The 114,887-nt window shown below is 48.9% G+C and carries 93 protein-coding genes (1 of these 93 only partly in view); 69 read left to right on the top strand and 24 right to left on the bottom strand.

The genetic code is table 11. The features are described from left to right. The coding region (locus tag BUB59_RS05965) for a hypothetical protein (protein WP_234979969.1) at positions 1-1,889 on the top strand (1,889 nt) is incomplete at its 5' end. A gap of 61 nt (positions 1,890-1,950) precedes the next feature. Here BUB59_RS05965 and BUB59_RS05960 read toward each other — a convergent pair. Further along, entirely contained in the window at positions 1,951-3,822 is a 1,872-nt protein-coding gene (locus BUB59_RS05960) for a protein-disulfide reductase DsbD family protein (RefSeq protein ID WP_234979968.1), read from the bottom strand. Between the two features lie 142 nt (positions 3,823-3,964). Between BUB59_RS05960 and BUB59_RS05955 the strand changes: the two genes are divergently transcribed. From BUB59_RS05955 to BUB59_RS05940, 4 genes are read left to right on the top strand one after another with little or no spacing between them, the layout of a single operon-like run. Further along, entirely contained in the window at positions 3,965-4,573 is a 609-nt protein-coding gene (locus BUB59_RS05955; protein WP_073226971.1) for a sigma-70 family RNA polymerase sigma factor, read from the top strand. A 19-nt stretch (positions 4,574-4,592) separates the two neighbouring features. Then, on the top strand, positions 4,593-6,773 hold the full coding sequence (locus tag BUB59_RS05950) for a hypothetical protein (protein ID WP_143160255.1): 2,181 nt from the start codon (positions 4,593-4,595) through the stop codon (positions 6,771-6,773). Positions 6,774-6,781: 8 nt separating this feature from the next. Beyond that, complete coding sequence (locus BUB59_RS05945) at positions 6,782-7,156, top strand: hypothetical protein (RefSeq protein ID WP_073226965.1); 375 nt, start codon at positions 6,782-6,784, stop codon at positions 7,154-7,156. A gap of 8 nt (positions 7,157-7,164) precedes the next feature. Further along, positions 7,165-8,478 carry a CCA tRNA nucleotidyltransferase gene (locus BUB59_RS05940; RefSeq protein WP_073226962.1) on the top strand — a complete coding sequence of 438 codons (1,314 nt, stop codon included), beginning with the start codon at positions 7,165-7,167 and terminating at the stop codon, positions 8,476-8,478. Positions 8,479-8,595: 117 nt separating this feature from the next. Here BUB59_RS05940 and BUB59_RS05935 read toward each other — a convergent pair whose 3' ends face one another. Continuing rightward, a complete protein-coding gene (locus BUB59_RS05935; RefSeq protein ID WP_073226957.1) occupies positions 8,596-9,699 on the bottom strand; it encodes a glycosyltransferase in 1,104 nt (367 codons plus the stop codon). A 104-nt stretch (positions 9,700-9,803) separates the two neighbouring features. Between BUB59_RS05935 and lpxA the strand changes: the two genes are divergently transcribed. Further along, on the top strand, positions 9,804-10,571 hold the full coding sequence (gene lpxA / locus BUB59_RS05930; protein ID WP_073226954.1) for an acyl-ACP--UDP-N-acetylglucosamine O-acyltransferase: 768 nt from the start codon (positions 9,804-9,806) through the stop codon (positions 10,569-10,571). A gap of 411 nt (positions 10,572-10,982) precedes the next feature. Here the strand turns inward: lpxA and BUB59_RS05925 are convergent, their stop codons facing one another. Continuing rightward, the gene (locus tag BUB59_RS05925) at positions 10,983-12,281 is read right to left on the bottom strand and encodes a glycoside hydrolase family 5 protein (protein ID WP_073226951.1); all 1,299 of its coding nucleotides are present in this window, start codon (positions 12,279-12,281) and stop codon (positions 10,983-10,985) included. Between the two features lie 265 nt (positions 12,282-12,546). Between BUB59_RS05925 and BUB59_RS05920 the strand changes: the two genes are divergently transcribed. From BUB59_RS05920 to BUB59_RS05895, 6 genes are read left to right on the top strand one after another with little or no spacing between them, the layout of a single operon-like run. Then, positions 12,547-13,284, top strand: coding sequence for a carbohydrate binding domain-containing protein (locus BUB59_RS05920; RefSeq protein ID WP_073226948.1), 738 nt, complete (start codon positions 12,547-12,549; stop codon positions 13,282-13,284). Positions 13,285-13,299: 15 nt separating this feature from the next. Continuing rightward, complete coding sequence (locus BUB59_RS15475) at positions 13,300-15,831, top strand: hypothetical protein (RefSeq protein ID WP_200778800.1); 2,532 nt, start codon at positions 13,300-13,302, stop codon at positions 15,829-15,831. Positions 15,832-15,849: 18 nt separating this feature from the next. Next, the gene (locus tag BUB59_RS05910) at positions 15,850-18,072 is read left to right on the top strand and encodes a hypothetical protein (protein ID WP_234979967.1); all 2,223 of its coding nucleotides are present in this window, start codon (positions 15,850-15,852) and stop codon (positions 18,070-18,072) included. Positions 18,073-18,087: 15 nt separating this feature from the next. Continuing rightward, entirely contained in the window at positions 18,088-20,181 is a 2,094-nt protein-coding gene (locus tag BUB59_RS05905) for a hypothetical protein (protein ID WP_073226939.1), read from the top strand. A gap of 11 nt (positions 20,182-20,192) precedes the next feature. Further along, complete coding sequence (locus BUB59_RS05900; protein WP_073226936.1) at positions 20,193-20,834, top strand: hypothetical protein; 642 nt, start codon at positions 20,193-20,195, stop codon at positions 20,832-20,834. Between the two features lie 14 nt (positions 20,835-20,848). Next, positions 20,849-21,904 carry a glycoside hydrolase family 18 protein gene (locus BUB59_RS05895; RefSeq protein WP_073227003.1) on the top strand — a complete coding sequence of 352 codons (1,056 nt, stop codon included), beginning with the start codon at positions 20,849-20,851 and terminating at the stop codon, positions 21,902-21,904. A 72-nt stretch (positions 21,905-21,976) separates the two neighbouring features. On the opposite strand, the gene BUB59_RS05890 is transcribed toward BUB59_RS05895, so the two are convergent. Beyond that, positions 21,977-22,228 (bottom strand): hypothetical protein, encoded by a 252-nt coding sequence (locus tag BUB59_RS05890; protein WP_143160254.1) that lies wholly within the window; start codon positions 22,226-22,228, stop codon positions 21,977-21,979. 83 nt (positions 22,229-22,311) lie between these two features. Next, entirely contained in the window at positions 22,312-24,501 is a 2,190-nt protein-coding gene (locus BUB59_RS05885) for a cellulase family glycosylhydrolase (RefSeq protein ID WP_083540193.1), read from the bottom strand. Positions 24,502-24,846: 345 nt separating this feature from the next. Here BUB59_RS05885 and BUB59_RS05880 point away from each other — a divergent pair, with 345 nt between their 5' ends. The 18 genes from BUB59_RS05880 (at position 24,847) to BUB59_RS05795 (ending at position 51,312) form a co-directional block, all read left to right on the top strand. Continuing rightward, positions 24,847-25,716 (top strand): T9SS type A sorting domain-containing protein, encoded by an 870-nt coding sequence (locus BUB59_RS05880; RefSeq protein ID WP_073226922.1) that lies wholly within the window; start codon positions 24,847-24,849, stop codon positions 25,714-25,716. A gap of 161 nt (positions 25,717-25,877) precedes the next feature. Then, entirely contained in the window at positions 25,878-27,281 is a 1,404-nt protein-coding gene (locus BUB59_RS05875; RefSeq protein ID WP_073226920.1) for a glycosyl hydrolase family 8, read from the top strand. 65 nt (positions 27,282-27,346) lie between these two features. After that, positions 27,347-28,255, top strand: a complete 909-nt coding sequence (locus BUB59_RS05870) for a BatD family protein (protein ID WP_073226917.1) — start codon at positions 27,347-27,349, stop codon at positions 28,253-28,255. 144 nt (positions 28,256-28,399) lie between these two features. Further along, positions 28,400-29,383: an AAA family ATPase gene (locus tag BUB59_RS05865; RefSeq protein ID WP_073226914.1), complete on the top strand. Its 984-nt coding sequence runs from the start codon at positions 28,400-28,402 to the stop codon at positions 29,381-29,383. Between the two features lie 64 nt (positions 29,384-29,447). Beyond that, positions 29,448-32,171, top strand: coding sequence for a TIGR02171 family lipoprotein (locus BUB59_RS05860; protein ID WP_073226911.1), 2,724 nt, complete (start codon positions 29,448-29,450; stop codon positions 32,169-32,171). A 92-nt stretch (positions 32,172-32,263) separates the two neighbouring features. Continuing rightward, positions 32,264-33,547 (top strand): adenylosuccinate synthase, encoded by a 1,284-nt coding sequence (locus tag BUB59_RS05855; RefSeq protein ID WP_073226908.1) that lies wholly within the window; start codon positions 32,264-32,266, stop codon positions 33,545-33,547. Positions 33,548-33,569: 22 nt separating this feature from the next. After that, positions 33,570-34,280: a Crp/Fnr family transcriptional regulator gene (locus BUB59_RS05850; protein ID WP_073226905.1), complete on the top strand. Its 711-nt coding sequence runs from the start codon at positions 33,570-33,572 to the stop codon at positions 34,278-34,280. A gap of 18 nt (positions 34,281-34,298) precedes the next feature. Continuing rightward, positions 34,299-35,060, top strand: a complete 762-nt coding sequence (locus BUB59_RS05845) for a PASTA domain-containing protein (protein WP_073226902.1) — start codon at positions 34,299-34,301, stop codon at positions 35,058-35,060. 1 nt (position 35,061) lies between these two features. Continuing rightward, positions 35,062-36,984, top strand: a complete 1,923-nt coding sequence (locus BUB59_RS05840; protein WP_073226899.1) for a tetratricopeptide repeat protein — start codon at positions 35,062-35,064, stop codon at positions 36,982-36,984. A gap of 7 nt (positions 36,985-36,991) precedes the next feature. Continuing rightward, positions 36,992-37,744 carry a hypothetical protein gene (locus BUB59_RS05835; protein ID WP_073226896.1) on the top strand — a complete coding sequence of 251 codons (753 nt, stop codon included), beginning with the start codon at positions 36,992-36,994 and terminating at the stop codon, positions 37,742-37,744. Positions 37,745-37,778: 34 nt separating this feature from the next. Then, the gene (locus BUB59_RS05830) at positions 37,779-41,216 is read left to right on the top strand and encodes a hypothetical protein (RefSeq protein ID WP_073226893.1); all 3,438 of its coding nucleotides are present in this window, start codon (positions 37,779-37,781) and stop codon (positions 41,214-41,216) included. Further along, positions 41,216-42,142, top strand: a complete 927-nt coding sequence (locus tag BUB59_RS05825; RefSeq protein ID WP_073226890.1) for a formylglycine-generating enzyme family protein — start codon at positions 41,216-41,218, stop codon at positions 42,140-42,142. Before BUB59_RS05830 ends, BUB59_RS05825 begins: the two co-directional genes overlap by 1 nt. Before the next feature lie 18 nt (positions 42,143-42,160). Continuing rightward, positions 42,161-42,625 carry a copper resistance protein NlpE N-terminal domain-containing protein gene (locus BUB59_RS05820; RefSeq protein WP_083540192.1) on the top strand — a complete coding sequence of 155 codons (465 nt, stop codon included), beginning with the start codon at positions 42,161-42,163 and terminating at the stop codon, positions 42,623-42,625. Beyond that, complete coding sequence (locus BUB59_RS05815) at positions 42,625-43,401, top strand: LytR/AlgR family response regulator transcription factor (RefSeq protein ID WP_234979966.1); 777 nt, start codon at positions 42,625-42,627, stop codon at positions 43,399-43,401. The genes BUB59_RS05820 and BUB59_RS05815 overlap by 1 nt, the downstream gene beginning before the upstream one ends. Positions 43,402-43,454: 53 nt before the next feature. Continuing rightward, positions 43,455-44,801, top strand: a complete 1,347-nt coding sequence (lepB, locus tag BUB59_RS05810; protein ID WP_234979965.1) for a signal peptidase I — start codon at positions 43,455-43,457, stop codon at positions 44,799-44,801. A gap of 69 nt (positions 44,802-44,870) precedes the next feature. Next, entirely contained in the window at positions 44,871-46,610 is a 1,740-nt protein-coding gene (locus BUB59_RS05805) for an Ig-like domain-containing domain (protein ID WP_234979964.1), read from the top strand. Between the two features lie 20 nt (positions 46,611-46,630). Next, the gene (locus BUB59_RS05800) at positions 46,631-49,351 is read left to right on the top strand and encodes a helicase C-terminal domain-containing protein (RefSeq protein ID WP_073226876.1); all 2,721 of its coding nucleotides are present in this window, start codon (positions 46,631-46,633) and stop codon (positions 49,349-49,351) included. A 107-nt stretch (positions 49,352-49,458) separates the two neighbouring features. Next, positions 49,459-51,312 carry a hypothetical protein gene (locus tag BUB59_RS05795; protein ID WP_234979963.1) on the top strand — a complete coding sequence of 618 codons (1,854 nt, stop codon included), beginning with the start codon at positions 49,459-49,461 and terminating at the stop codon, positions 51,310-51,312. A gap of 365 nt (positions 51,313-51,677) precedes the next feature. On the opposite strand, the gene BUB59_RS05790 is transcribed toward BUB59_RS05795, so the two are convergent. Beyond that, entirely contained in the window at positions 51,678-52,121 is a 444-nt protein-coding gene (locus tag BUB59_RS05790) for a c-type cytochrome (protein WP_073226869.1), read from the bottom strand. A 140-nt stretch (positions 52,122-52,261) separates the two neighbouring features. Here BUB59_RS05790 and BUB59_RS05785 point away from each other — a divergent pair, with 140 nt between their 5' ends. The 12 genes from BUB59_RS05785 to BUB59_RS05735 all read left to right on the top strand — a co-directional run bounded on the left by BUB59_RS05785 (position 52,262) and on the right by BUB59_RS05735 (position 66,339). After that, positions 52,262-53,281 carry a GDSL-type esterase/lipase family protein gene (locus BUB59_RS05785; protein ID WP_234979962.1) on the top strand — a complete coding sequence of 340 codons (1,020 nt, stop codon included), beginning with the start codon at positions 52,262-52,264 and terminating at the stop codon, positions 53,279-53,281. Positions 53,282-53,371: 90 nt separating this feature from the next. Beyond that, the gene (locus BUB59_RS05780; protein ID WP_234979961.1) at positions 53,372-54,664 is read left to right on the top strand and encodes a GGDEF domain-containing protein; all 1,293 of its coding nucleotides are present in this window, start codon (positions 53,372-53,374) and stop codon (positions 54,662-54,664) included. Positions 54,665-54,743: 79 nt separating this feature from the next. Continuing rightward, complete coding sequence (locus BUB59_RS05775; protein WP_234979960.1) at positions 54,744-55,052, top strand: hypothetical protein; 309 nt, start codon at positions 54,744-54,746, stop codon at positions 55,050-55,052. A gap of 46 nt (positions 55,053-55,098) precedes the next feature. Beyond that, complete coding sequence (locus tag BUB59_RS05770) at positions 55,099-55,935, top strand: TIGR02147 family protein (RefSeq protein WP_073226855.1); 837 nt, start codon at positions 55,099-55,101, stop codon at positions 55,933-55,935. Next, the gene (locus BUB59_RS05765) at positions 55,932-57,632 is read left to right on the top strand and encodes a hypothetical protein (RefSeq protein WP_073226851.1); all 1,701 of its coding nucleotides are present in this window, start codon (positions 55,932-55,934) and stop codon (positions 57,630-57,632) included. Before BUB59_RS05770 ends, BUB59_RS05765 begins: the two co-directional genes overlap by 4 nt. 98 nt (positions 57,633-57,730) lie before the next feature. Then, positions 57,731-58,618, top strand: coding sequence for a polyprenyl synthetase family protein (locus BUB59_RS05760; RefSeq protein WP_073226848.1), 888 nt, complete (start codon positions 57,731-57,733; stop codon positions 58,616-58,618). Continuing rightward, positions 58,619-60,490 carry a 1-deoxy-D-xylulose-5-phosphate synthase gene (gene dxs / locus BUB59_RS05755; protein ID WP_073226845.1) on the top strand — a complete coding sequence of 624 codons (1,872 nt, stop codon included), beginning with the start codon at positions 58,619-58,621 and terminating at the stop codon, positions 60,488-60,490. It begins immediately after the preceding gene. 10 nt (positions 60,491-60,500) lie between these two features. Then, on the top strand, positions 60,501-61,817 hold the full coding sequence (locus tag BUB59_RS05750) for a TrmH family RNA methyltransferase (RefSeq protein WP_073226841.1): 1,317 nt from the start codon (positions 60,501-60,503) through the stop codon (positions 61,815-61,817). A gap of 12 nt (positions 61,818-61,829) precedes the next feature. Further along, complete coding sequence (gene pyrF, locus BUB59_RS05745; RefSeq protein ID WP_073226837.1) at positions 61,830-62,723, top strand: orotidine-5'-phosphate decarboxylase; 894 nt, start codon at positions 61,830-61,832, stop codon at positions 62,721-62,723. Positions 62,724-62,743: 20 nt separating this feature from the next. After that, positions 62,744-63,595 (top strand): hypothetical protein, encoded by an 852-nt coding sequence (locus BUB59_RS05740; protein ID WP_073226834.1) that lies wholly within the window; start codon positions 62,744-62,746, stop codon positions 63,593-63,595. Further along, positions 63,573-64,355 carry an SUMF1/EgtB/PvdO family nonheme iron enzyme gene (locus BUB59_RS15155; protein ID WP_143160252.1) on the top strand — a complete coding sequence of 261 codons (783 nt, stop codon included), beginning with the start codon at positions 63,573-63,575 and terminating at the stop codon, positions 64,353-64,355. The genes BUB59_RS05740 and BUB59_RS15155 overlap by 23 nt, the downstream gene beginning before the upstream one ends. A gap of 16 nt (positions 64,356-64,371) precedes the next feature. Further along, on the top strand, positions 64,372-66,339 hold the full coding sequence (locus BUB59_RS05735; RefSeq protein WP_143160251.1) for a TIGR02171 family lipoprotein: 1,968 nt from the start codon (positions 64,372-64,374) through the stop codon (positions 66,337-66,339). A 13-nt stretch (positions 66,340-66,352) separates the two neighbouring features. Here the strand turns inward: BUB59_RS05735 and BUB59_RS05730 are convergent, their stop codons facing one another. Next, on the bottom strand, positions 66,353-67,141 hold the full coding sequence (locus tag BUB59_RS05730) for a hypothetical protein (protein WP_073226830.1): 789 nt from the start codon (positions 67,139-67,141) through the stop codon (positions 66,353-66,355). Further along, complete coding sequence (locus BUB59_RS05725) at positions 67,135-68,163, bottom strand: MlaD family protein (RefSeq protein ID WP_073226826.1); 1,029 nt, start codon at positions 68,161-68,163, stop codon at positions 67,135-67,137. Before BUB59_RS05725 ends, BUB59_RS05730 begins: the two co-directional genes overlap by 7 nt. Before the next feature lie 114 nt (positions 68,164-68,277). On the opposite strand from BUB59_RS05725, the gene BUB59_RS05720 reads away from it, so the two are divergent. From BUB59_RS05720 to BUB59_RS15150, 9 genes are all read left to right on the top strand, one after another. Then, positions 68,278-69,477, top strand: a complete 1,200-nt coding sequence (locus tag BUB59_RS05720; RefSeq protein ID WP_073226822.1) for a M18 family aminopeptidase — start codon at positions 68,278-68,280, stop codon at positions 69,475-69,477. 57 nt (positions 69,478-69,534) lie between these two features. Next, entirely contained in the window at positions 69,535-71,235 is a 1,701-nt protein-coding gene (locus BUB59_RS05715) for an NPCBM/NEW2 domain-containing protein (RefSeq protein ID WP_234979959.1), read from the top strand. Further along, positions 71,235-72,764: an ArnT family glycosyltransferase gene (locus BUB59_RS05710; RefSeq protein WP_073226816.1), complete on the top strand. Its 1,530-nt coding sequence runs from the start codon at positions 71,235-71,237 to the stop codon at positions 72,762-72,764. The genes BUB59_RS05715 and BUB59_RS05710 overlap by 1 nt, the downstream gene beginning before the upstream one ends. 60 nt (positions 72,765-72,824) lie before the next feature. Then, positions 72,825-73,574: a tetratricopeptide repeat protein gene (locus BUB59_RS05705; protein WP_073226813.1), complete on the top strand. Its 750-nt coding sequence runs from the start codon at positions 72,825-72,827 to the stop codon at positions 73,572-73,574. Next, positions 73,574-74,206, top strand: coding sequence for a hypothetical protein (locus BUB59_RS14970; protein ID WP_083540191.1), 633 nt, complete (start codon positions 73,574-73,576; stop codon positions 74,204-74,206). Before BUB59_RS05705 ends, BUB59_RS14970 begins: the two co-directional genes overlap by 1 nt. Before the next feature lie 88 nt (positions 74,207-74,294). Next, complete coding sequence (locus BUB59_RS05695) at positions 74,295-75,206, top strand: expansin family protein (protein WP_200778799.1); 912 nt, start codon at positions 74,295-74,297, stop codon at positions 75,204-75,206. A 32-nt stretch (positions 75,207-75,238) separates the two neighbouring features. Beyond that, entirely contained in the window at positions 75,239-75,367 is a 129-nt protein-coding gene (locus BUB59_RS15700) for a hypothetical protein (protein ID WP_255370635.1), read from the top strand. A gap of 39 nt (positions 75,368-75,406) precedes the next feature. Further along, entirely contained in the window at positions 75,407-76,801 is a 1,395-nt protein-coding gene (locus BUB59_RS05690; protein WP_083540190.1) for a Y-family DNA polymerase, read from the top strand. After that, complete coding sequence (locus tag BUB59_RS15150; RefSeq protein WP_073226801.1) at positions 76,794-77,231, top strand: hypothetical protein; 438 nt, start codon at positions 76,794-76,796, stop codon at positions 77,229-77,231. The genes BUB59_RS05690 and BUB59_RS15150 overlap by 8 nt, the downstream gene beginning before the upstream one ends. Positions 77,232-77,296: 65 nt before the next feature. Here the strand turns inward: BUB59_RS15150 and BUB59_RS05680 are convergent, their stop codons facing one another. Then, entirely contained in the window at positions 77,297-79,012 is a 1,716-nt protein-coding gene (locus BUB59_RS05680) for a GGDEF domain-containing protein (RefSeq protein WP_073226798.1), read from the bottom strand. A 62-nt stretch (positions 79,013-79,074) separates the two neighbouring features. Here BUB59_RS05680 and BUB59_RS05675 point away from each other — a divergent pair, with 62 nt between their 5' ends. Next, positions 79,075-81,066 (top strand): GTP-binding protein, encoded by a 1,992-nt coding sequence (locus BUB59_RS05675; protein ID WP_073226796.1) that lies wholly within the window; start codon positions 79,075-79,077, stop codon positions 81,064-81,066. A gap of 56 nt (positions 81,067-81,122) precedes the next feature. Here the strand turns inward: BUB59_RS05675 and BUB59_RS05670 are convergent, their stop codons facing one another. Continuing rightward, positions 81,123-82,013 (bottom strand): DUF58 domain-containing protein, encoded by an 891-nt coding sequence (locus tag BUB59_RS05670; RefSeq protein ID WP_073226793.1) that lies wholly within the window; start codon positions 82,011-82,013, stop codon positions 81,123-81,125. 122 nt (positions 82,014-82,135) lie between these two features. Between BUB59_RS05670 and BUB59_RS05665 the strand changes: the two genes are divergently transcribed. Then, positions 82,136-82,981 (top strand): TIGR02452 family protein, encoded by an 846-nt coding sequence (locus BUB59_RS05665; protein WP_073226993.1) that lies wholly within the window; start codon positions 82,136-82,138, stop codon positions 82,979-82,981. Positions 82,982-83,101: 120 nt separating this feature from the next. Continuing rightward, on the top strand, positions 83,102-83,527 hold the full coding sequence (locus tag BUB59_RS05660) for a YkvA family protein (RefSeq protein ID WP_073226790.1): 426 nt from the start codon (positions 83,102-83,104) through the stop codon (positions 83,525-83,527). 65 nt (positions 83,528-83,592) lie between these two features. Here the strand turns inward: BUB59_RS05660 and BUB59_RS05655 are convergent, their stop codons facing one another. Next, the gene (locus tag BUB59_RS05655; protein ID WP_073226787.1) at positions 83,593-86,043 is read right to left on the bottom strand and encodes an AAA family ATPase; all 2,451 of its coding nucleotides are present in this window, start codon (positions 86,041-86,043) and stop codon (positions 83,593-83,595) included. A 141-nt stretch (positions 86,044-86,184) separates the two neighbouring features. On the opposite strand from BUB59_RS05655, the gene BUB59_RS05650 reads away from it, so the two are divergent. Next, a complete protein-coding gene (locus BUB59_RS05650) occupies positions 86,185-87,030 on the top strand; it encodes a 50S ribosomal protein L11 methyltransferase (protein ID WP_073226784.1) in 846 nt (281 codons plus the stop codon). Positions 87,031-87,287: 257 nt separating this feature from the next. On the opposite strand, the gene BUB59_RS05645 is transcribed toward BUB59_RS05650, so the two are convergent. The 6 genes from BUB59_RS05645 to BUB59_RS05615 form a co-directional block, all read right to left on the bottom strand. Continuing rightward, complete coding sequence (locus tag BUB59_RS05645) at positions 87,288-89,690, bottom strand: DUF4859 domain-containing protein (protein WP_073226781.1); 2,403 nt, start codon at positions 89,688-89,690, stop codon at positions 87,288-87,290. A gap of 170 nt (positions 89,691-89,860) precedes the next feature. Then, positions 89,861-92,140, bottom strand: coding sequence for a YgiQ family radical SAM protein (locus tag BUB59_RS05640; RefSeq protein ID WP_073226778.1), 2,280 nt, complete (start codon positions 92,138-92,140; stop codon positions 89,861-89,863). A 419-nt stretch (positions 92,141-92,559) separates the two neighbouring features. Continuing rightward, positions 92,560-92,910, bottom strand: a complete 351-nt coding sequence (locus BUB59_RS05630; RefSeq protein ID WP_073226770.1) for a hypothetical protein — start codon at positions 92,908-92,910, stop codon at positions 92,560-92,562. Further along, positions 92,910-93,281, bottom strand: a complete 372-nt coding sequence (locus tag BUB59_RS05625; protein ID WP_073226766.1) for a hypothetical protein — start codon at positions 93,279-93,281, stop codon at positions 92,910-92,912. The genes BUB59_RS05630 and BUB59_RS05625 overlap by 1 nt, the downstream gene beginning before the upstream one ends. Beyond that, complete coding sequence (locus BUB59_RS05620) at positions 93,281-93,943, bottom strand: DUF4417 domain-containing protein (protein WP_073226990.1); 663 nt, start codon at positions 93,941-93,943, stop codon at positions 93,281-93,283. The genes BUB59_RS05625 and BUB59_RS05620 overlap by 1 nt, the downstream gene beginning before the upstream one ends. Positions 93,944-94,491: 548 nt before the next feature. Then, a complete protein-coding gene (locus BUB59_RS05615) occupies positions 94,492-97,791 on the bottom strand; it encodes a type ISP restriction/modification enzyme (protein WP_073226763.1) in 3,300 nt (1,099 codons plus the stop codon). Between the two features lie 369 nt (positions 97,792-98,160). Between BUB59_RS05615 and BUB59_RS05610 the strand changes: the two genes are divergently transcribed. From BUB59_RS05610 to BUB59_RS05600, 3 genes are all read left to right on the top strand, one after another. Next, a complete protein-coding gene (locus BUB59_RS05610; RefSeq protein WP_073226760.1) occupies positions 98,161-98,433 on the top strand; it encodes a hypothetical protein in 273 nt (90 codons plus the stop codon). A gap of 65 nt (positions 98,434-98,498) precedes the next feature. Next, positions 98,499-99,194: an AzlC family ABC transporter permease gene (locus tag BUB59_RS05605; RefSeq protein WP_073226756.1), complete on the top strand. Its 696-nt coding sequence runs from the start codon at positions 98,499-98,501 to the stop codon at positions 99,192-99,194. Next, positions 99,191-99,514: a branched-chain amino acid transporter permease gene (locus BUB59_RS05600; RefSeq protein WP_073226753.1), complete on the top strand. Its 324-nt coding sequence runs from the start codon at positions 99,191-99,193 to the stop codon at positions 99,512-99,514. The genes BUB59_RS05605 and BUB59_RS05600 overlap by 4 nt, the downstream gene beginning before the upstream one ends. 93 nt (positions 99,515-99,607) lie before the next feature. On the opposite strand, the gene BUB59_RS05595 is transcribed toward BUB59_RS05600, so the two are convergent. Beyond that, a complete protein-coding gene (locus BUB59_RS05595; protein ID WP_073226750.1) occupies positions 99,608-100,381 on the bottom strand; it encodes an SDR family oxidoreductase in 774 nt (257 codons plus the stop codon). 216 nt (positions 100,382-100,597) lie between these two features. On the opposite strand from BUB59_RS05595, the gene BUB59_RS05590 reads away from it, so the two are divergent. Next, entirely contained in the window at positions 100,598-101,830 is a 1,233-nt protein-coding gene (locus BUB59_RS05590) for a pyridoxal phosphate-dependent aminotransferase (RefSeq protein WP_073226747.1), read from the top strand. Positions 101,831-101,853: 23 nt separating this feature from the next. On the opposite strand, the gene BUB59_RS05585 is transcribed toward BUB59_RS05590, so the two are convergent. The 4 genes from BUB59_RS05585 to BUB59_RS05570 are packed head-to-tail and all read right to left on the bottom strand — an operon-like array spanning position 101,854 to position 104,286. Then, complete coding sequence (locus BUB59_RS05585) at positions 101,854-103,272, bottom strand: transglutaminase domain-containing protein (protein WP_073226744.1); 1,419 nt, start codon at positions 103,270-103,272, stop codon at positions 101,854-101,856. Positions 103,273-103,293: 21 nt separating this feature from the next. After that, positions 103,294-103,521, bottom strand: coding sequence for a hypothetical protein (locus tag BUB59_RS05580; protein ID WP_073158988.1), 228 nt, complete (start codon positions 103,519-103,521; stop codon positions 103,294-103,296). Beyond that, positions 103,512-104,072, bottom strand: a complete 561-nt coding sequence (locus tag BUB59_RS05575) for a DUF3990 domain-containing protein (RefSeq protein WP_073226742.1) — start codon at positions 104,070-104,072, stop codon at positions 103,512-103,514. The genes BUB59_RS05580 and BUB59_RS05575 overlap by 10 nt, the downstream gene beginning before the upstream one ends. A 1-nt stretch (position 104,073) precedes the next feature. Next, entirely contained in the window at positions 104,074-104,286 is a 213-nt protein-coding gene (locus tag BUB59_RS05570) for a DUF3791 domain-containing protein (RefSeq protein WP_073158984.1), read from the bottom strand. 236 nt (positions 104,287-104,522) lie between these two features. On the opposite strand from BUB59_RS05570, the gene BUB59_RS05565 reads away from it, so the two are divergent. The 10 genes from BUB59_RS05565 to BUB59_RS05520 all read left to right on the top strand — a co-directional run bounded on the left by BUB59_RS05565 (position 104,523) and on the right by BUB59_RS05520 (position 114,050). Next, positions 104,523-105,047, top strand: a complete 525-nt coding sequence (locus tag BUB59_RS05565) for a helix-turn-helix domain-containing protein (RefSeq protein WP_143160250.1) — start codon at positions 104,523-104,525, stop codon at positions 105,045-105,047. Next, the gene (locus tag BUB59_RS05560) at positions 104,978-105,868 is read left to right on the top strand and encodes an IS3 family transposase (protein ID WP_143160249.1); all 891 of its coding nucleotides are present in this window, start codon (positions 104,978-104,980) and stop codon (positions 105,866-105,868) included. The genes BUB59_RS05565 and BUB59_RS05560 overlap by 70 nt, the downstream gene beginning before the upstream one ends. Positions 105,869-106,077: 209 nt before the next feature. Beyond that, complete coding sequence (locus tag BUB59_RS05555; RefSeq protein WP_143160248.1) at positions 106,078-106,869, top strand: outer membrane beta-barrel protein; 792 nt, start codon at positions 106,078-106,080, stop codon at positions 106,867-106,869. Then, positions 106,869-107,726, top strand: coding sequence for a TIGR02147 family protein (locus BUB59_RS05550; protein WP_073226730.1), 858 nt, complete (start codon positions 106,869-106,871; stop codon positions 107,724-107,726). The genes BUB59_RS05555 and BUB59_RS05550 overlap by 1 nt, the downstream gene beginning before the upstream one ends. Further along, positions 107,713-109,461, top strand: coding sequence for a hypothetical protein (locus BUB59_RS05545; protein WP_143160247.1), 1,749 nt, complete (start codon positions 107,713-107,715; stop codon positions 109,459-109,461). Before BUB59_RS05550 ends, BUB59_RS05545 begins: the two co-directional genes overlap by 14 nt. Positions 109,462-109,499: 38 nt before the next feature. Continuing rightward, positions 109,500-110,267, top strand: coding sequence for a hypothetical protein (locus tag BUB59_RS05540; RefSeq protein ID WP_143160246.1), 768 nt, complete (start codon positions 109,500-109,502; stop codon positions 110,265-110,267). A gap of 68 nt (positions 110,268-110,335) precedes the next feature. After that, the gene (locus BUB59_RS05535) at positions 110,336-111,259 is read left to right on the top strand and encodes a hypothetical protein (protein WP_073226721.1); all 924 of its coding nucleotides are present in this window, start codon (positions 110,336-110,338) and stop codon (positions 111,257-111,259) included. Positions 111,260-111,383: 124 nt separating this feature from the next. Then, positions 111,384-112,205 (top strand): hypothetical protein, encoded by an 822-nt coding sequence (locus BUB59_RS05530; RefSeq protein WP_073226718.1) that lies wholly within the window; start codon positions 111,384-111,386, stop codon positions 112,203-112,205. An 81-nt stretch (positions 112,206-112,286) separates the two neighbouring features. Further along, positions 112,287-113,066, top strand: a complete 780-nt coding sequence (locus BUB59_RS05525; protein ID WP_073226714.1) for a hypothetical protein — start codon at positions 112,287-112,289, stop codon at positions 113,064-113,066. 102 nt (positions 113,067-113,168) lie between these two features. Then, positions 113,169-114,050, top strand: coding sequence for a hypothetical protein (locus tag BUB59_RS05520; RefSeq protein WP_073226711.1), 882 nt, complete (start codon positions 113,169-113,171; stop codon positions 114,048-114,050). On the opposite strand, the gene BUB59_RS05515 is transcribed toward BUB59_RS05520, so the two are convergent. After that, positions 114,019-114,708 (bottom strand): epoxyqueuosine reductase QueH, encoded by a 690-nt coding sequence (locus BUB59_RS05515; protein ID WP_073226708.1) that lies wholly within the window; start codon positions 114,706-114,708, stop codon positions 114,019-114,021. The genes BUB59_RS05520 and BUB59_RS05515 overlap by 32 nt on opposite strands. Positions 114,709-114,711: 3 nt before the next feature. Further along, positions 114,712-114,887 carry the final stretch of a hypothetical protein gene (locus BUB59_RS05510; RefSeq protein WP_073226705.1) on the bottom strand. It continues 226 nt past the right edge of the window, so the window shows 176 of its 402 coding nt (coding positions 227-402); its start codon lies off the right edge, out of view; the stop codon is at positions 114,712-114,714.

Genomic DNA, 114,887 nt, shown 5'->3' with positions numbered 1-114,887 from the left:
CTATTAAGGGCATGAAGTTTGAATATACCGAGTCCGAACTGGCTGGTGAACTGGTTCCCTTCTATGTCACTGCTTTGATTGACGATGGCAAGGACTTGAGCCTGTCTCCGGACGACGCTGTTAATGAGGGCTATACTCTGTCTGCTGATGGCCTGACTCTGTATGTAAAGAATAAAAAGGGCGAACTGGAAATGATTCTTCCTTCTAACCCGCGTACCATTGGCTCAACTGGTGTGGATACCATCTATGCAACGGTGGATTTCGCTGCTGCAACAGAAACAAAGACTTATACCATCAAGACCATTAGCTCTAGTGGTACTCCGGCTACTATTGAATTCTACCTGCCTCGCCTCGCTTTCACCGATTCTCTCTATAAGGCTCAGTCCATCACCGGTGCTTCCAAAAATGAGAATGGTGAATACGAAGAATTTTTAGTAGGAGGCTTCGCAGACTTGTATGTACACGCTCTGGATCCCTATGGTAACCTCTGCGAAAAGTGCAACTTCGCATTGAGCCTGGGTTCTGAAACTTCCGCAAAGATTGAACCTCAGGCTGGTGTAGATCTGGCTGTGGAAGGCGGTAAGGGTGTTGTTCCTGTTCGCTCTCTGAAGGAATATCGTTATTATGCAGAAGGCTGCGTTGCAGATCCGTCTAACCCGAAGGATGACTGCGGTCCTGCAACCATCTCTGTCATTGCTACCATGAACGGTGCTGTGAAGGCTGTTTATAACCCGATCTTCTTCCGCGAACCTTCGGTGCCCTATCCAATTTTGGCTGATGTCTTTGACGTGCATGGGATGATTTCTGAAACGGAAATGGATATTCCCTCGCCTTATTTCAGAGCGAACCAGGAATATTTAGATGGCATTGGAGATTCTGTTTCTGTTTACTATAATCGCCCTCTTCATAAGGACTCTTTGCCATCCTTCCTCTGTTTCCTCTGGGATTCTTCTTCTGCAGAAAAGCTGAATCCTTACGAATTGGGTATTTCCAACAAGGAAACCGACAAGGAAATGTACTGTAATGATTACGTTTCTGGCGATAAGCTGAGCTGTGTTGGCACTCCTGATGCTGATGGCTATTGCACTGCTCACTTGGATGTGGGTGCCCTGAAGCTTTCCAAGACTCCCAAGACAGGCGGATCCGGCAAGGTTTACTCCTGGGTAAAGTTCATGGACAAGGGTAAGCCTGTGACCCAGAGCTTCGCTGGTGATTTGACTGATCGTATGGCTCCGGTGATAGTTTCTGCTCGAGTGACTAAGGTTAGTGAAATTCAGAATCAGTTGATATTGACGATGTCTGAACCAGTTGTTGTTCCGAAGGAACTCGCGAATAGCTTCTCGTTCTATTTGAATTCTGCAAAATCTTTAAGTGAAAGTCAGCGTTTCAAGACGGATGTGGCTGCGCTAAATGTTCAAAATCTCTCTAATCAAATTAGAGCTTACTACAGAAATAGTGGCGTGATTCCTCATGAGGGGGATTATGTTCGCCTAAGCGGAGATTATAATGATGTCTTTTGGTTGGACGAGGCAGATATCAAAGCGGATGCTTATGCTGGTATTCGTCCGTCCAACGATTTGACGGACTATAATTGGAATGCTCCCACTGCCTATAACTCCACTACTCGTTTGCCGTCACCTTGGGTGCGAATTAGTGGCCAGTATGCTGAAAAACCCAGCTTCCATATTGTCATGACCGGTCCCTTCAGGTTTGAAATTATGGTGGATGATAAACTTGCCGTGAAGAAACAAACTTATGCGGTGATGGACTTGTCAGGTAATGTGTTAAGGCAGGGACGTGTTGGCTCTAATGTTAGCGTCTCTCTAGAAAACGCTGGCTACTACATCGTGAAAATTGGCCACCATCATCAGGTGGTGAAATTCAAATAAAAAGAACCCGCGGAATCAAATCCGCGGGCATTTCTGTTATGCTGAATAAACTCAGCATCGGCTACTTTCCGGAGATCTTCTCCACGATGCCGCTGGTGGTTAACAGCTCCGGCAGCACGATCTGCTGGCTTGCATCCCCAGCGGGATAAATGGCGTAGGCGGGAACTCCGGATTTGCCCATTCCCTTCAGGAGGGCGTTCACCTCGGGTGTTTCTCGGGTCCAGTCCGCCTTCACGCGGGCTACCTTTAGGCTGTCCATGGCGTGGGTAAATTCCTCACGGTTCAGGATGGCCGCTTCATTGGCCTTGCAGGTCAGGCACCAGTCAGCGGAAACGTCCACGAAAACGGTACGTCCGGCGGCCTTGAATTCTTCAATCAAGGCGGGACTGTAGCGGTACCATCCGTCTTCCGTCATCTGTTCCGACAGGCGGGCGTTAAAGCGTTCGTCTACCACATTTTCGTAGCGGGGAGCCAACACTCCGAACCAGAGGGCGGCAAGCACGATGATGGAACCTGCAAAGCCTGCCACTTCCTTACCGAAGACACCGCCCGGCGGGGCGATCTTCCCGATGATAAAACTTCCGGCGATAGCCACCGCTGCAACGATGGCGAAAATACCAACGCCTGCGCTGCCTGCTTGTTCGTTTACCACCCAGAGGAGCCATGCGACTGTTGCCAGCAGCAGGATGCCCATGACTTTCTGGAGCTTTACCATCCAGGGGCCCGGTTTCGGGAAAACTTTCAGAACTGCGGGGAATACGCTGACCAGAATGTAGGGGAGGGCAAGTCCCAAGGCCGCTGCCGTAAAGAACAGGAACAGTACGGGGGCGCTTGCGGTAAAGGCGAATCCCATGGCTGTTCCCAGGAAGGGGGCGGAACAGGGAGTGCTCAGCAATACGAGAAGCGCTCCTGTAAAGAAGGCGCCGGCGATACCTGACTTGCGTCCGGCTTCGTCCATCTTGGTGGTAGCACCCCACGGGAGCCACACTTCAAACACGCCAAAGAAACTCATGGCGAATGCGGAGAGAATCACCACCATAAAGGCGATAAAGCCGGGACTCTGGAATTGCATTCCCCAGCCAGCATTGCCTCCGCCGATTTTCACTGCGGTAATGACTGCTGCTAGAGTCCAGAAACTGGCCAGGATGCCTGCTGCAGTACTTGCTCCCAGAACCATCAGGCGGCCGCGACTTTCACCCGCTTGCTTGATCAAGCTAAAGAGTTTCAACGAAAGGACCGGCAGTACGCAGGGCATCAAATTGAGGATGAGACCACCTACGAATGCAAAGAACAGGAGTGCCAATGTGCCGGCGCTGTTCTCTCTCGTTGTATTTTCAGTGTTGTTCTCTTCCGAGGGTGCGCCTGCGCTCACATCTTGAGTTTCAGCGGAAGTGTTCTCGCCAGTAATAGAAGGATCCATCGGGATGGCGAAAGTTTCCTTTTTATTTGCTGAGCCGTCGGAAGCCTGCGCGTCAGCGTCTTGTGCGCGACTCCCGTCCCCGAAAAAATCATTGCCATTTAAGCCGATGGTTTTTTCCGCGGGAGCAAGGCAGATGGAATTGTCACAGGCTTGATAATGGAAGGTGGCCTTGGTGGTCAAGCTGTCGTAACCATCTTCCACGCCATCGATGGGCAGGACTACCTGGAACTTGCCTCGGAATACGAGATTCTCCATGTCCAGGGCTTCGCTATATTCCTTGATGGCTTCGGGCCAAACGGGTTCGCCGAAGGTAATGCCCTTTGCGGACAAGTCAATGGAAGAGGGCTTCAGGAATTCGTCGGCGGCAATATTGGCGTTTACGTGCCAGTTGTCGGGAACCGTAATCTGTACGGTCAGCTTGGATCCGGCCTTTAGGGCGCCTGCGGAATACTCCATGGACATTTCCGGAGGAGGCATGGAATTCATATTGAATTCCTGTGCGAATGCTGTCAAGGGCAGTAACGTAAAAAAAGAGCACCAATAGAGCGAATGCAAACACTTGGTTGCAAAATTTTCAGAACTCTTTACTTTTTCAAATAAATTCATAATTTTATGCTCAACTGAAAGCCTGCTGTCAAAATTCTCGTTTAACTATATGCCTAAACAAGGAATTTTTACAGATGGACCAAACGATAGGATTGGAAATATCTGGCTAAAATACGCCCCTAAAATTTACAAACAATGTTCTTCTCAGACAAAGTCGGAAGAGGCCGCAAAGGATCTTTTTCAAGACGTTGCCCTGAAATTCTGCAGGAATGCCAAGTGCCTGGATTTGGAAACCCCTCTGGAAGGTTGGTTTCGACGGGTGGTTCGCAATACCTACTGTGACCAAATGCGTAGGATTTACGTGGAAACTCCCATGTCCAGCCTTATGGATGAGGCGGGGGAATATAGTGCCGTGCCCAACCACGCGGGCGTATTCTTCCGTGAAAATCAGCGTAAACAGCGTGTCTGTGACCTGGTTAATTTGTTCATGAAGGAGCTGAATCCAGCGGAGAGGATTGTGGTGGAGGGAACATTCATTGCCGGGGTGACTCTTTCTTCCATGTCCCGTGATTTTGGCATGCCACGATGCATTTTGTGGAAACGACGCAATGCGGCGCTGGTAAAATTGCGCAATGGCAGGAGTTCCAGGCTGCTGGATCTTGAAAATCCCGATATACCTGTGTCTGTTTTGGAAAATCCGTCCCATTTGCATCCGTGAAATTTCGTAATTTTAGGGAGTGAAGTTAAAACTCCTTACATTGCTTTCGGGTCTCATGTTGTCAGTTGCCTTTGGCGCTGAAAAGTGGGAAAATTTTTCTAATCCGCTGCCCATCTACAATGCTGTTCCCTTTGGAGGGGACGGCCTGATGATGGCAACCGGCGGCGGTGTCCGTTTTCGTAATCCGACCAATGACTATGTGTACCATTCTGAACATGGTCTGGAATCTTCGGAAATTTATGCCATTGCCTCTTCCGACAAGGGCTACTTCGCCGTGTCCCGCGAAGGACTTGTTTCCGTGATGAATGGAAACGCCTTGAGCTGGCGCGTGGTGAATCGCTCCTACGCGGCGAACAAGCGCGATGTGGTGCCGGGTGCCGCTACCATGGGTAAGGATATTATGACCATCGGTTTTGAGGACCGTCTGGCGTTCTTCAATGCACCCTTGTCCTACTCCGTCTTGACCATTAACCGCATTTGCGACCAGTCCCTGGCAATCAACAAGGTGAATCGCGTCCTTGCCGATGGCGATACCCTGTTCGTCCAGCTGGACAAGGGCATTTATGCTCGCCGTATGGATTGGGACCACATGGATTCCGATATTAATCTGGTGGATCCTGATAGCTGGAAGAAAATTCCTGACGAACGCATTGTGAAGGGACTGGAACCTTGGGATTCTACGAAGGTCGTGGTGGACGGAAAAACTCTGGACGATTCTTCCCTGATGGAACATATTTATGTCTTTGATGACAAGGGCAATGTGGAACGGGAATATGACCGCAGTAAGGTCAAGCAGGTGGTTTCCACAGAGGCTGGCTACTACCTGATTGGTCCCCAGGCTCTTTTCTTCTATGATGGCACTGAAGTTAAGGATATGGTGGAGAATAATTTCTTCCCGCTGTCCGATTCCTACGAAGTGGAAGCCTTCCCTGCAGGCGGTGCTTTCGCTGTATCCACCCAGGGCGAGTTCAGTTTCTATGATGGCCATAGCTGGACCAGCGAGCCGATTTCCATGGGCATCGGTAGCGGATCTACGGGCTTTGGCTCCCGTCTGAAGAACTTTAGCTATCTGCCCGATGGCCATGTTCTGTTCCATGTCTGGGGTATCGCCTATTATGGATATTCCAACTGGGGTACCCGCTGGGATTACGACATGAGTCAGGCCCGTGGCTTGTGCCTGGATTCCTACAATGGTAAGTCTTCCTATGTGATTTCCCTCTCTGTCATTCCCGCTCCGGATAATTCCGGCTTCATTACCATTGCTGGATCTTTCGGCGGTTATAGCCTAGCCTATTTTGATAAGAACGGAAACGTGACTTGCGCCAACCATATTGGAGGCACCTTCAATGCAGCTCCTTTCCATTCCTTCATTAACGAAGATGGTCAGTGGGTGGTGTATGCGGCAACCCGCGGTGAAGAAGGACTTTCTTCTATGGGTGGCTTGGATATTATTACGTTCCCCTCTCCTAAGTCCAATGGTGGGGAACTCTCCCAAATTAGCATTAAGTCTGTGACGAACTCCAGCATTACGGCACCTATCGATATGGTTTATGAACCCGTCCAGAAACGCCTCTGGATGGTGACTGCATCGAGCCTTGTGTATTATGACGAAGAACGCGACACCTTGCTTACTCCTTCCTCCGTAAAGGGCGTGAGCGGTGCTGAATTTACTTCCATTGACCGCGATCCTCACGGCAACCTTTGGGTGGGAACTGCGGACCAGGGTGCCTATATGGTATCTCTCCTGGGCAAGTCTCCTGATACCTTGAAGGCGGTGAACTACACCGCTCGCGAAGGCTTGCTGTGCAATCGTGTCAGTGATATTTCCGTGGACTCTGTCCTGGGTAGAGTCTGGTTCTCCCACGAAATGGGCGTCAGTTCCCTGCAGCAGATGGAAGCCCGCGACGCGTCCAAGTTCATGACGGATTCCGCAAAGGCCGTGCTTGCTTATCCCATTCCTTTCCGTCCCAAGGTTCATAAGAATTTCATCATTGATTACGTGGACGAAAGCGCTGTCATCAGCATCTACAATCGCGGTGGTTCCTTGATTCGTTCCTTCTCCGGAAGCGAAATTGTGGGCGGCCGTGTGACCTGGGACGGCTGTGGTAAGGATGGACGACTGGTGGCTCCGGGTGTTTACTACTACGTGGTAAAGACCTCTTCCAAGGCCAAGAAGGGTAAGTTCATTATCATCCATTAAGGAGTCCTATGGATAAGCTAGTTTGGTTATTTTTTGTTCTGCTGGTGGCTCTGTTTACCTCTTGCGCCGGGGAACGCCAGGGTCTTGTGTGTGAAGAAATTGAATATCGTCTGAATACACAGACTTACTCTCCGGATCAGCGCGCCTATATCGAGGAAGAACTTCGTGTCTGTCGCGAAGAAGAAGCTCAGAAGAAGGGCGCAGACGCTCAGAGCCGTCAAAGTATTTACGATCGCTTTGCCGCAGATACGTCAAAGTCTAGAAGTCAGGATGTTTCTGTCTCCAAGGCCCTGCAAGACAGTTCCGAACAAGAAACTGTAAGCATTCGCGACCGCTACGACAACAAGGTGGACGAGCCCGCTGAAGCTGGCGAATTCCAGTAAGGATTGTTATGGCTCAGGTACAGACTCTTGACGGTAGAAGTTTCGAGCCGGATCTTCCCGGCCGCCTTTTAAAAATTGCAGGTGAAATTCGTGAGGCCGGCGGCCGCGCCTATCTGGTGGGCGGCTGGGTCCGTGACGCCATGTTGGGCGGAAACTGTCGGGACTACGACATCGAAGTATACGACATGGAGCAGGACGCCCTAGTGGCAATCCTCTCTAAGTATGGTCGCTGCAATCTGGTTGGTAAAGCATTCGGTGTCATCCATCTGGCCATGAAGGGATTGTCTCTGGACTTTTCCTTCCCCCGTACGGAAAGTAAAGTGGGCTACGGCCATCGCGGTTTTGTGGTTCATACCGACGCAAAATTGACCTTCCGTGAAGCCGCCCTCCGTCGAGATTTTACCATCAACGCCATGGGGATGGAACTTCCGGACTTGACCCTCTGTGACCCGTACAATGGGGTAGAGGCCCTGAAGGCGGGACTCCTCCGTCATGTAGGTCCCGCTTTCGCCGAAGACTCCCTACGTATCCTTCGCGGGGTGCAATTCGCCAGCCGTTTCAAGCTCAGTCTTGCTCCCGAAACTGTAGAGATGTGCCGCACTCTTTCTCTGGATGATCTGTCCATCGAACGCCTGTTCGAGGAATTCAAGAAGTGGCTCCTGAAGCCGGGAAAACCTTCCCTCGGGCTAAAGGCCTTCCTGGACATCAAGCTAGATGAATACTTCCCTGAAATTCGTCCGTTGGCTGCCGCAGGTTCCGCCGCGGCAAACCTTGCGTCCGACGTGTCTTGGGACGCCCTGGGTGAACTTCTGGACAATCTCTCCGCGGTAGAAGGCCTGAACGACGAGGACCGTATGGTCCTCATGTTTGCAGGTCTCCTGGCCGGCAATCCTAATGACGTCCTGAAATTCCTGGCCCGCATTACCAACGAGATTAAGCTTACTCGTGGCGTGCCCCTCCTGTTGGCCAACGTTTTCAAGTATGAACCTCAGGCAACTCTTCCCACGGATGCGGAAATCCGCCGCCTGTCTGTGGAACTTTCCGGACTCCGCCTGTATATCGCCTTCCTGCAGAGCAATCCCATGTACCCCGCAGAAGCCCGCCAGACTTATGCCGCTTCCTTCAAGCAGCGCGCCACAGAACTTGGCGTTTACGAGAAGGCTCCCGCAGCCTATCTCACCGGCAAGATGCTGATGGATCTTGGCGTCAAGCCCGGCAAGGAAATGGGCGAACTCATCAAGAAAAGTTTTGAACTCCAGCTAGACGGCGAAATTCAAGACGCCGACGCTGCTATCTCCTGGGCTCGCCTGAAATTACAATGACGCAAGGGGGCTCTGCCCCCCTGGACCCCCCGTCGCAATGCTGCGGCTTCACAAGTGCTTTGCACTTGCTTTCCTTGCCTTGCTCGTTGAGGGGCGCTAAAGCGCCTCCTCAAAAATTTATTTCCATCTAAATGCGCCGGTGATTCCTGCGGGTACGCAGAACACAATCATGGGAATTTGAATCAGTTCCGTAGGAATGAACGCAAGCATTTTCTTCTTGCTGTGAAGCTTCCATGAGGCAATGCCCAGGAAGATAAAGTCGATGATGAACTTGGGTAGAATACTGAACGCACACCACTGCCAGGGGCAATCAAAGAGCGCCACACACCAGGGACTTACAAACATCCAGATGTAGTAGGTGTAAATCAATGTCAGCATCAGAATGTAGGGCTTGCTTTCGTAGCTGGTGCCGTTACTGCTCCAGCGGGCGCGCTGGTTGAACAGCTGCTTCCAGGTGTGAACAGGGGCGGTCTCAATGACGGCGTCCTTATCCAGATTGTAGCAGACTTTGGTTCCCGGGATCTTCATCATCTTGTGAATCAGCATGTCGTCATCGCCGCTGCTCAAGTTGATCAGGTCGCCGAAACCGCCTACTTCAAAGAACAAGTCCTTCTTGTATGCCAAACAGGCGGCGCTTGCCACAATGGGGTGTCCCCAGCTGAAACCTGCCGCTTCCATGGCGGTGTAGCCCAAGGTTTCCAGCTTCTGGAACAGGTGAGGCATGGTGCGGGTGCCGTTATTCTGCTTGGGACCCTGCACGATGCAGATGCCATCGGTGAAGCGGCCCGCCATGGCGGTAATCCAGCTCTTGCGGGGAATGCAGTCGGCATCCATGGTCAGGAGCACTTCGTACTTGGCAATCTTGAAAGCGCTTTCCAGAGCGCGCTTCTTGGGGCTTGCAATCTGGGGGAGGCTCGGGTCCAGAGAAAGAACTCGGAATTTCGGGTGAGTAGTGGCGAACTTTTCCAGGATTTCCTTGGTGGAATCTGTGGAGCGGTCGTCTACGCAAATGACTTCCCATTCTCCCACGTAATCCTGGATTGCTAGCGCTTCCAAAGTGCGCTGGGCAAATTCCTCTTCGTTACGCATGGGAACCACCACCGTCACGGAGGGAGTGGCCTTCACTCCTTTATAGCGGTGCGTCTTCAAAAGTCCTATTACGAAGAATAGGAACAACAGCACGTAAATCGCTGTAAGACATCCGATAATAATGCTACCCATGGTATTTGAAAATTTAGGAAAAACCCCAAAAATCGTCTTTTGAAAAATTGCTAATTTAACGTGCGCACTCATAATTCATAACTCGTAACTCATAACTCATTCCCATGATTCACCCCTCCGCATTTGTACACCCTTCCGTTAAAATCCCCGAATCCGCAGTGATTGGCCCCTGGTGCCTGGTGGACGAAGGTTCCGAAATCGGGGAAGGTGTCGTCCTGGAAAGCCGAGTACACATTTATGGGCATGTACGCGTCGGGTCCTATACGCATGTATTTGACGGTGCCGTACTAGGGGCTCCTCCGCAGGATCTCAAATATAATGGGGAGCCCACCCGTCTGGAAGTGGGTGAGAACTGCACTATTCGAGAATACTGCACCCTAAATCGCGGGACGGTTCAAGGGGGCGGCTGTACCCGTGTGGGCGACAAGGTTTTGATTATGGCTTACTCTCACGTCGGGCATGACTGTCAGATTGCCGACGGGGTAGTGATCGCCAACGGCTGTCAGCTAGGCGGTCACGTTCGCATCGGGAAGTTCGCTACCATCGGTGGGGTGACCGCAATCCAGCAGCGCAATCAGGTGGGCGCCTACGCCTTCGTGGGTGGCACCTACAAAGTGGATAAGGATGTGCCCCCCTGCACGAAGGCTTTTGGAACGCCTATCCGCTATGGCGCATTGAACCTTCACGCCCTTCGCCTCCATCCCGAGGAATTTCCGCAGGAACGAATCCAGAATCTGGAACGTGCTTATCGGGAATTGTACCGCGGCAAACGCCCTATGGCTGACGTGGTTGAAGAACTGAAGAACAGTCAGGAAGAACTCTTCAAGGAATTCTTTGACGAACACTGGGGCGGAAGTTTAATTAGGCCTTAGGTGGCTCCGCCCCCTAAAACCCCTGGTTGAAAATACTGCGGGTTCACAAGTGCTCTGCACTTGTTTTACCTTGTCTTTTCAACTGAGGGCCTGCGGTCCCTCAGACACCCTTAACATAGAGATGTATAACCCTGGTAGCCCTCTGGATAACGTATGGAGATGCATGGGGGCTCTGCCCCCTAAAGCACCTCCTCAAAGGATGTCAAAAAAGGCCTGCTGTTTTTCAGCAGGTCTTCTACTTACAGGTTTGAGGAGGCACTTTAGTGCCCCTCAACGAGCAGGGCAAGCAAGTGCTTTGCACTTGTGAAGCCGTAGCAATGCGACGGGGGTTCCAAGGTAAATGAACACTTAGGGCTTTAGCCCTTAGTGAGAATTATCCACTTTGTGGACGTGTGGTACCCCCTTGCATTATTATAACCCGAATGCGGTGGGGAAGCCTTCGTACCATTGGCCGGAGTTCTTGTCGTAGGCTTCGAAGCCGCCTACGCCTGCAAGACCCCAGTAGTGCCAGGAGATACCCAAGGCTTCTGCTGCGGCGACCACGCCCTGTGTCCATCTGGCTTTTGCTGCGTTAGTAGGGGGAGTTTCGCCACTCTTGCAGGAACTCTTATTTGCGTTTGGTCCGCCGGACACGCCGAATTCGCCCATGTTCATGGGGACGGAGTAGCCGCTGACAACGTCAGGATAAAGCGATTTTGCGGAAGCGACGTAGGTCTTCAGGTCGGCTGCCGCTGTCATGGAGTAGGCTGCGTCACCCTTACATGCGTAGCTGTGGCCCTGATGGGTAAAGCCATAGGGTTCATAATAGTGACCGCTATAAATGATGTTGCCATCCTGAGGAAGTGTCAGGGAAGAAAGTTCTGCGAACTTGGCGGATGCCTTGGATTCAAACATGATAGTCTTACCCGGGGCGGCTGCGCGGATTGCGGTATAGCCGGCGGTCATGACTTCATTCAGTTTTTCTACAGAAGTCATGGTGGGTTCGTTCAGGATGTCGAATACGATCATGTCATCGGGGAAAACGTTCAAGGCGGTTGCCACTTCGGTCCAGATGCTGATGAAATGGAACAATTCAGATTCGTAAAGGTCCGGATGGGTCTTTGCGTGGTTTGCTGCGAACATGATTTCGTAGTACCAGTGGAAACTGACCACAACGGCCAGGCCCGCATTCACGGCGAGTCCAACGTCTTCTAGGACGCCAGCCAAACGTTCCGGGTTCACCTTATGGGTGATGGGGTCGGAATTATGCTGCCAGCGGACCGGCAGACGGATGGAATTGAAACCTGCTGCCTTGACCAGTGCGAAGTAATTATTGTCAATGGGGTTGTTCCAGCCACGGTCCAGTCTGTCGGCGCAGTCGGAATTGTAGCGACTAGCAGGAATGTTTCCAAAGAACATCTGGTCGGAAGATGTCAGTGTAATGGACTTGGATTCACCACTCAAGTTTACGTATTCCAGAGCATCATCCTCTCTCAAGGTGCCGCAACTGTTATAAGCATGGGAATCCCAGGCGTTTCCCAGGTTAATGCCCTTGCCCAAACGCATATTCATAGCACGGCCCAAGGAGTAGTCCACCTTTGCATGGGTGGTTGCCCCGCCTGTGGTTCCGGAGCCTGAGTTATCAGCCTTCGTCAGTCCGCCACCATCGGAGGTGCAACTGCAGAGAATGAAGGATGCAGACAATGCTGCCAAAATCTTCGAAATCTTCATAGTGAACTCGCTAAAAAAGGTTTACAAATAGAAATTTACACTTATTCTATGAAATAAGCACAAACATATAAAATACTTCGGTTACGTAGGTAAACGAAGCGAAAAAGCCTAAAAAAGAGGCTTTTGTGTTGTCGGTTTCTAAACTGAAGGGGGGAAGGCTTTTTGTGGTGGTTACAAATGGAACCAATTTACCCAAACTACAAAAAACAATAGGAAAAAAACAAGTTATATTGTACCTCAATTGAATTTGGAGATTTTGTACCCTATGAAATCACATTTGCAGAACATCATCAGGACGTGTGCTGTTGGCACCCTCCTCCTTGCATCTTTCTCCTTGGCGAGCTTTAGCGACTTTAGGGATCGAGATGCTTCCCGCTTCAAAACTAAGGAAGCTAAGCAATTCCGCCCGGATAAGGACGTGGTAAGCGTCGTTATGCGTGAAGCCATCCCTCGTGGTGGTGGATACGTTTACCAGTATCCCCGTGAAAACCCGGAACCGATCCTCACCGATAAGTTCGCTATGGAAGGCGCTCTTTCCATGGAAATCGAACTTATTGCTAGCGATTATTCCGGTGTGGCAATCTGTATTGCAGGTTCTGTGGACCTGGAACCGTACTACGAAGACGGTGTTGTTGAATTCTGGATCAAGGGTGCCCAGGGTGGCGAAAATGCCCTGTTTGTGCTTGTGGACGACGGTGTGAAGACTGGTGGTGAATCCATGCAGGTGAAGCTCCGTTCCAAGAGCCTTGGCGAAATTACTACTGAATGGAAGCATTTCAGCATTCCTCTGAAGCTCTTCGGCAAGACCGGTGTGTACTGGGATGCCAAGAATACTCGTGAAGTGATGCTCCCCTTCGCATGGTCTAACTTCAAGGGTTTCCGTCTTGAAGTCCGTAAGGACGAAAACGAATCCTTCAAGGTTTGGATCGACGATATTGTGATCAAGAAGCATGGCAAGGCTTACGAAGGCCCGGCCTACTATCCGTTCCGCAACGAGATTTAAGAGGACTAGGATTATATGCGCAAATTACCTTTTATTGCAACAACCCTGCTCTGCTCCTCTCTAGCCCTTGCTCAAGAGGATGATTACAGCGATAACAGCTACGATAGCGAAGTTGCTACCGAAGCTTCCGCTGAAGAAGCCCCTGCAGAAGAAGCTGTAGCTGAGGAAGAACCGGCACCGGCAGTCGAAGAAGCCGCTGCAGAAGAAGCTCCTGCCGAGGAACCGGCTGCTGAAGAACCGGCTGTTGAAGAAGTTCCCTCCGATGTCGCACTGGCTCCCGAGGTCGAAGCTCCTAAGAAGGAAATGGCAAGCACCGCTCCCGCAGCTGTGCCCGCCGCAGTTCTTGACGCTCCCAAGACTCTTGGTGCTGAAAAGCAGCTGGAAACTATTGAAAATAACCTGGACAACCTGGCAGAAAACATGGAATCCACCCTTATGGGTAAGGATGACGCTCCTCTTGCCGTGTCTGGTTTTATGGCCTTCCGCCTGAAGAACTTCCACTATCCCGATGCTCCTGCTCTGCTTGCTGCTGACCAGGCTCGTACTTCCGTGGACGCAGTTTTCAAGGCAAACATCGTGGCTATGCCCAACTCTTACATGACCTTGTGGACGAACATTACCATGCCGTTCGATCTGTCTGGTCTGTTCACGAACAAGCTGGGTTCTCAGCCGACTGGCGTTAAGACCTATAACGAACACGCTCTGTACGACCACTCTACGGACTACTACTCCACTACCATCGATGAAGAAATGAACTTCGGTGTGGATATCCGTGCCGGTGTGTTCGGTGCATACGTTACCGCTGGTGGCGTTATCTGGGCAAACTCTTCTCCCCTTACCATGTGGGAACGTGAAACCAATCCCCGTTTCGCATGGCAGTACGAATTGTTCGAAGACGAAAAGACTGTAAGTACCTACTATAAGGAAAAGGTCTTTAAGCCCGTTAAGGAAGGTGGCCGTGCATTCTGGACCAACCGCTCCTTCGGTGGCGTCTTTGCTAGCATTTATCAGTTGCCTTGGGACTTGACCGCTCAGGCTATGGTTTCCCAGCCTGCTGATGCTGACATCGGTACCCGTGACGGTCTCCGTATGTACGGTGGTCAGCCCGGCGAATTGGAAATGTCTGGTGATTATGATTTCCGCGGTTCCATCTATCATGGTCGTCTGGCAAAGAACAAGATTGCCGACAACCTGACTGTTGGTGTGAACTACATGGGTGTCATTTTCGACAACGCTCTGGTCTATGAACCGGAATTCTTCAGTTCTTACAACAAGTACAGCGTTGATCCGACCATCTCCAACAACCACGTTGCTTCTATCGACTTCAAGGGTAACATCACTCCTAAGCTTTACTTGATGACTGATGTGGCTGTGAGCATGACTCAGGATCAGGAATACTATAAGGCTGAAGGTGCTGCAAACACCAGCAAGTACGAAAAGAATTCTTACGAAACTTCCATGAGCACTCCTGCTGTGGGTGTTTACGTGAAGGCTCAGAGCAAGTACCTGGAAGGCTGGCCCATGACTTTGGAAGCCATCTTCCTCCAGAAGGACTTCTACTCTCCGTATTCTATGTCTAACCCCTCTCGTTTCGTTAACTGGCGTAAGGATGAATTCGCTCTGAACTCCGGTTCTATGCGTTACACTCCGAATATGGCTGGTTTGAACTTGAAGGTGGAACCGGAATTCACTCGCGGTCACTTGGACCTGCAGTACGGTTTGCATCGTCAGGTTGAAGAAGGCATGGACGTAATCAACTTCAACTACCGTCTGAATGGTCGTAACCTTTGGGAATCCACCAACTCCTGGACCAAGCATAAGCCGCTGTTCTGGGCAGACTCTGGTAACGCAGGTTCTCGTGCAAATGGTTATGTGGAACGTGCAGGTGTACAGGCTCCTGGTACTGGCCTCAAGTTGAACCGCCAGCAGGGTGGTCTCCGTGGTGGTACCTGGGAAATGTGGGAAACCTTCGCTGCATACGAAAATGCTCAGCAGATTGCTGATTCCACCGTTCCGACTCACGCAAAGTGGTCTACCTACCTGTCTGTTGCTGGTGGCTACGATATCGGTCACTGGTTCGGCACCGATCGTAACATCGTGATGAGCGGTTATGCTGCTATTTCCGGTGTTTCCACCACTATCGCTCCTATCGCTTACAGCGAAGCCCAGAGCGACATGCTTATGTGGAGCTTCTACGGTCAGTTTGAACCGGCCATTGCAATTACTCCGTCCTTCCATCTTGTGGGTGTCCTGGGTCTGGAAACCTTCCGTTCTGAATACGGTTATGTGAATACCAATTTGGATAACCAGATTGCCAAGCCGAATTCCGACAAGGCAACTCACTATGGTGTTGTTTCTACTGGCTACTATGAAAAGGCTCCCATCAACATTGTGGAAACCGCAATTGGTCTTGGCTTCGATTGGGACTTTGCCGATCGTGCAGGTCTTCACTTCCGTTACAAGTGGGCTACCCACTCTGACGAAGTTCTGTCCGCCAATGACTGGACTGGCCATTACATCACCGCTGAAACTAAAGTTTGGTTCTAACGGAGGCGCGATAACAGTATGAAAATCAATAAAAGTGCTTCAAAGATGATTACTAGAACATTAGGTGCCATTGCGCTGACTTCTGGTGTGGCTGCTGCATCCGTGGCTTCCAACCAGGCTTTGCTGGAAAGCAAGGTTGATTCCGCCAATGCACATCGTGGCTTGGAAGTAACCGGTGCCATTCGCGGCATCGCTCAGGCTTCTTTCGTTAATACCGATCAGGATCCGTATGGTAAGAATACCAAGCCGGATGCAGAACGTAATGAGTTCGTCAATGCGGACTTCAACTTCGGTTTCCGTCCCTGGGAATCTGTTCGTGCAAACGCAATGCTTCGCTTCTATGCAGGTATGCAGGATTACTTCGCTGCAGCTGCAAAGATTATCGAAGTGCCTTGGTTGAATGTCGAAGGCCAGATTGGCAATAGCTTCTACTGGACCGTGGGTGACTTCCGTCAGCAGTATTCTCCGCTGACCTTGTTCAACCCCGATGTCGAAGTTCTTTACGAACCCACCGTTTTTGCTCGTCAGCGTCACATGGCCGAAAAGCAGCAGTTGCTTGAAGGCAATCAGCGCAACCTGCAGGGTGCTAACGTCCAGTTCCGTCACGGTCTGAATGACGTTTTCGGTGAAGTTCGTGTAGAAGGTATGTTTGCCCGCGTGAACCGCGCTCAGCCTCTGGACTTCTCCGGTGCTGAAGGCAATATCCTTCCCAACAATACAATTGCTGGTGCTACTCAAGCTTCTAACACCGACAAGTTCGTTCTTGCTGGTAACTTCGAACTCTTCCCGCTGAAGAGAAATGCATACGTCGGTGCAACCGCTATGTATATCTTTGACAACGAAGATTCCAAGACTGTTACTTACCGTCATCCCAACAATGACCCGACTGCATCTCTGGAAGATGAAGAAGGTAATACCATTGTTGAAACCGGTTACTACCGCGAAGAAGCAATCAACCCTTACGATCTGTCCCTCCAGAAGACTCTGGTGTTGGGTGGTCGCTTCGGTGCTGATGTGGCTGGCATGATGGGCAACTCCAGCTTGATCTTGGACGCAACTGCTGAAATGGCATTGTCCTCCAATGATGGAATCACCACTGTTCCCATGCTGAACGAAGATGGCGAAGTTGAATCCTACGTCGCAATCAACGATCCTGAAAAGGAAGGTGAAAGCGGTCTTGGTTTCAATGCAAACGTGAACGTGGGCTACACGGGCGGTTCCTGGAAGCTGAAGGTTTCCGGTGACCTGGTGTTCAATGACAGCGCCTGGTTCAATAACCTGGCTCAGTCTCCCAAGTTCTTTGCTCAGCGCGTTCTGAACTCTGACTACGATGGTAACACTGTAAAGTATGGCATTAACTCTCCGCTTTACACTACCTTCGATGCTCTCTATAATTTCGCTCCGAAGTTCTCTCCTGTGACTGCTTCCATGAAGACCGACGATAACGGCTTCAAGGAACACCTGGAAAGCTATGACTTCGCTCCCTATAGCAAGAATTCCTACAGCTCTACTGTTTACAGCCAGGCTCAGCTCAACCTGCTTGCCGCTATGGCTGATCCGGCAATCCAGATGGTACTCCCCAATGGTCTTGCAACTGCAAACCGTCAGGGTCTCCGTGCTAACGTGACCTTCGGTCTCGGTGACTGGTTGGAAGCTCAGGGCCTCTTCGGCATGTTCTCTCAGACTAGTCCTCTGGCTGGCCTCAGTGCAGTAAACTACACCGACTTTGGTGGCGGCCTGAAGGTTGACGTGTTCAAGGCTCTGGGATTCAGCAAGCCGCTGGAAATCTCCGGTTCTTACCGTCATACCGAACGTTCCATGGATGCTTCTGCAGGTGGTTCTGCTGAAATGAAGACCGACTTCATTAACGCAGGTCTCTATGTTCAGTACATGCCTCGCCTGGGCTTCACCGCTGGTTTCCAGATGGTCAATATGGAAATGAACGATCTCCAGCAGATGTACAGCGCCGCTCAGTTCGCTTCCATCGCAACCACCGCTCCGATGGTTACGGGTAAGCAGATGCAGTGGATGGTCGGTCTCGACTACTCTCTGGACAAGAACGTATGGCTTTCTCTGAACTTCGGTATGGTCTCTGTAGAAAACACCTACAATACGGCAGTTAGCACCGCATTGGGTGGCGATGCAGTGAACCTGCCGGTCTATGCAGACGAGACTCTGGCTGAGTTTACCAGTGAGTTTACTCAAACTATCGTAGAAGCCTCCATTAACGTGGAATTTTAATGGGAGGAATGAAAAATGAAGAATACTAAAAAGACCTCTATCATTCTGACTACCGCGCTGATGTCTGCTGCAGCTGCCTTTGCTGCCGAAGACGGTGCAATTGTCGAAAAGCAGTCCTCTCTTCTGCAGAAGCTTGACTCCCTGAATCAGTCGATTCTCGGTCTTCGCCTCAGCGGTACCGCCAAGGCTGGTGCTTTTACCTCCATGGCAACTTCCGATCAGTTTGCTGCTAATTCTGCAACTCAGGAAAACCAGGCTTACACCGACGTGAACTTGAAGTTCCTCGCTCAGCCTAGTTCTGAAACTCGCATTAATGTTCAGCTCCGCCTCCACAAGGATTGGCAGAGCGCTTACGAAGAAAATAACAACCCGGCAGTGGGTCACTGGTTCTCTTACGATGGCAACATCCTGAACAAGCATGTTGACTTCAACTTGGGTTATATGCGTGTGGGTTACACCCCGCTCACCATCAATACCCCCCAGGTAGAAATCCTTCAGGAACCGGAAATCTTCGCTCAGAAGCGTGTGGATGCTCTTGCTGATCGCAACCTGGACACCACATCCCGTCGCCTGATGCAGGGCTTGAATGTTGCTTACAACAGCGGTAATGTTGGTCCTGTAGATAACATCTACGCTCAGGCTACTGGTACTCGTATGCGTAACACCGCCAAGAAGAACGATCAGGTCTTCTTCGACTTTGACTGGTCCGATCGCTATGCTTACGGCCTCCGCGCTGGTGCAGAACTGATGGGCCTCACTGCTGGTGTTAACTTCGTGAACATCTTCGACCGTCGCTTGAGCACTCGTTCTCGTGACATTGGTCTTAATGACACCTTGATTTACGATGACAACTCCGTTCTTTCCGCTCAGTTGTCCTTCGATTCCAAGAAGCTTTTGCCGAGCCTGCCGGTTAACTTCGGCTTGAATGGTGAATTCGCCATGTCTTGGTGGGATGTTGATCGCGAATACTATGTCGTAGGTTACACCGAAGAACGTGCTATTAAGGAAGCCACCAATCCGGTTGACGGTAGTACTGTGGTCTATGTGTCTTCTTATGCAAAGAAGAACAATGATCTGATGACTGTTGACTACATGGAAGACGATGGTGTTGCTTTCAATGTGCAGCCTTACGTTGAAGGTTCCGTTTCTGGTATCAACTTCAAGGTGAATGCCATGTACATGCAGAACGATGAAAAGTTCTGGTCTGATCTGGCTTCTTCTCCGGCTTACACCAGCAATTCTGTGGTGTTGAACTCCAATGCTCTTTACAGCAATGTAGATGACGCACTGGTTTCTAGCTTTGCTTCTGGCAACTTGGAAAACCTGTACTTCGCAGTCTACAACACCAACATCCTGAATGCAACCAACTTGATGACTTCCGGCGAAGCAAACGTGTTGACCACGAATTATTCCGAATCCGTCAACATGTACAACCGCCTGTACAACAACTTCAAGCTGTCTCACTTCTATCGTAACGGTTACGATGCCAACTCCATGAAGAAGCTGGAAGCTGCTGAAGCTCAGCTCCTGATGGATCCTTCCGTGAACCTGGCTTTGCCTTATGGCCTTGCTACTCCGGATCGTAAGGGCTTCGCCGTTTCTCTGGATGCTGACTGGAACGAAGCAATCTCTCTGAATGTTCGCTTCTCTCAGATTAAGCAGGATGCTGCCGAAAACACCTACACCACTATCGGTGCTGGCGTTGGTATTGATCTTGGCCTCTTGATTCCGTCCCTCGGTCGTGACATCAAGATTCAGGGATCCTTTGAAAAGGCTTCCGAAGATGCTTGGCTGCAGCGTTCTTCTCAGCGCATCGTTGCTGGTTTCAATGCTGACATCTGGGGCCCTGTGGCTCTCCAGGCTGGTTTCCAGATGCTGACTAAGAAGTTCGATGCATTTGGTCTCCAGGTTGGTTCCTCTCTGGTGACCAAGGTTGACGAAATGTTGATCCTTGCTGGTCCTCGTATCCGCATCGCTCCCGAATCTTATCTCACCGTACGTTACGGCATGCTGAACAACAGTGTGGATTATCTCATCGGCGGTGCTGCTGCAGCTAATTTCTCTGTAGACAAGTCCCTTGTTACTGCAGAAGTATCTGTTAATTTCTAGTGAGGTTTAAAATGAAGAATAAGATTTCTCTTTTAATTTCTGCCTCTGCCCTGGCATTTATGGCATGTTCCTCTCTGGAAGTTTCTAATCCGGAAGAGGAAAACTTCCCGGCGGATTGGTCTGTAGCAGCCTACTTGACTGTTAATCCGGATCTTCGCGCTATGCAGATTAAGGATCAGGTCACCATTCTGAACACCAAGTCTGGTTTGGCTTCCGATGCTGCTGATGAAACTGCTTTTGAAGCTATCATGGGCGATGTGGCTCTGAACTATGCTGGCTTTACCGCAGCTTCTTGGGATGCTACCGATGCTTCCAAGACCAAGTATGTGAAGTCCTTCAATGTGTATGGCGTTGCCAACGAATTGGAACTGTTTGCTACTTTGCAGCTGGACTCCACCGCAATTGGAATGCAGTTTGTCTCCTATGGTCGTCGTGAAGGTCGTCCCTATCGCGCATGTGCCGAAGGTGAAGGCGCCATTGTTAAGGGTGACTGCCAGTCTACCGACATGGAAGGCGCTCTGTTCCCCACAAACTTCGAGAATCATCTGTATTGCAGCAGAGCTGGTGTAACTTATTGCATCGACTGCGTCGCTTCTGATGAATGCCCGGTTATCGCTGCTCCGGTTCCCACTCCGGCTGAAGGTGAAGAATAAAAGGTAGGATGAATATGAATCTCAAATTTCTTGCATCTACTATCGTTGTCGCCTGCGTGGCTATGTCCCAGGCAGCCTCTGACAAGGTTGTTGGCTTCTATCCTTACTGGAGCCAGTATTCTCAGTTCTATCCGAAGGACATCCGTTATAATACCGTGACCGATATCCACTACGTGGGTCTCCTTCCGGCAGAAGACGGCTCCCTGGCCTTCGCTGACGAAAATGACGCCGAAAACTTCAAGACTCTGGCCCAGATGTCCAAGGATAACAACGTGAAGCTGATTGTTTCCGTTGGTGGCATGGAAGCCGAAGGCAATTTGAAGGCTATTGCTTCCTCTGATGAAACCCTCTCTTCCTTCGTTTCTAACGTAAGTAGCTGGATTTCTGAAAACGGTGGCGACGGCATCGAACTTGACTGGCAGAACGTTACTTCCGAAGATAAGGAAGCTTACGGCAAGATGGTGAACGCTCTGGTGGATGGCCTTTCCGGTTCCATCGTTACCGCTGTGGTTTACCCGTCTGCTGGTATGGACGCTTATGATACCGAAGCTCTGAACCGTACTGCCTATGTGGACGTGTTCATGGCCGACCAGATGACTGAAGAAAGCTCCGAAGTGGTTCCTAACCAGAGCGCAAGCTATGTGAAGTCCACCCTGGATCAGGTTTCTGGCGCCGGCATTCAGAGCGACAAGCTGGTTCCCATCATCTTCATGTATGGTAAGACTTTTGCTGGTGCTCAGGGCCTTGGCACTTCTCATCAGGGTGTAGGTAGCGGTAACGAAGGTTACGTCTCCTATGCAGAACTGATGGGCAAGTTTGACGCTCCGGACTACAAGGTGACTTTCGATGAGGCTTCTCAGTCCGAAGTTGCTGTAAGCAAGGATGAAACCATCGTGTTCATGGGCATTCCTTCTGTGAAGGCTGTTGCTCAGCAGGTGAAGAACGACGGTATGGCTGGTGTGGCCGTTTACGACCTCTCCCAGGATCATCACGAACCCATCGTCTCCCTCCTGGTTACCCTCGGTCTGGAACTGCGCCCCGGTGTAGATTTCAAGCCCAAGAAGAAGTAATCTGAGTAAAACCGGTTATTAAAGAAGGCCGCGCTTGATGCGCGGCCTTCTTTGCTTTATACAAAATTTGGTTTATTGATTTGAACTTCCTACATCGTATTGCACAGCTAAGGCATATATCTTGCAATTGTGATTGGCCTTGCCTTCTACCATTACAGAACTACTGGCGAGGTCTTCAATAAGAATGTTACGTAGGTCGTCCACGCGGACTCCTCCAGTGCTTTTGCCGAGGAATTGACCGTAGATGTCGGCTTTATTGCAGGGGGTGCTCTTGGTCAACGTCATGGAAACACCCTTGACTTTTGCAATTTTAACGGGAGTCACGTCGATGGGTCGTTTCCTATGAATATAAACACAAAAGTCCGCCGTTGCCGGCGGACTTTTTAAAGTGATTCATTCAGTTTGGACTACTTCTTTTCGAAGGTATAGAGCTGAACGTTTGCATCCTGGCTGAGGCGTACTACGTAGTGACCAGCGCGGAGGCCGGAGACCGGAATCCAGTTGGAGCCTGCGTTAACGTTTGTCTGGATGGACTGAACTGCCTTGCCCATTGCGTTGAAGATTTCAACAGTGGCGAAGCCGCTTGCCTGTGCATTCAGATTGATGCCGCCCTTGCTGAACTGTGCCTTGAGGGATTCAACCTTCTGATTGCGGATAGAAACGTTGCCGCTCTGGACTGCAGCGAGACTGTCGCCCACAATCACGGTAATAGTGGTGTTCAGCGGGTTACGTTCGTCGTTGCCCAGGGAAGTAGCGGTAATCTTGACGATTGCGTCTGTAGTACCAGCCACCAGGCTACCGTTAACATTGCTCAGGTAAGGAGAGGTTGCCTGACCGTCGAAGGTATAGGTCACAGCCTGCTTGCTATAGTAGGTTGTTGCGGGGAAGAAGTCTGCTACAGTTGCACCCTTTGCCACGGTAGTGGACTTAAAGACGGTTCCAGGGAGCTTGTCGTCTCCCTTCATATAGCTGAAGGTCAGGGTGTCGTTCATGGCGGAGTAACCTGCAATAGCCGGAGCCTTTGCAAGAATCTTTGCTTCGCCAAGTGCTCCGGTGAGTTCATACATGTTAGCCTGCTTGTTCTGCAAGGCATAGCAGAACTTGCTGGTGCATGTTGCCTTCTTAATCTTTATGATTTCCGGAGTAAGGGAGGTCAAGGTAAATGCTGCGCCTTCGTCGGTTTCGTCCTTAGCGGTAATGATGATTTCCAGCTTGCCATCACCATCCATGTCCTTCAACTGCTTACTCTTGGTGCAGGTGCCGCCGATGAAGCAAGTGATGTCATCGAGGCCGGTAATGGTCTGAGCAGGTTCTTCAACGATGGTTGCGATTGCCTTGGATCCGTCATTGCCAGTAAGAATTGCTACACCGTAACCAGCGATGGTACCATCGTTTGCAACGACGGTAGGTGCGCTAGAGGTATAGGTACAACCGGACTTAAAGAGGCTGGAGACGGTCTTTGCAGCCTGAGTGACTTCGGCCTTGAATGAGCAAGAGCCAGAGTTGCTTGCAAGGAGGGTGTCTGCCCAGGAACTTCCATGGCTGGAAATATATTCCTTGACGTGTTTACCGGATGTTGTATACGTTGCGCCTTCCAGCTTACTTGCGGTATTCAAGAAATCGCTGCCGGAGAACATTGCGGAACTTTCGGACTTGGTTTCGCCAATGGTGGTGGTTTCGTTACGAAGGCTCCAGTTACAGTTACTAATCTTGTTGGTTTCCATGTAGGATTCCCAAGCCTGAGATGCAGAAATGTCGGGATTGCCGGAACCAGAATAACCAACAGTACCCCATTCGGTGATGAATACTGCATTACCCTGAGAACGGCAACGGTCGATGTTTCCGCTATAGCTGCCAACAGAGTGGCTTGCTGCGTAGAAGTGGAATACGTAACCCACGTTGTCCAGGTTTACACCGCCGCAAGAACCCATCTGAGACCAGCTGGGAGTACCAACGAGGGCCAAATTCTTGGAACCTGCATCACGGATGCCGGAAATGACTGCAGTAGCGTAGCTAGCAATGGTGCTCATGCTCTGACTGGTCGGTTCGTTAAATACTTCCCAGATAACGTTGGGAACATCCTTATACTTGGTGGCCATCTGCTTGAAGAAATCCACAGCCTTGGCCTGTTCGTTATTTGCGCGATGGCTGTGCCAGTCGATAATCAGGTAGATGTCCTGTTCGATGGCTGCTTCCACCATCTGGTCAATGACGCCGATCTGCTTGTCAGGATTGCCGAAATAGGAATAGTTCTCGTCCAGAGTCTTAGTAGTGCCTTCGTCGTAGGAGTTGACGCCCATGGCGTAGCGAAGAACGTCTGCCTTAAGGGTCTGTGCAGCCCACTTGACAACGTTCTTGTTATAGTACTGAAGACCGATTGCATCGGACCAGAACAAACTCATACCACGAAGCATCACTTCTTTTTTGGTAGAAAGGCTGATGACTTTATTGCCGCTAGTTCCCAGTACGCCATAGTTAGACACGGGACCCACGCGGAGGGGCTTTGCTGTGGCAGCACTTGCGTTTGCAAGGGTGGTGCCCATAAGAAGAGACCCGCCTAAGACAAGGGCCTTCATAGATTTGCTGAAAAATGTCATAAATGACTCCTTTCTAACAAAGATAATTAAAAATGGAGGTCGCAATTGTAAATATATATATGGGGACTGTTTACGTTAGCAACCGAATAGCAAGGGTAATTTTAGATTTATAGGAAAAAATAAGGGGTAACTTTTTTTTTACAGTGATGTTGTTTACATCAAAAAAAGGGGAAAAAACGGATTTTGGGGGATAAAGTGCCGATTTATGTGATTTTCGCCATATGGAGACAGCTGTATACGAAAAAAAAAGGAGGGGGGTTATTGCTTATTCAAAAAAAAAAGATATATTTGCAACAAACCTTTTCCCCCTTTTCGGGGGATTCACAAAAAAAAGAGAGAGATACTATGAATAAGAAACTGACTCTTGCTGCACTTGCCGCTGCTGCTGTTGCTGCATCTGCATTCACCTCTACCTCCATGTCTTGGGATGGTTCCGATACTGAAGGTAAGGTAGTTACCGGTTCTGATGAAGAAACCGCTGGTTACTGGTACGAATATACCGATAAGGACAACGACGGCGACTCCAAGATCGTTTTCCCGTCCGACGTTGAAGCTAACACCTATGGTAACTTCTACGGTCCTCTGGCCGAAGCATACGGTGGTATCAAGGCTGACGTTCAGATCGGTACCGCTTACGAATACCCCTTCGCAGGTTTCGGCTTCAACATCGTTTCCGAAAACCAGGAAGGTGCTGACATTTCCGGTTGGGGTGGCGTTGCTCTGACCTATAACTCTACCGGTGGTTTCGCTATCGAACTCGGTATCGAAGACGAAGCAACTGCTACTGAATACAACAACTACAAGGCTTCCGTTGCTAAGGGCAACACCTCCACTTCCGTTGCTTGGGCAAAGTTCAAGCAGGAATCCGGCTGGGGCGTGAAGGTTGACCAGGCTGTTGCACTGACCAAGATCGCTGCAATCAAGCTGAAGTTCACCGCTTCCGCAGACTTCCTCCTGACCTGCATTGCTGACGCTAACACTGGTTGCGGTCCTGCTACTAAGTCTATCAAGGCTTCCGCTGCTGAAGGTGCTCTCAAGGCTCAGCTCACTGGCCGTACCCTTTCCTTCGGTAAGGTTGTGAAGGCTGAACTGGTTAACCTCCAGGGTCAGGTTGTTGCTTCCGCTAACGCTTCCTCCATGGACCTCTCCAAGGTTCAGGCTGGCGTCTACATGGTTCGCGCAGAAGGCCTTTCTCAGCGCATCATGGTGAAGTAATTTTACCTCGGTAAAAAGCTTTAAAAAAGGGTTGCGGGTTCGCAACCCTTTTTTCGTATTCCAAATCACATGTAGGGATGGTGGACTTTTTTTTTGGTTACGAGCGGGTATAAAACGCCGTTTCTAAAGTATATTTAAGCAAAAATTGTTTAGAGGTTTTTATGATCTTGAAAAAACTACTTACTGCCGCATTGCCGTTGAGCATTGCTTTTGGACTGAGCGCCTGTAGTAGCGAAGAAACAACTTCTCCCGTCATTCCGGATACTCCGGTTCCTGTTCCTGCATCTTCTGCTGCCGCGGTCGATCCGAATCCGGTTGTAACACCTGTTGCTACAGCAAAAACTTATGGTATTTTGCCCACTGTTGCTAATGCTACTGGGGCTATGACTTGGTATAATTTGTGGAAGGCTACCTATTTCAAGACCTACGAGGAAGAAGCGGCAAAGTATCCTTCTGCTGCAGCCTCTATGGATTGGGCTGCTATTTTCGCTCCCTATATTGCCTCTGGTTTAATGCCGGGTCGAGTAATCTGGGATACCAGTAACGATTCTTACTGTGTGATTGAAGGTGCAACGGATAGCTACAAGAAACGTGGTTGTACGGTTTCTGAAGGTGTTGGCTATGGCATGCTTCTTTCCTACTTTGCCGGTGACTATGCCACCTTGAATTCTCTGTGGACATACAATAGAGGTTATCGTGCTTATCTGGGTACCTCCAACTTGATGCCCTGGAGAACGGGTACCTATTCTTACGAATCCTTGGGTTCTGCAGCCAATACCTCTTCTGCAACGGATGCGGATTTGGATATTGCAACCTCCTTGATTCTTACCTATTACGCAACGGGTAGCGAAGCCTACAAGGCCGATGCCTTGTTGATTATCAAGGACCTGTGGGATAAGGAAATTAGCCCCACTTATCTGATTTATTCTGGCGATACTCCCACATGGAAAAAGGCAACCAGTGCTTACAACTTGAGTTACTTCTCTCCTGTAGCCTTAAAACTCTTCGCCCTGATCGACCCGTCTCATGACTGGACCAAGGTGCTGGATACCATGTATAGCTTCATGATCAACATTCAGACTGCTGGTACTGGCGTATTCCCTGACTGGGTTGATCAGAATGGTGCTGCAATTAACCCCAATAACAACAGTGCCGATAAGACATACTGGATGTTCCATCAGGAATCTGTCCGTATTCCTTGGCGTATTGCATGGGACTACTACTGGACTCAGGATACCCGCGCCGCTCAGGTGCTGAATACGTTGAATGCATTCATTGCTGCAAAGGCTGGTGTTGACGCTTCCAATCTGGAAGCAGCTGCCAAGGTGATGTATTCTGCTGTTCCTGGTATGGCTGATGGTTCCCAGGCAACCTTCTCTCCCCATTGGCATGGCGCATGGTGCTTGACGGGTATGGCCGGCAATCAGGCATGGCTTGATGGTTGTACTACAGCCTTCAACGCAAGAACCATTACAGGCTTCAGCTACTTCCCCCATATCTTGATGACCATGTATGGCGAATTGCTGAATGGCCTCTTCGTGAAGCCGGCTAACCTGCCGTTCTAATCAAGGCGAAAATTGCAAGAAAGCCTGGTGCCAAAAGCATCGGGCTTTTTTGTATATTCAGGGGCATGGAAAACGATTCTTCTGTTGTTGCTCTGCCGGCTGATTCTGCCAGTAATTCTGTTGCTATCCAGGATAATGCTCCTGAAATCCAGATGCCCACTCCCGAACAGCTGGGTATTGCTGTTTCTGCAGGGGTAAAGGACGCTTCTGGGGCTGTAATGCCCTTGTCGGTAACGGTGGGGGATACCATCGAGTATCCGGTTACCGTAAGCTGGAGCGTGCAGGGTAGCGCCTTGCTGGTGGTTCCTACGGGTACAGCCTCCGCAAAGGGGCTTACGCAGGTGGGCGTCAGTCAGGAATCCGCCCGTAGTGTAAAGGATGGTAAGGAAATTGCCTCGATCACTTTCAACTACAAAATTGTGGCTCAGGATACGGGCAACTTGAGTATTCCTGTAATGAAGTTTGAAATTCCCACCCAGATGGGGCAGCCCTTGACCTTGCGTACGGAAAGTGTGCCGGTCCGTGTGGACGGGCCTGTGAGCGTGTTGCCTGCTGTTGTAGGCGGGGCGGTGGCCGCGGTGGTTCTTCTGGCTGGTTTATGGCGTGTAAAACGCAGGGCTGCAAGCCGTGCGGCCCAGGCGGCGAAAAAGGCTAGCGAAACCGCTCTGCAGGGTAAGATGATCATCCTGAAGCAGCGCGTCAATTCTGCGGATAGCAGGCAGTGGATTCTGGAACTGGAAGGAATCTGCAAGGAATATGTGGCGGAAAAACTGTTGCTGGATGCCGAAAAGGTAAACCTTGAATCCTTGCAGAAGCATGGCGATCTGGAAAAACTTGGAAATTCAGATGGCTGGGCTACCTTGCTGGAAGAATTTGCCCATGCCCGCTATGGGGGCGGTAAGCGTGACGGTTTCGAGAATAAGGAAACCTGGAAGCTGGCCATGAAGCTAATGGGAATTGAAGAAGAATTATGAATTACGAATTATGAACTCGTAACTCATATCTCATAATTCATAACTCATAACTCATATCTCATATCTCATATCTCGCGCTTTGTTGGTTTTCTTTTTGAGAATTTGTTAAATTCAGTGTGAAAAAATTTTAGAGGAATAAAGTAAATGGATATTCAGGAACTTTCTGAAAAGATTCGTCAGCAGAGCGCCTTCTGCCAGAATCTGCTGCGTGAAGTGGAAGACACCGTCATTGGCCAGAAGGCCATGGTGGAAAGCATTCTGACCGGTATTTTGGCCGATGGTCACGTTCTTCTGGAAGGTCTTCCGGGCCTTGCAAAGACTACCGCGGTGAAGGCTTTTGCAGATGCAGTCTCCCTGGACTTTAAGCGTATCCAGTTCACTCCGGACTTGCTGCCGGCGGACTTGCTGGGTACTACCATCTATAACGCCCGCGAAGCAAAGTTTGAAACCCGCAAGGGCCCGCTGTTCACCAACTTGGTGCTGGCAGACGAAATTAACCGTGCTCCTTCCAAGGTGCAGAGTGCTCTCCTGGAAGCTATGCAGGAACGCCACATCACCATCGGTGACGAAACCTTTAAGCTGGATGAACCTTTCCTGGTTCTCGCAACTCAGAACCCCATTGAACAGGAAGGTACCTACCCGCTGCCCGAAGCCCAGGTGGACCGTTTCCTTTTGAAGGTGAAGGTCTCTTATCCCAACAAGTCCGACGAAATGCGCATCCTGGATGCTGTTGCAGGCGCAGGCCTTCGTCAGCCCAATGCTGTTGCCACCAAGGAAGATATCCTGAAGGCTCGTGAACTGGTGAAGCAGGTGTATGTGGACGAACGCGTCCGCGAATACATCGTGAATCTGGTTCTCGCTACTCGCGATCCGGGTAGCATCAAGCGTTCTGACCTGGTGGGCTTCATTGAAGTGGGTGCATCTCCTCGAGCCTCCATCGGTCTTGCCCAGGCATCCAAGGCTCATGCCTTCATTCAGGGCCGCGCCTATGTCACGCCGGAAGATGTGAAGGCCGTGGCTATGGAAGTGCTCCGCCATCGTATCATCCTGAGTTACGAAGCTGAAGCCGAAGAAGTTTCCGCAGAAACTGTGGTCCAGAAGATCCTGGACTCTGTGGAAGTGCCGTAAGGCTTTCTCTCTAGGTGAAAGAGGTTCCCGTCAAAAACGGGAACTTTTTTATTATTCCTTCTGTATGAAATGGTTCGCTTTTCCCATTACCCTAGCTGTTGTATTCCTGCTGGGTGCCTGTTCAGATTCTTCTTCGGGAAGTTCTCAAACGAAGGAGGGTTTTTCTGTGGTGGCGGACCCTGTACATGCGGGAATGTTGCGCGTGAATCCTGCTGGGGAGTTCGCCCTGCTGGGAAGTAACGATTCGGATGCTCGTCCTAATGAAAAGCCCCAGATGGCGGTGAAGCTGGATTACCGTTATTCTCTGGCTGTGCAAGAAGTGACTTGCGGAGATTATGCGGCAATGGCTAAACGGGAAGGTCGGGAAATTGCCTCTTCTTGCGATTCGGATAGCTTGCCTGTTGTGGATGTGACTTTCTATGACGCGGTTCTTTATGCCAATGCCCGCAGTAAGGCGGAAGGCTACGATACGGTTTATTCCTATGTGGGAAAGAGCTTTTCCCGAAATAACCGGTGTGTTCATTTGGATGGACTTGTTTTTCATCATGAGGTAGAGGGCTATCGTTTACCGACGGAAGCGGAATGGGTTTATGCGGCTTCCAAGGGATGGAATCCTGCAGGGGGCTGGAATGCATCTAACTCTGATGGAAGAATGCACCAGGTCTGTACATCCGAGGTGGACGAGTTTGGCTTTTGCGATTTGGCGGGAAACGTACTGGAATGGGTGAACGACTGGTTGGGCCCCTTGAAGGATACGACCATCGTGAATTATATAGGAGCTTCCCAGCCTAATGATCTTGAAGAAAAAGTGGTGAAGGGCGGCTACTACTCCAATTCTCCAGAGGGAATGACTCTTTACAGTAGAGGGAGTACTTATTCTGTCTCTCCGGTATCTGCGGAATCCTATTTGGGATTTAGACTGGCTTTTGGATCAATTCCTGATGCCTGTTCCTCTGCGGGGGATGGAAATGGACTGGAAAGTACTTTCTTTATTGAGGCGCCTGTAGAATCGATTAAGAAATGGATGGGAACTTATCGAAGTGTACTTGCCTTTAGAAATCATGAGAGTGGAAACTTGTGCTTTCTGGATTATCGAAAGAACGTCTTGAATGTGGTTGAGATAAGTGATTCCATTCAGGTTTATCATCCGGATATTTCGCCTGATGGTTCTAAGGTGGCTTTCTGTACGGTTCCGGAGGGGACTGGTGGAAAGTCCTCCGTCTATGTCAGAAATCTAGATGCTGAAGGAAGCAGGCTTGTAAAGTTGGATGTGGAAAGTGCAGCTATTCCCCGCTGGTATGTAGATGAACATCAGGATACCTCCATCATCTATGTGGATAATGCCGGAGACAATTCCGATGAAGCGGAGTTCCTGAAGGCTAATACCTGGAAGGTGCCTTTCCAGAACGGAACTTTTGGAAAGCCCGAGAAAATATTAAGTGGCGCCTATCATGGCGGCGTATTCGGAGAGGGCTCTTTCGCCGTGTCGGGTTCCAGACTGTTGCGTGCTTTTGTGGAGGGCGAACATAAGGTCTGGTATGACGAAAAACAGGCCTGCAATGTTTCTCTCTCGAAGGATGGTGCGTCAAAGACATTGTTCCTGGACTTTGGCGGTAAGGATGCCTCTGGTGAAAAATATGGCGTTCACGATCGGTTGCTTGTGGTGGATTCCAGCGGTCAGATGATTCATTCGATTCCTGCTCCTGATGGATACTCCTTCGATCATACGGAATGGACAAATCGGGAGGATTTGGCGGTTGCATCCCTGACCAATTTTAACGGGGTTCATAAAACTCTAGCGCTTGTGAATTTACGGGACTCCAGTGTCATGGATTTGGTGAGCGGCACGGAAGTGTGGCACCCTTGTTTCTGGGCGAAGCCTAGGGTTGCCTATGATGGGGACGTGCTGGATGTGGATAGTGCTGGAATCTACTTGGGTGAAAACTATGACGAGAATGTAAGGCTCTTTAGCTTAAAGATGCGCATGTTCTGGGATTTGAAGGATGAGGTGGAATTAGTGGCGCTGGGAACGTCCCGTACGGAAAAGGGGCTTGATCCCAGGGAACTGTCTATGCCTGCGCTGAATATGGGCCGTTCCGGCGGGGAACTCTGGGAGAACTTGCATATATTGGCAAATTATGTTTTGCCTCAGATGAAGAATATGAAGTACCTGGTGCTGGAGGTTTCGCCAGATTTGTTACAGAGTCCTAAGAATTTTAGATTCGAGAAGGTTTTTGATCAGGCGGTGGGCTTCCAGTATGATGCTAATCATGATTTCTGGAGGGATAGCGTCCCTCGGGGTTTTGTGGATATCGTGGATGAATACTGCCCTTATTCCAGAAAGGACTCTGTGGAGATGGTTTCTACCAGAGGGCTGCTGGAAATGGAGCCGGAGGGCTGGGGATCTACTATCAGTTCCTGGGATTCCGTATTTTGTGACGAATGTGAACTGTCTCGCATAGCATCCTTGGATAGTATCCGTGATGTGGTGGAGGGGACGAAAGAAACTGGATTACAGATAATTGCGTTAATTTATCCGCAATCTCCCTTGTATAGGGAATCTGGACGGTATGGACATTTCGGCCTCCAGCGTAGCGTGGCTAAGGTGACCGTAGATTTCCTGGATTCCTTGGCGAAAGCTTACCCTCACTTTACCCTGATGGATGAAAATAAGTTCGGGGACCATGATTATGGGGATGAAATGGCTTCTGACGATGGCCATCTCAGTAAATTGGGGGCTATCAAGTTGACTCGACGTCTTGATTCCCTCATATCTTACTATCTTTAGGGCGAAAAAGGGCTCAGGGAGACTCCCTGGGTAGCTTATTTCCTGTTTAACTAATAGACCTGTTTGTAGGTCACTAACAAAACGAAGGATATATGGCAAATCGTGTTGTAATCGGCTCCCAGTGGGGTGACGAAGGTAAGGCCAAGGTTGTGGACTTCTTGACTCTGGACGCAAATATTGTTGTGCGTTTCCAGGGCGGTGCTAACGCTGGCCACACTGTGGAAGTAGGTGACAAGAAGTTTGTGTTCCACCTGATTCCGTCTGGCATCATGCATGATGACAAGATTTGCGTTATCGGTAACGGCGTTGTGCTGGATCCGATTCAGACTCTCGCAGAAATTGCTGACCTCCACACTAAGGGAATCAACCCCGAAGGTCATCTGTTCATCGCTGACAATGCCCAGGTGGTGCTGCCGTACCACTCTGCTCTGGACAAGGCTAAGGAAAAGAAGGCTGGTAAGGCTGCTATCGGTACTACCGGCCGCGGTATTGGCCCCTGCTACAGCGACAAGGTGAACCGTATTGGTGTTCGCGTTGGCGACTTGATGGACGAACGTGAACTGCGCCCCCGCGTTGAAGCCATGGCCAAGGTTCACAACGAAGAATTCAAGGTCATGTACGATGTTCCCGAAATTGATCCGGAAGTGGTGATCAAGGATTACCTGGAACTGGGCCAGAAGATCAAGCCTTTCGTTCGCGATACTAGCGCTCTCCTGTTCAAGGCTGTTAAGGAAGGCAAGAAGCTGGTGTTCGAAGGCGCTCAGGGTACTATCCTTGACGTGGACCAGGGTACTTATCCGTACGTGACCTCCAGCAACACTGTTGCTGGTTATGCAAGCTGCGGCGCAGGCATTGGCCCCACCGCTATCGACCAGGTCGTGGGTGTTGTGAAGGCTTATACCACTCGCGTTGGTAACGGTCCGTTCCCCACTGAACTTCTGGACGACATGGGTGAAACCCTCCGTAAGATTGGTAACGAATACGGTGCAACCACCGGTCGTAATCGTCGCTGCGGCTGGTTCGACGCTCCCGTTGTTCGCAAGGCTGCCATCGTGAACGGCCTGACTCACCTGGCTATTACCAAGCTGGACGTTCTGGATACTTTCGACACCATCAAGATCTGCACTCACTACGAATGCGATGGCGAAAAGATCGAAGTCTTCCCGAACCAGCTGTCCAAGGTCGGTCGTTGCGTGCCGGTTTACGAAGAAATGCCGGGCTGGAAGTGCGATACTACCAAGTGCCGCAAGCTCGAAGATCTTCCGGAAAATGCAATGAAGTATCTGAACCGCATGGCAGAACTTGTTGGTGTGAAGATTGGTATGATCTCTATCGGTGCTAAGCGCGATCAGAGCATCATCGTTGACATGGACTAATTAAGCGGTAAGAGAGGTTCTCATGGATAATAACGTTGTTGGTTTGCTGAAGGGTGTTGAACTCTTTTCTGAATTGAACGAGGAACAGCTGGCTATGCTGGCTAACCTGGTTGTTGTCCAGAACTTCAACCGTGATGAAACGGTGGTGCTTGAAGGTGATAGCTCTATGCAGGCTCTCTACCTGATTGCCTCCGGTTCTGTCCAGGTCTATATGACTGGCGTGGATGGTCGCGAGACCATCCTCTCTTTCCTGGAACGTGGCGACTTCTTTGGTGAAATGTCCCTGATTGACGGCGAACCCAGGTCCGCTTCCGTCCGTACGGTGACTGACGCTCAGATGTTGATTATTCATCGTGAGTCTTTCATCCAGTTGCTTCGCCAGACTCCAGAAATTTCCATGGCTCTCCTGAGCGAAATTAGCAAGCGTCTGCGTAAGGCCAACAAGCAGATCGGTTCTCTGTCCACCATGTCCGTTAGCGGTCGTGTGGCTGGCACCCTCCTGAACTTGATGGAAGAACGTGGCGTTCGTATCCATACGGATAACGGCACGATGGTGACCGTGATCCACAACCGTCCTACCCAGCAGCAGCTGGCTGACATGTCCGGTACTACTCGCGAAACCGTGAGCCGTATTTGCTCCATGCTGGTGAAGGCTGGCGCCATTGCCATGACGGGTAAGGATATCGTCATTTTCGACGAAAACGCTCTGCAGGAAAAGGCTGCCAAGGGTTAATCCCTAGGTGAACGTTTTATGGATAAATTAAAGTCGATTTTGAACAAAGTCCGCAACGCTGCGGTTTCCAAGGCCCTGTTGATTTGGGTGGTTTCCGTAATCGTTCTGGTTTTTGCTGTTGATAACATTATCATGCCTGCTTTCTCGGGGGCATTTGCAAGTACGGGTGCAGTTCCCAACCTGGAAGGGATGGATCAGGCTGCCGCTGAAAGCGCACTGACAGAAGCTGGTTTTAAGTTTGAATGGCTGGAAGAAGGCCGTTACAGTTCTACTATTCCCGCAGGTAAGGTTCTGGTGCAGATGCCCGTTGCTGGCCGCACTGCAAAGCTGGGCCGTACGGTTCGCCTGACCAAGAGCATGGGCCTCCGCGAAGTGGAAATTCCCGATCTTCGCGGCAAGAGCCAGAAGCAGGCAAGCATTTCTCTGAGCCGTGCTGGACTTGTCCAGGGTGAAACCATCAAGGGCGCCCACGCCTCTATTCCTCGCGGTGTGGTGATTCGTACTGTTCCCATGGCGGGTGAAAAGGTTCGCATTGGCGATACGGTGAAGGTGGTGATTTCTGCAGGTGCAACCACAGGTAAGGTTCTTCTTCCCGATTTTACGGGACAGCAGCTGGATGATATTTATGCCCAGCTGGAAAGCCTAGGCTTGAATTTGGGCAAGGTGACCCGCAAGAAGGATTCTGAAGGTCTTCGCCCCGGAACTATTCTTGAATCTTCTCCCAAGTCCGGTGACTATTTGAATCCTGGCTATAAGGTTAATTTCGTAGTTGTGGATTAGAATGTCGAAGGTTCGCTTTCTTTACGTGTGCTTGATCCTCACGGCGTTTTTTTTGAACGCCTGTAGTTCGGCACCTGCAAAGAATGGCGTAGCTCTCACTTCTGCGGATTCCGCGGCTATTGCGGTGGCTGTTGCAAACCATGGCAAGACCGTGCAACCCGAAGTTCCTAAACTCCCGAGCAATATTGACGCTGCCCACGAAGCCTTTATTCACGCCCAGGAAGCGGATCTTCGTGGGGACAAGGCCATGTCTGCCGAGTTCTGGCAGCGTGCTGCTGAGTTTGATCCCTACAACCGTTATCTTGGCTTTAAGCTTGCTGAAAAGTTGATGGCCGAGGGACAGGATTCCCTGGCTTTCATTCAGGCTAAGTGGTCTAACGATCAGAAGGGTAAGATTACCTCTGCACAGCTGGGCTTGCTTGCCCGCCTGTATGTGCGCGAGGGTCTGGTGGATTCTTGCCGCAAGTATTTTACTGCAGCGCTGGATTCCGCACGCAATCAGGATACGGGCCTGCTTTATGACTACAGCCTTTTCCTGGAAGCCATCAAGGACCATAAGGAACTGGTCCGTGTTTACGATCTCTTGCTGCCTCATGTGAATTACCTGCCATCCCTTTTCCAGAGACAGGTGAACCTGCTGGTGGAAATGCAGAAGGATTCTGCAATTATTGATTTGTTCTACAAGGCTCACGAGACTACTGGAGATAAAAGACAGCTTTCCCAGCTGGTGGAAATGCTGATGTTCCAGAAGCGACTGACTGAAGTGAATGCAATTGTGGATACCATTACGGGCTCCACGGAATATGACGACAATATGGTTCTGAGCTTGGCTCAGTACCACGCCCAGAATTCATCGGATTCTGTGGCCTATTCTCTCCTGAAGAAGAAGTATTACGAAGACGGAATTCATACTCCCAAGGTTTCCAATTTCCTGGGTCATTATGAACATATGAATGGAAATGTGGATAGCGCCAAGGTCCATCTGCAAATGGGGCTTACGCAGGTGGGGGATCCCAAGAGCTACGTTATTGGCGCCTATCAGAGCTTGATCAGCATTGCCATCAACGAGAAGAAGTATGGAGAGGCGGTTCGCTACGCAGAAGCCATGGATTCTGTTTCCGGTGGTGCAGACTTGAACATTCTCGCCTTGACCTATTCTATCGATAAGCAGTACAAGAAAGCTTATGCCAAGTTCGATTCCTTGATTGTATTCTGGGATAACTGGAAGCCTATGGAAGAAGTGGTGGATTCCGTTTCCCTGGCGAAGATGGTACGAACTGCCGAAATGAAGAAGGTGGATGTTCGTTTCTGGTATGCAAAGACCCTTTGCGAAGAAGCTCAGGATCTTGAACACGAAGGTCCTTTTGATGATACCCATGTGGCGAAGGCTGAAAGTAATCGAGTGCGCGCCAATCAGTATTTCGAATACGTGCTGAAACGTGCGCCGGGTTATCAGAATGCTCTTTATCGCTATGCCTCAAACCTGGAACGGTTGAAGCGTTATGACGAGGCATTCTCCTTGCTGGAAGGCTTGCTGAAGGATGGCAATCTCCAGGGTAATGAACTGGTCGCTGCCCTGAACTATTATGGTTATTCCCTCATTGACCTGAACCGAAATGAAGCCGAAGTGCAGAAGGGCATGGAGCTTGTTACGAAGGCTTTGGAATTGGACCCGAAGGACGAGGCTATCATGGATTCCAAGGCATGGGGGCTTTATCGAATGGGCAAGTTTGCGGAAGCTCTTGAATTGATGTCCCAGCTGAAGGATCCGGAACTGCAGAAGGACCGTGTTTACTGGGAACATATGGGCGCTATTTACGAAGCTTTGGGAAAGAAGGCTGAAGCGACTCAGTCCTACAAGAAACTCCTGAAAATTAAGCCGAACCATCCGGAAGCCCTGCGGTTTCTGAAAAAGAAAAAGTAGGCGGTAGATGTTGCGCTTGCTTTTGCTAGCGGCTTTTTGCTGTGCACTGCTGGTGGGCTGCCATGGCGGTGCCAAGCCTGCTGTAGATGTCCCCCAACAGAAAGATGTAGTGGAAGTTCCCCAGGATAGCCTGCGGGCAAAGTTCCTTTTGACTCTGAAAGGACCGGATGGCAATATGCAGGAACTGGATGCGGTGCTGTTCTCTGTGCCTGGCAAACGCTACCGTATGGAACTTACGGGTCCTTTGGGCATAGGGGTTGCCTCTCTCCTCTGGACGGAAGAGGGATGGACCATGACTTTCCCCACGGAAAAGCTTTACGCCAAGGGAAACGGCTATATGGTTGGCCTCCTGATGGATGAAAGTATCCCGCTGGTCCATATCCACCAGGTGGCAGGGCTCTTTAATGGACAGCTCCTTCCGGAAAAGTACGAGGTGGTGGATGGTGGATTGGAACTGCCTGACAGCCTCCAGAATGGAACCTACGCCCAGGAATCTACGGGAAAGTTCTTCGCCTTCGGGAAGCGTGGGGAAGAAATTGCGTGGCTTTGCCGTATGGGACGTGATGGAAAATTGGAGATCCTGAAGTTCCTGGACTATAAGGAATTTGAGGGAAAAACATTGCCCAGCCAGATTGTTTTTGAAAAAGAGGGTGCAACTTTCCTGAAAATCAGAATGAAAAAGGTCTCTCACAACAAGTCCTTTAGCATGGGCACCTGGCGATTGAACGTTCCCCGCAGTTTTACCCAGATCGGGCTGTAGCGCCTTCCTCTGGATTTTGTAGATTGAGGATGTGATGAAAAAGTTTTTGAATTTGTTTTTGCTGACGGCATTCTTCCTTGCTCCTGCCGCTTTTGCTGTGGACACTCTGGAAGTGTTTGCCATGCGTGTGCAGTTTGCCAAGGAATCTCCCGATAATTCCCTTACCACAGGGCTGGGACATTTTGATTCCGATTCTACCCATAAGAAGGACTACAAGCTGGATCCTACAGGTCGTCGCGGCTCCGCTTCTTACTGGAAGAAACATTTTGAATTTGCCAATTCCTACTTCAAGGCCGCAAGCCATGGCAATTTGGTAATCAAGTATCGCATCTTCCCGGAAGGGGGAAGCAGCGCTTATGAGTTGAAAAAGCAGATCATTGACTACAATCGCACCAGCAAGCTGAAGGGCGAGAAGACTGCGGAATTTGACGAAGCTCGTAGCCGCGACTATCTGCAGTTCGTGTATGACGCCGTGATGGCCTCCCATCAGCCTGGAGATTCTCCTTTTGAGATTCCCCTGCCGGAAAATTCCAATACCAAGCGTGCCTTCATGATTATTCATGCGGGGGCTAGCCGCCTGGTGGATGGCGGTAGCATGGGTACCAACCATGCGGATACTCCTGCGGACTTTATGGACGTGTATATTGACGGGGCGAACTGGCAGTATTTGCCGGATTCCCTGAAGAATGTCTCCACAACTCCTGATACGGTCCAGACTTCTGCAGGCAAGGATTCTGTACGTGCTGTTGCAGATGGTATTCTTCTGGAAGGCGCTGCCTTCGATACTTTGAAGGCGGTGATGATTGTCAGTGAGACCGCCTCTCAGGATGGTTTGAACTGGGGCGTGAACGGTATTATGGTGAACCAGATTGCAAAGGCTCTTGGTCTCCCGGATACCTACGATACTTATAAGGGCATTTCTCGACTGGGCTATTTTGACTTGATGGATTTTGCGGGCTATAATGCAGGAAACGGATTCTTGCCCTCTATGCCTGCTGCCTGGGAACGCGCCTATATGGGCTGGTCCAAGGTGAAGGAAGTCCGTCCTACGGCAGGTAAGCCTGTGACTGTTGACGTGGTCGCTGCAGGAAGTTCCGAAGACGGCGTGGAAATCCTGAAGGTTCCCCTGAATGCCTCTGAATACTTGCTCATCGAAAACCGTCAGCGCTCCTGGAATAAGGACGGCACCGTAAGCGTTACCACTGGCGAATCTGATGAAGGGGACGAGACGGATGTGACGACGGTCCCCGTGGATAGCTTGCATCTTGTGTTTGAGGATAGCATTTCCAATGATGGAAAACGTGTGGTAAACAAGTCCAAGGCTAGCGGCATCATTACGAATGTCAGTTCCTTCGATGCAGGCATTCCTGCCAGCGGCATTGTGGTATGGAAGGTCAATGAATGGTATCTGAAGGAAACCTTGCCCTATGGCGTTGCCAATTTCTGGGGCGGCGATACCCTTCGGGATCATCAGTTCGGTATTTCCATGGTGGAATCGGATGGTGTCCTGAGTATTGGAAAGACATTCAAGAATGCCTTGGGTGAAGATACTTACGACTACGGCGCAGGAACGGACTTGCTTCCTCACCAGCGTGTTGCAACCAGTAGCAGCTCCAAGAAATACGATGTGGTGGACTTCATTGGTGCAACGGGTTATGCCAACACCATGACCACTCAGGGTGGCTATACGGGTATCAAGATTTCTGTTGCGGTTCCCGAAGATGCCCGCAAGGAAAAAACTGCAAATGCATTCCTGGGCGATAGCGTGATTAACTATGGCGCCTTGAAGCTTTCCGTTACCATTTCTATTGACGATGGAAGTATTGCCGGCAGTTCCTTCCCCCGTGATATTGGCTTGAATACGGCTGTACGTGGCGCAGTCTTTGTGGATAATCCTGACGAGGACGGGGAAAAGATTGTGGTAGTGGGTGCCGAAGACGGTACTCTCCAGGCATTCTCCGCCATGGGTGATACTCTCTTTGATGCGGATACTGTGGTAAAGAAAGTTCAGTTGCTGAATAAGGCTGAAGAAAAGGATGTTTCTTTGTATCGAATAGGTTCTGGTTATGGACCGCTGGTGGGTATGGCTGGTGATGGAAAGAACGTTTATTCTCTCTACCAGCAGATGCTTGTCCGCACATCCTTTGAAAGTAGTGCCCTTCCCATGCAGAAGGAATTTCGCCTGGCTGATACGGCTACAGTGGGTCCCATGATTCATGGTGACCAACTTTTCTATGCGCACGGCAAGATTATCGATCGTGTGTCCTTGAAGAATGGTGAAATGAAATTGAAGTCAGATCCTTCTGTATTGACCCGGACTACCGATGTCCAGGATATGGCCCTCTGCCTGGATGGGGATAGCGTTTCCATTGCTTCCGTTGATGGAAACGGATCTATTATCATTGTCCCTGTCGGTGACGGTCATGGCTTTATTCCGGCAACCACCAACCAAAAGGAAACTGGTAATTTAAGCGGGGAAAAATTCCGTATTGTCTGTACGGACTTGAATCGAGATGGTAAGAACGAAGCGATTGCAGTTGGTAGCCGCGGTTTCGTGCATGCCGTGTCTAACGAAAAGACCTTGTGGACTAAGAACTACAAGCGTGGCGCTGCTGGTACCAGTGGACTGAAGGATGAAACTTCTGGCATTGCCCTAGGTGACATTAACAATGACGGCTATCCCGAAGTAGTGTTCCTGGGTGACAACCTGGTGTATGCTCTGGATCGTTTCGGTCTTCCTCTGGCAGGATTCCCGGTGAAAATTACCAAGGGAACGCCGGTATTTGGCTTCTATAGCGATCCCCTGATTGTAGATGTGACGGGCGATGAAATTCCCGAAATTCTCGTTCCCAGCAATGGCGGCCTCGTGTATGCCTTTACCGGCAAGGGCAAGCAGGTGACGGAACAGTTCCCTGTTTCCATGGGTAGCTATGAAGATCTGGATGCCATTTCCCAGCAGAAGCCCATGAGCATTTTCGTGATGGATGCCGTTTCGTCCAAGAAGTCCAGCGGTCCGGAAATTTATGCATTCCATCGTAGTAGTGCTACCGCGCGTCGCCTGCAGAAAGCTTCTGAAGACGCCGCTGAAAGCAGTTCTGCCTGGACGCTTCCTGCGGGTGGCAATGAACGTACCGGTTATCTGGATGCATCTAAGTTGAAGGACGTTGAAGATGTTAAGGCTAAGGATGTAATCAGCGAATTCTTTATGTTCCCCAATCCGGTTCGTGGCGGTATTGCCCAGGCACGTTTTGAAGTAGGTGCTGAGGCGAAGTCCGCTACTCTTGAACTGTTTGACATTACGGGACTTTGCGTTTTCAAGAAGAAGATGAGCGACGTGGTGGCTGGCCGCAACCAGTTTGAAAATCTTGACCTGACTGCTCTAGGTTCCGATGTATACACCGCACGTCTTCAGGTGAAGTTTAAGTCCGGCAAGACCAAGAAGAAACTGTACCGCGTAGGTGTAATCCGCTAATGAAATCCTTATGGGGAAAAGCCTTGTTCCTATGGGCTGCAGTCTTGATGGTTGCAGCTTTTGCGGGCTGTTCTACCCCAACTGGCGATGAAGTTGGGGATGACGATTACACTCCGAATTCTGGGACAAACCGCCCTAAGTCTTCTAGCAGCGTTGTGCAATCCAGTTCCTGCGTTCAGGAATCCAGCGATTCCTCTTCGGAAGAGGGTGGAGACGCTTTTGCGAACTTGGATTCCTTGGTACGATTCGTTCAGATCCCTGCGTCGAAACTGAACCGCAGTACTGTGGTTTTTAGTGTGGATGCTTTTGAAATTTCCCAGACGGAAGTGACGCAAGAGTTGTATGAGTTGGTCATGGGGGTGCTTCCTGAAATGAGGCAAGTCGGGAACAAAATTGCTGTTGCCAATGTGAATTGGTATGATGCGGTTTTATTCTGTAATGCCTTGTCAAAATACGTGGGCTTGGATACTGCGTACATTTATGAAGAGATGGGGGATTCCCGCTATCTGAAAAACTTGACCATTGATTATGACGTAAAGGCTGTACGTCTGCCTACGGAAACGGAATGGGAGATTGCGTGCCGAGCAGGAACTACCACCACTTATTATTGGAATACGGCATCCGCTTCCAAGTATGCGTATTACGTACAAAAGAATGGTCCTGCCGAGGTGGGACAGTTTTTGCCCAATGATTATAATTTGTACGATATGGGCGGTAATGTGGCAGAGTGGACCAATGATTGGTATGACTCCTATCCCGTAAGGTCTACTGAAAACTATAGGGGCCCGGAAACGGGAAAATATCGCGTTGTTCGAGGTGGGGGCTGGTCCCAGACGGCTTCCTCCATGGCCTCCGCTGAACGGGACAAGAGAGACCCTTTATTTGAAAGCGAAATTGTGGGATTCCGTATCTCTGTAAATCGCTAAATTGCTAAATTAACGGGCATGAATATTTTTTCTGCCCGTTTTGTTTTCAGTGGGGCAGTCGTTTTGTCGACTGCTCTGTTGTTGTCCGGTTGTTCCGAAGAGAAAAAGGAACCTCTTCCGGATTTGCCGCCTATCGAACTTCCGAAGGATGTGCCGGCGCTTTACTCGGGTCAGCTCCCCTGTGATGATTGCAAGGCAAAAATGGTGCAGATGACCTTGAAGGACGATATGTCCGTGGTTGCAGTCCAGAATACTTTCAAGGAAACTTCCGTGGTGGACACCTTGAAGGGTACCTATGTGGTGACGGATTCTACCATCAAGATTTCCCTTTCTGACAATACCATCCACTGGACCTTTAAACGCATCGGTTCTGGTAACTTGAGCTATATGACAAGTGCTGGAACGGTTTACGAAGATGCGGATGGCATGACCGCTGATTTCATCAAGATCTATCGACCTGTTCCCGCAAAGGTGGCTGAATAATGGCGATGCATTGTACGGCATTGATTGTTGATGACGAACCGTTGGCCCGTCGTCGCTTACGTTCCCTGCTGGAGGAAAAGTATTCCTCCGAGATTGAAATTCTGGAAGAAGCCTGCTCTGGGGAACAGGCTGTTGAACGCATCAGGGATTATGCGCCGGATGTTGTATTTCTGGATATCCAGATGCCGGACATGGACGCCTTTGACGTGCTGAATGCTTTGGATAAGGACGATGTTCCTCTGATTATCTTTACCACCGCTTATGATAATTTTGCACTTCGTGCTTTTGAAGAAAATACGGTGGATTACATCTTGAAGCCTATCGAGGCGGATCGCCTGGAAGTGGCTGTTGAAAAGCTTCGCAAGTTCTTCCCGGAATCGGAAGAAACTTTGCCTGAGGGCGGCCTTACCTGGGAAAAGCTTCGTGAACTGGTGGAAGCACATACTTCCTACCTGAACCAGATTTTCGTGAAGATCGGTGATAGGACCATCCTTGTGAAGGTGAAGGATATTATGCGCTTCCATAGCGAGGACAAGTTTACGGTAATCTATACCAAGTCCAACCAGTATTTTATCTATACGACCTTGCTGGATTTGGAAAAACAGCTGGATCCCCGCCGTTTTGTGCGAATTCATCGTTCGAATATTGTGGCGCTTGACCATGTGCTGGAATTCCGCCGTTCCGCTAGCGGCAAGCTCATGGCAATCATGGATGATGTCAACAGGACGGAACTGCTTGTAAGCAGAAACATGTTCAAGAAAATTCAGGAAACCTAATTGAGAGAGTTATGGAGCAACAGGAAAAGAAACCGTTTTCTTTTAAGACTTTTATGAAGGGCTTGTTGAGGGAAATTATTGTTCCCGTCTTTTTAGCTCTTATTGTGATTCAGTATGTGATTCAGGCTTTCCAGATTCCTAGCGGATCTATGGAAGATTCCTTGAAGACTGGAGATTTCCTGCTGGGGCTTAAGTTTACTTATGGTTCTCCCGTCCCCTTTAGCAATAAGAAGTTCCCTGGTTACACTCTTCCCGAAGCAGGGGATGTGATCATCTTCCGCTATCCGGGTGAACCTGAATATCCGGAGGGAAATCCGGGTCGTTACACCCATCTTTTCAATGCCCTGATGTTTGGTAACCTTTACTGGGATCACGAACCCCTGCAGGGTCAGCCTCATCTGGTGCATTTCCCCGATGGTCCTAAGGATTACATCAAGCGCTGTGTGGCTGTAAGTGGTGACACGGTGGCGGTCCACCATGGACGACTTTCTGTCAATGGCAAACAGCAGGAATATCTGCCGGGCAAGGGCAAGTACACTGCTTATTACCGCACCAAGTCTCCTCGCGATGAACGTGGCCAGTTTGTAGTTCCTTCTGTAGGGGATACTCTTTATGTGGATTCTCTTTCTCTGGAAATGGCCTGGTGGCTCCGCTCCCTCATTGCCCAGGAAAATCCGGATGAATCTGTAGAATTGGACTTGACTCTCCTGAAGGATGGAGAAGAAGCGAACAATCATGTGTTTGAGGAATTCAAGATTCCTCTGGAAAATGATCGCCGCTTGCTGATTGATGAAGTCTATCGCAGAAACAACATGATTCTGCAGCACGTCACTCAGGGGGATACCATTTCTGCTCCGGTGCCTTTTACGTTCATTCGTGAATTGACCCGCATGGCCTATTTGCCGCTGATTGATCCTAACACTCCTTCTGGATTTACCCGTAAGGTAAGCTACGTCGGTTTTGATGGTTCCCTGTTGCAGGATCTGGAAGGGAATGTGAATTTGCTGAATGCTCCGGAAGTAGTTGCTGTTGATACGGCTGCCGCCGATTCCGCGGTTGTTGCCCCTTCCGCAGACTCTGCAACGGTTGCCGCTCCCGCAGAAACGAAGCCGAAGTTTGAAATCCGTCGCAAGTTGACTCTGGGCGGTAAGCCCCTGGATTACTACGTGGTGAAAACGCCCCAGTTCTTCATGATGGGTGACAATCGCGATAATTCTCTGGATAGCCGTTACTGGGGTGTGGTATCTCTCCGTAACATTAAGGCAAAGGCATTTGTGATTTACTTCTCCTTCGAGAATGATGACGGCTCCTTTGCTCTTACCAATCCGTTTACTTGGTGGCGCCTGCCCTTGAAAATCCGCTGGAGCCGTCTGGGTAAGATCATTCACCTCATTGACTAAAATTCATTAAGGCGTATTAAGGTTCTTTTGAAAACGGGAAAGTTAAAGATGTGGTGGTTTTTAGCAGCGATGAGCGTTGTGCTTTTCGCCTGTGCCACTCAGGAAGCCCCTAAGGGCGGCCCGGAGGATAAGCTTCCTCCGCGGGTGGCTGGAGTATATCCTGCGCCTAACACCACGAACCATCCCAATGAACTTTACGTAAAGCTGGAATTTGATGAATGGATTAACGGTAGCGTTCCTCGAAGCGCTGTGTCCATATCGCCACCTATCGAGAAGAAGCTTCGTTTTGAGGTGAAGGGCAAGACTCTTGAATTGACTTCAAGGGCAGAGCTTGATACAGGAACTACCTATACGGTTACCTTTGCTGGTGGCATCAAGGACCTGCGGGGAAATGCTTTGGCAAAACCTTTCCAGGTGGTGTTTTCCACGGGGGCGGTCATTGACTCCCTGACGGTTCCTGGTCGCGTATTGGTGACGGAAGCCATGGCGAAAAAGAAGGAGTATCCCAGTGTTGGACTTTTCCTGATGGGGGAGGAACGTAAGGGCCGCCGCTATCTGGAGAAATATAAGGACACTACGACTCAACAGCTGGATTCCCTCCCGCAGCTTTTGAAGGAACCTCCTCTTTACGTTACCCGCGCCGACAGTGCCGGCAATTTCCTCCTGACGGGGCTTAAACCGGGCCGCTACCGTGTGGTTGCCTTTGCCGATGGAAATGGTAACCAGAAGATTGAACTTGCTACAGAACATGTGGGTATCTGGACGAGCGATCTAGTGTTGACCGAGGATTGGAAGGACACCATCTGGATTGCCATTGCGGATATGGATTCCACCCACTTGGAACTGGAATCGGTGAACCAGCCCTACGCCAATATTCTAGAAGCTAATTTCACTAGACCGGTGTATTTTGATTCCCTTTTCACGGATACATCCAACTGCTACTTGGTTGGCCCGGATAATACTGAACTATACCCCCGTCTGGTTTATCAGTCTCCCAAGTCCGTAAAGCCCCACTTCTATTTTGATCCGGCTCCTGCAAAGGAAACCCAGTACAAGTTCATTTGTAAATCCGCAAAGGATTCTCTTTTCCGTACTCTGGATACCCTGCGCAATGAGGCTCAGCTGGAATGGAAGGAGATGAAGTCTGATACCCTGCCCCCCGCCGTAAGCGAGGCGAAGGTGATTTCTGAATTCAAGAATCCGTTCCCTCAGGATTCCATCGTTGTCCTGTTCAACAAGCCTAAGCAGGATTCCGTGGAACAGACTTTCTATTTCGCCATTGGCAAGGATACAAATCAGGTGGGAATCACCCAGGTGGATCCTGTCCGTTTCCGTGTGGAAAAGAAGGAACCCTGGCCTACGGATGCCGTGATCAACTTCCTCATGGGTTACAAGGATACTACTCTTGCCGCTGCCGATAGCAATGGCGTCCGTGATACGGTGGTTGAGGTGAAGTACAAGAGTCTGCTCCGTTTCGAGACTGTGAAAAAGTTGAAACAGGCTCATTTGATGGGTTCTGTTCCTGCTCGTCGCCCCGGTGCTGTGGTGCGCCTTTACTCTCCTGAAACAGGAAAGTACATTGTGCGTGAATGTACGGAAGCAGGCGGCTTTATTGTGAATGAATTGGTTGAAGGTGATTACTTCATGGATTATTACTATCCTCAGGAAGGGAAGCTTATTCCGGATGGGGGTTCCGTGGAGCCTTTTAGACATGGTTCGTCCTGGCGTGCGATGAACGATACGTTGAAATTGAAGAATGGTGATAATAATCTGGATAGGATGAAGCTGAAGCTGCCGTCTCTGCCCTAGATTTTGGTTATGAGGATGATATGGAAATGATTTCCAGTTTTGTTGCAATTGACCTGGAAACAACGGGACTTGATTTTGAGAAAGACGAAATCATTGAAGTTGCCCTTGTTCGTTTTGAAAATGGTGAACCGGTTGAATCCGTCGATTATTTGGTGAAGCCTTCTACGGCTGTGCTTCGTCCGTTCATTGAAAATCTGACTGGCATTAGCAATGCTGATCTTGAAACTGCGGAAACTTTCGGAGCATTGGCCGGAAAGATTTACAACTTCATTGGGGATTTGCCCATTGTTGCCCACAATGCCAATTTCGATTCCAAGTTCCTGAAGCAGACTTTCCAGAAGGTGGGTGTCTCCTTCGAAAATCATGTGGTATGGGATTCCTTGACGGTTTCCCGCATTGCCTACCAGAATATTCCCAACCATCGCTTGGATACTTTGGTGCAGGAACTGAACATTCCCAGAAGTCGTGCGCACCGTGCCCTGCCTGATGCAGATGCCTGTGGACGTCTTTTTGTCATGTCCATCCAGAAGATTGCAGCCAGCGATGAATGGCTTTTGAATGCTTTGGGTCGCATTGCCGTTGAATCCCAGTGGGCTAGCCTCTGGCCTGCCGTAGATGGCGTCCAGAACGAACCGAACTACAGTTTCCCTGTGGTTCCCCAGGAAACGATTCTTTCTAAGGATAGGGCTCCCCGAGTCAGCGAATTCTTCAAGGAAGATGGCTTGCTTTCAAAGGCCGTTGAGAAATTTCAGGTACGCCCCAATCAGCAGGATCTCGCTTCTGCAGTAGAACGCAATATGCATAAGGGTGGCCTCTGTGTTGTTGAAGCTCCTACGGGTTCTGGCAAGTCCATGGCCTATCTGGTTTCTGCAGCCAACAAGGCTGTGTCCGGTGAACGCGTCGTGATTAGTACTGCAACCCGCGCCCTTCAGGAACAGTTGTGGAATCATGACATTCCCATGATCGCAGGCCTCTATCAGGACAAGTTGAAGCCGGCTGTATTGAAGGGCCGCGAAAACTATCTGTGTATCCGTAAGTTCGAAGAACTTCTTGCCGCTCCCAACATGTTGTTGCTGCCGGAAGAGCGGGATTCCTTTATGGCGATTGTCCCTTGGGTTTATACCTCTACTACGGGTGATGTCAATGAATGTACGTCCTTCAGCCAGGGTCGCAATCGTGTGCTCTGGTCCAAGATGGCCAGCTCCGCAAAATCCTGTCTGGGAGAAAAGTGCTCTCATTATGCACACTGCCCTGCATTGGCAGCAAAGCGCAAGGCAATGAATTCCAACTTGCTGTTGGTGAATCATTCCCTGTTCCTGTCGGATATGTCTCTGGACTTTGCATTGCTTCCGCTGTACGAACATATCGTGTTTGATGAAGCTCACCGCCTGCCGGAAATCAGCAACCAGTCCCTGGGCCGTACGGTTTCCTTCTTTGGCTTGCGTAACGCCATGAAGACCGTACTTCCTTCCCGCAACAGGCAGGATGGCCTCCTGGTGGAAATTGCGTCCCAGATTCCTGCAGAAGAAACTGAACTGCATGAAGCTTGCGCCAACCTGAGTGAAAGCCTTTCTGAAACGGAAAAGTGCCTGCATCGTTTCTTCATGAAGATTGGAAAGAAACTGACCAAGCAGAAAAATGGTAAGAATGGATTTGTCTATACTTCTGGCATCGCCGCAGAATATGATGCTGATCCTTCTGCTTTCCTGGACCAGTGCCAGAAATCCATGAAGATTGCGGATAAACTATTTGAAGATGTCAAGAATCTCAAGAATGAAAATCTTGCAGGGCTTGTAAGTGACTTGAGTGGCCGTATGACGGAATTGTCTCGATTCGTTTCGGACTTTGAATTCCTGACCAAGGCATCTCGTGAAGGTTGGGTGTTCTTTATGGAAGAACCCTTCAATCCTCATACCATCAAGCTCCATGCCTATCCTTTAAATTCCGGCAGTGTCTGGAAGGAAAAGTTCTATCCCTGGATCAAGTCCGCCACATTCGTCTCTGCAACACTGGCTGTCCAGGGCGACCTGGGATACTACGTTCAGAAGATGGGGATGGATTCTCTGGAAGGAAGCAAGCGTCCTTTCCTCAGAGTCTACAACGAATCTAACAGCAAGAATGAACGTCAGTCTGTCATGGTGGTGAAGTATTTGCCCAAGCCTTCTGCTCCCGAATACAACGACGGGGTCAACGAAACTCTGGCTAGTGTTCTTCCGGATGTGTCTGAAAATACCATGGTCCTGTTCACCAGCATCTCCGCCATGCTGAAGGCTCAGGCTGCCTTGGCCCCGCTCTTCGCGCAGAAGAACAAACTCCTGCTTTGCCAGAATGTGGACGGTTCCCTGGATGGTCTGGTCGCAATGTTCCGTCGTGAACGTGGTGCTTGCCTCCTGGGCTGTCAGAGCCTGTGGGAAGGTGTGGACTTCCCGGGCGATGCATTGAAACTTCTGGTCATTCCCAAGTTGCCTTTCCCCAATCCTATGGACCCGCTGGTGGCTGGCATTAGCGCCAAGATGAAGGATGAAGGCAAGAATGCCTTTAAGGATTACTTTGTGCCGGAAGCCTATATGGAATTGCGTCAGGGCCTTGGCCGCCTGATTCGTTCTGACGAGGATACGGGTAAGGTTCTTATCCTGGATAATCGCGTGGTTCTTGAGGCTTACGGCAAGTCCTTCTCCAAAATCTGGAATATGAAGCAGAAGGTGGCCTCCAATCTGGATGACATCAAGAGCTTCCTCTAAATTTTTCTAAATTTGCCCTCCCTAGTAGGTGGGATGCTGTGCATCCTGCCCAGTTGGATGTTTGTTTAGGAAAGTTGATGTACGATTTAAATTCGTTTTTTGATGGTATGTCCAAACCGCTTCTTCGCAATGTGCATGCGAAGGCGTTTGGTCACAAGGGCTTGTTGAATAACGCCCTGATTCAGTCTGAGGCTCTGGATTTTTACAAGGACCGTGACAGGGCAATTGACCTGTTCAACAAGATGAAGCCTTGGCAGCGCCGTTGCCTGAACCTTCTGTACCATAGTGGTTCCAGAGGATTGACTTATAACGAACTGCGCCTGACCGTTCCCGTCAGCGAAAGCCGTCAGCTTCAGGAATTCCTGCTTTCCCTTTGCAAGGATTTTTTGGCCTGGCGTACCTCTTCTGCAGGCTCCATGGTCTATTATGGTTTTTCCGATTTTGCGGGCTGCTTTGAAATTCCCGACGAAAGCGGTGCGCCTAAGGCAACCAGCTTCCAGTCCTTTGGAAACTTGATCGACTGGCATATCTGCCTGGTGCTTTCCCTTGCCATGCGCAAGGAACTGAAGATCAATACCAACAATGCCGTTCACCGTCGCAGCTACCAGATTTGCCTGGACTGTTTTGCCGCGTCAAAGCAACTGTCCGAAAAGGCTGCGGAAAATGAACTGGCCCTGATTTTCCTTTTCCTTACGGAAAACGGTTGGCTGGAACAGGAAGACTCCTGCCTGGTGCCCTCTGAAAAGGCGCTGGAATTTATTCGCAAGAATGGCTTTAGACTCCATCAGGATATTGTGTCCTGGTGGGTCAAGGAACGCTTCCGTGGAGACCGCGGTCATTGCGTTCAGTTATTGAAGGAGCTGCAGGAACCCAAGTCCGCTCTGGAAGCTTCTTATCGTTTCTGGGTCATGGATCCCGCTTCCCGTCTGTTGGAAAAGAACAAGGAAATGGCATGGGATTACCTGCCCCGTCCTCTTCGTGAATTGTGGCTGTTGGGCCTGGTGAAGTTCTGCCTGGTTCGCGGAAAGGTTGAATCCGTAATGCTGGACCAGTCTGGCCTGGACTGGATTCAGAATGCGATTGCCTCCATTCCCGAACAAAATATTTCCTGCTTGCCCAACTTCGAGCTGATCGTTTCTACGGGCACCAACCCTCGAGTATTGTTCTCCCTGGCTTGCCTTGCCACGGTGGAAAATGATGAAACCTTCCTCCGTTTCAACCTGAATCGTGATTCCTACATTCAGGGCTTGAAGTGCGGCCTGCCAGAAACTGAAATTGAGCATTTCAAGACCTGGATCAAGCCTCCTGTAAACGTGGCGGACACCCTTCAGGAATGGAACTCTTCCTTCTATGGCGCTCGCGTTCATACGGTTCGCCTGCTGAAGATTGAAGACCTGAGCATTCTGGCTGAACTTTCCCGCTTCCCCCAGTTCACGGAATGTACCGAGGAATATATCCCGGGCTATGGCTTTATCCTGAAGCCGGAACTGGAAAAGCGTGTTTTTGAAATCCTGGAAAATTATGGCTTCAATCCTTTCGTGGAACGTCGCGATGTGGAACGCGTCAAGATGTCTTCCGAAGAATGGCGTAAGGACTTCGCTGTGGCATGGCCCGAGGCAAAGGCTCCCGATTACGAACTGAAAAACGATGCCGACGAAGGAACCATCCAGACTGCCCTGAACTCCACCAAGTATGGCAGCAACTACCAGCAGTTGGCTATGTTCGACCTGGTGAAGGTTCTGCGCTACGCAAAGACCGTGGGGACCCTGGTGGGCGCCAAGATCAAGGATTCCACCAAGCGTCTGGCCAAGGAGGAGGAAAAAATCTTCTTCGTCCACGGACTCCGTCTTGCAAAGTCCCCCCAGACCCTTGAAATCCAGGTGTATGGACAGGAAGAGAGGACTAGCCTCGACCTGAACTTCATCAAGGAAATTAAAGTTATAGGGAAGAAGGAGCTTTAAATTCCCTTCGAGAATTTAAAGCCAAGGGGGCTCCGCCCCCTTGCGATTCCCCGAAAAAAGAATCCCGTCTTCGCAAGCTTCGCTTGTTTGACGGGTTCTTTTTTGTTTGAGGGGAGCAGAGCTCCCACTCAAATTTTCGCAGGAATAAAACGTATAGCTACATCTCGAAGCCTTTGAGGAGGCGCTTCAGTGCCCCTCAAACATAAAACGTCAAGCAGAACGAATGCTTGCATTCGTGATTGCGCAGTCGTTTTATGGGGAGTCCAGAGGCTAATGAACACTTAGGGCTTTAGCCCTTAGTGAGAATTGTCCACTCTGTGGACGCCGGTAGCCCCTTTGCATCATATAATTCCCCCTGCATCTTGTTAGGGTAATGTTTGGGCGTAGCCGGCGATATCGATCATTTCTTCTAGGGAAATTTCGTCGATGTAAGCTTCCATGGAACGTTCTTCGTCACCGAAGTTCAGCTGATACCAGAAGGTGGGCATTTCTTCCCGAGCGCGCTGCCCGATGAAAGCGGGTGTTCCCATGGGGTTGAAATTAACCCTGCGACCATCTTCACCATGACATGGCCTGCAGTTCTGGTAGAATAACTTGGCGCCCTTTTCCAGATTGGCTCCCTTAACCTTGCCGTTCTTATCCAGCACTTTATAGACCAGATAGGCCATTCTGGCGTCTTCACGAGTGAGCGTGTCTGCCTCGGAACCTGGGACGGGCTTTTCTTCCGTCTGTGCGATTGCGTTTACGCCGAGCATTAACCCGTAGGTCGCCAGGACAAAAATGCTGAAAAAACGGAACTTGTGATTCATCGCAACGAATTTAGAATTTTTTATGGAAAGTGAGCTTTATACATTAATTTATAGAAAAATGATATTAGATTTGAAACATGGGTTTTTTGAGATTTTTTAGCGTCGCCATGGCATTTTGCGCCATGAGCGCGGAGGCTTCCATGGAATTTAATTCCAGCCAGTTCCTTTTTAGTGGCCGTTGGGATCATGCTTCTTCCTACAGTCGTACGAGTGCCCCTGGGGCCATGGTCCAGTTTAATGCGGTAGCCAGTTCCCTGGATCTTGAGCTAGAGGGCCATGCCCGCTGGCGTCTGGATCAAGACGGAAAACAGCTTGCGATTTTTGTAACGGACAGAAAGACGGTGAAGAACGTAAAGGTGGCTGGGGATGGCAAGTCCCATCTTTACCGCCTGATTAAGATTAGCGAAAGTAATCCGGGTGGGGTCATTCTTCATACCATCGCTACGGACAAGAAGGGCAAACTCATGGCTGCCCCCAAGTTCGCCAATCGTCGTATCGAGTTCATCGGGGACTCCTTTACCGTGGGGTATGGCTGCGAAGGTCATGTGGCAGACCAAGAGGATCACGTTTTCGAGACCACCAACACTTCCAAGAGCTACGCCTTCCTGCTGGCTGACGGATTCAAGGCTGATTTCCAGATTAATGCTTTCAGTGGTCGCGGCTTAGTAAGAAATTACGACAATATTGTTCCGGAATGGAAAATTCCTCGCCTTTATAAGTATACAGCTCCCGGTTTTGCTCCGGAGGATGTGTCGAAAACTTCGGACGAGTCCTCTCTCCTGTGGAATTTTGATAGTTTCCATCCCCAAGTGGTGGTGATGTTCATTGGAATTAATGATTTTCAGGGAAATCCGCCCTATGGCGATAAGGATGAATTTAAAAAAGCCTATCGCGAAATGATAAAAGACCTTCGCTTGAAACATCCTGGGGTTAAATTCTTGCTTGTTTCTACTAAAGTATGGCCAAATGACGACCTGACTCCTACGGTAAAGTCTATTTACGAGACTGAAATCGCTGACGGGAATAAGGATTTGGAGTTTTTAGAGGTCCGTACCACTAATGAGGGGCTCCATGGACATCCCACGGAACGTTCCCAGGTGGATCTGGCCAATACCATACGCCCAATTGTGGGTCGTTTGGGAAAGTGGATGAGCCGATAGAATTTTCGTTTTTTATATTGTGTTTGACATTTTGCGTTTGTTGGGAAAAATATGTCTAGGATAATTGAGAAACTATACGTTCTGTTTAGAATGAATATCCTTATTTTTGTGCTGTTGGCCGTTACGGTCATCGCCCTTCTGGCCTATAAGCATGGCCTGAATGAGAATAGGGACATTATGCTGGCTGACTACCCCTATGTCAAGGTGGTAGGTGACTCCGCTGACGGTGGCTCTTCTGTCGTAGTCTTGAACAAGACCGACTCTTCCGTGGTTCTGGATTACGAACTTCGTGAAGGTTACGCCTATCCTTACGCTAGCGTCAAGATTTATCTGGGCGATGGCAAGTCTCGCGGTTGGGATCTTTCCAAGTATGACAGTATCTTCGTGTGGATCAAGCCCCGCGGCGAAGGTTCCGTACGTCTGTATCTCCGTGGCTTCGATAGCACCTTCTCCCGTGCCGGGGACGAAAGCAGCTGGAAGTATAACGAAATTGAATTCTTCCCTCTGGAAGAATCCTATCCTGCAATTTTTGTCCCCCAGGAATTCCGTCTGGCTGGCTGGTGGGTTGCCCAGAACAACATTAACGTACACCAGGCTCGTGTGGACATGAGCAACGTTCCCCTGATTGAAATTCAGACGGGTACCAGCGCCCCCTTCGGCTATGGCACTCTGGAAATCAAGGGCCTTCGTTTCAAGGGTAAGACCATCTCCTGGGACAAGCTGGTGACCTCTCTGGTGGTCATGTGGTTTGTGACCTTCTTGATCATCCTGGTGATCCGCTTCTTTGACTATAGCCGCGAACGTGCAGCCAATAAGAAAAAGCGTGAAGAACTGGAAAAGAACTTGATGGCCCTGGAAATTGAAAAGTCCGAATACGAAAAGTCCAGCAAGGAAGACCCGCTGACCGGCTGTCTCAACCGCGCAGGCTTTAGCAGTGTGCTTCTCCTCGAACAGGAAAACCTGAGCAAGAACGACAGCCCTGTTTCCTTCGTGATTCTGGACATTGACCACTTCAAGCAGATTAACGACGCTTTCGGCCACAATGTGGGTGACGAAGTGCTGGTGAACCTGACCAAGCTGATCCAGAGCAAGATTCGTAATACGGATGCCCTGGTTCGTTGGGGTGGCGAGGAATTCGTGATTCTCTGTGGGGATACCCCCATCCAGAACGCCCAGTTCCTGGCAGAAAAGTTAAGAATGGCTATTGAAAGTACCCCGCTGATCAAGCAGCAGCAGGTTACCTGCTCCTTCGGTATTGCCGAAATGATCGCTGGCGAAGACCCGAAGCGCCTGTTTGAACGTGCTGACAAGGCTCTCTACGCTTCCAAGGAAGGTGGTAGAAACCGTGTTACCAGCGCTACATTCAAGCGTTCTACCCATTAAGATGAGAAAGGTCTTCTATCCATTTCTTCTTCTGACATTTATTTGCCTTTTGGCGGGATGCGCCAAAAAGGCTCCTCCTGTGGAGTTTCGCCCCTTGCAGCTCCACTGGTTTGTTGCTCCCGGACAAAACGAGGACGAACTGCCTAATAAGGATGCCTGTGTGATAAGACTCACGGGCAAACTGATGGCCGAACCGGCGGTGCAGGCCTCCCCTATAGGGGAACTGGAGTTCCGGGTGGTTTATGGACAATCTACCGAAATGGCTGAAATCCTTGAATTTAAGGGGATTTGCGAGGATGATGCTCTTCAGAATAATGTGGAGTGTCAATGGTCTGCGACCTGTGATTCTCAGTTGAATATCGTTGTAAAGTTCCACAACGGAGAATAACTAGCACCCGTAGGAATTCCAAAGGGGTCTATGTATTTTTTTGTTTATGAAACCGATATTTGAATATACTGACTATCGCGAATGGCTGAGAGACGCTTTTGATGATTTTAAGCAGCGCAAGACTGTGATTTCTTGGCGTTATATGGCTATGAAGATGGGGGCCGATCCTGGTAACCTCCTTCGCGTGTCTCAAGGTAAGATTCATCTATCTACGGGCCTCATTCAGCCCGCTGCTGATTTTTTCGAACTGGACGAAAAGGAAACCGCCTACTGGACCGAAATGGTTTACTTCGGTCGTGCAAAGACCGATGCGGAAGCCTTGCAACATTACGAGCGCATGCAGGCCTTGAAGGGTGTGTCCCTTAAGTTGTTGGCCAAGAAGGAATTGGAATTCTATCGCCATTGGTACTACAACGCCATTCGTTCCATTATCGGTATCTGTAAGTTCAAGGATGATTACGAAGGCCTGGCAGAATGCTGCACCCCTCAGATTACGGTGGAAGAGGCAAAGTCCGCAGTTCAGCTCTTGCATGAACTGAATATGATTTCAACGGATCGTGATGGTTTCTGGAAGGTGAACGATACTTTCGTCAGTACCGGTGGAAACTGGCGATCTGCCGCTGTTCGACAGTTCCAGAAGGATACCATTGCCCTGGCTGGTGAATCCCTGGAACGCCATGCGCCCCATCTCCGTGACATTAGCACGGTGACCATGACCTTTAATATGGACGATATCCAGTTAATCCGAGAAAAGATTAACGAATTTCGTTCCGATTTACTACGTTTATCCCAGGATGGTTCTGGAGATAATACGGTGTTTCAACTGAACATACAACTATTCCCGTTGGCCTTTGTGAAGCCGTTGCAGGAGAAGAAAAAATGAAAAGATTGCTTTTCCTTTTGCCTCTCATGGCGGCCTTTATAGGCTGTTCAGAGACGAATGTTGCTGGTGGCCCCGGCAGCATTACTACGAATGGTCGTGCAAATGTAGATGGTGCACCGGCCCCCTTTGCTCGTGTTTCTCTCCGCGATGTGAACCATATGGCTCTTGCTACCCAGCTGGAAGAAGACGCTGTGGCAAACGATGTATTCGCCGATGATCAGGGTAAATTCAAGATTTCCATTCCCAAGGAAGGTTCCTTTCGCTTGACGATTTCTTCCGAAGGTCACGCTTTTACCAAGGTGGTGGACGCATCCAGTAAGGAAATTCTGGAATCTGTGGACCTGGTTCCTACTGCGGTAATGCAGGGTGAACTGGATATTCCCGAAGGCTCCAAGTCTGTGTGGATTGGTGTCGTGGGTACGGACATCCTGGTCCCTGCCGATAACGACGGCGTGTTCGTTCTTCCCTCTGTTCCGGCAAATGATTCCCTCCAGCTGTACTTCGTAAATGACGTACTGGACAGCGTGATGGATGTTAAGACTGCGTTCTTCAGTCCGACGGAATTCGTCTACGAAAACTATAAGGCGCTTCCTGCGGATACCGCAAAGCCTGTAGAAAAGGATACTGTTGAAACTCCTGCTGATTCTACAGTCAAGAAGGTGGTTGTCCTTATGGAAGATGGTTCCGCTGCCGCTTATGCCGCCGTCGCCATCCGTAAGAGCGATTTCGTAGCAGAAAAATTTGCACTGCAGAACAGTTTAATCAAGGCGGAACTGCGTGCTGACGCAGATGGCCAGTTCTCCATCATATGGCCTGATTCGGGTAGCTATCGCTTGACCGTACTTGCTGGTAACTATTCTTTCTCCAAGGTCTATGACGCTGCTAATTTGTCTGCAATTGACACCGTGAAGCTGGTGGAATCTTCTTCCTTCTCCAGCAAGGTGACTTTGAAGAGTGATGAAAGCTATGCCTGGGTGGGCGTCTATGGAATGGATATCCTGGTGAAGACCAATGCTCAGGGCGCTTACGTGTTGCCGGCTGTTCCTGCTGGCGAATCTCTGGACCTGTATTTTGTTCATGCAGATAGTACTGAACCCTTTGTGGAATGGACTGTAAAGACTCCTCGCGAAGGAACAGCGGCTCTGAATCCGGTCAAGTTGTTCCAGGATTTCGAAGGCGAACTTTCCAACTGGTATATGGATGTGGATACCCTCTATAAGGGCTCAACTTTCAAGTTCTCCAATGGTGTGAACGATGCAAGCCATTTGGTGACGAGTCATCTGACGCTCGACGAAGATCGGAATTCCAATGTGTTCCGCACGAGGTATGAACTGGCGGACGATCCCTACGCCTGGGTGCTGGTTGGTACTGGCATGAACGAGGTGAGAAACTTCTCCGCGATTGATTCCATCGAGTTTTACGCAAAGGGATCTGGAAAGATTCGTGTTGCTCTTGAAAACTGGGAGTCTTACGAAAATGTGGGTTCCAAGGCAGCCTCCATCTGGAAAACTCTGGATTCTACCTGGGCTCGCGTGGTGATCAAGCCTTCGGATTTGTGCTATAATACAGCAGACAAGAAGGTTTGTGACGAAAGTTGGGACAGCGTGAAGAATCATGTGAAGCAGATTCACTTCTTCCCCGCAGGCGGCAAGGAAGTTTACATCGACGATGTGAAAATCTACGGCGCACTGTTCTAGTGGTAAGTTTTTAGTATCCTCAATATAAGGCCCTTATATGGGCTTTTAGAAGAAGAGCCCCTTTATTGGGGCCTTTTTTTTAAGTATCTTTGGTCAGTATGGAAACTCTTGAAAAAGAAGCGGCTCTTGCCCTAGAATATCTGTCCCGCATCTCTAAGGAAGCGGAAGCAAAGTTTGATGAATTTCTCCCCCCGGTAAAGGATAGGCCCGAACGCCTCCATGAGGCTATGCGCTATTCCATGTTCGCCGGCGGTAAGCGTCTGCGTCCGGCTCTTGTCCGTGCCGCATTCGACATGTTTAACGGCAAGGGAAATTCTGTGGATTACGCCATGAGTGCGTTGGAAATGCTCCACACCTTCTCCCTGATTCACGATGACCTGCCCTGCATCGATAACGATGACTTCCGTCGTGGCAAGCCCACCAACCACAAACAGTTTGGTGAAGCTACCGCAGTGATGGCTGGTGACGCCCTCTGCATTCTTGCTTTTGAACTGATGGGCAAGACTGGCAATGCCAAGGCTATCGAAATCCTGGCTCACCTGCTGGGTACTTACGGCATGATCGGTGGCGAAATGATCGACATCGAAAGCGAAGGCAAGAAGGTGGACCTGGAACTGGTGGACTACATCCACTATCACAAGACCGCAGCTCTCATCGAAGCCTCTCTGGAAGTGGGTGCACGCCTGGCAAATGCCTCCGAAGAAGATATCAAGATTATTCGTGACTATGGCCGTTCCATCGGCCTTGCCTTCCAGATTGTGGATGATATCCTGGATATCGTCTCTACTACGGAAGAACTGGGCAAGGACGTGGGCTCCGACGTGGAACGCGGTAAGGCTACCTATCCCGCATTGGTGGGCCTGGAAAAGTCTCGCGAATGCGCTCACAAACTGTACGAAGATTCCATTCGTGCTCTGGACGCCTTGAAGTGCGATACCAAGATTCTTCGTTCCGTTGCCGCCTTTATCATTACTAGGGTTAAATAAATGGACCTTAAAGACATCAAGTCTCCCCAGGACATCAAGCATCTTTCCTTGGAAGAGCTGTACCGTCTTGCTGCTCAGATTCGCGAAACCATCATTGGTCAAGTGTCTAAGCATGGCGGTCACCTTGCTTCCAGCTTAGGTGTCGTGGAACTGACTCTTGCCCTTCACTACGTATTCAACGCTCCTGAAGACAAGATCGTTTGGGACGTGGGCCATCAGGCTTATGTTCATAAACTCTTGACGGGTCGCTTTGATCGCTTCTCTACCTTGCGCCAGCAGAATGGTATCTCTGGCTTCTTGAAGCGTCATGAAAGTGAATACGACTGCTTTGGCGCAGGTCATGCAACCACTTCTATTTCTGCCGCTCTCGGTTTTGCGGTCGCCCGCAACCAGCTGAAGAAGGACAACAACGTGGTGGCCGTTATTGGTGACGGTTCCATGACTGGTGGTATGGCATACGAAGCCTTGAACAATGCTGGCATTTCCAAGCAGAATATGACCATCATCTTGAACGATAACAAGATGAGCATTGCACCCAACGTAGGTGGCTTCAGCAAGTATTTGAACCGTGTCATTTCTGACCCGGTGTACAACAAGATGCGTACGGACCTGGATCGCCTGATGAAGCGCCTTCCGGGCATCCTGGGCTCTCGTTTCCGTGATTTGTTCCTGCAGGTGGAAAGTGCCGCAAAGACGGCGGTGAAGCCGGGTACTTTCTTTGAAAACCTGGGCGTCCGTTACTTCGGACCTGTGGATGGTCACGACATTGAAGAACTGGTGCTTCTCCTGAAGCGCGTGAAGGAACAGCCGGGCCCCTGCCTGATTCACATCCTGACCGAAAAGGGACGTGGTCTTCCTGCAGCTGTTGCTAATCCTACCAAGTTCCATGGATGCAGTCCCTTCGATCCCGAAAGCGGTTTGCCTCTTGCCCCGGGCAGCGTAAAGCCGTCCTTGACCAGCGTGTTCGGTAAGACCTTGCTGGAAATTGCTCGCAAGGATAAGCGCGTCATGGGTATTACTGCTGCTATGCCTACGGGTTGCGGTCTGGATATTGTGGCTAAGGAATTGCCCAACCAGGTCATTGACGTTGGTATTGCAGAAGAACATGCTTTGACTTTTGCCGCTGGTCTTGCCTGCGAAGGCATCGTTCCGGTGGTGGCAATTTATTCCTCCTTTATGCAAAGAGCCTACGACCAGATTATGCATGATATCGCTCTGCAGAATCTGCATGTGGTGATGGTGCTTGACCGTGCAGGCCTTGTGGGCGCAGACGGCCCGACTCATCATGGCTCTTTCGACTTGTCTTTCCTTAGAACGGTGCCGGGTCTTACCATTATGGCTCCGTCTAACGAAAATGAACTGCGGGATATGATCCAGGCTTCTATCGATATGGAAGGGCCTGTTGCTATCCGCTATCCCCGCGGAACCGCTCTGGCTGAAAAGCTGGAAGAACCTACTGGAAACTTCGATGCGACGCTTCCCAAGGTCCTTCGCCAGGGTAAGGACATCTTGCTCCTTGGGGCTGGCTTCATGACAAACGAATTGAAGAAGACTGCCCAGGTTCTTAGTGAAAACGGATACGACCCCACATTGGTGGACGCCCGTTTGATCAAACCGCTTGATCCTGAATGCTACCGCAGTCTCTTCGAAAGCCACAAGGTGATTGTGACTTTGGAAGACAATACTCTGGTAGGTGGCTTCGGTTCGGCTATCGGCGAAATGCTGATGGATTTCGGAATTACGGATAAACGCCTTATCCGCTTCGGACTTCCTGACAACTTTGTGGAACAGGGCGAAATTCCTGCTCTCTATAAACTATTGAAAATTGACGGTGAATCCGTCGCCAAGCAGATCTTAGAAAAGATCCAATAATGGGAAAACTATGAGCGAAGAAAATAACGAAAAGCGCACTGTAAAGTCCACATTGAACCGTAAGTTCGGCGTCAGCGAAGCTACTGACCGCCGTAATCCTCGCGCTGATGGCGAACGCGGCGAACGTAAGTCCTTTGGCGACCGCAAGCCCTTCGGTGATCGCGGTGACCGTCCCTTCCGTGGCGACCGCAAGCCTTTTGGTGATCGTATGGGTCGTCGTGATGACCGCCCCTTCCGTGAAGACCGTTTCCGCGGTGATCGCGATGAACGTCGTGAAGGCGAAGGCTTCAACCGCGAAGGCGGCGAACGCTCTGACCGTCCCTTCAACCGTGATCGTCGCCCCCGCAGCTTCGGTGATCGTCCCTTCCGTGGCGACCGCAAGCCCTTCGGTGGTGACCGTCGTCCCCGTCGTGAATTTGCTCAGGCAGGTGCTCCTGTCTACCGTCAGCGTCCTGAAGAACAGCAGGTGGAAAACGTTGAAGAAGTTTTGGATGAAACCGCACTGGAAGCACGCGTAGCCCAGGTGGAAGCAAATGAAGATGTTACTTCCAATCCTCCTTGGTTCAAGAAGCTTCTCGCTCTCACTACCGAAAAGGGCCGCGAACGCGAAGGCCGCTTCATCGGTGAAGGCATCCATGTGGTTCATGAACTGGTTTCCCATCATCGTGAACTGGTTCTCGGCGTATATGCCGTTGAAGGTTTCGAAGATGAAACTTTGATGGAAGCAATTAACGAAGCTGAAATCCGTGTGAATGTTCTGACTGAAGCACAGATGAAACAGCTTTCTTCCACTGTTGCTACTCAGGGTGTCATTGCTGTTGCTCGCATTGCCAGCAAGAAGCCTGCTTACGAATCCAGCCGCAGCATCCTCACTCTGGTGGATGCCGTGCAGGATCCGGGTAACTTGGGTACTCTCTTCCGTACCAGCCTGGGCTTCAACTCCGCTGGTATGATTCTCGGTCGCGGTACCGTGAGCCCCTTCAACCCCAAGGTTGTCCGTGGTTCCTCGGGCACTTTCCTCCGCGTGCCTTTTGAATTTGACGTGGATCTGATCGACCAGATCAACTTCCTCCGTAGCAAGGGCTACACCATTATCGCAACTGACCTGCACGCAAAGCAGAGTCTTCGCGAAATTCCTGCTCACAAGCTTCGTAAGATGGCTTTCCTGGTGGGTAACGAAGGTGCCGGTACCAATCCCTACTTCATTGAACTTGCCGATGAAACCGTCAAGATTCCTATGAGCAGCGAACTGGAATCCCTGAACGTGGCTGTTGCTCACGGTATCCTTTCCTACGAAGCCGCCCTGATCCAGGACGAACTGAAGTAATCGGAGGCTACGATGAATTTTCATGATCGCCTTGAACAGCGTGTCGCTAAATGCGGTAACCCGGTCTGCATGGGCATGGACCCTGTCCTGAAGCTCATTGACCCTTGCTGCCCTGATGGCACCGCCGAAGACAAGATCAAGCGTTTTTATTCCGAACTCCTGGAATGCTGCCTGAAGCGTAACGTGCTGCCCGCAGTAGTCAAGCCCAATAGTGCTTACTACGAATGCGTCAGCGTGCAGGCTATGCTGGTGCTGCAGCAGCTCATTGCTGATTATCGTAGCGCTGGTATTCCGGTTATTCTGGATGCAAAGCGTGGTGACATCGGTAAGTCCAGCGCTGCTTATGCTACCGCTGCTTTTGACGTTTACAAGGCTGACGTGGTGACCGTTTCTCCCTGGATGGGTTCCGATTCCGTGAATCCCTTCCTGCGTGAAAATTCCGAAAATGGCGCCTACGTTCTGCTCCGTACCAGCAATAAGGGCGCTCACGATTTCCAGGATATGCCTGTAATCGGTAGCGATGATCCTCGTGACGTGAACGAAGCCTTCTACAAGGTTGCCGACAAGATTTTCGAATGGGACGGTGACAAGGGCTTCTTCGGTGCTGTGGTTGGCGCAACCCATCCCGAAGAACTGGAAAAGATTACCGCTTACTGCGTTGCTCACCAGCACGAAATACCCTTCCTGATTCCGGGTGTTTCCATTCCTGGTGTGCCGGGTGGTCAGGGCGGTGACGCCAAGACAGTTCTTACCGCAATCAAGAACGGTGGTGGCAAGCGTCAGTTCCATGTGCTGAACAGCTCCAGCGGTCTGAACTTTGCCTACCAGCGTAGCGGCAAGCCGGAAGCATTTGCTACGGAATGCGTTGACGCTCTGGAACGCTTGGCTGAAGCCTGCCGAATCTAAGGAACGAGAAAGGAAGACGAATGAGGTCTTGGCGCTTTATTGCAGTATTTGTTGTTGCAGTAGCCATTGTGGCTGTGGCTTTCCGTTGTGCAAAGCCGCTGCCTAGCACCAACTTCGACGAATCTTTTTTGCCGAAGGCTTCTTCTGTACGTTATATCGCTGCCGGTAACGATGCTGCTGTGGCAGGATTGTTCTGGATTAAGGGCTTGACTGAACTTGGTGAAAGTTTCTTGTCGGGCAAGGAATACGGCTACCTGGGTCATGTGGCAAACCTGTCTACGGAACTGGATAGCCTTTTCTATACACCTTACTACTTTATTGGAGGTGTCTCCGCCATTGATGCGAAAGACACTTCTGACTTTGTCGTGTTGCGTCGTGCCCATCGCGTTTATCCGGAGCAGTGGCGCCTGGCACTTTACTATGCCTTGCGTCTAGCTAAGGGCCCTTATCCCGATAAGAAGGCTGCCGCTGATGTGATGCGCCCCTATTTTGATAGCCCGGACACCACGATCCCCGATCACATTCGTACCATCTATCGCAGTTTTGAACTGGATACCATGCAGACGGAAGTGGCTCTGGAAGCTGTATTGAACGATGTGATGCAACCCCGTTATAAGAAGTTCCGTACGGGTTTCTATACAAAGATCCTTAGGCTTCTTGGACACCGTGGTTTAATCAGCGATTACGACAAGGATGAAAATTACCAGAAGGTAAAATATCTGGTCGACGCAATGGCTGACGGAAAAATCCATCCGGCGATCGTATTCAACCAGCTGTTGGCTATGAAGAAGGAAGAAATTGTTCAGGATAGTGCTCAAACTTCTGCAGATTCTGACGTACAGGTAGCGGATGAAGTTCCGTCTGAAAAATAGGGCTATTTTTTTCCTGGCAAATCTTCTGGCGTTTACCTCTTGGGGGTGTCATCTTTCTTCATCTAGCGATGATCCCGATATGATTGCGGGACCTCTAGAAATTGTTCTTGATGATAAATATGCGGGCTTTCTAAAAGTTGCTTCTTCGGGCCGGTTTGTCTTTATGGGGACGAACTCTGAAGATGCTCTTGCTAAGGAACGCCCTTTGATGAAGGCGAAGTTTTCCTATGATTTTTCCATAGGGAAAAGTGAAGTCACTTGCGGTAGTTTTCGTTCCTTAATGGATCGGGGAAACTGCGACGGTGATGATTTGCCTGTAGTGAATGTTTCTTACTATGATGCAGTACTATATTGCAATGCATTAAGTAAACGTTTTGGCCTTGATTCGGTCTATAGCTATAGTTCAGCTTCTTTTGGAGAGGATGGATACTGCGACTATCTTGAGGGACTTGTATTCAATCCTGAAAGAGAAGGAATTCGACTTCCTACGGAATCGGAGTGGATGTTGGTTGCTGCTCAAGATTGGTTGTCAGGAACTGGATGGACAATGGAAAATTCAGATGGAACCCTCCATCCAGTTTGTTCTATTGGAAGCGTTTCATCATCTGCTTCGGTTTGCGATATGAAGGGGAACGCCATGGAGTGGGTGAATGACTGGATGGGTTCTTTCAGGGAACATTCCGTAAGTGATTTTGTGGGTGCTCAGGATGGGGGAAGTCAAGGAATTCGCGTGGTGAAGGGGGGGGAGTTTTCGAAATGAGGCGCTCCGTCTACATCTGTTTCGACGTGGAGATGTATATGCTGTGACTTCTTCATCCCGTGCTAATTATATAGGGTTTCGAGTGGCCTATGGCAAAATCCCGAATCCCACCTGGTTAGGAAGCAACGGTAATGAGGTATCTAATCCCATATTGCTTTTGGCTAGTTCACTGTCCGTGAAAAAAAGGACAGGAACATTTGATTCTAAACTGGTTTTTCGAAATGATGTGACGGGAAACCTTGCCTTTGTCAATTATTCCAGCGCGAACCCTACTATTGTAGAGATTCAAGATGAACTGGATGCTTATCATCCGGATGTTTCTCCTGATGGCAGGAAGGTTGCTTTCTGTACGGGCATGGAGGGGACGGGTACCGTATCCAGCGTGTATGTGCGTAATCTTGATAGTGCAGGAAGCGACTTGGTGAAACTGAATGTGGAGAATGCGGTAATTCCCCGCTGGAAGGTCCTTGATATTGGCGATACCGTGATTGTCTATGTGACAAGTGCAAATGATAATAGGGATGGCACTGCTTTCCTGAAGCAAAGTACATGGCAGGTACCCTTTGTGAATGGTAAGTTTGGAACCCCTAAAAAATTGTTTGATGGAGCCTTCCATGGTGGTGTAAGTTCGGACAATCAACTCGCCGTGACAGGAGCTCGCCTTTTGAGGGCTAGAGTTGATGGAAAAGATTCTCTGTGGTATAATGGGGAGCAGGCTTGTAATGTAAGCTTGTCAAAGGACGTGCAGAGGCGTACTCTCTTTCTCGATTTTGGTGGAAAGACTGGGACCGCTTTTTCAGGAGAAAAATATGGCGTTCATGAAAGAATTCTGGAAGCGGATTCTGCGGGGCGTTTAACAAGGATGATCCCTGCTCCAGAGGGATACAGTTTTGATCATAGCGAATGGGCTTTGTGGAATAATAACACTGATGCTGATAACGCTCCGTTGGCAGTGGCTTCATTGACGGGTGTTAATGGATCCCATAAGAAGCTTGCCGTAGTGAATATGTCGGATTCTTCCATTTTGGAACTTGCTCAAGGGGATGAACTTTGGCATCCCTGCCTATGGTCTGTAAGCACGGAATTCCACATTCCTAAGGATGTGGATTTAGATAGTGCAGGCGTGTACTTGCTACCTGGCGGAAATGTTGCCGGCGAGATTCTTCGTGTCAAGATGGAACTAATGTGGAAAAATGCTGAGCAAATAGAGTATTTCTGCGTGGGCAGCTCTCGTATGGCCAATGGTGTTATTCCTGATTCTTTGACTGTGGGTTATGCCATGAATATGGGACATGCTTATAATGATATGAACGCTTCCATTCGATTCGCTAGGGACTATGGTTTTAACGCTCTTCCGAATTTAAAGGCTATCGTCATTTCTCTTGATTTTGATTTGTGGCAGATAAAGACCGATTTTTCGAAGATGATCTTTGATGTTGTTCCGGGATACTCTTATGATTCGTCGCATTATTATTGGAAATACGGAATGCCGAATGGATTTATAGAGGCTGTGGAACACTCCTTTCCTGCATCAGAATACTCCTGGATGGTTTATGGGGCTTCTAGAGGATTCGCTGACACGGACATAGAAGGTTGGGGCCCTGCTATTATTGAAGGAATGGTGAACTGGGATGAACTTTATCCAGATCGAATCCAGTGGAACTTGGATCTCTTGCGGAAATTTTTGATAGAAACTCAAAAAAGAAATATTTCTGTGGTGGGTGTGATTTTTCCGCAGAATCCGGAATATGCACAAACCGATTCTTGGGGTTGTCATGGACTTCAGAGGTCTACAGCCCAATGGGTTCGAGATTCCGTGTTTGCTATGGCGGAGCAGTATCAGAATTTTGTGGTGATGGATGAAAATAAGATGGGAAGTCATGACTACTCAGATCAAATGGCTCACGATACGGACCACCTGTCCACAGAAGGCGCTGCCCAGCTAACTAGTCGGCTGGATTCTCTGTTGTTAGGGATGCAGTAAGTGTTGCTCTAAATTATTCTGCGCAGCGCTTTGCGTTGTTGGGAAGACCCATCAGCTCAAAAGCATTCTTGCAGCGCATCTTCAGGTCTGCCGCTTCGTCCTTGGGAGTAACCTTCAGGTTGGAACGGTAGTAAAGAATGGTTGCAGTATTGTAGGGCTTGTTTCCTTCGATGGATTTCTTCTCGGCAACCTTATAGAGGGAATCCGCTTCGCTTATGTTTCCGCTCAGTTCCGCAACGCGGGCTGCGGTAAGGGCGTAGAAACCGCCACTCTTATCGGAACGCTTGCCTGCCATCTTCAGGGCTTCGCTATAATCCTGGTGGGCTGCAGCTTGCGCGATGGCGCACTCGCCATAGAAGGCTGCCTGAGCAGGCTTGTCCGCCTTGGAGAGAAGTTCCTTTTCTACGGAGGAGCAAGTGCTCACCACTTCCTTGTAGTTACCTCTTTCGTTGGCGATTGCCATCTTGGCCTTATTCAGGAGAATAAGGGTGTTGGTATCCAGAATATCCTTGCGGACGTTGGAAAGGAGGGAATCTGCAAAGTCCAGATCGAGACTCATGGTGCGGATCTGGGCCATGGAAATCAATATGCGACCTTCGGCACGAAGATCGGCTTCCTTGCGGCTAGCCAGCAGAGCTCGTTCCAGCTGGCCGTAGCCTCGGGCGAACTTTCCTGCATTAATGGACTTCTGCGCTCTGAAAGACTGGATGCCGGACTCGCTTGCGGAAACGTCCGTAGCGGCCAGGAGCGCAAGTGCTGCAGCAACTGCAAAGTAACGAATCTTGGAGCGGTGGATTACCATAGGGTCTCCACCATGAAGGGTACGGAATCCTTGCTGGGTATGGACCTACGAATAATCCACATGTCGGACAGGCCGTTCATCAGGTCGTCTGCACTCTGGAGGGTCTGTTCCGTAGCTTCCATAAAATCGCCCAGACCGGATGTCAGTTCTCCCACTTCTGCCAGCATGTTGTCGGCCTTGTTGAGAGATACATCAAGCTTGCCCATGAGACCGCCAACGTTGCCCATCAGGTCTTCCACACCACCCATAAGCTTGTCCACCTTCTGGGGTACAGGCTTCAGTTCGGTAATCAGGCCGCCAACGTCCGTGGTAATCACGTCCACCTTGTTCAGGAGGGTAGGCATCTGGACCTGGAGGGTATCCATGATGTTTGCCGTCTGGAAAAGAACCCTCTTACCCACGTAGGTCATGTCGTCGATTCGGTTCAACTGGCGGTTCAAGTTGTCGTAAAGAGCGCGAGAGCCAAACATAGCACCGATGGTGGTTCCCGTATCCATGGCCATGCCCAGGAGGGAGTCGGCGGCGTCCACCAGGGTGTTCACACGACCCAGCAAGACGTTTGCAGTTTCAAGAACGGTTTCGATATCCTGAGCCTGTCCCGGGGGAAGGAAGTCTCCATCTTCGAGAACTCGACCTTTACCGCGACGAACGTCAATGTTAATGACACGGGCGGAAATCATGTTCTGGTCACGGATGGCGAACACCTTGGCGCTGTCCGTAATCCAGGGCTGGTACTGTTTGCGGATTACAAATTCAATGAATACGCCGTCACCTTCCACTTCCACTTCGCCAATTTGACCGATGTCCACGCCGCTAATCTGAACGCGGGTGCCCGGACGGAGGCCGAATGCCTTTTCGAAAGTACTGTGGAGTCTGTATTCTTCCACCCCGATCATGCCGGAGGTGAACAACTTGGTGTACAGGACGATGGCAAACACCATAACGGCAATGGTCAGGAACACGCCGACCAAAAGGCCGGAAATTTCCATCCAGTTAATGCGTTTTAAAGGTTTAAATGCCATGGCAAGAAATATATAAATATTATTTTACTTTTACGATTAGGCCCGAAAAATGCCTCTAAAAAACGAAGATTACCGCCATATTTCTATTTTGAGGGGCATTAGGCCGGAGGCTTTATGAATTTTTTTGAATTTCTCGACAAATCCGTTACTCCTTACCACACCGTGGACAACCTGAAAAAGGCTTTGGAAGGATGCGGAGCTTTGCTTTTTGAACGGAACGGCGCCTTGATTGCGGTGCGTGCCCCTAAAAAAGCCTGCGAGAATTCAAGGTTCCGTATTGCTTTGGCCCATACGGATTTTCCTGCCTTGAAAATTTCCCCGAATCCGGATAAGGCTTGCGCTGGCGTGAATAAACTCCATGTGGAAACCTACGGTGGCCTGCTGTATACCAGCTGGCTGGATCGTGACTTGGGTTATGCGGGTATGCTCGCCTTTGAACGCAATGGCCAGGTTCAGACGAAACTGATTCGAGGCAACAAGCTGTTCAAGATTCCCCAGCTTGCTATTCACCTGAATCGCGGTGTGAATCAGGATGGCTTGACGGTGAACCCTCAGACGGACCTGGATGCGCTGTGGTGTGCTGCAGAGTCCCAGAAGTTTGTAGACGTGCTGAAGGCAGAACTTGCTGGTGACGAACAACTGCTGGAATTTGATGTACAGCTGTTTGACGCACAGGGCGCCAATGCTGGCGGTTTCAATGACGAGTGGATTTACTCCGGACGTCTGGATAACTTGAGCAGCTGTCACGCCATTGCAGAAGCGCTGCTAGCTTCTGAACCGCTGGAAAATGATTTCATGGTGGCCGCCTTCATGAATAATGAAGAGGTTGGCTCTGTGACTCGCGAAGGTGCGGGTGGCAACTTCCTGCAGTCTATTCTGGAGCAGGTGTGGGGCGAAGCGGGTTTGCCTCTTTCGACTTTAAACTCTGCGCTCTCTACTTCTCTGGCTTTGTCCATCGATATGGCTCATGCGGTGCATCCCAACTTCCCGCAGAAGCATGAATCCAACCACGGGCCTGTCTTAGGTGGTGGCGTTGTCCTGAAGGCGAACTCCCAGAAGCGCTATGCCAGCGATGTGGTTAGTTCCGCAAACTTCAAGCTACTCTGCAAAAATGCTGGAGTGCCTTGCCAGACGTTTATCACTCGTAACGATATGCCCTGCGGATCTACGGTGGGACCTACCATCTCTGCAAGCCTTGGTATTCCTACGGTGGATATTGGTGAACCCATGCTCAGTATGCATAGCATCCGCGAGATGATTGCCATTAAGGATCATGATGATATGATTCAGCTGCTGAAGAAATTTTTTGTGTAATGAACGGTTAGGATTATTGTGAAAAAACAGGCGACGAAATATTTTTTGATTTGGGGCGTGATTTGCCTCTTGGCAAATTTGTTCTGCACTCAGGCATCTGCCTTTGGTGGGGACCAGGGCTATTGGGCCAACTGGGTCAAGCAACTGGCAAATAATGGTTTAGAACATTTTGACGGCAACTATCCTCCGCTGTATGTGTTCTGGCTTTGGGTGGTGGCGCAGATCCACAACTTGTTTAACATTCCCGTGGAAAAGGGAACCCTGCTGAAGTTCTTCTGCCTGTGGCCGGTGTACTTTGCTCACGTAGGCCTGACAGATTTTGCAAGCCGCATGGTGGCCCGCTTTAAGCTGGAAACTCGTGATGCTCATATCGCTCTTGCTTTCGTTGCCTTGAATCCCGCTTTGTTGCTGGATGGTCCTATTTGGGGACAGGTGGATTTGTTCCCCTGCATGTTCGGTATCGCTGCCCTGTACTGCATCAATTTCCGTAGCAAGATTAAATATGCGTCCATGTTCTTTGCCCTGGCTCTGCTGGCAAAGTTCCAGATGATTTTGCTGTTGCCCATTTTTGGCGGCATGTTCCTGCGCCGTTATAAGACATCCTGGCGTGGGCTTCCTCTGATGGTAATTGCTGTGGTGCTGGTGCTCCTGCCCTTTATTCTGGCGGGGAACTTGTCGGGCATGCTGACCCATGCTTACTTGAATACCACGGAACAGTATCCCTATTCTACCTACAATGCCGCTAACCTCTGGATGTTCCTAGTGGGGAATACCAGCAGGGATACGTTGCCCTTGCTGGGACTTTCCGGCGATGGAATCGGTTTCCTGCTTGCTCCTACCTGGCTTGGAAAGATTCTCTTTGTGGTGGTATCTGCATATATCCTGAAGTGCGCCCTCTTTGCCAAGTCCCTCCGTAGAACTTTTGAATTGGCTTCCTGGAATGCATTTGCTTTCTTCCTGCTGCTGCCGGGCATGCACGAACGCTACCTGATTTATGCCGTACCTTTTGTTTGCGTATGGATGATTCTGGACATGAAGAAATCCTGGATCTGGACCACCTTGATTACCGCCGTATGCGCCATGAACATTTCCATGATTAACGGCTTTAAGGGTGCGGATCTCTGGACTTGGGTTTCTGGAATTGCGGTAGTTGGATTTATTGCGGCCATCGTCCATAACTTTGCGCCCAAGGCATTCCCGTTTGTCATTGAAAAGCTGAAGGCGGTAACCTTCCCTCACTTTACGCCTTATGCGGTTTTGGGCCTATTCCTGTTGCCCATTCTGGGAAGTGAAATTTCTGGACTGATGCCTTTGCAGGTGGAATTGAAGGACAATCAGTTCTTCCTGACGGACTTGCGAATTGATCATTATACCCAGCAATACGGTTCGCCCCGTAAGAATCGTTCCGTGGATGGAAATACCTTGACGGTAAAGGGGCAGCAGTTTGAAAACGGCTTTGGAACTCACGCCGCTTCTGAATTGTTCTTTAGGCTTCCCGATAACGCGGAGACCCTGGAATTTGTGGTGGCCATCGATGACGAAAGTGGTGGCGGCGGTTCCGTGAAGTTTAGCGTTGAGGATGTGGACGGAAATACCTTGTGGCAGAGCGGTATGGTGTATGGCAACAAGGGCGCCCAGCGCGGTAGTGCCAATGTGAGCGGCAAGTCCATGATTATCCTGAAGGCGGATCCTGATGGAGACAATTCTTACGATCATGCAGACTGGCTGAATATCGTGGTGACCAAGAAGGAAAAGTAATGGGTAAGGTTCTTTTCTGGCTGGTGTTGCTGTTGGGTGTCTACGCACGTTTCTACATGTTCGGTTCCGTGCCGGGAGACATCAACCAGGACGAAGCTTTCGCGGGTTACAACGCCTTTACCTTGCTCCATCACGGGGCGGATTCCTATGGCTATCGCCTGCCTGTATACTTGACCGCCTGGGGTTCTGGCATGAATGCTCTGGAATCCTACTTGATGATTCCCTTTGTCGCTCTCTTTGGACTTCATGTGTGGTCTATTCGCTTGCCCATGGTGCTGGTGGGGATTCTCTCCCTGGTGGCGGTATACTTGATGGTCCGCCGCTTTTCCAATGAGAAGACTGCCATTGGCGCCATGCTGCTTCTGGCTATTTCGCCCTGGCATGTAATGCTTTCCCGCTGGGCACTGGAATCCAACCTTGCGCCGGGCTTTGTGCTGTTCGGGATGTTCTTCTTTGTGAAGGCCATGGAAAAACCGAAGCTGCTGATGGCATCCGCTGCCTTCTTTGGATTGTCCCTTTATGCTTACGCTACCATCTGGGCGGTGGTTCCCTTCATTATCTTGATGCTGGTGGCCTATGGACTGTGGACTCGTTCCGTCAAGAACAATCGCTACACCTGGATTTCCCTGGGGATACTTGTCGCTTTGGCGCTGCCCCTGCTCCTGTTCCTTCTGGTGAACAAGAATGTGATTTCCGAAATCACATTGCCTTTCTTCAGCATTCCCAAGATGGTGTATTTCCGGGATAGTGAAATTTCCTTCGAGAAGATTCCCGAGAATTTCATGAACTTCTGGAACATTCTCAAGAATCAGTCCGATGGACTTCCCTGGAATTATATGGAAGGCTTTGGCTTGTTCTATTCCTTTACGCTCCCCTTTGTTTTTGTGGGGCTGGGACTGAACTTGTTCCACGCAGTTCGTGATGTCATCGCCCGTCGCGTAGGGTTGTCTTTTTTCCTGGTGGTTTGGCTGCTGGCCGGTTTCATCATTGGCATTCTTATTAACGTGAATGTGAATCGCGTGAACCTGTTCTTCATTCCTGCCATCATTATGGCGGCTCAGGGAATTCTGCTCACCTTCAATTATATTCATCCTAAGACCATCGTGATTCCGCTGGTGGCATACCTCCTGTGTTTTGCCAATTTCGAAAGGACGTATTTCACGATTTATAAGGATCGTATTGGAAATCACTTCTGTGAAGGTGTTGGGGAGGCAATTGCTTTTGCCAAGTCCAAGATGCCTGCGGGGACCAAGATGTATGTGGACCCCAATGTGAATTACACTCGCGTGCTTTTCTACGGGCAGGTGGATCTAAATTCCTATTTGTCTACGGTGGCCTATACCAATTTCCCAAGCGCATTCCTGTATGTTCATCGCTTTGACAAGTACGAATTCACCTTTAATGAATACCAGGCGGATGGACGTTCCGTTTACCTTCTGGAAAATAAGGGAAATCGCTTGAATCTTATGGAACAGAAGGGCTATGCCGTGCAAAACTTTGGAAAATATATTGTGGCATATCCCCAGTAAGTACTCTTAAATACTGAAATTTCATATATTGACGGGCAGAAAAGTTTAAAAGATTTGAATATGCGTTTATCTAGTTCAAAAGTTTTTGTTGCAGTGTTGATGGTGGCCGTGGCCGCTTTTGCACGCCCCATTAACGATGGCAATAAGCTGTTTGCTGCGGGCGACTACGCCGGCGCTCTCGAAAAGTATATGAAGGCCCGCGAGGCTGAACCTGCGGAACCTATTCTATTTTACAACATCGGTACTTGCCAATACAAGCTTGGTAATTATGACGAGGCCAAGAAGGAATTGGAAAGTGCAGTCCGCATGCCGGATAAGAAACTGGCTGCAAAGGCTGCCTATAATTTAGCCAATACCCATTTCCGCGTGGGTGAAAAAGCCAGTGAGCCTAGTGAACGTATTGCGGCGTGGCGTGAATCCGTTGCCTATCTGAAAAAGGCAATCGACTTGAATGAGGATTTTGAAAACGCCAAGAAGAATGTTGAAATTGTTCAGCGCAAGTTGAAGGAAGAAATTGACAAGCAGAAGGAAAATCAGGACAAGAACCAGGATCAGGAAAATGATCAGAAGCAGCCGCCTTTAAGTGAAAAGGCCAAGGAAGCTCTGGCTCGCGCTCTCCAGCTTTCCAAGGATGGCAAGTATGAAGATGCCAAGGCCCTTCTGGAAAACATCATCGCCGAAGATGAAACTGCAGGTCAGCTCAGCTCTTACGTGCAGCGTATAGATGATGTCATTGAAATTAAGGCAGGTCGTAAGCCTAAGGCAAAGATTGACGCCAGCAACACCGATAACGATCTGGAGGTAATCTAATGAGAATGCTTCCGCGTGTACTTTTCGGATTGGTTCTGTGTGCCGGTGCGGCTTTTGCTGCTCCGAAGTCCGCTAGCGCTTACTATAGCGATGCTGCTTTCCAGTACATCGAAAATCGCTTGCCCACCGCAGAGATTACCTGTAATGAAGGCCTTCAGTATTATCCTAACGATCAGAAACTGCAGATGCTTCTAGATCGCATTAAGGAAGCGAAGGACGAACAGAAGAACGAAAATAAGAAGAACGATCCTAAGAATGATCAGAACAACGATCAAAACCAGGATCAGAATCAAGATCAAAATCAGGACCAGAACAAGGATAACCAGGATCAGAATAAGGACCAGCAGGATCAAAACCAGCAGGACCAGAATTCTGGCGAATCCAGTTCCAGCCAGGGCAACAATCAGAGCTCCGATTCCAACGGTGGCCAGGATCAGCAGCCTCAGCCCGAACAGCCGCAGGATCAGTCCAGCGACAGCCAGGGTGGGGAAGACCAGCAGCCTGAAGAAACTCCCGCTATGATGAGTCCCGAGGATGCGGCCCAGATGTTGAAGGATTTCGATGAGCAGAACGGCGAACGCAAACCCTGGAAACCCATCCGCGGCCAGAGACGCCCTGAAAAAGACTGGTAAGGCGAGCGTCGCGCCGGAAAATTTACATAAGTAAAATATTGAGCGAGATCCTAAAAAGGGTCTCGTTTTTATTTAGATTAAGGGGGATATGAGGACGAATTTTTTTAGTGCAATTTGCTTGCTGATGGGAATGACTTTAGCCTTTATTGGTTGCGGTTCTGACAATTCTTCTAATGCAACGGATGTGCCTATAAGTTCGTCGAGTATTGTCGCGATGTCCTCCAGCGATGTTACGGAGGCTTCCTCGGAGTCTAAGGAATCCGACGCTTGGTATTTCGACGATGCGGATGGGAATTGCAGCAATTGCGATAGCTATACGGCTCAGGATCCCGTCCTGACGGATATTGGCGGGAAGGGCTCCATTACAACCTACGGTAGCATTACTGCTAAGGAAACAAGCCTGGGAGGCGCCTGCAATTATGGCCAGACAAACATTCAATATTATGCTGCCATCCATGTGAATGTTTCCAGCGGGGACGATCAGGGTCCTTGGAACGGGGGCCTTGCCTGCGGAGGCTGCGTTCGCGTAAAGGCTCAGACGCCTGATGGCTGGAAACGTGTGACGGTTCGCATTACGGACCGTTGTCCCGATGAAAGTTGCGGTGTAGACCTTGGCGGTGCACCAGCCAGCGATATCATGGGCATTCAGGTGGGCCGCTACTACGGCGAATGGGAATTCGTATCCTGCGAAGGCGTTGAAGGCGTGTGGGGAGACTCCACTAGCATTTGGATTAAGGAAGGTGCCAGCACTTACTGGAGCATCATTCAAGTGCGTAACCCCAAGGATGCGGTAACCAACATTTCCATCGGTAACGAAAATCTGGAATTTGTGGTGGGGACGGAAAATTTCTGGAAAGTTCCCGTAGAAGTCCTCCAGTCAGATGACGTGGTGAACGTAGAAGTCTCCTATCGCAGCGGCACTCCCGATGTATGGAAAATCCCTGGCTCTGCCTTCTCGAAGGAAGAAGCCAATTATTACCTGTACGATTATCGGGATTAGTTAATAAAAAATTTCTTGCTTTTTTATTTGTCTTGAAGTTCTTTGAACTTGATGATGCTGGCTTGGTAAGCAAGGATGATAGCGATGCCGCAAAAATCGCTGAGGATAACGAAATGTCTCTTGAAGATGTTTTGAAAATCCAGAAATCCATTGCGAATTGATGACACCTGTGTGACAACAGGAATATCTATATTGTTCCTGTGGGTCCCAAAAATCGTACATTCATTGCCATTGACTTGAAATCCTTTTTTGCCTCCGTGGAATGTGTTCTGCGGGGGCTTGACCCGCTAAAGACGAACCTTGTGGTGGCTGATGAATCTCGAACCGAAAAGACGATTTGTCTTGCGGTAACGCCTTCATTAAAAGCTTACGGGATTCCCGGTCGCGCCCGCCTTTTTGAAGTGAACCAGAAGGTGGCTGAAGTCAAACAGCGTACAGACAAGACCATTGAATTTATTATAGCTCCGCCCCAGATGGCGAAATACGTGGAGTATTCCACCCGCATCTACAATGTATACTTGAAGTACGTGAGCCACGATGATATTCATGTGTATTCCATCGATGAATGTTTTATTGACGTGACCCGCTACTTGTCTATGTACAAGAAGACTCCTCGGGAATTGGCAAAGACCATGATCCAGGATGTTTTTGAAACCACTGGAATCACCGCTACTGCGGGCATTGGCACCAATTTGTATTTGTGCAAAATCGCTATGGACATTATGGCAAAGCATGTGCCCGCCGATGCAGATGGAGTCCGCATTGCGGAGCTGGACGAAATGAGCTATCGCAAAAACTTGTGGAGCCATCAGCCTCTTACCAGTTTCTGGCAGGTGGGCCGCGGGATTGCGGAGCGCCTGGCGACTTGCAGGTTGAACGATGGACGCGGTATTCTCACTATGGGTGATTTGGCTCGTGTGAGCATCAAGCGCCCGGATGAACTTTACAAGATGTTTGGCATCAATGCGGAAATCTTGATTGATCACGCCTGGGGCTATGAACCTTGTACCATTGCGGAAATCAAAAAATACAAGCCGAAATCCAACAGCATTGGCAGTGGACAAGTTTTACAGCATGCTTACGACTGGAATAAGGCCCGCATTGTTGTTCGTGAAATGGTGGACTCCTTGGTCATTGATCTCATTGACAAGAGCCTTGTGACCAACGGCATTACGTTGCACCTGGGTTACGACCGCGAGAACATTGATAAGGGAATTTATCACGGCGAAGTGGTGGTGGATCCCTATGGACGCACTTTGCCCAAGCCTGCCCACGGAACGGCGGCGCTGGGACGCTACACCAGCTCCCTGACGGTGATTGCGGATGCGGTGATGAAACTGTTTGATCGCATTACCCAGAAGGATTTGACTTTCAAGCGATTAAACATTGTCGCCAATGATGTGCTGGACGCCAGTTACGACCAGCCCGATATTTTTACGGACGTCCAGAAGGAAGAGCGAGAAAAGAAAAGACTGAAGGCTGAAATCCTTATTAAGAAACGTTTCGGCAAGAATGCCATCATTAAGGGGATGGACCTGCAGGAAGGCGCTACGACTGTGGAACGCAACGGACAGATTGGAGGTCATCGTGCCTAGCTTCAATTACGATGACATAATCAATTTGCCCTACCCGCGAAACGATTGGAACTTCTTGATTAAACATCCTAGAATGTCTATCGAGAATCGTGCGAAAATCTTCTCGCCTTTTGCGGCCCTTCGCGGTCATAGCGATGCCATTGAGGAAACTGCCGAAAAGAAACTGACTATCCGTCAGGATGAACTGATGGAAGATTCCCGCCTGGAATTGGATGAAACGCTGGGGACTTTAGCTGAACGTTTAGAACAGGGCGAACATCCCGTAGTGAAAGTCACCTACTTCGTGCAGGATCGTGTCTTGGCTGCTGGCGTAGGAACTTATCAGGATGTGGAAGGTGCCGTAGCAAAGTTAGACGCTCTGGCCCAAACCATTCAAATCGTAGACCGCGTGATTGCTCTTGCTGATGTGAAAAGTTTGTCTCTGATGTGAATGTCTAGATTCCCGCTTTCGCGGGAATGACGAACGGGCGATGGGGCTACAGGGGCAAAGCTCCCTTACCCCATGGATTTCGTCACGTTCTTGGTGGCGAGAACGATCTTGTCCGGGTCGGATTTCAAACGGTAGAAATAGAATTGACTGTAACTAACGTCCTTGGTATTATGGAACTCGGGAGTGGTTCTAAATAGGATGGAACATTCGTTCTTTTCCTGGAGTTTTTTCTTAATGTTGTCAAATTCCAGGAAGGCATTGACTCTAGCCTTGTCTTCTGCTACGACGTACTTCTGGACGAACCACTTGACGACTGCTCCATAATCCAACATTTTCATGGCGGTGGTGATGGAATCCAGTAGGCTCAGGTTCTTGTACAGCAAAAGTTTGTGGGTAGAAATTTCGATACGGCAGATCATGCTGTAGTTCTTGCTCAAACCTTCGATGATCTGATGTTCGATGAGCAAGTCCTGATGCTGCTCCAGCTTGTCGGCGCGGTTGCGGTCCACGCTTTCCAGGATGAATAGTGCCTTGGAGGGCTTGCCGTCCAGAGTTTCAATAATCTTGAAGGTAGCCTGATGCCAACGCCCGCGGAGGTTCTTGTATTCGCAAACCAGTGTCTGGTTCTTTAAAAACTCTCGACTGAGGTGCTCGATGCTGAAGAAATTTATTACCAGTTCCTGGTAGTCGGGATCCACCATGGGAATCATTTCCTCGATCATGGTGGAATAATTTTCTGCAGTGGGGTAGTGACCTGTCCCTGCAATGGATTTCAGCACACGGTAGCTGTTATGCAGCAAGTCGATGGTGGACATCACTGCGTAGGAATTGGAAAGGGTCTGCAGGATAGCGTCGATTTCGCGCTTGTAGTTCAGTTCCGCAATGCCGCGCTTGTATTCAGGATGTTGCTCGTAGAACTTTTCCTTGCTATCGTACATGTGGGTTTCCGCATCTCGGGCCACATCTTCGATATGCATGGGATGTTCACTCCAGGCGTAACCGATGGATGCCTGGGGTACGGCCTCCTGATTCAGGATGGCTGCGAAGTTATCGCTCATGAAGCCAACGGTTTCTCGGGAGATGTTCTGGAATACAATGAGGAATTCGTCACCGCTGATTCGATAGATGGAATCTTTCTGGAAGTTGTCCACCAACTTGCGGGTGAAACTGCGGAGGAATTCGTTACCAGCGGCGTGTCCGCGGGTGTCGTTCACCAGCTTTAGACCGTTGAGGTCCGCGAAGATGACCGCCACGGAAGACTTGTTGTCATTGGCGGCAAAACTCCGACACAGGGTCTGGTAAGAGTAATAGTTGTTTAGACCTGTCAGGGTATCGAATTTGCAGAAATGTTCCAGTTCACGCTGGACTTCCATTTCGTGAACGTAGGAATCGTGGATGTCCTGCACATAGAGCCAAACTTTCTGGCATTCTTTTGTGAAATCCTTGTCGGGAAGAATTTCCATGAATACCCAACGATAAACCCCATCGGTTTTTCTGCGGTAACGGAGCCTAAAGCGGTCGTTTTCGTTGAAATGCCTGCGGAGACTGTCCAGTTGCAGTTTTGTTCTGTAAATGTTGACGTCGCCTTCGTAAACGCAGCCCCTGTCGGCGAAGTTCGTGATCCACTTGGAAAAACACTTGACCTCGCTTACCTGCTCCATTTCGTCAGAGCGCACCTTGATCGTTTCGTAAGTATCATCTGTCAAGTTGACCCTAAGAATCTTATGATAGGTCTTGGAGATGACATCGATGGCTTGTGAAATGATGGCGGACTGACTCATAATGTTTAATATAATGTTTTTTGATGAGTTTTACTAACTTTGTTGCGTAAAGGGTGTCAAACATGGTGCAAAATTCTCAACAGTCCATTCGAAATATCGCCATTCTTGCCCACGTCGATGCGGGTAAGACAACTTTGTCTGAACGAATACTGTTTGCATCCGGTGAAGTTCGCCGCCCGGGTAAGGTGGAAGAGGGCCTTGCCACCATGGACTATATGCCCGAGGAAAAGGAACGTGGCATTACCATCGAAAGTGGCGTTGCCCATTTTGAATGGAAGAACACCTGGTTTAATTTTATTGACACTCCGGGCCATGTGGATTTTGGCGCCGAAGTGGATATGGCCTTGACCGCCGTAGAGGGAGCTGTCCTGGTGGTCAGTGCTGCTAGTGGCGTGGAAACCCAGACGGTTGCTGCATTTAAGAAATTGCGTGAAGCGGGTGTACGTACGATCCTCTTCATTAACAAGCTGGACAATCCCGACTATTCCTTGGACGAAGCTCTCATTAACGTGGAAGAAGTTCTAGGCGTGCGGCCTGTCCTCATGACCATCCCCGAGTATCAGGACGGAAAAATGAGCGGCGTGCTGGATGTGCTTAGTAAATCCAGGCTGATCCATTCTGACGGGGGCCAGGAAGAAGTGGATGGTTCGGCTGGCTCTGAACGCAGTGGAAAATCCAGCGCCGAGGGGTTGCTGGATAAGTACTACGCCGAAGCTGTGGAATCTGCCAGCAATTTTGATGACGAAATTTTGGAACTGGCCATGGAAGGGAAGACGGTTGCGCCTAAGATCCTTTTGCGTGGTTTGAAGAAATTGGCCCAGAGTGATGATTACGCCTTGTGTTATGCAGGCTCCGCTATGGCGGGCTTTGGTGTTCGCAGTCTCTTGACCGCTCTTTCCTTTTTCTTGCCGGAAGTTCCAAGGTTTAGTGAGAATGAATTAGGTCAGGTCATTCGTCTGCGTCATTTCAAGGGCGTGGGGGAAATTTCCCTGTTCCGCGCTCATTGCCATATGGAACGTAAGGAATGGCCGGCTGGTTTTGAGTTTTCCCGCCTGAAGGCCAACCTGCTTTTGCCTGTGGAAGAAATTCGTGCAGGCGATATTTACGCGGTCCGTACCCCGATGGAAACGGAATTGGGCCAAGTCATTTTGAAGGATGGCACGGCAAGTGGCTCGACAAACTCGCCAACCTTGCGGGATCACTACCAGCCGCTGTTGCAGACCCGCGTGGAATGTCTGAGTATGGACGACTATCCTCATGTGGAACGCAGTCTGGCTACCTTATCCCGCATGGACCCGTCCTTCCGTGTACAGCACGATGAAGATGGCGGCTTCTGGTACTTGCATACGGTGGGGGAGGTTCAGCTGGATGTGTTGCTGGCTCGCCTCAAACGTGAATTTGGCTGTGAAGTCCAGGCGGGTGCTCCGGAGGTCCGCTGGCAGGAACGCCTGAGTCAGGCGGTGGGACCGGTGGAAAACTCCTTCCAGCTGGGACCCCATAAGATTTCAATCAAGTTGTCCGCATCGCCGATTGAAGCTGGCGTGGTGGAAAATGCCGCAGAACTTCCCCAGAATCATGATATTCGCCTGACGGCGGAATTCCTGGAAAATGCTCCCCGCGAGATTCTTGCAGGTGTCCGTTCCGCCTTGCTGGAAACTGCAGAAATTGGCGTGCTGGGAAAGGGGCCCTTAGTTGGAATCCGTTTTGAAGTTCTTGAATTCAGTTGGACCGAGGGCGCCTTGCCTCCCATGATCAAGAAGTGTTGTGCCGATGCAGTGAACAAGCTGATCAAGCCTGCTGATGTTACGGCTTACGAACCCATTATGGAACTGTCCCTGGAATGTCCCGTGAATTTTGCGGGAGTCATTACGGGAGACATTCAGTCCCGCGATGGTAAGGTGAAGGAAATTGGCGGCGATGGCCGAACTCATTTCCTGAAGGCGGATATTCCCCTGCAGAAAATTTTTGGATATGCTACCAATGTGCGTAGCATCAGCAAGGGGACGGCGCTGTATAGCCTTAAACTACTAGGGTATCGAAAAGCAAACGGCTAGACCCTTCGGCTTCGCTCAGGGTGACGTACGAAGAATTGCTCAGGGTGGCGTCGGGTTTAGTTTCGGGCCATGCGGGCGCGGCGTCTGAAGTGCTCGATGAGCGGGGCCACTGTATCCTTGAAATCGTCCTTCGTTTCTACGCGGACAAAGTCAATAGACATACGCTGGAATAATTCCTTCACAGCTTTTCCCTGACGTTTAGCCTCGCGAGCGAATGCTTCGCGGAAAGCCACATCCCCTGTGTCAATGAGCAGGGTTTCTCCTGTTTCAGGATCTTCCAACTCTACGAGGCCTGCGGGAGGCAATTCCATTTCGCGGGGGTCCACTACGGAAACTGCCAGAACGTCGTGACGCTTGCGGAGGATCTTGAAGGCGTTTTCGAAGCCTTCGTCCAGGAAGTCGCTCATGACCACTACCACAGCCTTGCGGTTCAAAATCTTACCGGCGTATTCCAATGCCACCTGGGTATTGGTACCGTGATGTTGGGGCTTGAAGTAAAGAATTTCACGAATGAGGCGCAGCACATGCTTGCGGCCCTTTTCGGGAGGGATAAAAAGTTCAACCTGGTCCGTATAGATGAGCAGGCCCACCTTGTCGTTGTTCTTGATAGCTGCAAAAGCCAGAAGTGCGGTGAGGGTCGCCATGACTTCGCCCTTCATCTGCTTGCCGCTACCGAATTCGGAACTGCTGGAGGCGTCCACCATCAAGAGCATGGTCATTTCACGTTCTTCGATGAACTTCTTTACGTAGGGGGTGCCTGTACGGGCGGTTACGTTCCAGTCGATGGTGCGGACGTCGTCGCCGGGCATGTATTCGCGAACTTCGCTGAATTCCATACCATTTCCCTTGAAGGAACTGTGGTAGGCACCGGTCATAACGGTGTCCAGCGTTCCTCGAACGGAAAGCTCAATGCGGCTGACGGTCTTTAAAACTTCTTTATCAAGCATTTTTATCTCTTTTCGGGGAGTAATATATAAAAATTCGCTTTTCAAGAAAAATCGTTCTTTTCGAAAAATTATTTGACAATTGGACTGTAAAGGCCGATAAAATGTTTGAAGAGGTTTTTTACATGTTTAGACAGAAACGAGATAATCTAGTCGAGATTTTTGAAGACACGATGGCTATGATTCAGGAAAATGTGGCCTTGAAGAAGGTGGTGCAGTCTTCTCTGCAAGGGGCAAAACTGTATCCGGAGGGGATTGAAATTCCCGACTCCGAAAGCGAAGGCGGTTCCGATCCCCAGCTCGGCCTGGAAACAGCGCCTGAGGTAACGGTTACCGGCCATCGTACATTCGAGGCTGCTCAGAAACTCTTGGCTAAGTATCCCGGCAAGCGTGTGGCCGTATTGAATTTTGCGTCTGCCACCAATCCAGGCGGCGGTGTGGAAGATGGCGCCTTCGCTCAGGAAGAATGCCTGTGCCGTTGTTCCACCCTCTATCCTGTGCTGTGCAAGGATGAATTCATTCAGAACTATTACCGATTCCATCGTAGACGCAGTGATCATTTCTACACGGATGCCTGCATCTATGCCCCCGACGTAGCGATCATCAAGAGTGATGTGGAAGAGCCGAAACGATTGCCCAAGAAGGATTGGAAGACGGTGGATGTAATTACCTGTGCCGCTCCCAACCTGTGGTTTGATCCCAAGGGCTTAAGCGATGAGGACCAGTTACGAATTCACCTGAAGCGCGGTGAGCGAATTTTCCAGGTGGCAAGGGCAAACCATGTGGATGTTCTCGTGCTGGGAGCTTTTGGCTGTGGCGCTTTCCGAAATAATCCCAAGGTGGTTGCACAGGCTTACCGCCAGCTGGTGGAAAAGTACGGCAAGTACTTTACTGCCATCGAGTTTGCAGTATACTGCAGTCCTTATCATGGCACTGACAATCTGGATGCCTTTAAGGCTGCCTTTCAGTAAAATTCTCCGATCCGCGTGTGTGTAGTGTTGTGTAACGTGGAAGGGCCGTCAGGGAGAATCTCCCTGGCGGTTTTTTGTTTTCGAAAAAGTGTATATTAACTGCGAAAAAAGAAGGTAAAAATGAAAGAAGAAAAAGTTTATGAAGGCGAAGTCCATGACATGAAGGACATGGAGCGCAACCAGCGTGAAGGCCGTAAAGAACGTGGTGAGGATTTCGACCGTCGCGGTTCCGGCCAAATACAGAAAGGAGCCGCTCCTATCTGGAAAGCTCTTTCTGTTGTTATCGCCATGCTTGCGCTAGCCTACGATGTATCTCCAATTGACGCTGTCCCCGATGGAATTCCCGTTTTGGGATGGTTGGATGATGTGGGCATTACCCTTGTGGCGGCCCTGAATGCCTACCAGCAGTTTGCCGCAAACCAAGACGCTCTCCTGGTAAAGCTTGCCAAGTATGTCAAGTGGTTGTTGGTGGCGTTGGTACTTCTGGCTGGAGTAGCCATTGGCGGGCTCATCACGTTGATCGTGCATCTGGTGACTCAGGGATAAATGAACGAAAAAAGACCTCGCGGAAAAATCCCGCGGGGTCCTTTTTGCTTTAGGAGGTTATAGGGTTAAAATCCCATGGAACGGCCGGCGTGGCTGTCCTTGTTGCGCAGCTCCTTGCGGAGTTCCGCTTCGATGCGTTCCGGAGTCTTGCTACTTGCGGGGAAGTAACGCAGGCGGCCGTTGACGGCGTTGAAGTCTCCGGGAGTGAGCATGGGCAGGTTGGCTACAGAGTCGGGGCAGAAGGTATCCGGGAAGAATACATTCCATATGTGGCGTACACCAGTGGGCTTCAGGTAGTCAAATCCCAGCTTGAGAGCGAAACGACGGGAACTTGCAGGATCCAGGTTCTTCTCGAAGTTGGTTGCCGCGATGAAGATTCCCTTGAAGTTTTCCATCTGGGTCAAGAGTTCATTGACCTTAGAGACTTCGTGATTCTGGAACGCTCCCGCGCGATTGTTCAGGAAGCTGTCCGCTTCGTCGAAGAACAGGATGGACTTGGTGCGATTGGCTTCCTCGAAGGCTGCAGCAATCTGGGCTTCCGTCTGGCCCACGAACATTCCCAGCAGGTCGCTGGCGCGCTTGATAATGAGGTTGCGTCCCAGGCTGCGAGCCAGATGGCGGACGAACTCGGTCTTGCCGGTACCCGGAGGGCCGTACAGCAGGATGTTCAGAGAGTTGGGAGCATCGTCTTCTTCCAGGGCGCTCCAGACCTGATCGTAATTGCGGACTACTTCCATAATTTCGCTGGTAGAACCTTCGATGTTGAGACCTTCCAGCGAGTAGCTGGGGGCGTGACTTTCCACTTCCTTCAGGTTGCCGTTCTTGATACCCATCAGGCGGGTGTGTGCCTTCAGGAGGCGGGCCATGGTCTTGTAATTTTCCTGAGGGGTGGTGGCGCCACATTCCAGCAGCTGCTTGGCGTGCTGCAGGGCGAGAGTGAGGCCACCTGCCATGGCGGGATATTCCACCACGATCTTCAGCTTTTCTTCTTCCGTCAGGAAGTCGGCCGCATCCTGAGTTTTCAGGACGGAGTTGAGAACACTCAAGCGTTCGTCCTTTGCCAGGGGCCTAAATGCCATGGAGAAGTCAAAGCGGCGGCGGGTACTGTCTTCCACATACTGCATGCTGTTGGAAATCCAGATGACCGGAGTCTTCAGGGATTCAAAGAACTTGTTCAGGATACCCTTTTCGGCGCCGTTCAACACAAGGTCTGCTTCATCCACAAGAATCAGACCAGGATTCTTTTCGCAATGCCAGTCGGCAAGAGTGATGGCGCGAAGACGGTACTGCAATACGGACATATTGCGATTTTCGTAACGACGGGCCATGGGGAAACGGCCGCCAGAATTGGTGTCTTCGTCCATGTCGATGCTGATTTCCCAAAGGGGAACGTTCAGTTCCTTAGCCACAGCCTTGGCAAGTTCCGTCTTGCCCGTGCCGGGGACGCCATAAAGCAGGATGTTCAGGGGCGTATCATGATGGTGGTTCTTCAGCATGGTAAGCATCAGCTTTGCATCGGGATTCTTGCCCTGAAGCTGCTGGAAATCTACGGTAGGATCGGGGGCCTGCTTGAAGGCCTTCATCTGGGTGCCATCGCTGAAACCGCTGAGGAAACGTGCCACTTCCTGGGGAATGTCCAACTGGTCATCTACCAGGTTCAAACGCTTGAGGGAACTGTTCTTGCCCATCAATTCGCCCAGTTCATCCAGAGAAAAACCGGTGGCGCGGGAAATGTTTGCCAAGCTGTTCAAGTTGGTGTCGTTATCGCGGAAGCGATGGTGGCGCAAAAAGCTACGCTGGGACTCTTCTACTTCCAGGTCCGGGCTTTCGCGAAGCCACAGGTAAAGGAGCAGTTCCAGCTCGTCATCCTTAAGACGGTACGTTTCCTTAACGCGAAGAACGCGCTTGAAAGAAGGGTCGTCTTCGGGAATGCCTGCAGAAATGGTCTTGTTGATGTAGGTCATGAAATAATCGCTGGCAATGCGCTGCAATTCCTGATACAGGTGCGGGGCCATGTCATCGGAATCGGTATTATTAATGACCTTGATCAAGTTACTTGCGGCAGACTGCTTGCAGTTCGGTTTTGCCTCTTCGATGTAGCGGTTGACGGCGCGGAGAAAGCGGGGGTTGCAAACATCGGAACGCATTTCCGGTTCTTCGTCGAAATTGTTGTTGGTGAAATTTTCGCAAATTTCCTGGATTTCTTCGTCGTTAATCTGCGGAATCCCTTCTTCGGTTCCGTTTAAATTCTGGCTCTTGTTCTTCTTGGCGCGCTTCTTCTTGGGACGTGCATAGAAACGGAACTTCTTGACCACCTCGTTCACGAAAGCCATGGTGTGGTCTTCGTCCATGAGGCGGACGGCCACGTCGCGGTTGACGCATTCCGGATTCTTGATGAGAATACGTGCCCAGTATTCCAGAATCTTGAGGGTGGAAAAGGTCATGCCACTCTGCTGAGGCTTAATTTGAGAATAAAGATCCAACTTTTTGGAGATGTTTTTGAAATATGTATTCATATAACCCTAAATGTTGACCGGCGGACCGGTTTTTAAGGGAGTTCCCCTCCCTAAACATTTTATCGTCTTGAAAAATCAAAATGTCAAAGGAAAAAGTGAAAAGATATTTGAGGGGGCCGTGAGAGTTACTAAATTGTGGATATGCAGAAAATTGATACTTGGTATAAGGCACAGGGCTATTGCTCTGAAGAAGAATTTGAAATTGCAAGCTACTTGCTTTTTGAAGCTGGCGTTGCAACCTTGGAAGAATTGGACCCCGCAGAATCTGGCCGCACGGATTTTTGTTTCTACACCGGAGACAAGGAAGAACGTGACCGTATCGTGGCTCAGTTCCCCCAGTATCATTTTACCGTCGAAGAAGAAGCTGCCAAGGATTGGGACAAATGGTGGCGCGATCGCGCTCAGCCCGTTGCTGTGAGCCCCCGCCTGGTGGTTCGCCCCCCTTGGGTGGAATACACTCCGGAAGATCCCAAGACTGTTGTTTTGGAACTGGAAGCAAAGACTGCATTTGGTACCGGTGAACACGACACCACTAGCAGCTGCGCTCACTTGATGGAATCTGTGGATTTTGAAGGTAAGACTGTTCTTGATATTGGTACAGGTACCGGAATTCTTGCCATGTTTGCTCGCCGTATGGGCGCTCGCCTTGCGGTCGGTACCGAAATCGACCCTCTGGCCATTCCCTGCATTGCGGAAAACTTTGAACGTAACGGTTTTGATGCCAGCGATTGCGTTCTGGGATTCCTGGATTCCTTCAAGGACGGCACGAAGTTTGACGTCATTCTCTGTAACATGATCCGCAGTGAACTGTGGCCTATGCGCGATGACATGGAAGACCTGCTGGCTCCCGGTGGTTACATCATTATTTCTGGCCAGCTCCTCACCGAAAAGGAATACATCCTGAAATGGTTTGAAGAAGCCGGCTTCTCCGTCACGCAGGAAAGAACCTCTGGTGAGTGGTGGAGCGTTCTTGCAAAGAACGCGTAGGCACGAACCCCGGTGACAAATGCGTAAGGTGAGAGTCGCGGCCGAGCTTGCTCGGACATGACCGAGCCTAGCATTTGGTAATCGAGCGAAGCTCGATTACAATGGTGGAGCGTTCTTGCAAAGAACGCTAACTAAGTTCCCCGAGCCTGCCGAGGGGTGCTTCGGCAAGCTCAGCAATCTTGATGTAAAAAAAGACCTGCAGAAATGAATCTGCAGGTCCTTTTCGGTTTTTGGTGGGGTTTGATGTGTTAATGTCTTTAGTTCACGTTGACGCTTCTTGCTTCCTGGTAGCTGCCCGAGGTGACCTTTACGATGTAGGTTCCCTTCGGCAATCCCAGCTTATTTAAGTCAATCACTTTGCTATGGTTTCCTGCGGATTCAATACCGCTGATGCTTACGTCCAGTAGTGCGCCGGAGGGATTGAACAGGCTTACTTTCACATTGTCGTTGCGATCCAGTCTGTAGTTGACGGTAAGTTTTCCGCGATGGTTGATGACACTCATGTGGTTTGCAAGTCCTGTGAGGCCGTACATCATTGCAAGAGTGCTTTCGGTAGCTTCGTTGCCGATTTCGTTGGTTACGTTCACTGCCAGGTTAAAGAGGACTGTCTTTCCGTTGTAGCTTAAACCTATCTGAGCATTGAACTTGTCCCCGTTGCTTGCGCGGTTGGGGTAATGTCCAATCTTGATGGTTTCGCTGTTCAAGTCCATTTCCGCGAAGATGTAGGAATCGTCATCGGACCAGTTGGCAACAGTGCCGTCCTTTGCAAACCAGTGACCCGGTGCGGTTGCGGTAGAGGTTGTATTTGCGGTTCCGTTATCCATGGCGAAGTAGGTGGCGTTAGAAAGGGTTGCTGTTGTCAGGCCCAGAGCTGCAGCCACGGCGCTTGCGTCGAAGTTCACAGCCACGCTTGCGTAATTGTCGTCAATAGGCAGGGTGGCGTTGAGAGAGAGTTCCGTTGCATTACCTGTAGAGACGGTGGTCGTCTTTTCTGAAGAGCTGGAGGAAGTTGCCTTCACGGAGGAACTGGAGGAGGCCGGAGTTGCAGAACTGCTGGAAGTGTTGCCGGTGGTGGTTCCGCTGGGCAGGCTGCTCCAGTCGTATGTTAGCTTGAAATCGTTATAGTACTTCACGTTGGAAGCGCCTGCACCGCTTAAGCCTTCTTCAAGTTTCAGCTTGTAGTTGAAATGCTTGGTGCGGATGTTTTCGTTTCCAGTGAACTTGTAATCGGTATTGACGATCACTGCGAAGACCATCTGGTTGCCACTGGTGCTGGAGGGAGTCTTGTCCAGTCGCAAGGTGACGGTACCTTCGCCGGTAATAGGTTCGCTATAGACGGGGGTGCCGTCTGTAGCGCGATAGCACAGCAAGTAGTTCATGTTGGTGTTGTTGGAATTGCTGCCCACCGGATAGAATGTGACGGAGACCTGCTTTGCGCCGCTCTGCACCTTCAGAGGAACAACGTTACTGCCGGACCAGCCCGGAGTGGTTGCTTCGTCGGGGATGATGTATTCGCCGCTTGTAGTCATGGTCTGGTAAGGAGTCATGGTCCAGGAATTACGGATGCCACCGTTGTCCCAGTAGTACTGTTCTTCGTAAGCGTCGCCACCGAAATTCTGGTTGATCAGATTCTTCATTTCGTTGGACCATTCCTTCATATCCAGCATAGCCATCTTGGCGCGAAATTCAGTGATGAGTCTACGAACGCCTGCATCTCCCAGGCCCTTGTCCAGGCCGTAAGTTTCCAGCAGGTAGGTGGTGTTGCCGTAAGCGTTTCCGTAAATCCAGCGGACTGCGCCTGTACCGAGCCATGTTCCGATGAAGGTGGGGAAGATGTTGCTGTACTGGGCGCCGCCAAGGAGGTTACGCTGATTCTTGCCGGTAACGCCCTGTGCGCCGGGGCCGCCGAAGGTGCCGTCAATGAGCCAGCCGGAATAGCATTCAATGGGCATGAAGGGGGCCATCAGGGTGGCTGCATTCAAGAATCCCATGCCGCTATAAACCGCATTGCGATGGCTGAACATATCCTGCTGAATCCAGGTGTTGCCTGCTTCCTGGAACCAATGTGCGTCCTTTGCACCAGGGTACCCGTTGGTCATGGAATGGATGCCTTCGTGAACCATGGCGTCCATCTGGGATTTGCGATCTGCGTAGGGGCAGCTAGTGTTGAAACTGTAAAGCGGGTAGAAACTTGCGGCCACAGCGGTGTAGCCTGCCACCCATGTCTGCCAGCCGCCGGTGGTATCCGTCTTATCGCCGCCAGCGCAGGTGCCGGAACCGTAATAATATACAGCACTGTACTTGCCGTCCTGTGCCTGTGCGTCAGGTGCCCAGCCCAAGGTGTTGTACAGATATTCAAAATCCGTGTCGTACTTTTTCAGGATGGAGTCGATAGTCACGTCCGTAATGCGGGAGTCGCGATCCTTGCCCCAGTAAAAAGCCCACCACTTGCCTGCTTTCTTTCCGGTAACACCGTCACAGGTATTGTTGAATTCGGTGGGAGGAGTCAAATCCATCCCGCCAAGAACCGTCTTGGTGTCATAATCCAAGTCCGAACGGTAACCAGGCCACTGATAGGCGTCACCATTTGCTGCTACTGCGGTGCCGAACAAGGCCGCAAGTGTTGCAGCGGAAACCAATCCAAAACACATTTTTCCCATAAAACGCTCCAAAAAAGATGTTTCTGTGTAAGAAATATCTTTTATTTTGGAATATTCCTAGGAAAACTTGCTTTATCTATGTGGTTTTCGTGTTGTAGGTGTGTAAAAATTATTCCGTAAATGGGGTGTCTTGTAATAAAAAACTCTCCCGAACGGGAGAGCTCTTGAAACTATCTGCCGGGGCGGCGTCTGGAACTGAACTGTACCGGCGAATCGTTTCGCTTTTGCTGCGGTTTGTTCATGTTGCTATTGCGGTTGCCCTGGGGCACGTTTCCGCGACGATCGCTGTGGAAACTGCGACCGTTCCCGTTCGTCATCCCCGACCCGATCGGGGATCTAGCATCACGTCGGCTTTCAAAACGGTTGTCGTCGCGGCGACCTTCACGGCGTTGGGCATCTCTTAACTCGTGCTTTGGCGTCCAGGTCTTGTCGCCAAATTCAGCCTGACGGCGTTCACGGCGGGAAGAATTTTCCCAGCGGCCCTTTTCGCCAGACTTCTGCGGGACAATGGACATGACACTGCGTTCGGCGCGCATCTGCAAGTCCTTCTCGCGGAATTCCGGATTCTCTTCACGTTCCTTGCTGGGGCTGTACGTCTTTCCTTCTGCAATGGCGCTTCTGCTCAGAAGCAGACGGCTGATCTTGCCCAGCTTCAAGCGCTCCAAGGTGGCGCGAATCTGCGGGCGGTTCTCGGGAATATACCAGAAGAAGAACTGTTTCTGGCTCTTTTTCTGTTCCGGCGTTTTCGCAACGTAAAGGGGAGTTCCATCCGGTTTCATCTCGGCGTAGAACATTTCCGTGGCGATGGTCATGGGGGTGGGCGTAAAGTCCTGAACCTGTTCCAGCTGGAACCCCAACTGCTTGGTTTCTAGGGCTAGTTCCGCCATATCGGCCTCAGTACAACCCGGATGGCTACTGATGAAGTAGGGAATGAGCTGCTGCTTCTTGCCAATGCGTTCGCATTCCGCGTCAAAGAATTCCTTGAACTTGTGGAACAGGGTAAAGCTGGGCTTGCGAATCAATTTCAGAACCGCTTCCACCGTATGTTCCGGGGCCACCTTCAAGCGACCGCTCACATGATAATCAATCAAGTCGCGAGCATATTCTTCGTGCTCAGCGCGAATCTTTTCGTCGCAGTTTTCCTGGAGCAGCAAGTCGTAACGGACACCACTACCGATGAACAGATGCTTCACCTTCGGATGGTTACGGACTTCCCGATACAAGTCAATCAATTCACGATGGCTTGTATTCATGTTGTCGCAAATGTTGGGCGTACAGCAGCTGGGGCGTGCACACTTGGAACAGCGACTGCGATCTCTGCCGCGCATCTTGTACATGTTGGCACTGGGGCCGCCCAAATCCGTAATGGTTCCGGCGAAGCCTTCCATGTTCACCACTTTTTCCACTTCACGCAAAATGCTTTCGCGGCTGCGGCTGGCAATGAACTTTCCCTGCTGTGCGTTGATGGCGCAGAAACTGCAACCGCCGAAACAACCGCGGTGGGTGTTGATGCTGAACTTGATCATCTCGAATGCAGGAACGTCGCCGCGCTTCTTGTATCGCGGATGCGGTGCTCGTGCATAAGGGTATTCAAAACTTTCATCCAGCTCGCCGTATTCCATGGGCGGGTAAGCCGGATTGATTACAACAGTCTTGTCACCTACATCTTGCAAGATGCGGCGCTGGAACATCTTGTTGCATTCAATGTCCACCTTGTTGTAACTCTGGATCTGGGTCTTCTTGCTGGCTACGCATTCTTCGTGGCTAGGCAAACGTAAATCTTCCCAACTGGTTCCCAGTTCCTTGTGCTTGCCAGGAGCGGGGACTTTGTCCTTGTCCACAAGAACTGCCGTCTGGGGGATGTTCTTCAAACTGCTGAAGGGAACGCCCTTCTTCAAGAGGCGAACAATTTCTTTCAAGGGCTTTTCGCCCATGCCGTACACCAGAATGTCCGCTTCCGTTTCTGCCATAATACTAGGCTTTAGGCGGTCGCTCCAGTAATCGTAATGGGTGACGCGACGAAGACTGCTTTCCAGACCGCCAATCAAAAGCGGTACATCGGGGTAAAGCATCTTCACAATCTTTGCGTAAGTGTAGGTGGCGTAATCCGGACGGAAACCTGCCTTGTTGCCTGCAGTAAAAGCGTCGTCATGACGCAAACGTTTGCCTGCAGTGTAGTGGTTCACCATGCTGTCCATACCGCTGCTGATGCAGAAGAATAGACGGGGCGTGCCCAACTTCTTGAAATCGCGCAAGTCATCACGCCAGTTGGGCTGGGGAAGGATTGCCACTCGCAAACCTTCGTGCTCAAAAAGTCGAGCCACAACAGCGTGCCCAAAACTGGGGTGGTCTACGTAACAATCCGCGCTGATGACGATAACGTCAACATAATCCCAGCCAAGTTCGTCTAGGTCTTCTTTGCAAATTGGTAAAAAGCGCGGATCGTACATATGGGGAAAGATAGAAAAAGTTTTTTCTTGAGAAAGAACCTTTTCCTACGAATGGGTTGTTATACTTGCCTTAAATATCTTTGCTTTTGGAATAGCCTCATGTACATAATGTATGCATTGCGATATTCTTTTGTCTAATAAGTTTTTGATTGTTGGATTATTGATATTTAATGTTTCGTCAAATAAAATGACAATCTTTTCACAAAAAAATAGTTGTTTGATGATGAACTGGATTTTTTTGAAACTTTCAATGCTTAATAAATCTGATACTCGAATTGATCGAATATACTCCGTTGTGTCAAATAAATCGTATTTACAAGAGTAATTTCGAGGCAAAATAACTTCTTTGAATTCCGGGAGCGAAAATGATAAAGAGGGGCGCCCGTCCCAAAAGACGCCCAATAGTTTGTATGTGGTTTTCAAAGTTCTATGACAACTCCAGTATTAAGTTTGATAGCTTTAGTTGCGTATTCAAGTAGCTTGCTGTATAGATTTTTTAAACGTTCATTAGAGAGCGTTGGTATCTTTTCGGCAAGCCATTTCTTTAGCAGTATACATTTATCCTTGTCGTAGAAATCAAGATCTCCGTCATCAAGAAGAGTGCCGCAATACTGGTTAATGTCGTCAACGAAAAATTCGTTTAGCAAATCACGATCTTCTTCATCAAAATGATGTTCTTCGATTCTCGGATCCGGAGGAAAAGGCGTATTGGGAATGATTCCGCCATAATAGGTCATTTCAGTAAAGTCAAGGACTAATGTGAATCTCATTACATTTCCTCCTTTTTCTTGATTCCAAAGTGCGTCAAGTCGTTGTTGTTGCAAGGATCTCCGTTTATATCTAAATAATTTTTGAGCTTTCTGTCAAAAACGCGTGCAGATCCTACTCCTAAATCAGCTTTTATTTCGTATTTTTCATTTTTCCAAATCATTTTACTACCGCTTACTTTCGGCTCCACCCCAGGGGTGTATTTATCCGTTAGTTCGTTGATATTAATCTTTTGTTCCTTCCAATTTTTGCTGTACTGCTCTTTTTTCTTTTTACTTCTCTCGTAACGTTCCTTTGCTTTGTTTGATGCTGTAGTCATTCCGGTGACGTATTCACTTGCGGAGGTGGAGTATTTTTCTTTTGCATTAGACATTATGCGACCTCCTTTCTAATTGTGTGGTAGTCAGGGTAAATGAGATATGGTATTCCTATCATAGATAGTTTTTCGGTTGCGCAAGGATCATTTTTTCCGTATATTAGCAGTTTTGATGGATGTACGGTAATAATTGATGATATAAAGCGCATGTCATATGGCTTGTCTTTAGAACAGCCAAGGAATCCTGTGGCCCACATTACACCTGCGGGAATCCCTCCAAGATTGCGGTGAGTTTTATTATTTCCTGTTCTAAGGTTGGCGACGATTTTTATTCCGTTTACAACAAGGACTGCCATGAATAATTGATTCAATAGCATGACGAAGTCCTGCCATTCTTCATCCATGTCGGATGTTATGGTAACGTCGGTTGCTACGGCACCGAGATATTTTTTGTATTCAGAAATATCGTTCAATATGTTGCTTAACCTTGGGTAAATTCTCGCATCGGAACAATAAAAACATAGAAGTGTTTTATCAGGGTGCTCTACAATACGAGTTTTTCGAAAATCGTAGGGGATCATTAGTTCAGGCGTTTCTTCTAGGAACATGTCTTTTGTGAAAAAAGGGAAGCCATTCGCATTGAATTTAATTCCTCTATTTTGGAGGTATGTTGTATAATCTTCTGCAATTTTGCAAAGATCCATAAAGTTTTTTATCATGGAAATCTCCATTTTTGGTTGAAAGTTTGACAACCTAGGCGAAGAGCTTCGTCTAGATGTTTAAAAAAGTGCAGAACAATACTTCGTAGCGCAGATACCACGAAGTGCAGAGACCCTGCACATTGTTTCACTTGTCAAATAGAATGGGAGATTACTAAAATTGAAATGATTATGTCTCGCTCTTAGCGATTCCCAATCAGCCTGTTAGTGAGTTGTGCTAGAACTTATTAACGGGCTTTTTTATTTGACATGGTTAGATGATTTAAAGCTTGCTACTTCGTTTGCTTTCAGCCTCCTTTGTTGAGCTTTCTGTCATAATACATAAATTAGTGTACCCTTAGTGCACGTAGGTCTCATCTTTCTTAATAATAAATTTTATGACAAAATCTGTCAATGCGTTAGTCTCGAGATTTCGTACTTTTGACAGCTTTGGAAAAGACTTGGCAAGGAAAACTGGCAACAATAATATTGATTTAGACTTGATGTTGTTTTTCGGGTTAATATTTGTTCTTTGGACCGTTAATTGAAAGATAAAAAAAGATGGTTGATTAATTTATTTGGTCAAGTTGTTGCATTAGCTTATCGGTTTCTAAAAGGATGGCGATGATGTTGCGGTAGTGGGCGATGTCGTCGAAACTGAGGGTGCGACCCTTGCGATCCTTTAACCATTTCTGTGCAGGTTGGTATCCACCGATATAGAAATTCCAAGCCAGTTCCGGAATGTTATCAAAGTATTGTTCCTTATTGATGTAAACGCAATTGTCTTGATACTTGATTTCGGAAATGAGATTGTTGCCAGGGATGTTGAATGTGACTGTAGATTGAGGGTTTTCTTCCATCAAGTGTAATTGACGAAGCTTGTTACCCAGTTCGAGAATTTGATTAAACTTTTCTGTATTTTCAGGATATGGAATTCGAGGGAAATCAACTTTCAAGAATTCTTTGTACTTCTCGCGATAACTGGGCGTGTGTAGGATTCCGTAGATATAATCGAATATTTGCTCCGGAGTTGTAATGTGTTCCTTTGAATTGTCATTCCCGACACCTGTCCTCGCTTGTCGGGGATGATCGGGAATCTGGATGCACTTATCTATCTTTCGCCATATTTCTTCATCAAGATTCGGCTTGCGAGTTTCGCCTAATGCAGCCTCTTCGTCGGTAGGGTAGAGATAGAGAGGGAAGACGATTCCACCTCCGCGATAATAGATATTTGTATCAACAATATGCTTTGAACAATATGCCAAATTCCATTGCATACTGCCAACAGCTTGCCCTTGCCTTCCTAAAATTAAACCGATATTGTTGCCGAGATAAAAATTCTGCATAAATTTATCTCGTGGATACCCCATAATTCCCTTAGTTTTTCCTGTAAAAATCATATGCCGAAAATCAAAGGGACGATAACACAAAATTTCAGCCTTTATTTTATTTTCTGATATGTCTTTTTTTGCTAGTGGAATTTGCCAATCTCTTACATTATTGAATCCATATTTACGATGGATTTCATCTTCGCTAAGTGAAATAAAATCTTGCTTTAATTCGTTTCTCTCTTTTGCAGAAAAAGCAATAGATGCTCCGTCACATTGCGTTTTTATTCCGTTGACATTTATATTTAAAAGTTTTTGAATTGGGATATGCCCATCGTATTCAAGTTGAATATTTTCATCCTTCGGCACAAAGAAATTCTGTGGTTCCTGCGGATTCAATTTGGTCCAAGGAACATCGTTAAAAGAATGCTTTCTTAAATACTCGTATTTATCTTCACGCTTGCCGAATAGTTCGAAATGGTAAACGTTTGCGAGGTTGCTGGATTCTTCGACTTCGCTTACGCTACGCTCAGAATGACGCGCTGGGGTGCTTGCGCTTCGCTCAGAATGACACGAGGGATTGCTAGCTTTTTGTTCGGAATGACGCGTGGAATTGTTGTTCTTCGTCTTGACGAAAATATTGATGCTTACGCCTTGCATAATGTCAAAGACATTTTCATCCTTGCTTCCATCGGGAGAAACTTCTTTCTTTCGAGTATTGCCGTGTAAGTCAAGAATGTAGATGGAATCAAATGCGTTCATCAATTCTTTTCGCATTTGACGATGAATGATCCCATCGATAAAACTATTGTTTGAAATATATGCTAGAATGCCTTCGCCATTCTTTTCTACATAGTAATGAGCGAGCCTGATAAACTTTATGTAGTCATCAGATAAAGGCTGAATATTTCTTTCATTCAAATCTTTTTTGTAATCTTCAAGAAGTCTTTCTATCCACTCCCCTTTATTGCTGCTACTTACACTATACGGTGGATTTCCAATCATCACCATCACAGGTGTATCGCGCTTGATGTAGTTGGCTTCGTTAGCTTCTTGTGCTAACCATTGCGCAAATAATGTTCCTGTATCGGGGTCACATTCTTCCAAGGAATTGGTCAAGAAAATACGGAGACGTTTATCCTTTGCTGCTTTGTATCCGGTTTCGCCAAGAACCATATCCAACTTCAAATGGGCTACGGCGTAAGGAGCCATCATAAATTCAAAACCGTTCAAACGAGGCAATAGATGTTCTTCCACATAGCTTTGCCATGCTCCTTGCTGACCTTCCATTTTGCTGTGAATTTTTCGGACAGCTTCCGCCAAGAAAGTTCCTGTACCTGTAGCGGGATCGAGAATCTGAACCTTATGATATTCACGCATTTCGTGAACTTTGTGGTCCTTGCTTTTCTTGTCGGAGGTTCCATCGACAATTCTGTCCAACTGAACTTTGCTTGTGTCTGCAAGTCCCATGGGCATGTTGAAATCTTTCTGCAGAATTTCATCAACTGCGTTGACGATGAATTTCACAACCGGTTCAGGAGTATAATAGACGCCGCAGGCTTTCTTCTGTTTTGGATCGTAACAACGGAGGAAGTCTTCGTAAAAGTGAATCATGGAATCGGTCTGTGCGGTACTTTTGCCGAAGTTCGCCATGACCTTGTGAATGTCTGTCACGCGGAAGGATTCAATCAAGTCATCTACAATCCAGACGATGCTTTCGCTAACATCATAACCTGCGATGCTCTGGAAAATTTTTCGTAGGAAGGGATTTGTTTTAGGAATAAGGTTGGCGGCTTCATCGCGACTGAATGTATCGGGAGTTTCGTCGTGGAGTCGGGCTGCAAACATCCCGTAGCAAATGGTCTGTGCGTAAATGTCCGCAAATTGGCGTTCCGTCAAATCGTGAATAAGGGTTGTCTTGAAGGATTTCCATTGTCCAGCCAGTTCGCCGGTTTTCTCGGTGTCCGCAGCAAGGGTGCGTTCTACCACGTCGGCTAAAAGCCTGGCCTTGTTCGCCATCATCTCGGCCATTTTCTTGGGGCTGGTGATTTTTTGCGGTGTGGCCCCAGCGAGGCTTTCCACCATTTCGAGGAACTTTAAAATATTGTCTTCTGCAACCGCAATTTTATTGCCCTTGATTTCTGCAATGCGGACGCTGTCAACGAACGTTTCGCCTTCGTAGAGATGAAAATCTAGGTAGTCCGTAAACAGGATGTGGTCCAGAGATTTCTTGTAGCGGTTGAACTGTTCTTTATGCTGGCGATTACCATCCAAATCGGAATCGCCCACATCTTTCGCTTCGACGAACGCAACGGAAACGGGAATGCCGTTGGCGTCTCGTGCCAAAATCAAGTCGGGTGCGCCACATTCAATGCGGGCGGGCTCGTTCATCACGATGAATTTCGGGAGCAGAGCCTTTAGCAGGTCCGTTAAGGCGGGACGGTAGCTATGCTCTGTAGCGATGCCTGCAGAAAAATGTTGGCCGACTTCGGCAACATAACTTTCAACTGCTTTCTTCTTGTTGGCGTCAATTCCGCTCATAAGGGCTCCCGGTAAGGTTTTACCTTACTCAAAAGCCAATGCGATCCAACAAAAAAGGCGTGGTACCGAATGGCTTACCTGTCCTGCGGACTACCACATCCTTGCACACAATAAGCACAAACGGCCCACGCCCCAATGGGACGTGAGCGTCTGCCTTATCCTCGTATGCTTTTGAAAGTGGTAGTTTCAGGACAGAGAATAAGAGCAAAACTCTCAATTAAACCTGCGTTCCCTGCCGCTTTCACGGCAGGGAACTATGTCGTCACGAATATAGCATAAAACGGTGCAATCATTGGACGTGCATATTTAGAAAGTGCCTAATATTGCAAAAGTACTTGCAGAAAAGCTATATTAGCTGCGAGTTCGATTATGATGTACCCGTTCATGACCTTAGATGATAATTCTGAAATTGTCCATTCCGAGATGATGAAGGATGGCCGTGTCAAGGTGTACATTGAAAAGCCTGATGAAAAAGACTGTTTTCATCACGCAACTTGTTACCTGCCCCAATACACATGGGAAGATATATCCGGATTTTCTGATAGTGAAATTGACCGATACAAAAAAGTAATCGAGTCAACTGCACATCTGATCTTGGAATTTTCTCAGAAGGGCGGGGTCAACAATGCCAAAGATATTTAGAGTCGGCTCTTATTGGGTTTATTTCTGGTCTAACGAAAATTGACGATTTCTATATTCTTGCCACAATGCCTGCCATCGATCAATCCACATTTAAGAATTCCCTGAAGGTCGCTTTTAAGCGCTCCTTGCCGGTGCTTACGGGCTACTGGTTTTTGGGCATTACTTATGGGGTGCTTGCGGAATCCATGGGCTTTAGCTATTGGTATCCGCTGTCCATGGCGCTGTTTGTGTTTAGTGGCTCTGCGGAATTCCTGGGCTTGGGTATGTTGCTGGCGAATTTCAACCCGCTGGGTGCCGCGAGTATGGCCTTGGTGGTGGGCGCTCGTCATTTGTTCTATGGCGTTTCCATGCTGGATCGTTTTCGCGGTATGGGCTGGCGTAAGCCCTTCCTGATTTTCTGGATGTCCGACGAAACGTTTGCTATTAACTACAATGCCCGCGAGTCTACCCCCACGGAGATGCTGATGGTCAGTATGCTGGATTATTCCTACTGGATTACCGGCGGATTTATGGGCTATATGTTCGGCTCCCTTTTGAACTTCGATATTCGTGGTCTTGAATTTGTGGTGACGGCCATGTTCGTTGCCATCTTTATGGATCAGTTCTTAAAGGAAAAGGAACATCGTCCGGCGTGGATCGGGATTGGATGTACTGCCTTGAGCCTGCTGGTAGTGGGTAGTCAGTATTTTGTGATTCCCTCCATGATTGGAATTCTTTTGCTGCTGACTGTGTTCCGCAAGAAAATTGAGGGCGGTAAATGACTACGCAACAACAAATCACAACCATCGCCATACTTGCGCTGATGACGGTGCTGACCCGCGCCTTGCCTTTCCTCATTTTCCCTGCAGGAAAGCCTACTCCCAAATACATCCAGTATTTGGGCAAGGCCTTGCCTCTCGCTGTTTTCGGTATGCTTGTGGTTTATTGCCTGAAAGATGTGCAGTGGCTGGAAGGTATGCACGGCATTCCCGATATCGTAGGCATTGTGGCGACAGCCGTGATGCACATATGGCGTCGCCAGCTATTTCTTTCCATGGCTGTAGGGACCGCAGTCTATATGGTCCTTATTCGACTCGTTTAAAAGCAAAAAGGCGCTCGCATTACTGCGAGCGTCTTTAAAAGCGTAATCCATTTTTGAAACCCGATCCCTCGAGCCTCGAACCTGGAGCCTACATTACATGCAGGTGTAGCCGCCGTCAACCGGAACCATGATGCCGGTAACGTAGCTGGATGCCTTGGATGCAAGGAAGATTGCAGCGGTGTCAAGTTCGCCTTCGTTTCCATAGCGTTCTGCCGGGATCATAGTCTTAGCATTCTGCTGGAAGAACGGAGTATCGAGAGTTTCCTTGGTAAGCGGGGTGTAGAAGTAACCCGGGCAGATTGCGTTAACATTGATGCCCTTGCTGGACCATTCAGCGGCCAGAGCGCGGGTCAGGTTAACAACAGCACCCTTTGCTGCATGGTACGGTGCGGAACCGCAAATCTTGTTACCAACAAGGCCGTACATGGAGGCAATGTTGATGATACGGCCGTACTTTGCCGGGAGCATTGCCTTCTTGGCAACTGCACGAGCCATCTTGAAGGTACCGCCCAGGTCAACGTTCATTTCGTGGTTGAGCTGGTCGTCGGTGATGTCTTCTGCCGGAGCAACTGCGCCAGTACCAGCGTTGTTGATCAGGATGTCGATGCGGCCCAGCTTGGCGAGGATTTCGTCAACGGCTGCTTCAACCTTAGCGGTGTCGGTAATGTCGCACTGAACGGCGATAGCTTCGACGCCGTAGGTTTCGGAAATTTCCTTAGCTACAGCTTCAATCATTTCCTTACGGCGAGCGATTGCAACAATCTTTGCGCCCTGATTTGCCAGAGCCTTTGCCATCTGAACGCCGAGACCAGTGGAGCAACCAGTAACAACTGCTACCTGGCCGGAGAGATCGAAATAATTCTTCATTTTTTATTCCTTGTGTTAAGATTATTTGTTTTGCGAAATTAAAATACATTCAAAATTCACAGAAATGTCATAAAAATGCCCTGTTTTCTAGAAAAAATTGTAAACAATAGTGGAAAAAACGACGTTTTTCCTACAAAAATGTGAGTTTATGAGAGGAAACTTCTAAAAAATGGGTGATTTTTCGTTGCTTGCGGGTAGGATTGTTACTTTTGACTCATGAAACCTTTAAGTGATCGCACCAACCATTTTACTGAATCTGTCATTCGTTACATGACCCGTATTGCCAATGGCTGCGGGGCTGTGAATCTGTCCCAGGGTTTTCCGGATTTTGACCCGCCTGTGGAATTGCAGAACCGTTTGGCAGAAGTGGCAAAGACTGGCCCTCATCAGTATGCGTTGACCATTGGTGCCAAGAATTTCCGCGAAGCGGTTTGTCGCAAGCAGGAACATTTCAGCGGCATGCGCTTTGATCCGGAAAGGGAATGTGTCATTACCTGTGGCAGTACCGAAGCCATGATGATTACCATGATGTCGGTCTGCAATCCTGGCGACAAGGTGGTGATTTTCTCACCGTTCTACGAGAACTATACTGCGGATACGATTTTGAGTGGCGCAACTCCAATATACGTGCCCCTTTCGCCCATCGATTTTACCTTCGATGCGAATGTCCTTGAAGATGCCATGAAGCAGCCGGGCGTAAAGGCATTGGTGCTGTGCAATCCTTCAAACCCCAGTGGAAAAGTTTTCACTCGCGACGAGTTGAAGATTATTGCGGATCTTGCCATCAAGTACGATCTGTATGTGATTACGGACGAAGTTTACGAGCACATTATTTTTGCACCAAATGTTCACACCTATATGGCAACCCTGCCGGGCATGCGTGAACGCACCATCGAATGTTCCAGCCTCTCCAAGAGCTATTCCATTACGGGTTGGCGCTTGGGCTATATTCTGGCTCCTGAGCCCATCATGGAACGCATCAAGAAAGTTCATGACTTTACGGTGGTTGGCGCGTCCTCTACGTTGCAGGAAGTGGCTGTGACCGCCATGAATTTCGGCGATGATTACTACACCGAATTGCAGAATCATTACACCCACATGAAGCAATTGTTTACCGATGGCCTCCGCAATCTGGGATTCAAGTTTACAGAGCCTCAAGGAACCTATTTCGTCATGATGGACATTTCGGAATTCGATTACGAACGTCGCATGGCCTCCGGCGAGTTCGGCGCCGTGTCTGGAATGGGAATGAGCGGCTCAGGAGCCGTTCGCCCCGATGAACTTTTCTGCATGGATTTGGCAAAGAAAGTGGGCGTCGCCGCAGTGCCTGGCAGTAGCTTTTTCCGCGAGCCCGTAAACCATCTGGTGCGATTCCATTTCGCCAAGAAGGACGAAACTTTGATCGAGGCTCTGAACCGCCTGGAAGGTGTCCGTAAATTGCTTAAATAGGATCCTGAAAATGGGAATGCATGCTAAAAATTTGCATTGTTTGTTACAGGATATTTGGCAATTGCTTCATATCGCCCATGTTCCGTGTCAGAGACTTCTATAAGTACTTCAATTGCATTGCTGGGAATCTTTATTTTTTTTGAAAAGAATCCGTTGCCCTGATTTTTGAGACGATTTTTCTTTCCGTTGCAAAAAAGAAGAGCATATTTTTTATTTGAAACTTTTATTTTAAATTCGTATGTTGAATCTGCATGTAACTGAACTAGTGGTGACTCTATCTTGATGTCCTTTGCTGATGAGCGAAAATAAGTTGGGTGCTGGATATTACTAGCCTTATTTGCGCTAATCGAAAAAGATGCTATGCTGCTATAAGCGTTATCTTTAACGTTATGCATTAAAAAAGCTTGAAAGATTCCTGCGTAAGGTGCCTGGAATTCTATTTGTAATTTTTCACGATTGTGTGTCAATAGAGCTCTGTTTTGTACAGGTTGGTTGGTCTGTAAATTGTAAACATTCAATATAAATTTTGCATCCCGTTTTTGAATAAGGTCTAGCTGATATGAACTATCAATATTGTTGATCGCCTGCAGTTTGTTGGGAGATTCAAATAAGTCGAAAAAAATGGGATCTAGGAGAGGTCTATTTTTAAATTCGTCGCGACTGATTTTCTTGGTTAGTTGATGGTTTGAATCATTTGGGAAATGGGAGTACCCAAAGTGGTCTCCTTTCAAAAATAGCCAGTCTGTTGTATAACGATGGTTTGATTTCGATGTATTGACATTAAAGGCGCTTGATCCCCATGTGCAATCAACATTGTACCAGAATTTGTCGATCTTGACAATATTCCATGCATGGTTGGAAGTAATTTCCTCGTTTGCGGGTATGTGCGTTAAACCTCGTGCGTATCCGTGAACGGTTTCGCATGGAATTTTTAACATATCACATAACTTCTTGAACGCATTTGCGTATCCTTCGCATACCGCTTTCCGGGATGCAAGAACATAGTCCCATTTACTTGGAGGTTGTGAATTACTTATGTAGCTTTCGCTGTCGTAATCAAGTAGCAGCGCCAATGCGTCATAAATCATTTTGACTTTTTCAAAATCATTTTTTGCAACGGAATCTATTAAGGATGTAAGATTTGTAACGTACCTTTCTGTTTCGTTCTGCCGTAGAGAATCGTTTTCGTCGTTTTCAATAAAATTAACGATTTGTTTGTGGGGAATACCCGTTCTGTATTTATAGGCATCGCTATCAAAGTCTTGTGGGAAAGGGTATTTTTCAACGGCATTGATTTTGGAAACATGGACAGTGTCTGTTGATTTTTCGTACTGATGATTTGGGCCATTCTTAGAATTAGGGGATGTTGACGCACACCCAATAACAAAGACTGCTAATAGAAGGATTATAGTTTGGAGTGATGCCCGTGTCATTTTCTTCATGAACCGTCTATCCAACGGCCTTTAGTCGTGAGCTTTCTGTAGCTCGGCTCTATACAGTTCCTCGATGTGCGAGGGGCCTTCGCACCATAGCTTGAGACTTTCATCAAAGAGCATTTTTCCGGTTTTGGAATTCAAAAAATCGGGTAAAACATCGGCTGCATCAAGATGGTCTTCCTTGGAAATGGACTCGACAACCATAGTCGTCAAAAGTTCCATTGCGGCCTGAATTTGTTCTTTTGTCACAGCCATATACGCTCGCTTTTGATAAATGCAAGTTGCTGTAATGCGGCCGCTGTTCTAAAGCAGTACTGGTCCTTTAATCGTTCGGGGAGTAACAGGCGTATGCATATTTCATCTGCCTGTTGAGAACCGACTTCCCCGAAGGTTCCTGTCATGTAGGTGGTTATTGTGATGTTTGTTGCGTCGTTTGCAATCTTGCCACCGATGATATCGTATTTTTCAAAATCTTGAACAAGAGAATTGAAAAGTCCTTTTTTTCGATGAGCGACAATGCAATGTAGCCAGTCGGCATCGGCTGTTAAAAAGATTTGGGTTCGGAGATTGGCCGGTATGTACTCAAAGGAAGACACTACTCCAAAATTCTGCTGGGTTGGAATTACTCCAGATTCCTGCGCTTTTCTTGTAGAAATCTTTGCAAAGGATTTCGCTTGTTCCTTGTCAGTTGTGAGGTAGAAACCTTGACCGAAATCCTTATACTTGGCGCACTTAGACAAGTCAGGTGAAGATACTTCGCAAAAACTTCCGTGGTACAGAATGGTTCGCTGATTCAAATCAAGCATTTTACACACCCTTTGACTTGAGGTATTGCCTTATGTCTTCAAGAACCGCCTGGTCGCCCTCAATATGGAACAAGTCCCACATTCGCTTGATATAGTGAAAAACACCCTGTTCCTTGAACTGGGTTGCTACTGCAGCAATAGACGCTCCCGTTTCTTCGGACATCAGCCGAACGAGCCTTGTCTGCATATAGATAATCTGGGTGCTTTCACTCATGTTCTTCAATATATAAAAATTTGGATATGGTATCCTGCAAAACTCCACCAAGTTGGTGGAGTTTGAGAAATGCAGCAAAGTTTTGCTTTGATTCCTTGGCAAATATGGTGTCGCCTATTGGAGTTGCAGAAACCGCTCTCGCCAACGTGGTTTCAGTCGCCGTCTAAATTGCTAAGTAAAATGCCTCGCAGAAATGATGTGAACCCCGAAAGTTGGACACAACTTTCGGGGTTTTCATGTATAAGAAACACACTAATGAAGAATGGGCCGAAGCTTTAGAACTCTATAAATCCGGACACAGTCCTCATTTAATAAGTCAGAAAACAGGCATCACAGAACGCCTAGTCCTATATCGTTGTAGGGAATATGATCTGACTGGTGAATGGTATAGGGGAAGAAAACAGAATGTCCGTTCAACACCCTCCCTAAAACGTGCAGTCATTGATACGGCAATCCAACAATCTCTATCTTTGACAGAGATTGCCGTAAAATATCAACTAAGCCGCTATTGTTTACAATCGTGGTTGCGCAAATACCGTCACGGCGGCTACGAGGAACTATTAGCAACAAAGCCCAAAGGGAGGCCTCCGAAGATGCCAAAGAAAAAGAAATCAGCAAAGGGTATGACCGAACTTGAACGTCTCCAGGAAGAAAATGCATACCTCAAAGCTGAGAATGCCTACCTAAAAAAATTGAAGGCCCTAGACCAGGAAGAGAATGCCGAGATGTTCGGTATAGGGCCGAGACAGTCCGAGGACTGAGTGAAAAGCATGCGCTCAAGCATCTCCTGAAGGCTAGCGGGCTATCCCGCTCTACATACTACTACAACATCCAGAAGAAGGCAGACCGCTACGCCGACGAGCGCAAACGAGTCAAGGCCATACATGCGGAAAACAAGGGTTGCTACGGATATCGTCGTATCAAAGACGAACTGAGGAATGAAGGCTTCGTGATCAATCACAAGACCGTGTATCGCATCATGAAGGAAGAAAATCTAAGGAACGTCCGCAAGCGTTGCAAGTACCGTTCGTACAAGGGGGATGTTGGCCAGACTGCACCAAACGTAATCAACCGGGACTTCACAACGACAGGTCCAAACCAGAAGTGGACAACGGATGTAACCCAGATAAATATCGGCATGGACAAATGCTACCTGTCGCCAATACTGGACATGTACAACGGCGAAATCATAAGCTACACCATATCGGATCATCCTGATCTAAGGATGGTAATGAGCATGCTCGACAAGGCTCTAGATAGAAAGCTAGTCTACGACAAGCTGGTCCTACACTCGGATCAAGGCTGGCACTATCAGCATTACAGCTATCAAAGAAAATTACAAGACCATGATATCATCCAGAGCATGAGCCGCAAGGGAAACTGCCTGGACAATGCAATGATGGAGAACTTCTTCGGCATAATGAAATCAGAACTTCTCTATCCCAACACCTTCAAGAATATGGAGCACTTCAAACAGGAACTCAAGAAATACATCGAGTACTACAACAACGACCGGATAAAACTGCGCCTAAAAGGAATGAGTCCGGTACAATACCGGACTCATAACTCAGTTTTATCCTAACTTTAAACTGTCCAACTTTTTGGGGTCAGTTCAAAAACGCGGGGCTTTTTTGTTCTTTCAAGAAACATCTTGTTTCATAGAATTGATGAAAAATACGGGAATGTTTAAAAATTGCGTTGAAATTACGCAAAAATGGAAGTTTTTGTTTTCTAGATGTATTGCGGACAACCGACCCATAATCTATTTTTTGAGTGTTAGGAGGTCCTTTTATGCGAAAACTGATGATCATGCTGGCGGTGATGCTGATTCCTTTGAATGCATTTGCCGAGGGCAATAATTCATCAAGTAGTTTCGACAAGTTGGAATTTGGGACCCGCCTTGGTGCAGGTCTCATGTATGTCATCACGGATTCCAAAGAGGATTATTATCCCTCAAACGGTGGACCTTGGGGTTCGTTGTCTTTTGATGTGGCGTACGGCTTGACGGAAAATCTTTACCTGCATTCCGGCGTGGGTTTGGACTATAGGATTTTCTTTGTTTATATAGAAGCTCTTGCGGGAGATGTTCTTGATTACGATGTCGGGGAAGAGCAGGACGCTTATGACAAATGTGAAGGAAGTTTTTACTGTGGTAGAGAACATTGGGAATATAATCAAGCTTTCTTGCTGAATGTTCCCGTGCTTTTGCAGTGGAGGATTCCTCGCATTCTGTTTCTTGAAGTGGGCGTTGTATTTGAGCTGTTGCTTGGGACAATCGAAAATGAGGATGATGGGTGGAGGGATGAATCTTACCGAAATCGCGATGAGGAAAGCCGCTTTGGGGTGAATGTTGCTATGGGTGTTGGGCATCAATTTAAATCGGGCCTGTTCATTGATTTTCGTGTGCTTTTCCGCGTGAACGATTTAATTGATGCAGACAAGTTTGCGGATAGTTACTTTATCCCAGTACAAGAATTTGATGGTGATGGAAATGTTGTGTTTGATTTTATGGATTATTCCGAACCCTACGGTTCTTATTATAAATTGTTGAAGTTCCAGTTGGGTATAGGTTACTGGTTCTGATGAAACCCATTGTCGAATATCTTGACTATCGCCGCTATATGCAGGAGTTCTACGAGGAACGAAAGAGAACTTCCGCATTTACATGGCGTGAATTTTCCAAGCTCTCCGGTTTTGCGTCGTCGGGATATTTGAAGCTAGTGTGCGACGGCAAGACCCGCTTACGTGGGGTTGGCTCAGAAAGCGTTGCGAAGGCCATGGGGCTGACCGGATACCAGGCGGAATACTTCTGCCGCATGGTGGAATTTTGCGACGCCCAGACAAACGAAGAAAAACAAGCGGCCTATGGTGAAATGTGCCGTTTGGCTGATGCCAACAAGGTCCGTATTTTAGGTGGCGAGGCGTACTCCTATTTTTCCAGCTGGATTAACCCTACGTTGCGTGAACTTGCTCCCATTATGCCGGGGGCAAGGCCCCTTGAAATGGCCCGCATGCTATGCCCCTCTGTGCCTGCCGCCGATGTGCGTTTTTCTTTAGATCAGATGGTCCAGATGGGGCTGCTGAAAAAGATTGAAAGTGCGGGGGAGGTGTCGTACGTTCAGACGGACGTGGGCATCAATCCCGTTGATAATCAAGACCACAAGGCCGCGTTAAATGTAGCGGTGCGCTCCATGCAGAAGCAGTTTGCCCGACTGGCTGCAGATTCCTTGGATGAGTTCGACGGTTCGGAACGTAACCTGTCGGGTATTACCATGGGGCTTGATCGCGCTGCCTACGAGCGGGTGGCGAAGGAAATGGCCGAATTTCGCAGGAAAATTGAGTCTATTGTCTCGGAAGTCAAGGACTATGACCGCGTTTATCGTATAAATTTACAGATGTTTCCGCTGACTCGGAAACTGGAGGAGAATGATGAGAAGTAATTTGCCTAATAAAATTCTTGGGGTTGTGTTTGCGGCGGTCCTCATTCTTTGCGGCTGTTCCGGTTTTACCTCGGATCCGCCTGTGGCAGGAACTACAGATGACTCGGGCGTAAATCTGCAGAAGGAGTTTGCCATGGCCCGTACTTATGCGCAGGGCTCCTACGAAGTGAAGGAAAGTTCCGAAACCACAAAAACAGGCGTTATTTCCATCAGTCTTGTTCAGGAATCGGGCTGTGTCAAGCAGGGCGAAACTTACCAGTGGGTTGAAGACTTGAATCGTGTAACACAATTAGCAGGCGGCCTGTTTCGCTATAGCTTTGCAGGCGACACTTTGACTCTTACCGCCTTGAATGAAGAACCAGATTATTATGGCAATGTTACGGTTCTTAAATTCGTTGGCGGCGAGCCAGGAAAGCTTCAGGGAATCTGGCTGCAATTAAGTCGTTCTGCCTATACCATGTACTGGAATTTTGGCGAAGGTTCCATTGAAATCCGTGTGCTGGAAAAAGAGAACTTCAACTATATGCAATCCCTCTTTATGTGGATGTTCTTTGAAGGTCTTGAAGATTCCAGCATGGATATTTATGCGGATCTCATTTACGATGAACACGCCGTTGATCCTGGTCGCTACGGAGTGGCGATTCTTAAGCAGGATAATCGAAGCGAAACCTTTACTTATAAGGGTGTGACCTATGAACTGAAAATAGATTCTGTTCATTCCTTTGATGATTATTTATCGCTGACTTTTTCAAGCGGCTCTGCAAAATGTCACCTGGAATATTTCAGTACCTTGAATGTGACTTCTGAAATGTGCAAGGCGGAAAATGCGGATGGCTTGCATTATTCGGATGCAAATCCTGATGTGATGACTCGTTACTCTTGGGGAAATGAAAAGGAATTTGGGGAATGCGTGAATCAGCTGATCGCCGCTGGTGAATCCGCTACGACAGAAAGTTCCTCCTCAAAGTTTGCGAAGGAATTTAGCGCAGCCCATGATTTTATGCCGGTTTACTATAGTGCAGAACCCTCTGGAACAAATGCTGGAACTCTAGTTTGGGATTTTGGCTTGGAAGGTCGTTGTCTCAAAGAAGGTGAGGGAGTGAAGTGGGTTGATGGTTGGTATAGCAACCGTCAGAACACGGCACAGTACAATTTTAGTGGAGATACGCTCTTTATCCATGATATCCTTGGCTCTACAGATGTATTGATTGGCGGTACTTCTGGACAGCTCGATGGCGTTTGGAAAATGGTGGGTGATTCGTATGTGAATGTTTATGTCAAGTTTGAAAAGGAAAAAATAACCTTCGCCTACGATATGAATCCGGATTACGACTACATGAATTCGGAATTCTTCGCACGCCTCCACAGCCTTCTTGCAAATGGTGCGGGATCATTGACTTTTGAAGAAGAATTCTATGAACCGGAAGATGAACTGGAAAACGGCGTTACCATTGTAAACCACACAAATACCAGCGAAACTGTTACGGTCAATGGAAAGACTTATGAAATTACCTTGAATCATGCCCATATGCTGTGGCAGGATGTTTCTGTGACCGTAAAGTCTGGCGATATGGTTTGCTCCGGGAGAAAGGCTCAAATTGAACAGATTTCTCAAGAACAGTGCAGTGTGGAAAATATGGATTATCTTGACGATTATGGCCTTGTTTCTATGGCGTACATCATTGATGAAGAAAAGTCCTTTTCTCAGTGCCTTGAACAAATGGTATCCCGCTAGACATTGTTATTTTAATCTCGTAAGGCTAGTGAGGTTGCATGAATTTTCGCATAATTAGTTTGATTCTTATTGCTTCTGCTTTTTTATTGAGTGGCTGCGTTACAGAAGGCGATCCTAGAATTTCCAAGATTCGGATGGAAGTGAATCCTGCACCTGAAATGCGTGGTGCAGGTGAGCACATGACGTCTGACTATCAAGTCCGTCTTTCTGGTGGCTTGAATGCTGGACCTTCAAAGAAAATGGAGGTGGATGATGTTTACCGCAATGGCCGTAGTGTTGATTTTGCATACAGTCTTGAATACGGATTCGTTAATGCTGCTGCAGAATTGGCACTCAAGAAAAACATATTCATGGTCAATACGGGAGTTGGCATCAACAATGGCTTATATACGTTTGCGTCTCTCGGGTTGAATACAAACCATTTTGAAATCGGGTTTTCTGGCGGTGTGTGGATGAACCATCGCGACTATGACTGTGAAGGGGATATGACTGTCACCTCTATGCTAGTCTTTAACGAGGTTAAGGAATATAGCCATCATTCCAACAACGGAACCTCCGTTATATATGGTGGCTATGCTGGCGCTTATCTGGGAGACTTTGGCCTTGAAATTTCTGCAAGCACCTATGAAGGGGATATGGAACTTGAAGACGTGCCTTTTTCGCCTAGAGTCTACACCCTATATGCTTCGGCTAGCTACCGCTTAAATGATCATTGGAGAGTAAGACTGGGCTCGGTTGGCGTTCATGGAGAAAACTTTGATAAACGTTATTGGTCTGGTTTTGGTGGCGTAAGCTATATTCCTTAGAATGATGATGAACGAACAAACATTGTATATAAAATAAGCTAGGTTTATTGGTAGATGGAAAAAGAATAATGAAGTTCCGCACACTTGTTTTATTTGCATTTGCTTTGATTGCCGCGTTTTTGCTTAGCGGTTGTGAAACGGTTCACAGTCGGCTACTTTTGAAGAAGGCTGCGGTAGAAGTTTTGCCCGCTCCCGATGTACATGGGGCCGATCAGGAAATGGCTTCCCATACAGGCAAAGTGCGTATTAGTGGAGGTGTTCGATATGGTGGCTCAGACCGCGTAAGGGCAGGCGAGTTAGAAAATGTTCAAACACCGGAAAGCTTTAGCTTTTGCAATCAATGCGGTGCCGTAAAGCCAAAGCCGGAATACAAAATTTCTGAACTGTTTTATGACGTGACCACATATCCCTGGTATGGGACCTTCCAGTTCATCAATAAAAAGGACCTGATGACATGGGGAGTAGGGTTTGGTTTTGACAATGCCCTCTATGTTTCGGGTTCCGCAGGGTTTAACACGAAACATTTTGAAGTAGGGGGAACACTTACTTTGGGGGTGATGTCTGTGCTACAGGAACGAGAGGGCTTGTCTCTTGGTTGCTCAAAATACTATGTCTGTGGTCTGGATGGTTGCGAGGTGTCGGATAAATTGCATTATGGCGAAAGCTATGAAAAAGATGAAGAGCCCAGTTTTTCTGGAATCGTTTCTCCGGGAATTTATGCATCAGCCTATTGGAATCAGTTTTCGCTAACCTATTCCGGAAGTGTCTACTGGCCTGATAATATATTTGATGAAGACCCCTCTGGAGATTTTACTTCTAATATTGTCAAGACTAAGGGTGACTATTTACCGGCAGCTGTCTTTACCAACCACTTTAGCGTAGGTTATATTTTCGGTAATGGTGTTGGAATTCGTCTGGGCGCAACCAGCGTCTTCGGTGAATTTGAAGGCTGGCACTGGTCCGGTTTTGGTGGCCTTGAAATAAATCTTTAAAATCTTTGCTATTTTGTTTGTGCTTGGAATAGCAAGGTTTGAAAGGTTTAGGTGCGTATTGGTTTGTGCGTTAAAGGTCTTTTCCTAAAATAATCTAGGTTTGTGAATGGCTGGAAAATAAATAATGAAGTTGCATTCACTTATTTCATTTGCTTTTGCTTTGATTATGGCATTTATGCTCAGCGGTTGCTTTGTTACCGCTGAGTATCTTTCCAAGGCAAAAATGGAAGTGAATCCCGCTCCAGAAATGCGCGGTGCCGGAGAATATTTTGATGCTAAATATAAGTTTCGCTATTTCGGAGGAGTGAGTTTAGGCCCTTCTTCAAGTCGAAAAATTCATGGTATCAATAATGAAATGTCGGCTTGGTGTGGCGACGAATGTCGCAACGTGATGAAAAACAACAATGTGTTAAATCAGGTGAATGTTGAGTATAATTTTGAATATAGCCATATAAATGGAAGTGCCGAAATTCTTCTGGGTGGCAAGGGACCTTTGCTATGGAGTCTAGGCTTAGGCATTAATAGTGGTGTGTATGGCTTTACGTCGCTGGGGTTGAACGCAAAACATTTTGAAGTTGGCATTTCCGCAGGCGCTTGGATTAATAACCGCGGTTATGAGTTCGAGGGAATCAATTATAATTTCCATCACGTGCCAATGGTTCAAGGTGTCGAAAGCTCGTCGCATTTGACAGGAACTTCCCTATTGGGCTTTTATACATCTCTTTATTTTGGCTCTATCGGTTTTGATGTTTCCGCAAGTATGTATGATGTAGATTTTGAAAATGAAAATCTTTCCAAAGTACCAATGGTTTTTACCATATACACTGCAGTTAGCTATCGTTTGAATAATCGTTGGAGGGTTCGGGCTGGTGCCGTCAATCTTCAGGGCGATGGCATTGAAAATATGGTTTGGTCTGGATTTGGAGGCCTTGAGCTGAGCCTCTAAAATTTTTTTATTTCAAAATGCAAGGTTTGAGAGGTTTAGGTGCGTATGGGTTTGTGCGTTAAAGGTCTTTTCCTATTTTTAATGTTATTCGTTCTGAGTGGCTGTCTTGAAGGCGAGCCTAGGCGCCTTTTGCTGACGGATGCCGCTGTAGAAGTGAAGCCCGCTCCTGAAATTCATGGGGCAAGTCATGAAATGGCTCCTCATTCAGGGGCGGTCCGAATTAGCGGTGGCGCCCGCTTTGGGGGAGATGACCGGGAATATGCCGGACGAATCGAAAATGCTGGTGTTGAAGACGACTATAGGTACGCCAATCTTTTCTATGATGTTGTCTCCAGCTATTGGTATGGTGCGATTCACGTTGTGAGCAAAGGGGATCTTTATACCTGGGGCTTTAGCGTTGGCTACGACAACGCCCTTTACGTAGCCGCTTCTGCAGGGCTTAATACAGACCATTTTGAAGCCGGAGTTACCTTGTCCCTTGGCTTGCAAATTGCCAATCGACAGTACCGTGATGGAGTTGTGGATGATGAAGACTATAATTACCATGAGGATTTCATAAATGTCGCTTCGGACTTGATTGCTCCGGGGATTTACGCATCTGTTTACGAGGGACGAGTTTCCCTAACTTATTCCGGAAGTGTCTATTGGCCGGAAAATGTATTCAATGACGATGAGGGCTCATTCGATCCCTATGTGAAGACTAAGGGGAGTTTCCTGCCTACTGCGGTCTTTACCCATCATTTGAGTGTGGGTTACATCTTTGATAAGGGTATTGGAATTCAACTGGGCGTTACCAGCGTCTTTGGCGAATTTGAAGGCTGGCACTGGTCCGGATTTGGTGGCCTTGAAATAAATCTTTAATTTTTATTTGACAATTTTTGTAGATTATTCGATATAACTAATGAACCGCCGATTTAACCTTACTTGCGGGCGGGTAAATAAACAGCTAAATGAGGAGGCCTTATGGCTTTGTCTTTTGATTTTCGTCCGAAAAACGGATCCAGTTCTCATTCTCAAGCAGTAAAGAAGTTCTGCGACGGCTTTCATGTGGATTCCGCTAGTGAACTGGCGCAAATTATTCGGGAGCGCATGGCTGCGAAGGGTTACGCTCCCGGCGATCTTCTGGAAATGTACAAGCGCCACTGCGAAAGTCGTGATGTAAAACTCAGGGAAACGGATTCCAGCCTGCTGGCAAAATTTTGCCATATGGCGGAAAATGGAATGGTCCCCAGGCGTTTGCGTTCCTTTGTTTACGCAACACTGGATATTGGCGAAAAAGAACTGGCCGAAGCTCTCGCCCAGCATGAACTGCGCAAGAAAATGTCTGCTGCCTTAGGCCGTGATCATGGGGCGGAATGTTTTTTGCACAACCTGCCGCTGATTCTGAAGCACAGGGATTTTGTGATGAAGTATCGGGAATTTGCCTCACTGCAGTTTAACAATGTGGGCTTTAGCTACTGCTGGTTTAAGGGCAGGTACATTTGCCTGGGTGAACTTCTGAATTACTACAAGTACGGTTTTGGCATCGCTTATCATGGCTGCCCTCACTGCGGTGGCGATGTTCATAATTACTGGTGTGCGGGATCTGTACTTTCGGGCTCCCGCTCCGTTAGCGGTGTTTGCATTTCTTGCGGGAACAAGGTTCACAATGCCGAAAGCTATCGCGAAACATCCACGGGTCTGGTGCCTGCTCCCCGCGAAATCCTCATGAGGGATAAGCGCTGCTTTGGGGCGCCGAAGACAACCTTAAGCTACATCTTGCCGGCAACCCATGTACCCTGCGAATTTGTGGACGAAAACCCCTGGGATATTTTCAGTCTTGTGGCGTTGCTGAAATCACTTTAGCGGCAGCCCGCGTCTCACGTTCCCTGGCTTCTCGCTGGGAGAAGACGCAACCGCAGAAATTCTGGCGGTACAGGTGGTACTGTTCCGAAAGCTCGGTGGAACGCTTGAAGCCGCCCTTCTTTTTTAAATCCGTGGGTAAACGCTTTACGCCGTATTTCTGGCACTGTTCTTCCATTACTTCATTGAGGACTTGAGCGTCCTTCATGGGGCTGATGGTAAGGGTGGTGGTGACGAAATCTGCGCAAAGTTCTTTTGCAATACGTGCGGATTCTGCCAGACGCATTTCAAAGCACTTGCGGCAACGCTTGCCGCCTTCCGGTTCGTTTTCAAGACCGCGGACGAACTCGTAGAATTTCTTGGGTTCGTAAGGGCCTTCAATCAGCGTCACTGGATTTTTGGTGGGAAACTCTGCAACAAACCGTTTGATTTCTGCAACGCGATGACGGTATTCTTCGTCGGGTGAAATGTTGGGGTTGTAGTAGAAAACTGTAATCCTGAAAAACTGGGAAAGATATTCGATGCTGTAGCTACTGCAAGGGGCGCAACAGGCGTGCAACAAAAGGGTGGGAACTTCGCCCCGCTTTTGTAACCCGCGGATAATGTATTCCAGATCCCGCTGGAAGTTGTGCTTTGGGGGCTTGTGTTCCGACGGTTCCATTTCCTACCCGATGACTGCGTAGGTGGCGGTGACCCAGTAACAGATGGCGGTGACAACGGCCAGGGGGCCCATGACCCACTTTTCCTTGGGGCTAATGCTGAAAAACAGGGTGGCCATATAGAAGGTCATGTAGCAGGCAAAGAAAAACGTGAAGATAATGGTGATGATGTTAGGCAGAA

It is taken from the genome of Fibrobacter sp. UWEL (assembly GCF_900142535.1).
Lineage (GTDB): Bacteria > Fibrobacterota > Fibrobacteria > Fibrobacterales > Fibrobacteraceae > Fibrobacter.
This window is presented reverse-complemented; position numbering and strand designations above follow the sequence as displayed.

Coding starts and splice junctions, on each gene's coding strand:
- BUB59_RS05820 (WP_083540192.1), top strand. CDS start 42,161: ATGAATATTTTTTCTGCCCGTTTTGTTTTCAGTGGGGCAGTCGTTTTG.
- BUB59_RS05615 (WP_073226763.1), bottom strand. CDS start 97,791: ATGAGCGGAATTGACGCCAACAAGAAGAAAGCAGTTGAAAGTTATGTT.
- BUB59_RS05630 (WP_073226770.1), bottom strand. CDS start 92,910: ATGAGATTCACATTAGTCCTTGACTTTACTGAAATGACCTATTATGGC.
- BUB59_RS05575 (WP_073226742.1), bottom strand. CDS start 104,072: ATGCTTGATTTGAATCAGCGAACCATTCTGTACCACGGAAGTTTTTGC.
- BUB59_RS05815 (WP_234979966.1), top strand. CDS start 42,625: ATGGCGATGCATTGTACGGCATTGATTGTTGATGACGAACCGTTGGCC.
- BUB59_RS05945 (WP_073226965.1), top strand. CDS start 6,782: ATGGATAAGCTAGTTTGGTTATTTTTTGTTCTGCTGGTGGCTCTGTTT.
- BUB59_RS05655 (WP_073226787.1), bottom strand. CDS start 86,043: ATGAATACATATTTCAAAAACATCTCCAAAAAGTTGGATCTTTATTCT.
- BUB59_RS15475 (WP_200778800.1), top strand. CDS start 13,300: ATGCGCAAATTACCTTTTATTGCAACAACCCTGCTCTGCTCCTCTCTA.
- BUB59_RS05920 (WP_073226948.1), top strand. CDS start 12,547: ATGAAATCACATTTGCAGAACATCATCAGGACGTGTGCTGTTGGCACC.
- BUB59_RS15155 (WP_143160252.1), top strand. CDS start 63,573: ATGAAGTTCCGTCTGAAAAATAGGGCTATTTTTTTCCTGGCAAATCTT.
- BUB59_RS05515 (WP_073226708.1), bottom strand. CDS start 114,708: ATGGAACCGTCGGAACACAAGCCCCCAAAGCACAACTTCCAGCGGGAT.
- BUB59_RS05780 (WP_234979961.1), top strand. CDS start 53,372: ATGAATATCCTTATTTTTGTGCTGTTGGCCGTTACGGTCATCGCCCTT.
- BUB59_RS05860 (WP_073226911.1), top strand. CDS start 29,448: ATGAAATGGTTCGCTTTTCCCATTACCCTAGCTGTTGTATTCCTGCTG.
- BUB59_RS05835 (WP_073226896.1), top strand. CDS start 36,992: ATGTTGCGCTTGCTTTTGCTAGCGGCTTTTTGCTGTGCACTGCTGGTG.
- BUB59_RS05900 (WP_073226936.1), top strand. CDS start 20,193: ATGAAGAATAAGATTTCTCTTTTAATTTCTGCCTCTGCCCTGGCATTT.
- BUB59_RS05805 (WP_234979964.1), top strand. CDS start 44,871: ATGAGCGTTGTGCTTTTCGCCTGTGCCACTCAGGAAGCCCCTAAGGGC.
- BUB59_RS05605 (WP_073226756.1), top strand. CDS start 98,499: ATGCCTGCCATCGATCAATCCACATTTAAGAATTCCCTGAAGGTCGCT.
- BUB59_RS05680 (WP_073226798.1), bottom strand. CDS start 79,012: ATGAGTCAGTCCGCCATCATTTCACAAGCCATCGATGTCATCTCCAAG.
- BUB59_RS05530 (WP_073226718.1), top strand. CDS start 111,384: ATGAAGTTGCATTCACTTATTTCATTTGCTTTTGCTTTGATTATGGCA.
- BUB59_RS05640 (WP_073226778.1), bottom strand. CDS start 92,140: ATGTACGATCCGCGCTTTTTACCAATTTGCAAAGAAGACCTAGACGAA.
- BUB59_RS05855 (WP_073226908.1), top strand. CDS start 32,264: ATGGCAAATCGTGTTGTAATCGGCTCCCAGTGGGGTGACGAAGGTAAG.
- BUB59_RS05720 (WP_073226822.1), top strand. CDS start 68,278: ATGAATTTTTTTGAATTTCTCGACAAATCCGTTACTCCTTACCACACC.
- BUB59_RS05765 (WP_073226851.1), top strand. CDS start 55,932: ATGAAAAGATTGCTTTTCCTTTTGCCTCTCATGGCGGCCTTTATAGGC.
- BUB59_RS05875 (WP_073226920.1), top strand. CDS start 25,878: ATGATCTTGAAAAAACTACTTACTGCCGCATTGCCGTTGAGCATTGCT.
- BUB59_RS05535 (WP_073226721.1), top strand. CDS start 110,336: ATGAAGTTCCGCACACTTGTTTTATTTGCATTTGCTTTGATTGCCGCG.
- BUB59_RS05955 (WP_073226971.1), top strand. CDS start 3,965: ATGCCTAAACAAGGAATTTTTACAGATGGACCAAACGATAGGATTGGA.
- BUB59_RS05840 (WP_073226899.1), top strand. CDS start 35,062: ATGTCGAAGGTTCGCTTTCTTTACGTGTGCTTGATCCTCACGGCGTTT.
- BUB59_RS05595 (WP_073226750.1), bottom strand. CDS start 100,381: ATGAAGAATTATTTCGATCTCTCCGGCCAGGTAGCAGTTGTTACTGGT.
- BUB59_RS05825 (WP_073226890.1), top strand. CDS start 41,216: ATGAAATCCTTATGGGGAAAAGCCTTGTTCCTATGGGCTGCAGTCTTG.
- BUB59_RS05865 (WP_073226914.1), top strand. CDS start 28,400: ATGGATATTCAGGAACTTTCTGAAAAGATTCGTCAGCAGAGCGCCTTC.
- BUB59_RS05645 (WP_073226781.1), bottom strand. CDS start 89,690: ATGGGAAAAATGTGTTTTGGATTGGTTTCCGCTGCAACACTTGCGGCC.
- BUB59_RS05545 (WP_143160247.1), top strand. CDS start 107,713: ATGATGAGAAGTAATTTGCCTAATAAAATTCTTGGGGTTGTGTTTGCG.
- BUB59_RS05850 (WP_073226905.1), top strand. CDS start 33,570: ATGGATAATAACGTTGTTGGTTTGCTGAAGGGTGTTGAACTCTTTTCT.
- BUB59_RS05905 (WP_073226939.1), top strand. CDS start 18,088: ATGAAGAATACTAAAAAGACCTCTATCATTCTGACTACCGCGCTGATG.
- BUB59_RS05925 (WP_073226951.1), bottom strand. CDS start 12,281: ATGAAGATTTCGAAGATTTTGGCAGCATTGTCTGCATCCTTCATTCTC.
- BUB59_RS05870 (WP_073226917.1), top strand. CDS start 27,347: ATGGAAAACGATTCTTCTGTTGTTGCTCTGCCGGCTGATTCTGCCAGT.
- BUB59_RS05795 (WP_234979963.1), top strand. CDS start 49,459: ATGTCCAAACCGCTTCTTCGCAATGTGCATGCGAAGGCGTTTGGTCAC.
- BUB59_RS05730 (WP_073226830.1), bottom strand. CDS start 67,141: ATGGTAATCCACCGCTCCAAGATTCGTTACTTTGCAGTTGCTGCAGCA.
- BUB59_RS05740 (WP_073226834.1), top strand. CDS start 62,744: ATGAGGTCTTGGCGCTTTATTGCAGTATTTGTTGTTGCAGTAGCCATT.
- BUB59_RS05830 (WP_073226893.1), top strand. CDS start 37,779: ATGAAAAAGTTTTTGAATTTGTTTTTGCTGACGGCATTCTTCCTTGCT.
- BUB59_RS05650 (WP_073226784.1), top strand. CDS start 86,185: ATGCAGAAAATTGATACTTGGTATAAGGCACAGGGCTATTGCTCTGAA.
- BUB59_RS05675 (WP_073226796.1), top strand. CDS start 79,075: ATGGTGCAAAATTCTCAACAGTCCATTCGAAATATCGCCATTCTTGCC.
- BUB59_RS05770 (WP_073226855.1), top strand. CDS start 55,099: ATGAAACCGATATTTGAATATACTGACTATCGCGAATGGCTGAGAGAC.
- BUB59_RS05760 (WP_073226848.1), top strand. CDS start 57,731: ATGGAAACTCTTGAAAAAGAAGCGGCTCTTGCCCTAGAATATCTGTCC.
- BUB59_RS05695 (WP_200778799.1), top strand. CDS start 74,295: ATGAGGACGAATTTTTTTAGTGCAATTTGCTTGCTGATGGGAATGACT.
- BUB59_RS05550 (WP_073226730.1), top strand. CDS start 106,869: ATGAAACCCATTGTCGAATATCTTGACTATCGCCGCTATATGCAGGAG.
- pyrF (WP_073226837.1), top strand. CDS start 61,830: ATGAATTTTCATGATCGCCTTGAACAGCGTGTCGCTAAATGCGGTAAC.
- BUB59_RS05725 (WP_073226826.1), bottom strand. CDS start 68,163: ATGGCATTTAAACCTTTAAAACGCATTAACTGGATGGAAATTTCCGGC.
- BUB59_RS05845 (WP_073226902.1), top strand. CDS start 34,299: ATGGATAAATTAAAGTCGATTTTGAACAAAGTCCGCAACGCTGCGGTT.
- BUB59_RS05610 (WP_073226760.1), top strand. CDS start 98,161: ATGATGTACCCGTTCATGACCTTAGATGATAATTCTGAAATTGTCCAT.
- BUB59_RS05555 (WP_143160248.1), top strand. CDS start 106,078: ATGCGAAAACTGATGATCATGCTGGCGGTGATGCTGATTCCTTTGAAT.
- BUB59_RS05785 (WP_234979962.1), top strand. CDS start 52,262: ATGGAATTTAATTCCAGCCAGTTCCTTTTTAGTGGCCGTTGGGATCAT.
- BUB59_RS05670 (WP_073226793.1), bottom strand. CDS start 82,013: ATGCTTGATAAAGAAGTTTTAAAGACCGTCAGCCGCATTGAGCTTTCC.
- BUB59_RS05800 (WP_073226876.1), top strand. CDS start 46,631: ATGGAAATGATTTCCAGTTTTGTTGCAATTGACCTGGAAACAACGGGA.
- BUB59_RS05910 (WP_234979967.1), top strand. CDS start 15,850: ATGAAAATCAATAAAAGTGCTTCAAAGATGATTACTAGAACATTAGGT.
- BUB59_RS05665 (WP_073226993.1), top strand. CDS start 82,136: ATGTTTAGACAGAAACGAGATAATCTAGTCGAGATTTTTGAAGACACG.
- BUB59_RS05585 (WP_073226744.1), bottom strand. CDS start 103,272: ATGAAGAAAATGACACGGGCATCACTCCAAACTATAATCCTTCTATTA.
- BUB59_RS05885 (WP_083540193.1), bottom strand. CDS start 24,501: ATGACATTTTTCAGCAAATCTATGAAGGCCCTTGTCTTAGGCGGGTCT.
- BUB59_RS05940 (WP_073226962.1), top strand. CDS start 7,165: ATGGCTCAGGTACAGACTCTTGACGGTAGAAGTTTCGAGCCGGATCTT.
- BUB59_RS05750 (WP_073226841.1), top strand. CDS start 60,501: ATGAGCGAAGAAAATAACGAAAAGCGCACTGTAAAGTCCACATTGAAC.
- lepB (WP_234979965.1), top strand. CDS start 43,455: ATGAAGGGCTTGTTGAGGGAAATTATTGTTCCCGTCTTTTTAGCTCTT.
- BUB59_RS05570 (WP_073158984.1), bottom strand. CDS start 104,286: ATGAGTGAAAGCACCCAGATTATCTATATGCAGACAAGGCTCGTTCGG.
- BUB59_RS05580 (WP_073158988.1), bottom strand. CDS start 103,521: ATGGCTGTGACAAAAGAACAAATTCAGGCCGCAATGGAACTTTTGACG.
- BUB59_RS05525 (WP_073226714.1), top strand. CDS start 112,287: ATGTTATTCGTTCTGAGTGGCTGTCTTGAAGGCGAGCCTAGGCGCCTT.
- BUB59_RS05625 (WP_073226766.1), bottom strand. CDS start 93,281: ATGTCTAATGCAAAAGAAAAATACTCCACCTCCGCAAGTGAATACGTC.
- BUB59_RS14970 (WP_083540191.1), top strand. CDS start 73,574: ATGAGAATGCTTCCGCGTGTACTTTTCGGATTGGTTCTGTGTGCCGGT.
- BUB59_RS05660 (WP_073226790.1), top strand. CDS start 83,102: ATGAAAGAAGAAAAAGTTTATGAAGGCGAAGTCCATGACATGAAGGAC.
- BUB59_RS05895 (WP_073227003.1), top strand. CDS start 20,849: ATGAATCTCAAATTTCTTGCATCTACTATCGTTGTCGCCTGCGTGGCT.
- BUB59_RS05620 (WP_073226990.1), bottom strand. CDS start 93,943: ATGATAAAAAACTTTATGGATCTTTGCAAAATTGCAGAAGATTATACA.
- BUB59_RS05935 (WP_073226957.1), bottom strand. CDS start 9,699: ATGGGTAGCATTATTATCGGATGTCTTACAGCGATTTACGTGCTGTTG.
- BUB59_RS05790 (WP_073226869.1), bottom strand. CDS start 52,121: ATGAATCACAAGTTCCGTTTTTTCAGCATTTTTGTCCTGGCGACCTAC.
- BUB59_RS05600 (WP_073226753.1), top strand. CDS start 99,191: ATGACTACGCAACAACAAATCACAACCATCGCCATACTTGCGCTGATG.
- BUB59_RS05565 (WP_143160250.1), top strand. CDS start 104,523: ATGTATAAGAAACACACTAATGAAGAATGGGCCGAAGCTTTAGAACTC.
- BUB59_RS05540 (WP_143160246.1), top strand. CDS start 109,500: ATGAATTTTCGCATAATTAGTTTGATTCTTATTGCTTCTGCTTTTTTA.
- BUB59_RS05705 (WP_073226813.1), top strand. CDS start 72,825: ATGCGTTTATCTAGTTCAAAAGTTTTTGTTGCAGTGTTGATGGTGGCC.
- lpxA (WP_073226954.1), top strand. CDS start 9,804: ATGATTCACCCCTCCGCATTTGTACACCCTTCCGTTAAAATCCCCGAA.
- BUB59_RS05710 (WP_073226816.1), top strand. CDS start 71,235: ATGGGTAAGGTTCTTTTCTGGCTGGTGTTGCTGTTGGGTGTCTACGCA.
- BUB59_RS05520 (WP_073226711.1), top strand. CDS start 113,169: ATGGCTTTGTCTTTTGATTTTCGTCCGAAAAACGGATCCAGTTCTCAT.
- BUB59_RS05880 (WP_073226922.1), top strand. CDS start 24,847: ATGAATAAGAAACTGACTCTTGCTGCACTTGCCGCTGCTGCTGTTGCT.
- dxs (WP_073226845.1), top strand. CDS start 58,619: ATGGACCTTAAAGACATCAAGTCTCCCCAGGACATCAAGCATCTTTCC.
- BUB59_RS05590 (WP_073226747.1), top strand. CDS start 100,598: ATGAAACCTTTAAGTGATCGCACCAACCATTTTACTGAATCTGTCATT.